This is a genomic window from Schaalia turicensis (genome assembly GCF_019380255.1).
Taxonomy (GTDB): Bacteria; Actinomycetota; Actinomycetes; order Actinomycetales; family Actinomycetaceae; genus Pauljensenia; species Pauljensenia turicensis_A.
Window position 1 is genome coordinate 1,786,598 of record NZ_CP048928.1, and the last position, 114,123, is coordinate 1,900,720.

The 114,123-nt window shown below is 59.1% G+C and carries 104 protein-coding genes, 12 pseudogenes and 1 riboswitch (1 of these 117 running past the window's edge); of the genes and pseudogenes, 36 read left to right on the top strand and 80 right to left on the bottom strand.

Annotated elements, in window-relative coordinates:
* Positions 1–56: 56 nt before the first annotated feature.
* Together G5S47_RS07825 and G5S47_RS07830 are read right to left on the bottom strand one after the other, a co-directional pair.
* Positions 57–275, bottom strand: coding sequence for a hypothetical protein (locus G5S47_RS07825; protein WP_219585522.1), 219 nt, complete (start codon positions 273–275; stop codon positions 57–59).
* Positions 276–434: 159 nt separating this feature from the next.
* Complete coding sequence (locus G5S47_RS07830; RefSeq protein WP_219585523.1) at positions 435–1,319, bottom strand: DMT family transporter; 885 nt, start codon at positions 1,317–1,319, stop codon at positions 435–437.
* Positions 1,320–1,442: 123 nt separating this feature from the next.
* Here G5S47_RS07830 and G5S47_RS07835 point away from each other — a divergent pair, with 123 nt between their 5' ends.
* Positions 1,443–2,174 (top strand): hypothetical protein, encoded by a 732-nt coding sequence (locus tag G5S47_RS07835; protein ID WP_040318342.1) that lies wholly within the window; start codon positions 1,443–1,445, stop codon positions 2,172–2,174.
* A 24-nt stretch (positions 2,175–2,198) separates the two neighbouring features.
* On the opposite strand, the gene G5S47_RS07840 is transcribed toward G5S47_RS07835, so the two are convergent.
* The 4 genes from G5S47_RS07840 to G5S47_RS07855 form a co-directional block, all read right to left on the bottom strand.
* Entirely contained in the window at positions 2,199–2,735 is a 537-nt protein-coding gene (locus tag G5S47_RS07840; RefSeq protein ID WP_207326462.1) for a 3'-5' exonuclease, read from the bottom strand.
* A gap of 58 nt (positions 2,736–2,793) precedes the next feature.
* Entirely contained in the window at positions 2,794–4,515 is a 1,722-nt protein-coding gene (locus G5S47_RS07845) for a glycoside hydrolase family 13 protein (RefSeq protein WP_257878448.1), read from the bottom strand.
* A gap of 82 nt (positions 4,516–4,597) precedes the next feature.
* On the bottom strand, positions 4,598–5,236 hold the full coding sequence (locus G5S47_RS07850) for a hypothetical protein (RefSeq protein ID WP_219585525.1): 639 nt from the start codon (positions 5,234–5,236) through the stop codon (positions 4,598–4,600).
* Between the two features lie 43 nt (positions 5,237–5,279).
* Complete coding sequence (locus G5S47_RS07855; protein WP_219585526.1) at positions 5,280–6,776, bottom strand: alpha/beta hydrolase family protein; 1,497 nt, start codon at positions 6,774–6,776, stop codon at positions 5,280–5,282.
* A gap of 190 nt (positions 6,777–6,966) precedes the next feature.
* Between G5S47_RS07855 and G5S47_RS07860 the strand changes: the two genes are divergently transcribed.
* From G5S47_RS07860 to G5S47_RS07875, 4 genes are all read left to right on the top strand, one after another.
* Positions 6,967–7,251, top strand: coding sequence for a metal-sensitive transcriptional regulator (locus G5S47_RS07860; RefSeq protein ID WP_103632911.1), 285 nt, complete (start codon positions 6,967–6,969; stop codon positions 7,249–7,251).
* Positions 7,252–7,293: 42 nt separating this feature from the next.
* Positions 7,294–7,539, top strand: a complete 246-nt coding sequence (locus tag G5S47_RS07865) for a heavy-metal-associated domain-containing protein (protein WP_219585527.1) — start codon at positions 7,294–7,296, stop codon at positions 7,537–7,539.
* Between the two features lie 204 nt (positions 7,540–7,743).
* Complete coding sequence (locus tag G5S47_RS07870; protein WP_219585528.1) at positions 7,744–10,296, top strand: heavy metal translocating P-type ATPase; 2,553 nt, start codon at positions 7,744–7,746, stop codon at positions 10,294–10,296.
* A gap of 58 nt (positions 10,297–10,354) precedes the next feature.
* Positions 10,355–11,188, top strand: coding sequence for a glycosyltransferase (locus tag G5S47_RS07875; protein ID WP_257878449.1), 834 nt, complete (start codon positions 10,355–10,357; stop codon positions 11,186–11,188).
* Between the two features lie 93 nt (positions 11,189–11,281).
* Here the strand turns inward: G5S47_RS07875 and G5S47_RS07880 are convergent, their stop codons facing one another.
* The 4 genes from G5S47_RS07880 to serS form a co-directional block, all read right to left on the bottom strand.
* Entirely contained in the window at positions 11,282–12,163 is an 882-nt protein-coding gene (locus G5S47_RS07880) for a DUF5926 family protein (protein ID WP_179370054.1), read from the bottom strand.
* A gap of 175 nt (positions 12,164–12,338) precedes the next feature.
* Positions 12,339–13,931: a xylulokinase gene (locus G5S47_RS07885; protein ID WP_219585529.1), complete on the bottom strand. Its 1,593-nt coding sequence runs from the start codon at positions 13,929–13,931 to the stop codon at positions 12,339–12,341.
* Positions 13,932–14,007: 76 nt separating this feature from the next.
* The gene (locus tag G5S47_RS07890; protein WP_219585530.1) at positions 14,008–14,955 is read right to left on the bottom strand and encodes an HAD hydrolase family protein; all 948 of its coding nucleotides are present in this window, start codon (positions 14,953–14,955) and stop codon (positions 14,008–14,010) included.
* Positions 14,956–14,961: 6 nt separating this feature from the next.
* Positions 14,962–16,236, bottom strand: coding sequence for a serine--tRNA ligase (gene serS / locus G5S47_RS07895; RefSeq protein ID WP_103632905.1), 1,275 nt, complete (start codon positions 16,234–16,236; stop codon positions 14,962–14,964).
* 186 nt (positions 16,237–16,422) lie between these two features.
* On the opposite strand from serS, the gene G5S47_RS07900 reads away from it, so the two are divergent.
* Complete coding sequence (locus tag G5S47_RS07900) at positions 16,423–17,763, top strand: diacylglycerol/lipid kinase family protein (protein ID WP_103633014.1); 1,341 nt, start codon at positions 16,423–16,425, stop codon at positions 17,761–17,763.
* A gap of 17 nt (positions 17,764–17,780) precedes the next feature.
* Here the strand turns inward: G5S47_RS07900 and pheA are convergent, their stop codons facing one another.
* The 3 genes from pheA to G5S47_RS07915 are packed head-to-tail and all read right to left on the bottom strand — an operon-like array spanning position 17,781 to position 21,794.
* Positions 17,781–18,758 carry a prephenate dehydratase gene (pheA, locus tag G5S47_RS07905; RefSeq protein WP_006680537.1) on the bottom strand — a complete coding sequence of 326 codons (978 nt, stop codon included), beginning with the start codon at positions 18,756–18,758 and terminating at the stop codon, positions 17,781–17,783.
* A gap of 12 nt (positions 18,759–18,770) precedes the next feature.
* Positions 18,771–21,107, bottom strand: coding sequence for a DUF6541 family protein (locus tag G5S47_RS07910; protein ID WP_219585531.1), 2,337 nt, complete (start codon positions 21,105–21,107; stop codon positions 18,771–18,773).
* Positions 21,108–21,110: 3 nt separating this feature from the next.
* Entirely contained in the window at positions 21,111–21,794 is a 684-nt protein-coding gene (locus tag G5S47_RS07915) for a DedA family protein (RefSeq protein ID WP_219585891.1), read from the bottom strand.
* Positions 21,795–21,969: 175 nt separating this feature from the next.
* On the opposite strand from G5S47_RS07915, the gene G5S47_RS07920 reads away from it, so the two are divergent.
* Both G5S47_RS07920 and G5S47_RS07925 read left to right on the top strand, forming a co-directional pair.
* On the top strand, positions 21,970–24,663 hold the full coding sequence (locus G5S47_RS07920) for a lysylphosphatidylglycerol synthase transmembrane domain-containing protein (RefSeq protein ID WP_219585532.1): 2,694 nt from the start codon (positions 21,970–21,972) through the stop codon (positions 24,661–24,663).
* Positions 24,664–24,730: 67 nt separating this feature from the next.
* Positions 24,731–25,816 (top strand): Gfo/Idh/MocA family protein, encoded by a 1,086-nt coding sequence (locus G5S47_RS07925; RefSeq protein WP_219585533.1) that lies wholly within the window; start codon positions 24,731–24,733, stop codon positions 25,814–25,816.
* A gap of 81 nt (positions 25,817–25,897) precedes the next feature.
* Here the strand turns inward: G5S47_RS07925 and G5S47_RS07930 are convergent, their stop codons facing one another.
* The 8 genes from G5S47_RS07930 to G5S47_RS07965 all read right to left on the bottom strand — a co-directional run bounded on the left by G5S47_RS07930 (position 25,898) and on the right by G5S47_RS07965 (position 34,266).
* Complete coding sequence (locus G5S47_RS07930; protein ID WP_101628067.1) at positions 25,898–26,686, bottom strand: class I SAM-dependent methyltransferase; 789 nt, start codon at positions 26,684–26,686, stop codon at positions 25,898–25,900.
* Between the two features lie 83 nt (positions 26,687–26,769).
* On the bottom strand, positions 26,770–27,384 hold the full coding sequence (locus G5S47_RS07935; protein ID WP_219585534.1) for a nucleoside/nucleotide kinase family protein: 615 nt from the start codon (positions 27,382–27,384) through the stop codon (positions 26,770–26,772).
* Positions 27,384–29,819 (bottom strand): ATP-binding cassette domain-containing protein, encoded by a 2,436-nt coding sequence (locus G5S47_RS07940; protein WP_219585535.1) that lies wholly within the window; start codon positions 29,817–29,819, stop codon positions 27,384–27,386. The genes G5S47_RS07935 and G5S47_RS07940 overlap by 1 nt, the downstream gene beginning before the upstream one ends.
* A 95-nt stretch (positions 29,820–29,914) precedes the next feature.
* Positions 29,915–30,520, bottom strand: coding sequence for an ECF transporter S component (locus G5S47_RS07945; RefSeq protein ID WP_219585536.1), 606 nt, complete (start codon positions 30,518–30,520; stop codon positions 29,915–29,917).
* A 32-nt stretch (positions 30,521–30,552) separates the two neighbouring features.
* Positions 30,553–30,665: riboswitch (TPP riboswitch) on the bottom strand.
* A 125-nt stretch (positions 30,666–30,790) separates the two neighbouring features.
* Positions 30,791–32,239, bottom strand: coding sequence for an amino acid permease (locus tag G5S47_RS07950; protein ID WP_219585892.1), 1,449 nt, complete (start codon positions 32,237–32,239; stop codon positions 30,791–30,793).
* 345 nt (positions 32,240–32,584) lie between these two features.
* Positions 32,585–33,058 (bottom strand): SRPBCC family protein, encoded by a 474-nt coding sequence (locus G5S47_RS07955; RefSeq protein ID WP_219585537.1) that lies wholly within the window; start codon positions 33,056–33,058, stop codon positions 32,585–32,587.
* A 100-nt stretch (positions 33,059–33,158) separates the two neighbouring features.
* Complete coding sequence (locus G5S47_RS07960; RefSeq protein WP_373273788.1) at positions 33,159–33,731, bottom strand: DUF2249 domain-containing protein; 573 nt, start codon at positions 33,729–33,731, stop codon at positions 33,159–33,161.
* Positions 33,732–33,801: 70 nt separating this feature from the next.
* A complete protein-coding gene (locus tag G5S47_RS07965; protein WP_219585538.1) occupies positions 33,802–34,266 on the bottom strand; it encodes a RidA family protein in 465 nt (154 codons plus the stop codon).
* 386 nt (positions 34,267–34,652) lie between these two features.
* On the opposite strand from G5S47_RS07965, the gene G5S47_RS07970 reads away from it, so the two are divergent.
* Genes G5S47_RS07970 through G5S47_RS07985 form a run of 4 tightly spaced genes read left to right on the top strand, consistent with a single transcriptional unit; the run spans position 34,653 to position 39,271 of the window.
* The gene (locus G5S47_RS07970; protein ID WP_179370064.1) at positions 34,653–35,243 is read left to right on the top strand and encodes a 2-oxoacid:acceptor oxidoreductase family protein; all 591 of its coding nucleotides are present in this window, start codon (positions 34,653–34,655) and stop codon (positions 35,241–35,243) included.
* Complete coding sequence (porA, locus tag G5S47_RS07975; RefSeq protein WP_219585539.1) at positions 35,236–36,495, top strand: pyruvate ferredoxin oxidoreductase; 1,260 nt, start codon at positions 35,236–35,238, stop codon at positions 36,493–36,495. Before G5S47_RS07970 ends, porA begins: the two co-directional genes overlap by 8 nt.
* 12 nt (positions 36,496–36,507) lie before the next feature.
* Complete coding sequence (locus G5S47_RS07980) at positions 36,508–37,629, top strand: thiamine pyrophosphate-dependent enzyme (protein WP_219585540.1); 1,122 nt, start codon at positions 36,508–36,510, stop codon at positions 37,627–37,629.
* Positions 37,589–39,271 carry an NAD(P)-binding protein gene (locus G5S47_RS07985; RefSeq protein WP_257878518.1) on the top strand — a complete coding sequence of 561 codons (1,683 nt, stop codon included), beginning with the start codon at positions 37,589–37,591 and terminating at the stop codon, positions 39,269–39,271. Before G5S47_RS07980 ends, G5S47_RS07985 begins: the two co-directional genes overlap by 41 nt.
* Before the next feature lie 373 nt (positions 39,272–39,644).
* Here the strand turns inward: G5S47_RS07985 and G5S47_RS07990 are convergent, their stop codons facing one another.
* Positions 39,645–40,409, bottom strand: a complete 765-nt coding sequence (locus tag G5S47_RS07990) for an IS6-like element IS6100 family transposase (RefSeq protein WP_001389365.1) — start codon at positions 40,407–40,409, stop codon at positions 39,645–39,647.
* Positions 40,410–40,437: 28 nt separating this feature from the next.
* Between G5S47_RS07990 and G5S47_RS07995 the strand changes: the two genes are divergently transcribed.
* Positions 40,438–40,740 (top strand): glutaredoxin domain-containing protein, encoded by a 303-nt coding sequence (locus G5S47_RS07995; RefSeq protein ID WP_219585542.1) that lies wholly within the window; start codon positions 40,438–40,440, stop codon positions 40,738–40,740.
* Between the two features lie 29 nt (positions 40,741–40,769).
* On the opposite strand, the pseudogene G5S47_RS08000 reads toward G5S47_RS07995, so the two are convergent.
* Positions 40,770–41,989 (bottom strand): annotated as a pseudogene (locus G5S47_RS08000) (IS30-like element IS1513 family transposase).
* Between the two features lie 19 nt (positions 41,990–42,008).
* A pseudogene (locus G5S47_RS08005) lies at positions 42,009–42,173 on the bottom strand (helix-turn-helix domain-containing protein); the annotation flags it as partial.
* A 158-nt stretch (positions 42,174–42,331) separates the two neighbouring features.
* Between G5S47_RS08005 and G5S47_RS08720 the strand changes: the two are divergent.
* The 3 genes and pseudogenes from G5S47_RS08720 to G5S47_RS08020 form a co-directional block, all read left to right on the top strand.
* On the top strand, positions 42,332–42,385 hold the full coding sequence (locus G5S47_RS08720; protein ID WP_011113070.1) for a chloramphenicol resistance leader peptide: 54 nt from the start codon (positions 42,332–42,334) through the stop codon (positions 42,383–42,385).
* 21 nt (positions 42,386–42,406) lie between these two features.
* Complete coding sequence (gene cmx / locus G5S47_RS08015; RefSeq protein ID WP_005297378.1) at positions 42,407–43,582, top strand: chloramphenicol efflux MFS transporter Cmx; 1,176 nt, start codon at positions 42,407–42,409, stop codon at positions 43,580–43,582.
* Positions 43,582–43,680, top strand: a pseudogene (locus G5S47_RS08020) (IS481 family transposase); the annotation flags it as partial. The gene cmx and the pseudogene G5S47_RS08020, both read left to right, overlap by 1 nt.
* A 105-nt stretch (positions 43,681–43,785) precedes the next feature.
* Here G5S47_RS08020 and G5S47_RS08025 read toward each other — a convergent pair.
* The 5 genes from G5S47_RS08025 to aph(3')-Ia all read right to left on the bottom strand — a co-directional run bounded on the left by G5S47_RS08025 (position 43,786) and on the right by aph(3')-Ia (position 47,541).
* Entirely contained in the window at positions 43,786–44,622 is an 837-nt protein-coding gene (locus G5S47_RS08025; RefSeq protein WP_000480968.1) for an aminoglycoside O-phosphotransferase APH(6)-Id, read from the bottom strand.
* Positions 44,622–45,425 carry an aminoglycoside O-phosphotransferase APH(3'')-Ib gene (gene aph(3'')-Ib, locus G5S47_RS08030; RefSeq protein WP_001082319.1) on the bottom strand — a complete coding sequence of 268 codons (804 nt, stop codon included), beginning with the start codon at positions 45,423–45,425 and terminating at the stop codon, positions 44,622–44,624. The genes G5S47_RS08025 and aph(3'')-Ib overlap by 1 nt, the downstream gene beginning before the upstream one ends.
* 65 nt (positions 45,426–45,490) lie before the next feature.
* A complete protein-coding gene (locus tag G5S47_RS08035; protein ID WP_012360778.1) occupies positions 45,491–45,859 on the bottom strand; it encodes a recombinase family protein in 369 nt (122 codons plus the stop codon).
* Between the two features lie 5 nt (positions 45,860–45,864).
* Entirely contained in the window at positions 45,865–46,569 is a 705-nt protein-coding gene (locus G5S47_RS08040; RefSeq protein WP_001067858.1) for an IS6-like element IS26 family transposase, read from the bottom strand.
* A 156-nt stretch (positions 46,570–46,725) separates the two neighbouring features.
* Positions 46,726–47,541, bottom strand: a complete 816-nt coding sequence (gene aph(3')-Ia, locus G5S47_RS08045) for an aminoglycoside O-phosphotransferase APH(3')-Ia (protein WP_000018326.1) — start codon at positions 47,539–47,541, stop codon at positions 46,726–46,728.
* Positions 47,542–47,691: 150 nt separating this feature from the next.
* Between aph(3')-Ia and G5S47_RS08050 the strand changes: the two genes are divergently transcribed.
* On the top strand, positions 47,692–48,396 hold the full coding sequence (locus G5S47_RS08050) for an IS6-like element IS26 family transposase (RefSeq protein WP_001067858.1): 705 nt from the start codon (positions 47,692–47,694) through the stop codon (positions 48,394–48,396).
* Here the strand turns inward: G5S47_RS08050 and G5S47_RS08055 are convergent.
* Positions 48,342–48,749 (bottom strand): recombinase family protein, encoded by a 408-nt coding sequence (locus tag G5S47_RS08055; protein ID WP_012360777.1) that lies wholly within the window; start codon positions 48,747–48,749, stop codon positions 48,342–48,344. The genes G5S47_RS08050 and G5S47_RS08055 overlap by 55 nt on opposite strands.
* A gap of 125 nt (positions 48,750–48,874) precedes the next feature.
* Here G5S47_RS08055 and G5S47_RS08060 point away from each other — a divergent pair, with 125 nt between their 5' ends.
* Together G5S47_RS08060 and G5S47_RS08065 are read left to right on the top strand one after the other, a co-directional pair.
* Entirely contained in the window at positions 48,875–51,760 is a 2,886-nt protein-coding gene (locus G5S47_RS08060; protein ID WP_011116984.1) for a Tn3 family transposase, read from the top strand.
* A 39-nt stretch (positions 51,761–51,799) separates the two neighbouring features.
* Positions 51,800–52,690 (top strand): annotated as a pseudogene (locus G5S47_RS08065) (IS481-like element IS5564 family transposase); the annotation flags it as partial.
* 150 nt (positions 52,691–52,840) lie between these two features.
* Here the strand turns inward: G5S47_RS08065 and G5S47_RS08070 are convergent.
* The 10 genes from G5S47_RS08070 to sul1 form a co-directional block, all read right to left on the bottom strand.
* Positions 52,841–53,203: a DoxX family protein gene (locus G5S47_RS08070; protein WP_005292602.1), complete on the bottom strand. Its 363-nt coding sequence runs from the start codon at positions 53,201–53,203 to the stop codon at positions 52,841–52,843.
* On the bottom strand, positions 53,200–53,775 hold the full coding sequence (locus G5S47_RS08075; RefSeq protein WP_005292598.1) for a TetR/AcrR family transcriptional regulator: 576 nt from the start codon (positions 53,773–53,775) through the stop codon (positions 53,200–53,202). Before G5S47_RS08075 ends, G5S47_RS08070 begins: the two co-directional genes overlap by 4 nt.
* A gap of 62 nt (positions 53,776–53,837) precedes the next feature.
* Positions 53,838–54,227, bottom strand: coding sequence for an NUDIX hydrolase (locus G5S47_RS08080; protein ID WP_005292595.1), 390 nt, complete (start codon positions 54,225–54,227; stop codon positions 53,838–53,840).
* A gap of 20 nt (positions 54,228–54,247) precedes the next feature.
* Positions 54,248–55,444 (bottom strand): Nramp family divalent metal transporter, encoded by a 1,197-nt coding sequence (locus G5S47_RS08085; RefSeq protein WP_257878450.1) that lies wholly within the window; start codon positions 55,442–55,444, stop codon positions 54,248–54,250.
* A 274-nt stretch (positions 55,445–55,718) separates the two neighbouring features.
* Positions 55,719–56,366: a helix-turn-helix domain-containing protein gene (locus G5S47_RS08090; protein ID WP_219585543.1), complete on the bottom strand. Its 648-nt coding sequence runs from the start codon at positions 56,364–56,366 to the stop codon at positions 55,719–55,721.
* 274 nt (positions 56,367–56,640) lie between these two features.
* Positions 56,641–57,075 (bottom strand): single-stranded DNA-binding protein, encoded by a 435-nt coding sequence (locus G5S47_RS08095; RefSeq protein ID WP_219585544.1) that lies wholly within the window; start codon positions 57,073–57,075, stop codon positions 56,641–56,643.
* Between the two features lie 56 nt (positions 57,076–57,131).
* A complete protein-coding gene (locus G5S47_RS08100) occupies positions 57,132–57,683 on the bottom strand; it encodes a recombinase family protein (protein ID WP_257878452.1) in 552 nt (183 codons plus the stop codon).
* Between the two features lie 57 nt (positions 57,684–57,740).
* Entirely contained in the window at positions 57,741–58,505 is a 765-nt protein-coding gene (locus G5S47_RS08105) for an IS6-like element IS6100 family transposase (RefSeq protein WP_001389365.1), read from the bottom strand.
* Between the two features lie 506 nt (positions 58,506–59,011).
* Positions 59,012–59,512, bottom strand: a complete 501-nt coding sequence (locus G5S47_RS08110; RefSeq protein WP_000376623.1) for a GNAT family N-acetyltransferase — start codon at positions 59,510–59,512, stop codon at positions 59,012–59,014.
* Positions 59,513–59,639: 127 nt separating this feature from the next.
* Positions 59,640–60,491 (bottom strand): sulfonamide-resistant dihydropteroate synthase Sul1, encoded by an 852-nt coding sequence (sul1, locus tag G5S47_RS08115; RefSeq protein WP_000946487.1) that lies wholly within the window; start codon positions 60,489–60,491, stop codon positions 59,640–59,642.
* A 101-nt stretch (positions 60,492–60,592) separates the two neighbouring features.
* On the opposite strand from sul1, the gene intI1 reads away from it, so the two are divergent.
* From intI1 to G5S47_RS08135, 4 genes are all read left to right on the top strand, one after another.
* The gene (intI1, locus tag G5S47_RS08120) at positions 60,593–61,606 is read left to right on the top strand and encodes a class 1 integron integrase IntI1 (protein ID WP_000845048.1); all 1,014 of its coding nucleotides are present in this window, start codon (positions 60,593–60,595) and stop codon (positions 61,604–61,606) included.
* A gap of 206 nt (positions 61,607–61,812) precedes the next feature.
* Positions 61,813–62,043, top strand: a complete 231-nt coding sequence (locus G5S47_RS08125) for a hypothetical protein (protein ID WP_012196455.1) — start codon at positions 61,813–61,815, stop codon at positions 62,041–62,043.
* Between the two features lie 151 nt (positions 62,044–62,194).
* Positions 62,195–62,851 carry a recombinase family protein gene (locus G5S47_RS08130; RefSeq protein ID WP_012196454.1) on the top strand — a complete coding sequence of 219 codons (657 nt, stop codon included), beginning with the start codon at positions 62,195–62,197 and terminating at the stop codon, positions 62,849–62,851.
* On the top strand, positions 62,844–63,410 hold the full coding sequence (locus tag G5S47_RS08135; protein ID WP_054953247.1) for a replication protein RepA: 567 nt from the start codon (positions 62,844–62,846) through the stop codon (positions 63,408–63,410). Before G5S47_RS08130 ends, G5S47_RS08135 begins: the two co-directional genes overlap by 8 nt.
* Before the next feature lie 18 nt (positions 63,411–63,428).
* Here the strand turns inward: G5S47_RS08135 and G5S47_RS08140 are convergent, their stop codons facing one another.
* Positions 63,429–64,193 (bottom strand): IS6-like element IS6100 family transposase, encoded by a 765-nt coding sequence (locus G5S47_RS08140; RefSeq protein WP_001389365.1) that lies wholly within the window; start codon positions 64,191–64,193, stop codon positions 63,429–63,431.
* 210 nt (positions 64,194–64,403) lie between these two features.
* On the opposite strand from G5S47_RS08140, the gene G5S47_RS08145 reads away from it, so the two are divergent.
* Positions 64,404–66,014 (top strand): MFS transporter, encoded by a 1,611-nt coding sequence (locus tag G5S47_RS08145; protein WP_219585545.1) that lies wholly within the window; start codon positions 64,404–64,406, stop codon positions 66,012–66,014.
* A 21-nt stretch (positions 66,015–66,035) separates the two neighbouring features.
* Here G5S47_RS08145 and G5S47_RS08585 read toward each other — a convergent pair whose 3' ends face one another.
* The 10 genes from G5S47_RS08585 to G5S47_RS08595 all read right to left on the bottom strand — a co-directional run bounded on the left by G5S47_RS08585 (position 66,036) and on the right by G5S47_RS08595 (position 74,009).
* Entirely contained in the window at positions 66,036–66,746 is a 711-nt protein-coding gene (locus G5S47_RS08585) for a glycerate kinase (RefSeq protein WP_257878453.1), read from the bottom strand.
* An 82-nt stretch (positions 66,747–66,828) separates the two neighbouring features.
* A complete protein-coding gene (locus G5S47_RS08155) occupies positions 66,829–67,473 on the bottom strand; it encodes a DAK2 domain-containing protein (protein WP_219585546.1) in 645 nt (214 codons plus the stop codon).
* The gene (locus G5S47_RS08160) at positions 67,473–68,480 is read right to left on the bottom strand and encodes a dihydroxyacetone kinase subunit DhaK (protein ID WP_219585547.1); all 1,008 of its coding nucleotides are present in this window, start codon (positions 68,478–68,480) and stop codon (positions 67,473–67,475) included. The genes G5S47_RS08155 and G5S47_RS08160 overlap by 1 nt, the downstream gene beginning before the upstream one ends.
* A gap of 51 nt (positions 68,481–68,531) precedes the next feature.
* Complete coding sequence (locus G5S47_RS08165) at positions 68,532–69,578, bottom strand: ABC transporter permease (RefSeq protein ID WP_219585548.1); 1,047 nt, start codon at positions 69,576–69,578, stop codon at positions 68,532–68,534.
* On the bottom strand, positions 69,575–70,624 hold the full coding sequence (locus G5S47_RS08170) for an ABC transporter permease (protein ID WP_219585549.1): 1,050 nt from the start codon (positions 70,622–70,624) through the stop codon (positions 69,575–69,577). The genes G5S47_RS08165 and G5S47_RS08170 overlap by 4 nt, the downstream gene beginning before the upstream one ends.
* On the bottom strand, positions 70,621–72,135 hold the full coding sequence (locus tag G5S47_RS08175; protein ID WP_257878454.1) for a sugar ABC transporter ATP-binding protein: 1,515 nt from the start codon (positions 72,133–72,135) through the stop codon (positions 70,621–70,623). Before G5S47_RS08175 ends, G5S47_RS08170 begins: the two co-directional genes overlap by 4 nt.
* Before the next feature lie 57 nt (positions 72,136–72,192).
* Entirely contained in the window at positions 72,193–73,236 is a 1,044-nt protein-coding gene (locus tag G5S47_RS08180) for a substrate-binding domain-containing protein (protein ID WP_219585551.1), read from the bottom strand.
* A 255-nt stretch (positions 73,237–73,491) separates the two neighbouring features.
* The gene (locus G5S47_RS08725; RefSeq protein ID WP_373273806.1) at positions 73,492–73,749 is read right to left on the bottom strand and encodes an integrase core domain-containing protein; all 258 of its coding nucleotides are present in this window, start codon (positions 73,747–73,749) and stop codon (positions 73,492–73,494) included.
* The gene (locus G5S47_RS08590; RefSeq protein WP_257878455.1) at positions 73,712–73,852 is read right to left on the bottom strand and encodes a hypothetical protein; all 141 of its coding nucleotides are present in this window, start codon (positions 73,850–73,852) and stop codon (positions 73,712–73,714) included. Before G5S47_RS08590 ends, G5S47_RS08725 begins: the two co-directional genes overlap by 38 nt.
* A 25-nt stretch (positions 73,853–73,877) precedes the next feature.
* A complete protein-coding gene (locus tag G5S47_RS08595; RefSeq protein ID WP_257878456.1) occupies positions 73,878–74,009 on the bottom strand; it encodes a hypothetical protein in 132 nt (43 codons plus the stop codon).
* Positions 74,010–74,405: 396 nt separating this feature from the next.
* Between G5S47_RS08595 and G5S47_RS08190 the strand changes: the two genes are divergently transcribed.
* On the top strand, positions 74,406–74,819 hold the full coding sequence (locus G5S47_RS08190) for a site-specific integrase (RefSeq protein WP_219585553.1): 414 nt from the start codon (positions 74,406–74,408) through the stop codon (positions 74,817–74,819).
* Positions 74,774–75,277: a tyrosine-type recombinase/integrase gene (locus tag G5S47_RS08195; protein ID WP_219585554.1), complete on the top strand. Its 504-nt coding sequence runs from the start codon at positions 74,774–74,776 to the stop codon at positions 75,275–75,277. The genes G5S47_RS08190 and G5S47_RS08195 overlap by 46 nt, the downstream gene beginning before the upstream one ends.
* A gap of 10 nt (positions 75,278–75,287) precedes the next feature.
* Here G5S47_RS08195 and G5S47_RS08200 read toward each other — a convergent pair.
* A pseudogene (locus G5S47_RS08200) lies at positions 75,288–75,440 on the bottom strand (integrase core domain-containing protein); the annotation flags it as partial.
* A 225-nt stretch (positions 75,441–75,665) separates the two neighbouring features.
* On the opposite strand from G5S47_RS08200, the gene G5S47_RS08205 reads away from it, so the two are divergent.
* Together G5S47_RS08205 and G5S47_RS08210 are read left to right on the top strand one after the other, a co-directional pair.
* Positions 75,666–76,004: a helix-turn-helix domain-containing protein gene (locus G5S47_RS08205; protein WP_219585272.1), complete on the top strand. Its 339-nt coding sequence runs from the start codon at positions 75,666–75,668 to the stop codon at positions 76,002–76,004.
* An 8-nt stretch (positions 76,005–76,012) separates the two neighbouring features.
* Positions 76,013–76,861, top strand: coding sequence for an IS3 family transposase (locus tag G5S47_RS08210; RefSeq protein ID WP_219585270.1), 849 nt, complete (start codon positions 76,013–76,015; stop codon positions 76,859–76,861).
* A 62-nt stretch (positions 76,862–76,923) separates the two neighbouring features.
* On the opposite strand, the pseudogene G5S47_RS08215 reads toward G5S47_RS08210, so the two are convergent.
* A pseudogene (locus G5S47_RS08215) lies at positions 76,924–77,455 on the bottom strand (DDE-type integrase/transposase/recombinase); the annotation flags it as partial.
* Between the two features lie 109 nt (positions 77,456–77,564).
* On the opposite strand from G5S47_RS08215, the pseudogene G5S47_RS08730 reads away from it, so the two are divergent.
* A pseudogene (locus G5S47_RS08730) lies at positions 77,565–79,163 on the top strand (IS1634 family transposase).
* Here the strand turns inward: G5S47_RS08730 and G5S47_RS08615 are convergent.
* Positions 79,138–79,278 (bottom strand): annotated as a pseudogene (locus G5S47_RS08615) (IS3-like element ISCod1 family transposase); the annotation flags it as partial. The pseudogenes G5S47_RS08730 and G5S47_RS08615 sit on opposite strands and share 26 nt — an antisense overlap.
* Before the next feature lie 21 nt (positions 79,279–79,299).
* Between G5S47_RS08615 and G5S47_RS08225 the strand changes: the two are divergent.
* Positions 79,300–79,874: pseudogene (locus G5S47_RS08225) on the top strand (transposase); the annotation flags it as partial.
* A gap of 74 nt (positions 79,875–79,948) precedes the next feature.
* On the opposite strand, the gene G5S47_RS08230 reads toward G5S47_RS08225, so the two are convergent.
* Positions 79,949–80,686, bottom strand: coding sequence for a DeoR/GlpR family DNA-binding transcription regulator (locus G5S47_RS08230; protein WP_219585555.1), 738 nt, complete (start codon positions 80,684–80,686; stop codon positions 79,949–79,951).
* 620 nt (positions 80,687–81,306) lie between these two features.
* Here G5S47_RS08230 and G5S47_RS08660 point away from each other — a divergent pair.
* Positions 81,307–82,308: an MFS transporter gene (locus G5S47_RS08660; RefSeq protein WP_308339589.1), complete on the top strand. Its 1,002-nt coding sequence runs from the start codon at positions 81,307–81,309 to the stop codon at positions 82,306–82,308.
* A 129-nt stretch (positions 82,309–82,437) separates the two neighbouring features.
* Here the strand turns inward: G5S47_RS08660 and G5S47_RS08240 are convergent, their stop codons facing one another.
* Entirely contained in the window at positions 82,438–83,544 is a 1,107-nt protein-coding gene (locus G5S47_RS08240; RefSeq protein ID WP_219585556.1) for a glycerate kinase, read from the bottom strand.
* Positions 83,545–83,705: 161 nt separating this feature from the next.
* On the opposite strand from G5S47_RS08240, the gene G5S47_RS08245 reads away from it, so the two are divergent.
* Entirely contained in the window at positions 83,706–84,680 is a 975-nt protein-coding gene (locus G5S47_RS08245; RefSeq protein WP_219585557.1) for an aldose epimerase family protein, read from the top strand.
* A 145-nt stretch (positions 84,681–84,825) separates the two neighbouring features.
* Here the strand turns inward: G5S47_RS08245 and mmsB are convergent, their stop codons facing one another.
* The 15 genes and pseudogenes from mmsB to G5S47_RS08315 all read right to left on the bottom strand — a co-directional run bounded on the left by mmsB (position 84,826) and on the right by G5S47_RS08315 (position 100,737).
* Complete coding sequence (mmsB, locus tag G5S47_RS08250) at positions 84,826–85,989, bottom strand: multiple monosaccharide ABC transporter permease (RefSeq protein ID WP_103632890.1); 1,164 nt, start codon at positions 85,987–85,989, stop codon at positions 84,826–84,828.
* Positions 85,986–87,536 (bottom strand): multiple monosaccharide ABC transporter ATP-binding protein, encoded by a 1,551-nt coding sequence (mmsA, locus tag G5S47_RS08255; RefSeq protein WP_006680558.1) that lies wholly within the window; start codon positions 87,534–87,536, stop codon positions 85,986–85,988. Before mmsA ends, mmsB begins: the two co-directional genes overlap by 4 nt.
* 41 nt (positions 87,537–87,577) lie before the next feature.
* Positions 87,578–88,699 (bottom strand): multiple monosaccharide ABC transporter substrate-binding protein, encoded by a 1,122-nt coding sequence (chvE, locus tag G5S47_RS08260; protein ID WP_006680559.1) that lies wholly within the window; start codon positions 88,697–88,699, stop codon positions 87,578–87,580.
* A gap of 460 nt (positions 88,700–89,159) precedes the next feature.
* On the bottom strand, positions 89,160–90,179 hold the full coding sequence (locus tag G5S47_RS08265) for an acetylxylan esterase (RefSeq protein ID WP_219585558.1): 1,020 nt from the start codon (positions 90,177–90,179) through the stop codon (positions 89,160–89,162).
* Between the two features lie 240 nt (positions 90,180–90,419).
* Positions 90,420–90,551 carry a hypothetical protein gene (locus G5S47_RS08625; RefSeq protein ID WP_257878459.1) on the bottom strand — a complete coding sequence of 44 codons (132 nt, stop codon included), beginning with the start codon at positions 90,549–90,551 and terminating at the stop codon, positions 90,420–90,422.
* A 29-nt stretch (positions 90,552–90,580) separates the two neighbouring features.
* Complete coding sequence (locus G5S47_RS08270; RefSeq protein WP_131367600.1) at positions 90,581–91,123, bottom strand: hypothetical protein; 543 nt, start codon at positions 91,121–91,123, stop codon at positions 90,581–90,583.
* A 27-nt stretch (positions 91,124–91,150) separates the two neighbouring features.
* Positions 91,151–92,410: an ATP-binding protein gene (locus tag G5S47_RS08275; protein WP_006680562.1), complete on the bottom strand. Its 1,260-nt coding sequence runs from the start codon at positions 92,408–92,410 to the stop codon at positions 91,151–91,153.
* Between the two features lie 100 nt (positions 92,411–92,510).
* Positions 92,511–93,059, bottom strand: a pseudogene (locus tag G5S47_RS08735) (IS3 family transposase); the annotation flags it as partial.
* 14 nt (positions 93,060–93,073) lie between these two features.
* Positions 93,074–93,376, bottom strand: a pseudogene (locus G5S47_RS08285) (transposase); the annotation flags it as partial.
* A gap of 273 nt (positions 93,377–93,649) precedes the next feature.
* Positions 93,650–94,273 (bottom strand): KpsF/GutQ family sugar-phosphate isomerase, encoded by a 624-nt coding sequence (locus G5S47_RS08290; RefSeq protein ID WP_006680564.1) that lies wholly within the window; start codon positions 94,271–94,273, stop codon positions 93,650–93,652.
* 116 nt (positions 94,274–94,389) lie between these two features.
* Positions 94,390–95,433 (bottom strand): ABC transporter permease, encoded by a 1,044-nt coding sequence (locus G5S47_RS08295; protein WP_219585559.1) that lies wholly within the window; start codon positions 95,431–95,433, stop codon positions 94,390–94,392.
* Complete coding sequence (locus G5S47_RS08300) at positions 95,433–96,443, bottom strand: ABC transporter permease (protein ID WP_006680566.1); 1,011 nt, start codon at positions 96,441–96,443, stop codon at positions 95,433–95,435. The genes G5S47_RS08295 and G5S47_RS08300 overlap by 1 nt, the downstream gene beginning before the upstream one ends.
* Positions 96,440–97,933 (bottom strand): sugar ABC transporter ATP-binding protein, encoded by a 1,494-nt coding sequence (locus G5S47_RS08305; RefSeq protein ID WP_006680567.1) that lies wholly within the window; start codon positions 97,931–97,933, stop codon positions 96,440–96,442. Before G5S47_RS08305 ends, G5S47_RS08300 begins: the two co-directional genes overlap by 4 nt.
* A gap of 68 nt (positions 97,934–98,001) precedes the next feature.
* Entirely contained in the window at positions 98,002–99,051 is a 1,050-nt protein-coding gene (locus G5S47_RS08310; protein WP_006680568.1) for a substrate-binding domain-containing protein, read from the bottom strand.
* A gap of 36 nt (positions 99,052–99,087) precedes the next feature.
* Positions 99,088–100,737, bottom strand: coding sequence for a ribulokinase (locus G5S47_RS08315; protein ID WP_006680569.1), 1,650 nt, complete (start codon positions 100,735–100,737; stop codon positions 99,088–99,090).
* A 104-nt stretch (positions 100,738–100,841) separates the two neighbouring features.
* Here G5S47_RS08315 and G5S47_RS08320 point away from each other — a divergent pair, with 104 nt between their 5' ends.
* Both G5S47_RS08320 and G5S47_RS08325 read left to right on the top strand, forming a co-directional pair.
* A complete protein-coding gene (locus G5S47_RS08320; protein WP_083856923.1) occupies positions 100,842–101,861 on the top strand; it encodes a sugar-binding transcriptional regulator in 1,020 nt (339 codons plus the stop codon).
* A gap of 449 nt (positions 101,862–102,310) precedes the next feature.
* A pseudogene (locus tag G5S47_RS08325) lies at positions 102,311–102,689 on the top strand (helix-turn-helix domain-containing protein); the annotation flags it as partial.
* Here the strand turns inward: G5S47_RS08325 and G5S47_RS08330 are convergent.
* The 3 genes from G5S47_RS08330 to xylA all read right to left on the bottom strand — a co-directional run bounded on the left by G5S47_RS08330 (position 102,626) and on the right by xylA (position 105,785).
* Positions 102,626–102,931, bottom strand: a complete 306-nt coding sequence (locus G5S47_RS08330) for a hypothetical protein (RefSeq protein ID WP_006680571.1) — start codon at positions 102,929–102,931, stop codon at positions 102,626–102,628. The pseudogene G5S47_RS08325 and the gene G5S47_RS08330 overlap by 64 nt on opposite strands.
* Before the next feature lie 16 nt (positions 102,932–102,947).
* Positions 102,948–104,309 carry a xylulokinase gene (locus tag G5S47_RS08335; RefSeq protein WP_006680572.1) on the bottom strand — a complete coding sequence of 454 codons (1,362 nt, stop codon included), beginning with the start codon at positions 104,307–104,309 and terminating at the stop codon, positions 102,948–102,950.
* Between the two features lie 123 nt (positions 104,310–104,432).
* Complete coding sequence (xylA, locus tag G5S47_RS08340) at positions 104,433–105,785, bottom strand: xylose isomerase (RefSeq protein WP_103632883.1); 1,353 nt, start codon at positions 105,783–105,785, stop codon at positions 104,433–104,435.
* A gap of 87 nt (positions 105,786–105,872) precedes the next feature.
* Here xylA and G5S47_RS08345 point away from each other — a divergent pair, with 87 nt between their 5' ends.
* On the top strand, positions 105,873–107,117 hold the full coding sequence (locus tag G5S47_RS08345; RefSeq protein WP_219585560.1) for an ROK family transcriptional regulator: 1,245 nt from the start codon (positions 105,873–105,875) through the stop codon (positions 107,115–107,117).
* A 74-nt stretch (positions 107,118–107,191) separates the two neighbouring features.
* Entirely contained in the window at positions 107,192–108,214 is a 1,023-nt protein-coding gene (locus G5S47_RS08350) for a LacI family DNA-binding transcriptional regulator (protein WP_219585561.1), read from the top strand.
* 242 nt (positions 108,215–108,456) lie between these two features.
* Here G5S47_RS08350 and G5S47_RS08355 read toward each other — a convergent pair whose 3' ends face one another.
* From G5S47_RS08355 to rbsK, 6 genes are all read right to left on the bottom strand, one after another.
* Complete coding sequence (locus G5S47_RS08355; protein WP_006680577.1) at positions 108,457–109,020, bottom strand: RpiB/LacA/LacB family sugar-phosphate isomerase; 564 nt, start codon at positions 109,018–109,020, stop codon at positions 108,457–108,459.
* Positions 109,020–110,063 carry an ABC transporter permease gene (locus G5S47_RS08360; RefSeq protein ID WP_006680578.1) on the bottom strand — a complete coding sequence of 348 codons (1,044 nt, stop codon included), beginning with the start codon at positions 110,061–110,063 and terminating at the stop codon, positions 109,020–109,022. The genes G5S47_RS08355 and G5S47_RS08360 overlap by 1 nt, the downstream gene beginning before the upstream one ends.
* A gap of 14 nt (positions 110,064–110,077) precedes the next feature.
* Positions 110,078–111,088, bottom strand: coding sequence for an ABC transporter permease (locus G5S47_RS08365; RefSeq protein ID WP_006680579.1), 1,011 nt, complete (start codon positions 111,086–111,088; stop codon positions 110,078–110,080).
* Between the two features lie 5 nt (positions 111,089–111,093).
* Positions 111,094–112,602, bottom strand: a complete 1,509-nt coding sequence (locus G5S47_RS08370; protein WP_006680580.1) for a sugar ABC transporter ATP-binding protein — start codon at positions 112,600–112,602, stop codon at positions 111,094–111,096.
* Between the two features lie 113 nt (positions 112,603–112,715).
* Positions 112,716–113,759, bottom strand: a complete 1,044-nt coding sequence (locus tag G5S47_RS08375; protein WP_103632878.1) for an autoinducer 2 ABC transporter substrate-binding protein — start codon at positions 113,757–113,759, stop codon at positions 112,716–112,718.
* A 221-nt stretch (positions 113,760–113,980) separates the two neighbouring features.
* Positions 113,981–114,123, bottom strand: partial view of a ribokinase gene (gene rbsK, locus G5S47_RS08380; protein ID WP_006680582.1) — the 3' portion only. Its footprint extends 811 nt past the window's final position; 143 of the gene's 954 nt are visible here — the last part of the coding sequence; the start codon falls outside the window, past its right edge — the gene reads right to left on this strand; the stop codon is at positions 113,981–113,983.

The window sequence follows — 114,123 nt, forward strand, 5'->3', positions numbered from 1 at the left end:
AGCTAAGTTTTATAGTCGTTCGGCTGGACTGTTAATCCTATAATTTTAGACTTAGATCACTTACCATATTTCTTCTCCAGCTTCTCAATATCAGAGATATCAACCCATTCTTCAGAAAATCCACATTTACAACATACATACCTTTCTACTAAAACAGAAGATAGAGTAGTTAGACCTATAGGAATATTATTCCCTGTACCATAGGCTCCAACTTTACCTGGTATAAATAAAATATTGCCACTTCCACACTTTGGACATTTGCCAGATTTTTTCATAAGATTTTGCCTCCTAAAATTCTACTTTCTATTACTTTACTTTCGCATTTTTAGATTAATTTTATAATTCATTCTAAAAAGCCTACTAATTTATATTTTATTTCTCTAGTAGAGGGCTTGAAACCCAGTATTCACCGTTACTATCTGACGTTGTCATAATTATGATACGAGACCCTCATCTGCGGTCGAAGACTTCCGTGGAGTGAGCTCTGCCAAGAGCATCGCGCCCACCACCAGCGAACCACCTGCGAACAGTCGCCACGTCAAATGCTCGCCACCAAAGAGGATCGCGAAGATCGCTGCGAACACGGGCTCCGTCGTCATAATGACCGCGGCACTAGTCGCAGGAATTCTTGACTGCGCCCATGTTTGAAGTCCCACAGTTACGATGCCGGCAATGACCGCCATGTAGATCATGACCGCCCAGCCGTTGATTCCCGACGGCAGGACGATTCCACCTGGCAAGGCTGAAACACCACAGATCACACCAAGAGCAATCAGCTGAATGGCTGCCAAATCAAGACCGGATTCCTGACCAGCCCACTGATCAAGAAGCACAATATGAACGGCAAACAACACAGCCGAAATGAAGGTCAGTCCCTCACCAAGCCCGACGCTAAAACCGTTCAGAGACAAAATCGACAACCCAGTAAACGCCAAGACCAGCGCAAACACGACGGGTTTTGAAATCGGCGTCCGGAACGCGATGAAAAGCAACAGTGGCGTCAGGATCACGTACATGCCCGTAATAAAACCGGACACCGACGCATCTGCCGTCTCCAGGCCAATCGTCTGCACGATTTGCGCCACGGCGAAGACCGTGCCCGCCATCAATCCGCGCTTCCACGTGGTGACAGGAGCTCGCAGAAGTGTGCGGCCTCGTAAAACAAAAATCACCAGCGCTGCAATGAAGAAGCGGACGCCCAGGAAGTCCAGCGTCGGAATCGACGTCAGGATCCCCTTGATGATGAAGAACGTCGAGCCCCAGATCGCGGTCACACCGATCAGGGCCAGCATTGCAATGGCATCAACTCGAGTTTTCATCACGCCAGCCTAAACCAGGCGCTTGCACCGGCGCGCGCACGTCCACTTGAAGGTTCGGTATCGAAACACAACACTGCGACGAAACCACTTGCCAGGCGTTGCGCTAATTGACACCATCAATTTATGACAGTGTCGCAGCAAGAACTCCTAGTGAGCCACATTTCCATGGCCAGGCTCAAGCCGTATTTGAAGCGCACGGGAGGGGACATTCCCAAAAGCCTGGAGCTATACTGTTGGCACGCCGAACTGGCGTCCGATGTTCATTTCATTCTGGGGATGACCGAAGTTTTTGTTCGCAACGCGATGGATCGGCAACTTCAGGCGTGGAACCGCAAACAGGACCCTGAAGCGACCAGTTGGCTTCTTGAGGATCCAGCTCCCCCGCTCGATAAGCTCTCTGCTTCAAAGCGAAGCCAAGCGTTGAACTGGGCGAATAAGGAATCTAAACAAAAACCGAAGACTCACTCTCGCAAAGACCAGCCATCGCATGATGACGTCCTGTCCTGCGTCATGTTTGGAATGTGGGCGGATCTTCTTCCTCATCATGGGACAAGCACACCGTCAGATTTGGCCGGCTTGGAGGCAGAGAAGCATCGTCGCGCGTTGTGGAAACAGTGTCTGATTCACGCTTTCCCGAATGAGAAGGACCCCGACGGGTCAATCACCTACGGAAGGGTGGCGCGCCTACACAATCTGCGTAACCGCGTTGCGCACATGGAGTTCCTGTTAGACGACGACATTGACGCGCGCATGCATGATGCCTTCAAGTTACTTGAGTCGATCGATCATCGCATTGCCGTGTGGGTCGGTTCGAAGAGCACGGTAAAAGACACCTTGAGCAGGTGCCCCATCTAAGAATGCGCTGGCTGAAGGCTGTTTTCAGGGGGCAAGAGCGCCGTGCAGATCATCGCGGGACGCAAGGTGCCTGACGATTCGCGCACAAGCGTGAGCATCGGAACCCGCTTCGTGGTGATTCAGACTAAAGGTCGGGTCACATTCGTGAAGAACAGTCGGCAACGCGTAATTTTCGAGGCCCGGAAGCATTCGTCGTGCCGTCAAATACGAGCAGAAAAAATGCTGGGGCAAAGAAAGTGTCCCAAAGTAGTCGTCCAAGTCTTTCCAGACTCGAGCGTCGAACGTCGCGTTATGAGCGTAGACGGGGAGATCGCCAACGAAGCGTGCGATCTGGTCAGCGATCTGATCCCACATTGGAGCCGTCGCTACTTGACGCGGGCCGATTCCGTGAAGCCATGTGAATTCGAACCGGCTATAACCCTGCGGGGGCTGAATGAAGGTCGAGAATTCGTCAGTCACCTGCCCGTCTTCCATTTTCACCAATGCCACCTGGCAGGCGGAGACTCCGCCACCGCGATTAGCAGTTTCGAAATCGACGGCAACAAAAGACGGTTGCGTCAAGAAGTGCAGGTTGGGAATGTATTTCGCATTAAAAGGCCGGCGCGACCGTATTCTCTGTTCACTCAGTGTCAGCACCCCCATTCAGTGACCACCAGGATGTTGAGTCGGCGGGCAAACACCACGTGCGAGAATCAAAATCGGTGCCATCAGCCAGTGACATTCCGTTATCCAACAGGTGCACGTCACAGTCGGCAACCGCAGTATTCAGGAGCATCTGGGCACCTTGAGGGACCTGGACCTCAACATCTTCTCCACCTGTATTCGTCGCGCAGAACAGTCTTCCCGCGCTGAACGCCAGAACTTCTTCGGGAACCTGATCAGCCCAGTGCACACGGTGCGCTGACCCAACAAGTTGGCGTCGGAGTCCACCCAATCGCATGTACAAAGACAGCATCGATGTTGGATCCTCACCTTGTTCGTCACGTGCCCACGCTCGAAATTCTTCAGGTTGAGGTAGCCACGGAGCAGAAGCCCCATCGGGCCCAAAACCCATTGACGATCCGCGCTTCTTCCACGGCAGGGGGACGCGACAGCCATCGCGGCCTCGTTGCTGGCCATTCGTGCGAATCCACATCGGGTCTTGCCTGGCCCAATCGGGAAGATCGAGTACTTCTGGAAGTCCGAGTTCTTCACCCTGATACACGTAGACCGTTCCCGGCAGAGCGAAAAGCAACGCGGTTGCTGCGCGCGCACGACGCTTGCCCAGCGCAGTATTCACGGGAGTATCTCGACGGGCATCTGCCAGCATGTCGAAAGGATCGGGGTCTTTGTCGATGCGTTCCTGACCCAAGCGGGTAACCAGGCGGTGAACATCATGGTTCGCCAACGCCCACGCGGGCCCATCTTCTTGCCCGGCAACCGCGAAGGATTGCTCAATCGAGCGACGCAACCTATACGCAAACCAAGGCTGAACCAGCAGGTCAAACGCAAATGACTGCTGAAGATGCCCAGGAGCTGTAAAACGAGTGAAAACCTCGGGATCATTGACCCACGCTTCGCCGACAAAATACTTCGGCGGATCGTAGGATTCGGCAAGCTGACGCCACTGGCTATAGATTTCGAAGAGCTCCGGCTGGGTCCACAAACCCGATTGGTCCGCGTGCGTACCGCGCGGAATCGGAAGGGACTTCACCATGCCGTGTGCAACATCGATACGGAACCCGTCGACTCCACGGTCAAACCAGAATCGCAGAATATCGAGGAATTCGGTGCGAACATCCGGGTTGCGCCAGTTGAAATCAGGTTGCGTGGAATCAAAGAGATGCAGATACCACTGAGGATTTTCGGTCCCATCGTCTAAGCGATCCCAGGCTGAGCCACCGAAAACCGACGGCCAGTCATTCGGTGGCTGACTCCCGTCACCTTCCCCGTCGGCAAAGATAAAACGATCGCGTTCGGGTGAGCCGGGACCTGCGGAAATAGCGTCGATGAACCACTGGTGTTCGCTGGAACAGTGGTTGGGGACGATATCCATCAGCACGCGAATATCCCGCGTGTGAGCGTGCGCGACCAGCTGATCGAAATCGGCCAGAGTTCCATAGTCGGGCAAAATCTGACGATAATCCGCAATGTCGTAGCCGTGGTCGTGTTGCGGAGATAGATAGCAGGGGTTCAGCCAAATCGCGTTAACGCCCAGCTTCGCCAGATCGTCCAGCGACTGCGTAACCCCCGGCAGGTCACCAATCCCGTCGCCGTTCGAGTCACGAAATGAGCGGACATAGACCTGATATGCGACCGCACCGCGCCACCACGCTCCATTGTGTTCCTGTTGAGCAGTCATTCCGACCCCCGATCTGATAGTCCGTTGCGCTCCGCGCACTCCACTATTGTCCATCAGACCATGGAGAAACCGAATTTCGTTGTTACGGGCGCCAGTTCCGATCCGACGCGGGAGCACCGTATCGCTCGAACAGGTCGGTGGGTCGAGCGGTTCCGTCTTCGAATCCCAGTAGCGTCATATCCGCCATCACTATCGACGAGGCCGCACCCGTTTCGCGCATGTCCAGAGCATCTGCGGATATAAAGTTCTTGTCTGTCTGCCCCTCTGTGTCACAGTCGGCATCGGCTAGAATCTGCGCCATAATACGACCACGGATAGCGAGTGGAGCTAGTTCACCATTGTCCCAGACAGCGTGGGTCGCCCCATCAAGGATCTCTCTCAAGTCATCTTCTTGGCACTCAGCTCCGTCGGTATCAAGCGTGATATCGAAGGTCACCAGCGCCGGTTTCCCGAAGCCTTCCCCTACGTTCACCGACACATCGAAGTGAATGTCTTTCCAGTATTTTTCAGTGAGAACATCATCGATCCCCGCTTCGATCAGAGTTTCAAAACGGTCTGATCGGCCTCGTCGACGTGTCGGCTTCATTGCACGAAAGGCGATACCTGCACCCAACGCGCCAAGGCCCAAGACCCCGATCAGCAGAGGGCTTCCGATCTGCGGAATCTGCGAATTCTTGCCGTTGCCGGCTGAAGGTACCCTCTGGCGCGACATGGCAGCCATCCGTATCCTCCGTCCGATTTCGGACAATTCTGGGCCTGTGGATTCACTCGTCATTGGGTGTCCTTTCCAGGGAGGGGGAGTCATTCAGAGTCGATGTGGATAGCGCCCCTTCATCGGAGTCACTGGATGCAACTGAGACGGTGGCGCACGATGAAGAGGGTGGCCAAGAAACATCGAATTCCACGGGAGTGACGGAATCGTCTTTTGCAAGCGTTGCCACCGGGTCGAATGTCTCAAAAGAGGTCGGCGTTGTGACGTCCTGCCAGATTTCGTAAAACATGACGCGCGTGACCTCGTCATCTTGAGGAAGAAAATCCTGCAGTGCAGCAACAGCGGACGCGGTTCGACCCCACGGATTGACCGTCACCATGCGCTCCAAATAGCGCACTGTTTCGGTGTACGTTGCCGACGAATGGGCGTAATAGAGAGGCTGGCGACGCGGTCGCACCAACTTACGACCGATCGCGACTCGGTGATCAGCCTGACGCGCCGGAGTTCCATCCATCGACGGGATAACGTCCTGGTCGTGAGCCAGCGACACCATGGTGACGTCCGGGCGAATCCGATACCTGCGCGCCGGCGCTCCCGTCGCCAGGATTGCTTGCACGTCTAGGCCGGCCGTCTTGGGATTCATCGACGCCAACACGGTCGCAATCAATCCCCCCTGCGAATGACCGCAGATCAGCACCGGTTCCGTTGCGTACTCTTCCGAGTTAAGCCCATCGCGTTTCATTGCATCGTGGATCGCCATGACAAGCCCACTGCGCATATTCGATTCCATACCGATCATTTCGCGGATGTTTGATTCCATATCCGCCGGATTCGCGTTCGATTCGAAGTCCATATGCGCCGTTCCAGGCAGGGATACCAGCCACCTGCGGGCTTCCCCTTCGCCGACGCGGGTTATTTTCACCGTGTGCCCGTCGGTCATCGACCAGTACATGTCGTCGATATCGACGCATAGATCACTCAGACTCTGGGGGGCTTGCCAGCGACGAAGTGCAGCTGTGGCGTGTCCGGCTGGGGGATCAATGGACGAGGCTTCGGCTGAATCTGCGATCACTTGGGCGTGAACAGGACCGGAATGAATGTAGCCCACGGCCGTTCCGATCGACAGCATTCCGGTCATCAATGTGTCGTATGCGCGTTTGGGAACAAGAGGAAGTGCTTGAGCTGCTCGTTTCCCCATTGGACTGTCAGGTTCAAGGGCGATACGAGCACGCATCACCGTCTTTGCCACGTGGGAAACAGCCTGCGCACTACCGGCGAGGAAGCGGACGAAGAGCGTATCAAGACCGGGTTCGTCGAAGAAAAGGCGTTGCGAGCGCTCTGATGAATCGGCGCCCATCGATTGAGAGGCGTGGCGAGCTTTGTGTCGCATCTCTTCAGAGAGGGCGGGAGCTTCTGAGACGAGGCCTAATGCCACGGAGGCAAGGAGTGCCGGCGCCAAAGGAATCAGGCGCATGACGGTGTAAGCGGGAGAAAACGACTGGGGAACACGGCGAGGCGCATAGATGCGTGGTGTACGACGATGCGCCATGGCTTCTCCTTTCCTCGCGGTTCCTTGTCTTTCAAGCGTAGTGCGGTCAGCGAAAGGTGCAATCAGGGACACCCCTGTTCATTTGCCTGTTCCCTGAGTTCCACACGTACCGTGGCAGATTTCAGCCATTGACACCTATACCCCCTAGGGGTATTCTTCATTTCAGAAAGACAAGCAGGAAAGGCAACCCATGGCATACGGATATTCAGCCTCCACTGACCGTTATCTGGCCAGACTCCGCCGTATTGAAGGACAGGTTCGCGGACTCCAGCGCATGGTCAGCGAAAACGAGTACTGCATCGACATCATTACGCAGATGTCCGCCGTCCAATCAGCGCTCGATTCTGTTGCCATCGGCCTGCTGGAAGACCACATGAACCACTGCGTCGTCCACGCCGCCAAAGAATCCGACGAAGCCGCGCACGAAAAGATTGAAGAGGCCACCAAGGCAATCGCCCGGCTCATTAAGTCCTGAACCACCTACTTTGCACGATCCAGCCACAACAAGGAGAACAGCATGACCATGGAAATCGATCGCACCGTTGAACTCGCCGTTAATGGCCTGACCTGCGGACACTGCGTCCAGTCCATCACCGAGGAACTATCCGACGTTGCCGGCGTGAAGAACGTTGACGTCATCCTCAACTCCGGTGCCACCTCCAAGGTCACCCTCGTGTCCGACGTTGCCCTTGACGATGACGCCCTGCGTGAAGCCGTGTCCGAAGCAGGCTTCGAGCTGGTCGGCATCACCCGCGACTTCTGAGACCCTCGGGCGCGGGCATCGCCCGCGCCCGGCCTCGTACCTCAAAACTGGCCGGCACGTGGCCCAACATAACGCGCCACGTCCTCGACCACCTCCCTTCCGCGCCCGGACACCCACGACCACCTGCAGGCACGCCACCAGTCGGCATGCCCACACACTCAGCCTTCGTGGCACGTCCCGACAAGCGGACAAGGAAAGACAACCGTGTCTACATCCTCCACTCTTCAGTCCGTCGCCCCCGTTTCCGACTCCTATGAATCCGAGGGCACAACCCACATCGGCGAAGGCGTCAAAGTTCATGCGCAGGACCTCAAGCGCCGACTGATCATCTGCATCCCCTTCTGGTTAATCGCCATGCTTTTGTCGATGGTGCCCGCCTGGCAGTTCGTCGGCTGGCAGTGGGGTGTCGCCATTGCATCGATCCCCGTCACCACCTGGGGTGCATGGACCTTCCACAAGGCAGCCTTTGCGGCTGGACGCCACGGATCAACAACGATGGACACCCTGGTGTCACTGGGCGTCACTGCGTCCTCCCTGTGGAGCTGGTGGGCTCTCCTCTTCGGTGGTGCAGGCGAACTCGGCATGCGCATGTCGATGACTCTCTTCCCACGCGCAGCCACGGCCACACATCACGCGGAAATCTATTTCGAGGGCGCCTGCACGATCACCGTCTTCCTTCTGACCGGACGGTGGATGGAAGCGCGCGCCCGATACCGCGCCGGCAACGCACTGCGAGCACTGCTTGAATCCGGCGCAAAGGAAGCGACGAAGATCGAAGTCGATCCCGCCACCGGCGCGCGTCACGAAGTGGTTGTTCCGGCAGCATCTTTGCAGGTCGGCGACATGTTCATTGTTCGGCCCGGCGAGAAGGTGGCCACGGACGGCATCGTTGTTGAAGGCCAGTCCGCACTCGACATTTCCTTGCTGACCGGCGAATCTGTGCCCGAAGACATCAGCGTGGGCGACGAGGTCACCGGCGCGACGATCAACACGTGGGGCGCCCTCGCGGTCAAGGCAACCCGAGTCGGAGCCGACACTACTTTTGCTCGCATCGGCGCGATGGTGAGCCAAGCGCAGGCCAGTAAAGCCCCTGTTCAGCGACTTGCCGACCGTCTTTCCGGAGTCTTCGTTCCGGTCGTCATCGGCATCGCACTGGCGACTTTGATCGGCTGGCTGATCGCTGGAGCATCCCTGCAGGCAGCCTTCACCGCCGGCGTTGCCGTGCTGGTTGTCGCCTGCCCATGCGCACTCGGCTTGGCGACTCCGACCGCTCTTATGGTGGGATCCGGTCGCGCATCCCAGCTGGGTATCGTCATCAAATCCGCCGAAACGCTGGAGCAGACGCGAACGATCGACACGATCGTTCTGGATAAGACCGGCACCGTCACCACCGGCAAGATGTCGCTGGAAAGCATCGTTGCTCCACCGGAGTTGAACGGCGACCGACTATCGGAAGATATAATCCTCAGCCTTGCTGCCGCGGTTGAGTCTGCGTCCGAGCACCCTATTGCTCGCGCCATTGTCAGCGGTGCGAGCGCGCGGGGAGTCGCGCCCTCGTCGATTCGCGGATTCTCGAACCACGCAGGACTTGGTGTATCTGCGCTGGTAGACACCCCTTCCGGTGGCGATTCGCTGGTGTTGGTTGGACGCGCGTCATGGCTGGATTCCCTGGGCGTCACCATTCCGTACGAGGTCGAGTCTGCAGTTGCCACCGCCGAAGCAAGTGGCGCGACCGCAATCATGATCGCCCAGACTGGCCAGTGGAGTGATTCCAACGAGGCCGGCCACGCTCACTCAGCCACCGCAGTAGAATCGGTGGCCGACTCTTCCACCTCCGAGTCGGCAGAAACTTCGCTTGACGTCCCCGGCTTGACCGCGCCCGCTCCTCTGGCCACGATCACGATGAACGTCCAGGGCATGACGTGCGCGTCGTGTGTGCGCAGGGTCGAGAGGAAGCTCGGCAGACTCGACGGTGTCAGTGCCTCGGTGAACCTTGCGACCGAGTCCGCGACGATCACGCTGACCGAACCGCACACGGATGAAGAACTCGAAACCATCGTCAACAACGCGGGATACCAAGGAACCGTGCTTTGGCGAACCGACATATCTGCGTCAGAGACGTCGATGTCAGCGAACACTGAAGAGAAGACGACCTCCGCTCAGAGGATCCTGCCGGAGCGTATTGAAGGCTACGCGTACGGTGTTCTGGTTGTTCGCGACACCGTGAAGGACACGTCTCAGACCGCAATCGAGCAGTTCAAGGGATTGGGTATTGAGCCGATCCTGCTGACCGGAGACAACGAGGCAGCCGCTCAACATGTTGCTCAGCAAGTTGGTATTTCGCGCGTTATTTCGCAGGTTATGCCGGAAAAGAAGTTCGACATCATCAAGGGATTGCAGGATGAGGGACGTGTTGTCGCCATGGTTGGCGACGGCGTAAACGACGCTGCGGCACTTGCTCAGGCGGGCGCCCATGGCCTGGGGATCGCTATGGGATCAGGGACCGATGTTGCGATCGAGGTCGCTGACATTACGTTGGTCAATTCCGACTTGACCAGCGCAGCCACTGCCATCCGCATTTCGCGCCGTACCCTGCGCATCATTAAGGGCAATCTGTTCTGGGCATTTGCCTACAACGTTGCAATGATTCCGCTGGCAATCGCCGGCCTGCTGAACCCCATGCTTGCGTCGGCTGCGATGGCGTTCTCATCCGTGTTCGTTGTGTTGAATTCGTTGCGTTTGCGTTCAGCACACTAGCGGGTCACCACGTGAACAACTGCCCTAACAGACTTTGCCAGTGTTTTACACTGTAAGGGTGAATCCTCCCAGTCTGCCAGCGCGGTCAAACGTCGCTCCTCAACGAGTGGCAGCCATCATCCCAGCCCACAATGTTGGCCACGATGTTGCCGGTACTGTGCGCGCATGCCGAGCCATCCCCGGCGTCGATCTGCTGATCGTTGTCGACGATGGGTCCGATGACAACACGGGAGCTGCCGCCCGCGCCGCCGGTGCAGTCGTCGTCCGCCATTCTGTGGAACGAGGCCGCGCGTCCGCCATCGAGACTGGAGTCAAAGTGGCCGCGATGCGCGATCGGGCGGATTGGCCTGCGCGCCTTCTTCTTGTTCTGAACGCTGACTTGGGAGATTCGGCGGTTGAGGCTACTGCGCTTGTTGAGTCCGTGATGAACGGTGAAGCCGACTGCGCGTGTTCTATTCCCGTAGGAATGAGCCTCACGTCGAAATTGGGACGGGCTGCGCAGTTGGCGCGTCGCGTTATTCGACGCGCAACCGGCTGGGAACCCGCTTACCCGCTTGCGTCCGTGCGTTGCGTGACACGCGAGGGAATCACGGCAGCTATGCCCTTTATGAACGGGTACGGCTTGGAAATTGCAATGACGATTGATGTGCTCAACGCAGGCTTGTCGATCATTGAGATTCCCTGCAGTTTCGAACGCACAGGTGCCGATAAATCATTCGGCGATTTGAACCCGCGTACGCGCTTCACCGATACGACGATCGCTTCAATTCGCACGGTATTCGGTCGCGCAAAAGCGCGCCACCATCACCCGCACCCGTATGCGAATGCTCGCCAGGGTGTTGGAATCCCCTACCCATGCGTTGCACGTGATCGGGAACTCACTGACGCCTAGCCGTTCAAGGATTTCAACCGTAAAACTTCAATGCCCTGCTTGGGAGGATCCCAAGCAGGGCACCATACGTTTGTCAGCGATTCACACCATCAATCAGCGGATCGTCACCTGACGCGAGACCATGCCCTGGCGAGCACGACGCTCATCAGCGGTCAGTGGCTCCTTCACGGCAAGAGCCTTTTCAAGCTCGGTTGCCAGGGTTGCTGCGTCTTCGGCGATGTCATCAGCGGTCGCACCCTCGGCAAGTTCGAAGACCGGGATTGCGATGCCACATGCACGGAACGCCCCTACAAAGCGCGAGCCCTCGCCCATGCGAGCCTTGCCAGCTGCCTGCAGGCGAGCCAAGCCGGTGAACAGCGCGGACTCTTCCACGTCGGTCACGTAGCGCACGAAGTTACGGTTCATCTCGCACCAGAACATACCGGTAACACCGGGAACTGCGACGGTCGGGATGACCTCGTCGCGGTTTTCTTCAAGCGCACGAGTGGTCTGCTCGTCCATTTCCTCTTCCGGGTTCAGCCAGAAGTGGAAGTTTTCTTCGAGGCTCATTTCGCCGAAGCCTTCCGGATCCAGGATGTCCTGGAGACGATCGGAAGGTTCGCGTACATCAATGTCAATAACGCCCTCGACGCCGTCAGCCTTGGCTGCAATCGCTGCGAGAATTGCAGCGCCAGCGTCGTGCGACAGATCAGCCGAGTTGAAACGAGTCTGAGCTGCAACCAGAATTCGACCATCGCCACGCACCATCGCGGGATGACCGTCCGGGAGCAGAGTGACGAAATCGAATTCGACCGCGCCATGCTCAGCGTTAGTGCGTGCGCTCATGATGGCGCACGGGAGGATCTCGCGCATGGCGACCAGCTCAACCTCACCCTTGAGACCCTCGTAAGGGCGGGCAACGAACGGAATCGGAGCGCGGAATGCCGGACGAGCGGCAGGATTTGTTACCTTCTTGCGGCGGCTTGCTTTACCCATAGTCCAAATCGTAGCGGTAGCACGCCCGCCGGCGTTATTCCACGTCCGGTTCGGCGCTAGTCCAATCGGGCACACTCAAGCGCGGTGCGACAATGCAGATGATCCCGGCCTCGTCATTATTATTCACGAGGCCGGGGCCGCAAACGAAACTGGCACCTAGAAGTGCCCGGAAAACTCAGCTATTATCCGCGGCAGCCTGCACAGCCGGAAGAGCTATCTTGAAGCGTTCCAGGAACCTCTCGTACGCCTGAGCATCATCGGGATCCGCGTCGATGACGGTAGCCTGGACGTTCGCAAACACCTTGGAATCAAGATATTCGGGAAGAGTCTCACCTTCACCGCGCGACTTCATGAACTGAGCGAGCACCGCGATACCCCACGCGCCACCCTCGCCAGCGGTTTCACCAACGGACGCCGCAATCCCCAGCGAATCCGCAAGGATCTTCTGCGCCACACCCGGCGTCTTGAACAGACCACCGTGAGCGAAAACCTTGTCCAGCCCGACCCCTTCATCGGCAAGAATGTCGAGTCCGATACGGACGGCCGCAAAGACGCTCATCAGCTGAACGCGGAACACATTCGCCAAGGTGAACGTGGCATCCGGGGTGTGAGTGAACAGCGGGCGACCGCCTTCCAAGCCCATGATCGGCTCTGCGGACAGCGTGTTGTACGCCAGCAGTCCCGCACCATCAGCATCACCCTTCAGCGCGTTGAAATACAGAAGGTCATACACGTCAGAAACCTTCATATCCATGCCCGCAAGCTTCGCAAACTCGACGAACATGCCAACCCACTCATCCAACTCGGACGAACCGTTGTTCGAGTGAACCATCGCCACGGGCGAACCGTCGGGAGTCGTCACCATATCGACCTCAGTGTGCAGGCGTTTCAACGCCTTCTCCAGCACGATCATGAGGAACACGGAGGTGCCACACGAAATGTTACCCGTACGCTGAGCCACCGAATTCGTCGCCACCATGCCCGTACCAGCGTCACCTTCAGGCGGACACATCGCAATACCCGGGCGGAGTGTGCCCGTCGGGTCAAGCAACAGCGCGCCTTCCTCGGTCAGGACACCCGCATCTTCGCCAGCACTCAAAACCGTCGGAAGCAGGTCGGACAACCGCCACGGCAGATGACGCGGAGCAACCAACTCGTCGTAGGCAGCAACCATCGACGCGTCAAAATCACCGGCAACCGAATCAATCGGGAACATACCCGACGCGTCACCAATACCCAGAACATGGCGACCAGTCAGTTGCTCATGCACCCAACCAGACAGAGTATTGATCGACGCAATCTGAGGAACGTGCGTCTCTTCATCAATGACCGCCTGATGAAGATGAGCAATCGACCAGCGAAGCGGAATGTTGAAGTGGAACGCATCGATCAGCTCGGCCGCGGCGCGACCCGTGTTCGTGTTACGCCACGTCCTAAACGGAGCAAGCTGCTTGCCATCGGCATCAAACGCAAGATAGCCATGCATCATCGCCGAAATACCCAGCGAACCGTAGGTCGTAGGAACAACACCGTAGCGTTCCTTCACCTGCGCAACCAGTGTCGCATAGGCATCACACAAGCCTTCTTTGACGGCGGAAAGACTGTATGACCAGAGGCCGTCGACAATCTGGTTCTCCCACGAATGACCACCCGTCGCCAGAACCTCGTGGTCGGGGCCAATAAGAACGGCCTTAATTCGAGTTGAGCCGAGCTCGATGCCCAGCGCGGTCTGGCCGTTTTCAATCAGCTCTTGAACTGCAGCACTCATGCGTTTAGTCCTCCACTTGTCATCGTTGACGTGTCGAAATTGTTTCACGCGTTATCGATGCCACGCTATCACTGACTCAAATGTCCGTAATGGTTTGCCCACAATGACGAAGAAGTGCACAAATGATGGCCGCAGCACCATCGTTTTCGACGGCTCCCGTGACAAAATCACCGGATTTTTTCACATTATCATCGGCGCCACCCATGACAACGCCGAAGTTTGCCCACTCAATCATGGGAACATCATTCGTGCCATCACCGATCGCGACAGTGCCTTCAAAGGGAACACCCAAGTCGGCGCTCAGAGTTTCAAGCCCGCTGGCTTTCGTTACTCCCAGGGGAAGAACGTCAGCCCAACTGGTCCAACCGATTGAGCATTCCCAGTTCCCAATAACTCCCGCATTGGTCAAAGCAGTTTCAAACTCTTCACGGTTCATCGCTGGTTCACGAATGACAACCTTAATCGCGTCAGCTACCTTAAGGTCTTCAATCGGTTTCACGGCGAATTCTTCGATCAGTTCCCCGGGTGGAAAAACGCCGGAGATGAGGAACATTCCAGGAATTTCCACACCGATCAGAGCATTCGGCATCCCCTGACCAACCTGGTCAACCAAGGTCGACGGATCAAAAGTGGAAATGCCAGCAGACAACACGCCAGGAGCATACGCGTCAGAAAAGTGAACGCGGATAGCACCGTTCGAGCAGAGCGCCCACGCACGAGGATCCCCCAGTTGCTCAAGCACCGGCTGCGTCGCTTCCAACGAACGCCCCGTCGCAATAACGACGTTCATCCCCGCATCTTCAGCAGCGCCGATTGCTGCGCGCACACGCGCCGACGCCCCCGTCGGTAAGAGCACCGTTCCATCAAGGTCAAGACCGATCAGGATCTTCTTCGGATCCGTCGGCATCGATTCGGGCAACGCCTGAAATGCTGATTCGACCAGTGATTCAAACTGGATCGGTGCCTCACCCGATGGGGGCGGGGACACAAGGTTAACGATGGGCGCGTTGGAAGTTTCAGCCATGCGATGTCACTTGACAGGCTCGAGCACTTCCAGACCGCCTAGGTACGGACGCATTGCTTCGGGAACGTAGACCGAGCCGTCTGCCTGCTGGTGATTTTCGAGGATCGAAACCAGCCAGCGAGTGGTGGCAAGAGTGCCATTCAGCGTTGCCACTGGGGCCATGCCATTTTCGCGGCGCTCACGAATGCCCAGGCGACGTGCCTGGAAAGTGGTGCAGTTCGAGGTCGACGTGACCTCCATGTAGCGTTCCTGGGTCGGCAACCATGCTTCGCAGTCGAACTTGCGTGCAGCCGAGGTGCCGAGGTCGCCGGCAGCCGTGTCAATGACGCGGTAGGGAAGCTCAACCTTGCGGAGCATCTCTTCTTCCCATGCCAGGAAGCGCTGGTGCTCTTCTTCAGCCTGCTCGGGGCGGCAGTAGGAGAACATTTCAGCCTTGTTGAACTGATGGACGCGGATGATGCCACGTGTGTCCTTGCCTGCAGAACCGGCTTCGCGACGGTAGCAGGTGGACCACCCTAGATAACGCTTCGGACCGTCGGACAGATCGAGGATCTCGTCGGCGTGATAGCCCGCGAGCGCCACTTCGGACGTACCGGTCAGGTACAGGTCGTCGGCGGGCAGGTAGTAGATCTCGTCCGAGTGCTCGTTGAGGAAGCCGGTACCGCCCATGACTGCGGGGGTCACGAGGGTCGGGGTCATCATCGGGACAAAACCAGCCTTGACGGCCTGGTCGAGTGCCATTGTCATCATGGCGAGTTCAAGGCGAGCGCCGATGCCCTTGAGGTAGTAGAAGCGTGCGCCGGAGACTTTTGCGCCACGCTTGGTGTCGATCGCGTCGAGGCCTTCACCAATGGCCAGGTGGTCTGCGGGTTCGAAGCCTTCGGCTGCGAAGTCACGTGGCTTGGGGCCTTCGTGGCGCAGGACGACGAAGTCTTCTTCACCACCAACCGGAACACCATCGAGGACGAGGTTCGGCAACAGGCGTGCAAGACGGTCAGCGTCTGCGTCTGCTTCGTTCGCCTTGGCTTCGAGAGCCTTCACCTGTTCGGCAAGTTCCTTCGCCCGAGCGAGAATCGCAGGGCGCTCTTCCTTGGATGCCTTACCGACCGACTTGGAAACTTCCTTCTGGGTAGATCGAAGGGACTCGAAATCCTGCAGGCTGGTGCGACGCAGTGCATCAGCTTCAAGGATGCGGTCGACGAGTTCAACATCGCCACCGCGTGCGCGCTGGGAGGCACGGGCGGGCTCAGGGTTTTCACGAAGTGCGCGAACATCAATCATGCTTCCAATCTTAGGGCAGGGTTCGGCCTGGCGTTATTCACGACCAGCGCTTGTGTGGATAACGCAAGTGAACAGGCTCCGGATGTGGACAGGCGTTTCCACAGCGATGGATTGCGGATTTGATTTATCCACCAATTTTGTTTTCTGGCGGGACGCGAAAAGCGTTCGATGGATAGTCTTGGATGCATGATGATCTGGATTGTGGTGGGCATTCTTACGCTTGCGTTCGTTCTCTTTGGTGGCCTGTGGCTCTGGCGTTGGTATCAGACGCGTCAAGCACGCTTGCAACTGCGCAAAGATGCGATGCTCACCCCCAGTTCCGCTTTCGATCCCGAGCGCGGTCGCCCACGTCCGTGGGTGATCGTGAATCCGGTCAAGCATGATGATGTGGATGCTTTCAAAGCCGAAGTCAATCAGGCTGCGCATCAGATGGGCATTGACCACGTGCATTGGCGTGAAACAACCGCGGAAGACCCCGGCACCGGTCAAGCAATTGACGCTTTGGCGCAGGGCGCATCCGTCATCATTGCTTCCGGTGGTGACGGCACGGTGCGCGCTGTGGCCGCGGGCGTTGCTGGGTCGGGTGTGCGTATGGGCATTATTCCCGCCGGCACCGGCAACATTCTGGCCCGTAACCTAGGAATTCCGATCGACGATTCAGCTCAAGCGATGCGCATTGCTCTGGGAGAAAACCACCGGGCGCTTGACTGCGGGTGGTTGCGCGTCGACAACGTCGACACACCTTCCGAGATTCCCGCGGAGGGAATGCTGGTGCGGGCGGCTCTGACGAAGAACAGAGTTGACACTGATACTCCGCCATCACTCGATCAGGCGGACTCCTCACTGGCGCACCGCGCTCAGAATCTGCCGGGAACGGACGAGTATTCGTTTGTCGTCATCGCCGGTCTTGGCTTCGACGGCGAAACGATGGCTGCGACCGATTCAGAACTGAAGAAGAAGGTTGGATGGGTTGCCTATGTGGTAGCAGCCCTCGGAGCAATCGCGAAGGAAGGAACACGACTGCGCTTGATGCTCCGCAACCCGAAACCGATCGATGATCCTGTCGGGGATGCTCCCGGAGATGATGAGCACTCTCGCGTCGTTGACGAATCCGCAACGATCAGCGGGGTCAGCGTCCCTGATCAGCCCGAATCAGTTCTCACGTGGGTTCATTCGCGCACTGTCATGTTTGCGAACTGCGGGGAACTTCCATTCATCACCTTGGCACCGGGTGCTCGCGTCGATGACGGGCTGATTGATGTCATTGCCGTCAACACGGAAGCTGGTGTGCTGGGCTGGGCGGACCTGTCCTTGAAGATCATGGGACAGGGACTGGGTGTGAAGACCATGAATCTTCCGGTTTCCACCGGCAAGATTCAGTTCAGGCAGGCAGAGGGCGCATCCGTCGCCGCTCAATCACCCCAGGTGATTCAGGTTGATGGTGACGCGATCGGAACTGCGCGAACCGTTCACGTCCGGCTTGATCCACAGGCTCTAGATATTGCGGTTCCCGGCCTCGAAAACTGAAACCGGGAAATAAGCAGTCAGCCGTTCAACGGCCACGACGGCACAACCGGGTAATCCGGAACGTCAACGCCATTTCCACCCTGAAGAATTGACGCCACCCATGCGCGACCCGCATGGAAATCCTCATCGCTGGTTCCACGCAGAACATGTGCTTTCATTCCGTCAACGCGCGGGTATGACCCCATAAAACGAACCTCGGGCGAATAGCGATGCAGACCAACAAGAGCGGCTTGAACACGTTCTTCGGAAATGTGTCCAACAATGTCGATGCTGAACGTGTAATCACCCAAACCGTCACCGCTTGGGCGAGACTCAATACGCGAAAGGTCGACACCGCGGACAGCGAACTGCTCCAACAGGGTCAGCAATGCACCGGACTCGTTCACCGGAAGAGCAACCTGGATCGTCGTCTTATCCGCACCCGTTGGCGCGGGGATCTGACCCGGCTTCGACACCAGGACGAAACGCGTCACGGCACCTGGATTATCAGCGACGTCCTTGTAAATCGCTTCAAGACCATAGGTCTGAACCGAAACCTCGTTGCAGAGAGCCGCATCAAACGGGGCGTCACCACCGGAAAGGATTTCTGCCCCGGCTGCCGTGGAAGTGGCAGGCACGTGAACAGCGCCCGGGAAAGTGGCTTCAACCCATCCACGACACTGAGCCCACGCGTGCGGGTGCGTACCAATGCGACGAACATCTTCGGGCTGGGTTCCCGGACGAACAGCCAGCTGGAACACCACTTGGACAACCATTTCAGCAACGATCACCAGTGGCTCACCTCGGGAGAGTGAATCAAGAGTCGCGTTCACGCCACCCTCAATTGAATTCTCGATCGGCACAACCGCGCGGTCGGCTTTGCCCTGGCGAACAGCGGCCAGAGCCTGCGGTGCACTGGTCATCGGCATCAGTGTCGCGTCGACTGGCGCGACTTGGCGCACGGCCTGCTCGGTGAACGTTCCGAACGGCCCAAGGAATGCGATTCGCAATGACATTGATGTCCTTCGTTATTTGTTTTCCGCAGACGCAGAGTCGGCGTTCTCAGATACGGCGCCACATGCCGTGATCCTGTAGAGCTTCGCGGTTCCGCCTTGATCCACTAATTCAAAGCCATACGAGGTATCAACGTTGTACAGGCCCGGGAATCGAGACGAACGCAGGAAGTTGTAATACTTTCCGTCTTCATCGGCGTAGTAGTGCGTGATCCCCATCTGATTGACGACCTCGCACACTTCGGGATTGTCGTGGATCTCGTTGAAGTGTTTCACCAGAACCTGTTGCCAGCGTTCCTCGTTATTGGTGGTCGACAGCTGAGGGAAAACCGCGTCATGCTGTCCAAGAACTTCCGTGTACGCCGCGCCCGCAATCGGATCACCCAGGACAAGCGAATCTCCGGGAATCAGCAGTTGCATTCGACGAATCATTGCGAGCTCAGCGGTGTCAGCCATGCCCGGCTTCCCCAGGTTTTCTGGGTCGTAGACGTAGTCGGTGGCGCGAAGGCGCGCATCCAAAGCACCTCCGCCGGTGAGTAGCAGAAGCAGGACGCCGATAACAACGTCGATCAACCAGCGTGGGAACAGTGCGGGCAGGTGTTCTTCACCCATGTTGGCGCCCACCAGTTCGTCGGTTTCGCTGGCTCCGAAGAATTCTGATTCTTCAGCTTCACCGGCTTGCACCCCCTCTTGAGCTCCGCCGGGTTGCGCCACTTCTTCGGTTCTCAAAACATGCGCTATCTCTTCGGTTCCGCCGTCATCTTCGTGGGTGAGCTGCGCGGTCGCACCCTGCGAAACGCGGGCTACCCACTCAAAAACGAGGAAGGAAATCCGCTCGAAACCGATCGCCATCAACGGCACCATTGTCAGCCCATGCGGTCCCATGATCCGTCGCGGATCCAAGTACCAGGGGGCCAAAAGGAATGTGCGGAATTCCCCGATCGGCGCGTACGCCAAGAAAGTCAGGAAGCAGAACAGCAGGTAAGAGACGATCGGCCACATCGCACCGGGCTCCCAATCGGAGGTATCGGCATGTTGAGCAGGCCCGGCCTCGTCGATGCGGAAAATGCTGAAGGCGTCAACGCTCACCGCAATGCCGACCAGCAGTAGGACAACTTGGACGGCGATCAGCATTGTCATCGCGGTCGTTTGCGAGAACGGTGGCGCGGGCGTGAACGTGTGGCTAAACGCGTACTCCCACGAAATTCCAGCACGTGGATAGTTGCCCATCGCGCGAATTTTGCCCGTCGTCAAAAGCAAGAAGGGGGTGACGAGGCTCGCCACGCAGACAAGTCCCCCGACGAAAGCAAGGGATCGAGCGCCTCGACGGTAGGCGCGAATCGCGCCCCCACCGACACCCGAAAGGAACGCAGCGATCAGCATGACGTAGATCGTGAACGCAGAACTCGGGTGAGCAACCGACGCACCAAACATTCCTGCCAGTAGCAGGATCGTCAACGGGATCTGATGAGCAAGCGCGCCCACACCCACCCGACGCGCATCCAACAAGCGCCGACCGACGATCACCGCGAGCGCAACAACGCCTGGGATCAGAGCAAGACCGGTCGCCAGTGGCCACTGGTTGTACATCGTCAGATTGTCCGCAGGCATATCCAACAGAGCGCCTGCCAGAACGGGGGCTGCAAGAATCGCTCCACGTTTACGCGTAATGACGCTGGTCATCGCGGTCGCACCAATAATCCAGATCAGCATCAGAACCAGCGATGTCACATTCGCGGTCAGAACAACTGTCTTCGGGGTTGCGAACAGGGCGGTGAAAGCGTGCCACGTGGTCGGATAGAAAACGTCTCGACCACCGTAGAGGTCAGAAAGACCGCCGAAGGGTGAAGCATTCCCGGTTCGCACAATCGTCCATACGCCATTCAAATGGAATGTTGAATCCCACTGCTGGACAGGATTTTTCGGGCTTGCGTGCAACAGCATCGGAAGGGCTGCCACGAACGTACCGACGGCGATCATTATCCACATTGAGGCTCGTAGTCGAGCCTGCTCAGCACCCAGAGGCTGGCGTGGTCCAATGTGTGACAGCAAGCTTCCCGGCTGTAGGCGCCCTCCACCAGCACGGCGAGCGCTAGCAAACAGCCAGTTCACGCATCCCACAACGAAAGCGATCCCGAGCAGGGGAAATACTTTTTCACGAGACCACGTGACATCGCTACGATCAAAAACAACGGACAGGATGGTCAGGAAGCCAAGCGTGATCGCAGGAGCAATGCCAACCGCAATAACGGAAGAGCGCACCCAGGAGCGCACCCAGAAGACTCCCGGCAGAATCAGCGCCATCACCATCTCCACCAAGATCGGTCCGGCGGCCCACCACTGTCCACACACGTTTTACTCCTGCGGAAGCGTGCCCGCGTCTACAGCGTCTACAGCGGGTTCGGCCTGGTCCTTGTGCGAACGGTGAAGGATGAACTCAACGATCATCGGGATCAGAGACACGAACACGATCGCCAAAATAATTATCGACAGGTGATCGTGCACGAAGTCGACGCCACCCAAGACCGAACCCAGGTAGGTGATGCCTGCACCCCAGAGCAACGAGCCAAGCGAGTTAAACGCCAAGAACTTCGGGTAGGGGTAGCGTGCAATGCCCGCAGCAAGCGGAATGAAAGTACGCACGAAGGGGATGAATCGACCAATCACCAGCGCGCGACCGCCGTAGTTCAGGAAGTAGCTCTCCGCTTTGTGCAGATGCTCGGTTTTCAAGAAGCGCGCATCGTCAGAGAACAGGCGACGGCCATAGCGCGCACCCAGCCAATAGCCGATCTGCGCACCGATGAATGCGGCGATGAAGGTCAGGATGACCAGAGTTGGCAGGTGCAAACCCAGACGGTCGTGCAGAAGACCCGCTGTGAACAGCAAGGAATCGCCAGGAAGAACCGGGAATAAGACGCCCGACTCGATCAGCACGATCGCAAGTGTGCCCCACAAAACCCACGGGCCCATTGCTAGAAGCAAGCCCTCCGGATCATGGAACCAGCCGATGAACGTGCTCAGCCAGCTTGAATCGGCCATCGGCGACAGGGCAGGCGAAAGCGCCGGCAGAAGGTCGGTGGCGAGGGTCGAAATGATCACTCAGTCTCCTTGATACTCGTGCGAGCTTTTCTCGCGCGTTGGCGGGACATAGCGCTCGGCATATTCCCGCGCTTCACACCCTACCCGTCACGCGCTCGCAGTTAGGATTGAGAGCATGGAGTACACAGAGGATGACGTCACACCCGCAGATTCCGGTGACGTTTCCTCTCAGACTGATTCTGCCCTCGCAGACCACGAGACCACTGAAGACCCGCAGAATTATGCGGAATCTGAAACGCTGGCTGACACCGCGGATACCGAAACTGACGTGGCGGACGACGGCGTGGATGATGAAGCGAAACCCCACACACCTGGCCGTCTGCCCGTCCCCGTTCACTATGCGGATAGGCAGACTCCGCGCAGGCGACGTCGCGAGGACTTGTTTCAAGCACTTTTCTGTGTTTTCGGAATCGCTGCCACGTGGGCAATCGGCGTTTTTGCGAACGCGACTACGCAGGGTGTGACAGAGGATGTTCTTCGTTTTCGTTTCATCCGTGAAATTCTGCTTCTTCCGATCACGTTGGTCGAGGGCAGCGTTGTCCTGATCGCTCCGATTGCGATTGTGGTTGCGCTGGCCTTGCGTCGGCGTATTTCCGCGATCGCTCATTCTGTGGGCACGGCGATCGTCGCGGTACTGGTGGGGTGGGCGCTCCTCTGGGCGACTTCACTGCTACCTGATGACATCACGGCTCCTCTTCGCGTGGCGAAGGCTGTCGCACTGTTGGGCAATACGACGTCAACGGCGCTGGGGATCAACCTGATCGTGATCACGCTCTGCGCAATGTTCACTGTCGCGGGCGAGATGCAGAATATGCGAACCGTCCGTTGGGCGTGGATCGGCCTGTGGGTGATTGTTTTCCTTGGCGTGATGCGTTCGTCGATGACTCTGCCAAGCGCGTTCATTTCCGTGTTCATCGGGCGGATCGTTGGTTCAATTGCGCGGTGGTTTTTCGGCTTCGAGGACCGTCGTGCCTCGGGTACGGATATCGTTTCCGCTCTTTTGGACTTGGGTCTGGTGCCAGTTCGCGTGGTGCGTACCGATTTGGATACATCAAGCGAACCACTTTCGGCTTGGTCGATTATCGAAGATTCACGAGGCCGGCTCCACATTCACAGTCGTGACGTGCAGACTGTCGAATACACGGTGAATCGTCGGCCTGACGTTGACGAAAATCGTCATTATCAGGTGTGGACGGTTGATGATCAGCTGTATGAAGTGGTGGCGTTGGATCCCGGTCGCGAGATTGTCGGAACGCTTGTTGACGTGTGGAACAACGTGCGCTTGCGCGGAATTTCGCGATGGATTTCCCCGTCTCTGAAGGCAACAACGGAACGCGCTACGCTGACTTCCCTTACAGCCCGTAAAGCTGGTGTTCACACCCCCGACGTTGCTGGAATCGCTCAGGCTGGCGAGTCGTTTATTTCCGTATCGCAGGCGCTTCCACCGACGGCTCCGCTCACGTCATTCGAGGCTGACCAGATCAGTGACGCGATGCTCGATGAGGCGTGGACGCAGCTTCGTGCCGCCCATCGAAGCGGTATTAGCCACCGGGATCTTTCCCAGGATGCCGTGCTCTTAGACGATAGGGGGGAACTGTGGATTGTCGATTGGCAAAAGGGCGAGGTCGCAACCACTGAGCTCAACCGCCGTATCGACATTGCCCAGATGCTTGTCTTGCTCTCGCTTGCCGCCGGCAGTGAACGAGCTTTGGAATCGGCCCGCAGAACGGTGGCGCCCGAAGTTTTGACCTCGTGCGCAGCCGTGTTACAGGAACCGGTGTTGCCGACGAGCGTCCGACAAAACGTGCGCCGAACTGACCTGACGGAAAATCTGCGCGCGCAGTTGATGGGCGTTGAATCTGACGATGAAGTGGAGCTGACGGATCTTCAGCGTTTCCGCCCGCGCACCGTAATCATGGTGGCGGTTCTTTTCACGGCGCTCGTCGTTGTTTTGGGCTCGATGAACTTCGAAGACATTACGACAGCGGTGACGCAGGCGAACCCGTGGTGGATGGTGCTCTCGTTTGGACTCGCATGCTTGACATGGGTTGGTGGCGCAATTCCACTGATGGCACTCAGCCCCGTGAAACTGCGCTTCTGGGAGGCTCTCACCGCCCAGATCGGCGCATCGATCGCGACGATCGTTGCCCCCGCCGGCGTCGGTCCCGCGGTCGTCAACCTGCGACTATTGAAAAAGAAGAAGGTTGGCACGGTTGTCGCTGCCACCACGGTCACCTTGCAACAGTTGATCCAGTTGGCGTTCATCCTGTTGTTCTTGCTGATCGCGATGGTACTCAACGGCAGTTCTTTCTCCGTCCAGTTGCCGTATGGCACGATCCTTGCAGTCGTTGTCGTTGTCATTGCAGTGATTGCAGCACTCTTGTCGATTCCGCAGTTCAGAAAGTGGATGTGGTCGAAGATCGAGCCGACATGGACTCAGGTGCACCCCCGTCTGATCTGGATTGTTGGACAGCCTCAGCGTCTGCTTGCCATTCTTGGCGGAAATGTTCTGATGAACGTCGGTTTCATCGGAGCTTTCTGGGCGGCCCTTGCCGCGATGGGTGGCTCCATGAACCTCCTGTCACTGGCTTTGACCTACTTGGCTTCGAACTCTCTGGGTTCTGTCATCCCCTCACCCGGCGGTATTGGTCCTGTCGAAGCTACCCTCACCGCCGGTCTTCAGGTTGCCGGCGTTCCCCTATCAATCGGCCTGCCCACCGCGGTCCTCTACCGTCTGGTGACGTTCTACGGTCGCATCCCCTTCGGTTGGCTGGCGATGAAGTACATGGAGCGCAAGGACCTGCTCTGATTCTCAGTGCGTGAATACTCTTATTTGACCAAGCGACGATTTTCATTCGCTATGAAACAATAGGGGTATGACAACGCAGTCGAATCCTCATGCAGCCCTTGCCCCTCTACCCGCTCCCCTGGCCGAACTGGCCGCAGGCGTGGAACTCCTTGATCCGATGGAAGCCCCCGCAATTCGCTGGGGCATCCTCGGTGCTGGCGGAATTGCAGCAGTTTTTGCTCATGACGTCGCCGCCTACTCGTCCGGTGTGATGGCAGGTATCGCAGCTCGCGATCCGAAGCGCGCCCAAGAGTTCGCCGCAACCTACAACGTCGAAAAGGCCTACGACTCCTACGAGGACCTCGTTGCAGCCGATGATATTGACGCCGTCTACGTCGCCACCGTCCACCCGCAGCATGAGAAACTGGCGACCCTCGCGCTCAACGCCGGCAAACCGGTCTTGGTGGAAAAGTGTTTCACCATGGATGCCGTTTCCGCGAAGCGCGTCCTGGATCTGGCGAAGGAAAAGGACCTGTTCTGCATGGAAGCCATGTGGACGCGTCACCTGCCACACCAGAAGGTACTCAGCCAGATTGTCGCCAATGGTGGTCTCGGTGCAGTTTCGACCGTTCACGCTGATCACGGCCAAAAGCTGGATCACATTCGTCGCACGTGGGATCCCGAGCTCGGTGGTGGCGCTCTGATGGATCTTGGCGTCTACTCGATGTCTTTCGTCCACCAGATTCTTCCGGACGTGAAGCTTGTGGGAGCAACCGCAAACCTCACCGATCTGGGGGTCGACGTCCAGTCCGCCGCCCTATTGAAGACCGACACCGCGGTGGCAATGGCGGCCTCGAACTTCAACGGCCGATCCGCGACCTACGGCGAAGTTGTTTTCGAACACGGCGCTATTGAGATGGAAGAGCAGTTCTACCGTCCCTCGACTCTGCGCCTGCGCACTTTCGGTGAAGGCAAGCCAGAAAATGGTGAGACCGTTGAATGGTCGGGCATCGTCCCCGGTGGCTTCCAGTACCAGGCGGCCGAGGTCGCTCGTTGCTTGACCGCCGGCAAGAAAGAATCCGACACGATGCCCAGGTCAGCGACCCTGCGCGTGATGGAACTTCTGGACGAGATGCGCGCTCAGACGAACATCGTTTACCCGTGGGAGAAGTGAGCGTCAGCTTTCCTGACTTCACACGTTTGAGTGGCCTCGTTTTCCTCTTTGGGAAAGCGGGGCCGCTTCTTTCAGTGTGTTTCAGCGCTTATGGGCCGTCCACATGAGCGTCATATACGGAATGGTCACCGGTTTTCCAGGCTCGTAGGCGAGGTGTTCGTAGAGGTACCAGCGCAGATTGTCCTGCATCCGCGCCCTTCCGGTTTCGTTTTGACGCAGGTAGGACGATCGCGTGGTGCCCAAGCGAAGAATGTCCTCAGGGGTGATGCACTCTTCGAAGTTCACGAGGCCGAGCACCGGCTCAGTGAATTGGCTGGAAAAGCTCGGTGGCTTGTCGGGTCGGTGCACGTCACCGGACCTCATAATTCTGGTCAGGCGATGAACCCAGGGGATGGAAACATCCATTTGGTTCCACACCACTCCAATCCCACCGCGATCCTTCAAGATTCGGCTTGCTTCGTGACTCGCGAGTTCTTCGTCGACCCAGTGCCACGATTGCGCATAGACAACGAGGTCGACACTGCCGGTCGGCAAACCGGTATCTTCTGCGGTTCCATCGTGAATCGCGATGAGGTGACGCCAGCACGGTGAGCGCTCTTCGAGTGCTTCACTCATCTGCTGGCGCATTGCTTCTGATGGTTCAACAGCCTCCACGCATATGCCACGCTCGGCAATAAGCGCGCTCATTTTTCCTGTTCCAGCACCAATATCAGCAATGCGGGGGCACTGCTCGCCAGCGAGATCACTCTTGCCAGCGGAATGATCTGCCAAGCCTCGCCTCGTCATTTCGACAAGCTGGTCAACGACCGAAACTGGGTATGCCGGACGCACCGAGGCGTACTCGGGGGAGGCAATGTCGAAAGGATTCATCAGCGAGAAGTCTAGTCACTGCGAACGCTCAAGCGAGGATGGGACAGACGAATGCGTTGGGTAACGAATAGGCTCACGCAACGTCAGGTCAGAACGATCGCGTCAGCGAGCTCTTGTGGATGATCGACCAGAAGGCGAGCATCATCTTGCTCGGCCCAGGTGCGCCAATGTGGCCGATATGTGTCTCCATCGCGGGCAATCGCGCGGTCGTAGCGGACGGGTTCGCCACCCTCAGCTTCAATCCAGATAATGTAGTCCGCGAGCGCACAACTACGCTCAGTCAGCACCCCGCACCCTTCGACGATCGTGGGAACACCGGGAAGAACCTGCTTTGGGTCACGTTCAGTGGATGCTTCCCAATCCCAGGGGCGATAGATGGCGATGCGACCCGCACGAAGGTCAGCCATCACCGTTTCAGTGATGGATTGTGCACCGGCGAGGCCCTGCCAACCGCGATACCACTCGTCGGGGCCAATGATTCGCCACTTGTCTCCGCCAGCCATGCCATTCAGGGCATCACGAAGAGCGAGCGCAAACGTGGATTTGCCTGCGCCCGACAGCCCGTCAACCAGAATGATCGGGGTTTCGCTGGCTGAGGCGTGCGCGTGGGTCAGCGTCGCTTCGACAAGGTCGGCGGGTAACGGCTGACCCAGAGCGGATGAAAACCGACGTTGTTCAGCCTGTTTGTTCGTCATCATCAGCGCCCAATTAAGGCAAAGTAACCGAAATAGACGGCAGCACTCAACGCGATGATCGGCACCAGAATCGAGACGATCAGCATGATGATGTCTCGAACGCCCATGGAGGACTGGCGCGCCCACGTGCGAGGTCCGGTTGCGCCGAAGCCTCGTGCTTCCATCGTCAGAGACAGTTTCGCGCTACGGCGCAAAGCGAACACGAGCAGTGAGAACGAACCGCGTGCCAGTGACACGACCTTATGAGCGTCCCCGATTCCTCGGATCCGACGCGCCTGCTCCAAGCCCTTCCAGTCAGCGGTCATCAGCCCGGTCATGCGGGCCGCCGCTAAGGTTGCCAGCACGGGACGGGCGGGAACGTGCAGGATCTGCGCCAGACCGTCCGCCATGTCGGTCGGATCAATCCGTGACAGCAACACGATTGCCGGCATGCCGATTGCCAGGACGCGCAGAAAGATTCCGGCTGCCATCCACACGGAGCGCTCCGAGATGATTGCGGGACCGAATGACCAGAAGATTTCGCCCGCGGGGTTCGCGTACAGCAACATCGACAGAGCAGCCAAAGGCGCTGCGAGGAACAGTGGGATCATGCGGAACGCAATCGTCCGAGCGCGAATATGCGTCACCGGCAGAAGCAAAAGTTCCAGTACCAGCGCGATGCCGGCGGATACGACGTCGATCGACAGTATTAACGGCGTCGTCATCAGAATCAGGGACAGCACCTGCGTCACCGGGTTCACCAATTCGATAAAACGCTTGGGGCGCGTCGGCTCCGTGGCGGAGTGCTCGGCCTTCTCTTCCACGGTGGCGTCCGATGAAGCATGGTCGGCCTCGTCCGTTGGGATCGAGGGCGCAAGCGACGAATTCGCACCCGCTGGCGCAACGCCGACGCTACTGAGGTCAATGACGTTCTGCCCCATCGCTTCGACGAAGGCGGGGTCGTGCGTAATCGAGACGAGCGTCGTTCCGAGAGCCTGCGCACGGCGAAGCAATCTGACCAACTCAAGCCACGTTGTGCGATCCTGACCGAACGTCGGTTCATCGAGAATCAGCAGTTCGGGTGCGCTGATCAGCGCGCTCGCAACAGAAAGTCGGCGCTTTTCGCCACCCGACAGCGTCATCGGGTTCGCGTCAGCAAGTGCGGCTAGGCCCAGTGCGGCCAGGTGCTCATCAACGAGGCCGGCCAATTCGTCTCCATCGATTCCCTCTTGACGAGGGCCGATCTCAAGCTCACCGCGCACAGTTGTAGAGACGAACTGGTACTCGGGTTCCTGGAAGACCATAGAGATTCGGCCTAGGAGGTCTTTCGAACGCCACTCGTGCGGGTCAGCGGATTCGCTGGGAAGACCATCCTTCGGGGTGGCTCTGATTGTGCCTTCAATCTGCGGTAACAGGCCGGCGAGCGTCAGAGCGAGAGTCGTCTTACCCGCACCGTTCGCGCCAACGAGGCACGTCGATTGGCCTCGCGGAATATCGAGGCTGATGCCGGTGCGGACAGGATGCTCCGGTGAGTAGCCGATCGTCAGGTCACGAACTGACAGGATGGGAGTGGAGTCTGTCTGCCCTCCGTTATCGAGAGCCTGATTCTCTCCGTCGCTAGCTCCGAGCGCGGCAACAACATCATCGACGGGAAGCCAGATGCCACGCTGTTTCAGCGTCTCGCCCTGCTCGGCAAGCACCTGCTCAATTGGACCATCAGCTGCAACGGCGCCATCGAGGATCACGATCACACGATCAACGAGCGACGCCCACACATCCACGCGATGCTCAATAACGACCATCGTTGCGCCGCTCACAGCAAGGACACGCTCAACCGCGTCGCGAACCCCCGCAACGCCTTCCGGATCAAGGTTTGCGGTCGGCTCATCAAGAAGCAGAAGACCGGGCTGCATCGCCAAAATCGACGCGAGTGCGAGGCGCTGTTTCTGACCGCCCGACAGCATCGACGTATTGCGATCACGGCTGACATTCAGGCCAACCGCTTCCAAAGCGGCATCAACGCGCGGCCAAATCTCTTCGCGCACAACCCCGAGGTTCTCCATGCCGAACGCCACGTCATCACCGACACGCGCAAGCACAACCTGAGCCTCAGGATCTTGCATCATCAAGCCGATGCGACCGCGAAGATTCTCCGGCTTCTCGCCCTCGACCAATAGGGAGCCTCGCGCTTCACCCTCATCTTCCCCACCGAGCAGGCCAGCCAAACCCGCCATCAACGTCGACTTACCTGAGCCACTCGGGCCTAAAACCAGAACGCGCTCACCCGGGTTAATCTGCAGATTCACCCCATCGAGCGTCCACTTCAGACGACCGCCATGACGCCAACCCCAGTCTTCGATCACTACCGACGCGGGGGTACGAGGCTCCTTGGCATCCTCCCCACGTAACGAGTCAGAGTGAGAAGCAGGAACACCGGGATCAGGCAGATTAGTGCTCATAGTGCAACGCCCCAGAAAGAGTAGAGACCGATAAAACCTGGACCCGCTGGCGGTGGCTTGTGCCTTCGCCAGCGGGTCCAGGCCTCGTCAATTCATCAGACGCGAGTCCGAACCTCGCGACCGGCCGCGAAACGATCCAGCGCGCCAGTCTGCGCAAGACCGCGAACCAGCAACCATGCCAGCAGGCCCGCAATCGCACCCGAAATGATCAGCGTGATGAAGTAAGTGATGTTGAAGCCGAAGGACTTCGCCATGTTGCCGAACGCCAGGAACTCAAGGATCCACGCGCCCACACCGGCACCGGCACCCGAAAGGGTGGCAATCGTCAGGCTGAAGCGACGGTAAACGAAGAGAGCGAAGATGATCTCGGCGCCCAGACCCTGAGCAAGACCCGAGTACAGCGTCGAAATACCCCACTGTGAACCCAGCGCAGCGGAAACCGAAGCAGCAATGACCTCAACCAGGGTTGCAGCACCCGGCTTGCGGACGATCAATCCACCAATCGGGCCACCGATCAGCCAAATACCGGTAATCAGACCACCGAAACCGGGGGTCACAGCATCCAGAACGTCGTAGCCCAAACCACCAACCTGGTTCCAGATCAGGAACAGCAAACCACATGCAACACCAAGAATCGCGGTGGTCACCATGTCAACGACGCGCCAATTCAGGCGGGGTGCGGATGCAACGTTGTCACTCATGCTGAAAAACTCCTCTCGTGTACAGCATGGTGCTCACGAGTAGGAAGCCTCCCTACGCCGGCATTATCCGGTTCAGGTTCGACGGTCGAAGGCACTTTGCCTTCCTCTCAACCCAGCACGCGTGCGGGTTCCCGTGGCACTGAAGTAAAGCCTAATCAGCGGATACACAGATTGCGAATTCAGGCGGTCGATATTTCAGAAAATGAAAGGACGTGCGATACGGAGATGCCGGATGTGCCGACAACAGGGGCGAGAAGTCGCGCCTGTGCGTCAAACATCGGCGACCGCGTGATCGAGGGCGCCTTCCTCTGCGCGCTTCAACATGCGATGGCGATTGATCAGCGCAACACCGACGATAAAGACGATCCACACGAGGGACGTGAACAATCCCTGACGCGTGTCCTCAAACAGGATGAGGACGGCGACCATCGCCAGCATGAAGATGAAGACGATCCACGCGGATGCTGCGCCCCACGGAGCCTTGAAGACGGAGGCTTCGTGGCGCTCAGGGTAGCGACGCAGGTAAATCAGGTACGAGACAATGATGACGACCCACACGCCCATGAACAGGGTTGCCGACATGGATGTGACCAGCGTGAACGCCGCGGAGATTGACCCGCCGGACGCCATGACGATAATGCCGGACAGCAGGCAGACACACGACAGGAACAGAGCGTTCTTCGGGACGTGACGCTGAGACAGGCGGGCAAAGATCTTGGGGGCGTCTCCGCGCGACGCCAGGCCGAACAGCATACGTGACGTTGAGTAGATGCCGGAGTTCGCCGACGATGCAGCAGAGGTCAGAACGACAATGTTCACGATCGTCGCGGCCGCCGCTAGGCCGGTCATGGAGAACATGGTGACGAACGGCGAGCGCTCGGGGTCAACCTGGTCCCACGGGGTCACCATCATGATCGCGGCGAGAGCCGCGACGTAGAACAGCATGATGCGCACGGGGATGGAGTTGATCGCCTTGGGCAGAGTCTTTTCCGGGTCGGCGGTTTCCGCGGTCGTCGTGCCGACCAGTTCGATGCCGACGAATGCGAAGAGAGCAATCTGGAAGCCACCCAAGAATCCGATGAAACCCTTCGGGAAAACACCGCCGTGCGACCAGAGGTTTGATACCGCAGCGGTCGTGCCAGCTTCGGAGGTGGTGTGCATGGCGACCATGATGAAACCAACGACGACCAGCGCAAGAATCGCAATGATCTTGACCAGCGCGAACCAGAATTCTGTTTCACCAAACGCCTTCACGGTCATCGCGTTCAGGGAGAACAGCAGGACTGTCGTAATGACAATCGGGATCCACGCGGGCGTTTGTGGCCACCAGAATCTGACGTATCCGGTGATGGCGATCACGTCGGCGACGCCGGTGACGACCCAGCACATCCAGTACGTCCAGCCGGTGACGAACCCGGCCCAGGGCCCGATGAGGTCGCGGGCGATGTCAGCGAACGTGTGATAGCGCGAGTCCGACAGAAGTAACTCACCCATCGCGCGCATGAACATGAACAGGATCGCGCCGATAATGATGTAGACCAGCAGGATCGAAGGGCCTGCTGTGGCGATCGTCTTGCCGGAGCCCATGAACAGGCCGGTGCCAATTGCGCCACCGATTGCGATGAGCTGGACGTGGCGGTTTTGCAGATTGCGTTGCAGGTGGCTACTTTCGCCGGTGTTGGCTCCTGCGCTAGGCGCAGGTGTTCCGGTCGCGCTCATGCCGTGACTACTCATCAGACTCCTTCCGCGTCGGCGATATCGCCGAGCGTGTGTGTCGGCGGTGATGACGCCGACACTACGGGTAAGCCGAGCACTGCTGCTGTGCAAGGTCCGTAATTCGCTAACAGTGCCCCAATAACTGTTTACGATACTTCACCTTCGCGTTACCTTTTCATGCGCGACACATGGCAAACGAGTCACGTCGCATTCACTCAACCGTGCCCCACCGGCGCAGATGTGCCGATTTACACGATCTTGCACCTTCGCGTTTTCTCTTCCTCAATCACGAGGCCGCCCACACCACAAAGTACCAGGGCTTGCAGTGTGGGCGGTCTGAAGAAAGGTTCAGGCTTCGAGGTGAGCTTTGATCGCATCAAGCGCTTCAGCCCACATCCCCGCTTCGTCATCCCACATTTGGCGGGCCTCGTCTTCATCGTCGCTGACTGACGAGAGGCCGGACTCTTCGATGTGAACGTTCACCGAGTCGCCCTCTTCAGAGAGGGAGATTTCGACGCGAGTCGCGTATTCGTCGGGGAGCTCATCGGATGCGATCGGATACCAGCGGAAGGCGACGACATCCATCGGATCCTCGTCTGCTTTTTCGACCAGCCACTCGCCCGCTTCAGGGTCAGTCACGTGGTAGATTCCCTCATCATCAAGGGTGACCTCGTGGTCGTCGACCGGACCGTCATTAACCCACCAGCCGGGTTCGCTGACAACTGCCCACACGTCTTCAACAGAGGTGGCAATTCCACAGTCAACTTCGACGCGGTCGAAGTCCTCTTCCGGGGTGTTCTCATCATCATCGAAGAAGTTCATACCTCAACGGTAACCGGAATCTTCCCACGTCACTAGATGAACGCGAATATGACTTTGGGGTGCGTCGCGGATCGCGACGCACCCCAAAGTGAGTGAATGATCAGGAAATACGCGTGACGCGGTAGCGCCAGTTTTCCGGGCCCGCTTCGATGGTCTCGACACGGTAGTGGGACTCGGAGCCCTGCAGGTGAGCAAACAGCGGGTCAGGCTGATGCGGAGCGCGGATCTGGATGTTTTCGCCTACCGGCAGAGAATCCATTGCCGCGAACAAGGCTGCACGACGAACGACCTTCGGGATCGAGTGAAGAACGAGTTCTTCAACGCCCGCACCATGGTCGCAGTGTCCGTGACCGTGATGGCCGTGTCCATGACCTCCGCGGCCATGTCCCTTACCACCGCAGCCACAACCGCCTTCCGGCTTTGCCTCTTCAGCCTTATGAGCGTGTCCACTGCAGCCACAACCGGACGTGGTTTCTTCAACGGGGACCTCGTGGCCGCGACCCTTGCCACCGCATCCTCCACCGTTTCCGTGACCGCCACAGCCGCAGCCACCTTCGGACTTCACGCCTTCGGTGCCGGTTCGCGCGTCAACGAGCTTGAATGTCTGATGGTTCTGCGAGGGCGCTGCCTCGGGCAGGGCGTCGGCCATTTTTCCTCCAAAAGCTTGAGTCATTCACTCGAAATATACCCTATGGGGGTACCCGTTCACTATAGGATTTCCGCGCCATTTCAGCGCGAGCAGATCAGTCTTCGCGGAGCGCGAATTCTGCTTCGACCTCGACGGATACGTTCAACGGCAAGGCCGCAACACCGAATGCAGAACGCGCGTGTGCGGTGCCGAAGATTTCACCGAATAGTTCAGACGCACCATTGATGACGCCGGCCTGGCCGTAGAAGTCAGGACGCGACGACACGAAGCCAACAACCTTGACGACACCTGCTAGGTTGTCGACGCCACCCGCCAACGTCGCGGCTGCCGCGAGCGCATTGAGCGCGCAGACGCGCGCGGCATCCTTGGCATCTTCGGGGTCAGTTGCATCCTCACCGACTGCACCGATGCAAACGGGTTCACCGTCAACAACGGGGATCTGACCCGAGGTCCGGATAACACCGCGGTCGAGGACGGCTGGCACGTATGCGGCAACAGGAGTTACGACGGGCGGAAGTTCCAGGCCAAGTTCGGCAAGTTTTTCAGATGGCAGGCTCATGACTGTCCTTTCAGTTTTCGCTGATCATATTCGTCGCAGGCGCCTGCCCGCTCCTTAGTGTCGAGCAGCGCCGATTTCCTTCCAGGTTAGGCGTCTTTGCCATCGTCCGCGACCGCGCGAGGACGATCGTCACTGCGAGGACACCAATGTTCACTCCAAGGAATGTGGCGACAAGGTCGGCACGCTGTGGAGGACATAGGGTTCACATAGACATTAAGGCCAATTGATGTGATGTGACACCACTCATCATTTTACGACACTTCGGTTGCACGTTTTTATGTCGCCCGCCACTAACAATCTCACCTTTCGACACGTATAAACAGCGCTATTACGCGACTTTTTCAGGGCTCACACAAATTGTTGACAATCAACCTACGGTCGAAGACATGGTTGAAGTGAGAATCCACGGCCGAGGAGGACAGGGAGTCGTCACGGCATCCGACCTGTTAGCAATGGCTGCTTTTACAGACGGACACCACACGCAAGCTTTCCCGTCCTTCGGTTCAGAACGTACTGGCGCACCCGTTGTGTCCTTCTGCAGGATCACCGACAAGGAGATTCGTACGCGCGAGCCGGTGCTCGAGCCTGACGTCATCGTCGTTCAGGATCCGACGCTGTTGTCGGTGATGGACGTGTTCGCCGGCTTGAAGCCTGAAGGCTACGTGCTTTTAAACTCGACAAAATCATTTGAAGAGCTCGGTCTGATGGACCTCGTGAATTCTTTGCCTAAGGGGCATGCGATCACGATCCCCGCATTCGACATTGCCCGCGAACACGTGGGCAGGCCGCTTCCGAACGCGGTCATGCTCGGCGGAGTCGCGGCACTGACCGGCTTGATTGCCCTGGATTCCGTCACCGACGCAATCCGCAAGCGATTCCCCGGCAAGGTTGGCGAAGCAAACGTTAACGCCGCGACCGCTGCATACGACCAGGTGAACGCTGAGCGCGCAAACACGAAGGAGGGCGCTGATGCGTGAACAAATCGAAGGATCGCAGGCAATCGCAAAGGCTGTCGCAGCTTGCTCGCCCGAAGTGATCGCTGCCTACCCGATCAGTCCACAAACGCACATCGTCGAGGCCCTCTCCGCGCTGGTGAAGAAGGGCAACCTGACGGGATGCGAGTACCTGAACGTTGAGTCCGAGTTCGGCGCAATGAGCGCCTGCATCGGTGCTTCCGCCGTTGGCGCACGCACCTACACGGCAACCGCATCGCAGGGCCTGCTGTTCATGGTCGAAGCGGTGTACAACGCTGCCGGCCTTGGCCTGCCAATCGTCATGACCGTCGCAAACCGCGCAATCGGTGCTCCGATCAACATTTGGAACGACCACACGGACGCGATGAGCCAACGCGATTCCGGTTGGCTACAGCTCTATGCCGAAACGAACCAAGAGGCTGCTGACCTGCACATTCAGGCGTTCCGTATCGCCGAAGAGCTCTCCATCCCGGTCATGGTCTGCATGGATGGCTTCATCCTGACCCACGCGATGGAGATCGTGGATGTTCCCGAAGCAGAGCAGGTCAAGAGGTTCCTGCCCGACTATGAACCGCGTCAGGTCCTCGATCCGGCACATCCGGTATCGATCGGTGCAATGGTCGGTCCCGAGGCCTACACCGAGGTGCGCTACCTCGCTCACCATCGCCAGATGCGGGCGCTGGAACTCATCCCGCAGGTCCAAAAGGAATTCGCCGAAATCTTCGGACGTGATTCGGGCGGTCTGGTTCGCCCCTACCGTTTGGATGAGGCCGAGACGATCATCGTGTCAATGGGCTCCGTGCTGGGCACCATCAAGGAAGTCGTCGATGAACGCCGCGAGCGCGGCGAAAAGATCGGCGTTCTGGGCATCACGAGTTTCCGCCCATTCCCGATCGACGCGGTGCGCGAGGCCCTGAAGAACGCCAAGCGTTTCGTAAACATCGAGAAAGCCTTCTCCGTTGGTATCGGTGGCATAGTGTCGTCGCACTGCCGTTCAGCCGTGCGCGGGATGGGCATCGACAACTACGAGGTCATCGCTGGCCTGGGTGGTCGCCCGATCACGAAGGCATCACTCCACTCGATGCTGGACGACTTGGAAGCGGGCAGGCTACCCGCGCAGACGTTCTTGGATCTGGATCACGAGCTGGTGGACGCCGAGCTCGCACGCGAGAACGCCACACGCCGAAGCGGCCCGACCGCAGAGAACATCATGCGTGATTCGAAGGCCCGCACCGACGCGGCTCTAGGGAATTGAGAGGGATAACTGATGGCTGTTGAACTTGGCATTCCCGGTGTTGGCGCGACGCAGATCCCTGCTCGCGAACACGTGAAGTTTTATCAGGTTGGCTCCTACGCGGTGGGCAACCGACTTGCTGGTGAGGACTACCGTTCGGTTCAGTCCGATCCGAATCGTCTCAATACGCTGACGTCTGGCCACCGCGCCTGTCAGGGGTGTGGCGAGGCACTGGGTGCTCGCTACGCGCTTGATACGGCGGCGGCTGCAGCTCACGGTGACCTTGTCACGGTGAACGCAACCGGGTGCCTCGAGGTTTTCTCAACCCCCTACCCCGAGTCGGCCTGGACCCTACCGTGGCTGCACTCCCTGTTCGGTAATGCTCCTGCCGTTGCGGCAGGCGCTGCCGCTGGCTTGCGAGCCAAGGGCAAGCAGACTCGAGTCATCGCTCAGGGCGGTGACGGTGGCACGGTCGATATCGGCATGGGTTGCCTGTCGGGCATGTTCGAACGTAACGACGACGTCCTCTACATCTGCTACGACAACGAGGCGTACATGAACACAGGCGTTCAGCGTTCCGGCGCGACCCCGCCGACCGCCCGCACGGCCACGACCCAGCCGGTCGGCAAGCACCCCGGCAACCGTTTCGGTCAGGGCAAAGACATGGCTCGCATCGCCATGGCACACGAGATTCCCTACGTTGCCACGGCCACGGTCGCTGACCTTCGCGACCTGGAATACAAAGTCAACAAGGCGATGAGCTACCACGGTGCCCGCTACATTCATGTCCTCGTCCCCTGCCCACTCGGCTGGGGCGCGGCCTCGAATATCACCGTGAAACTCGCACGACTGGCAACGCAAACGGGACTCTTCCCCGTCTTCGAAGCAGAGGGTGGCGAAATCACGTCGGTAACAAAAATCCGCCGTCCCGCTCCCGTCGAAGAGTACCTGCGCCCGCAACGTCGCTTTGCCCACCTGTTCAAGGGCGGGGGCGATCCTGAAACTCTGGCACGCCTGCAGGCGATTGCTGACCGAAATATCCGTCGCTACGGCTTGATCGACGCAGATCAGCTAGACGAAGACGTTCTCGACCGCGTCCTGCGCGCACCCGAAGATCCCGAGGGTCGCTTCGCAGACGACGAGACCGCCAAGTAAGGAAGAGGACCACACAATGACGATGGAAACTCAGCCCTTCGCGATCACACTGAATGTGGGGTCGTCGCTGGCAAACGAAACCGGTTCATGGCGCACTGAACGCCCCGTGTACGTTAACCTTCTTCCTCCGTGTAACGTCGCATGCCCCGCTGGCGAGAACATTCAGCAGTGGCTCTACCACGCTGAAGAAGGCGACTACGAGGGCGCATGGCGTGAAATCATGGTCAACAACCCGCTACCGGCAACGATGGGTCGCGTCTGCTACCACCCGTGCCAGACCGCATGCAACCGTGTGCAGGTCGACGAGGCCGTTGGTATTAACGCGATCGAGCGCTTCCTTGGCGACAAGGCAATCGCTGAAGGGTGGACGGTTCCGGTGACCGCTCCCGATTCGGGGAAGTCCGTGCTGATCGTTGGCGCCGGCCCCTCCGGTTTGTCGGCTGCCTACCATCTGCGCATGGCTGGCCACCGCGTGCATATCAAGGAAGCGGGCCCGATGGCCGGTGGCATGATGCGTTTCGGTATCCCGTCCTACCGGTTGCCTCGTCACATCCTCGAAGCGGAAATCAAGCGCATCGAAGACATGGGCGTCACTTTCGAGTTCAATGCGAAGGTGGAGAACATTGACGACGAGGTCGGCAACTGGGACGCGATCTTTTTGGCTGTCGGCGCTCACATCGGTAAGCGCGCCTACATTCCCGCCGGTGAATCGGCGAAGATCATGGATGCCGTCTCGGTTCTTGAAGACGTCGAAACTGGTGAGAAGCCGATGCTCGGCCGTCGAGTCGTCGTCTACGGTGGTGGCAACACGGCTGTCGACGTTGCCCGCACGGCGAAGCGCTTGGGTGCCAGCGAGGCAATCATCGTCTACCGCCGTACCCGCGACCGCATGCCCGCTCACGACATGGAAGTTGCCGAGGCCGAGGAAGAGGGCATCATGATGCGCTGGCTCTCGACCGTGAAGCATGTTGACGACGAGAAGCTGACGATCGAGAAGATGGAGCTGGACGAAAGTGGCTTCCCTCAGCCGACCGGCGAGTTCGAGGAACTCGGCGCCGATTCGCTGATCATGGCTCTGGGCCAGGAGGCGGATCTGTCGCTGATTGAAAATGCGGCCGACATCGAAATCAAAGATGGTGTCGTCACCGTTAACGATCAGATGATGACCGGCATCCAGGGCGTTTTCGCTGGTGGCGACATGGTTCCTTCCGAGCGCACGGTCACGGTCGCGATCGGCCACGGCAAGAAGGCATCGCGCTACATTGACGCCTATCTACGAGGCGCCACATACACGCCGACCAAAAAGCCTGGCGATGCATCCTTGAGCCGCATGACCACTTGGTACTACTCGGACGCGCCACACCAGGTGCGCGAAAAGCTTGAAGGGCCTCGTCGCGCCTCCACGTTCGACGAGGTCGTTCAGGGTCTGGATGAAGAATCAGCCGTCTTCGAGGCACGTCGTTGCATGTCGTGTGGCAACTGCTTCGGATGCGACAACTGCTTCGGCGTCTGCCCGGACAATGCGATCACGAAAATCAAGCCCGGCACGTACGAGTTCAAGTACGACTACTGCAAGGGTTGCGGTGTGTGTGCTGAAGAATGCCCATGTGGCGCGATCTCAATGGTGCCTGAGCAGGTATAACACTGCGATCCATACCGTTTGGTCACCGCTTGTCATCGGCTAACAGTCATTGTTTTCCACTCCCCTTCCAATAGTTGCCATTTCTTTCCAAGAGGAGAACTCAAGGGGGAAATGCCTGACACAACACTGGGGGCGCGCCTATGGCGCGCCCCCAGTGCATGGAGAACAACCACTCATGAAAGGAGCCTTCAATGACGCCACCCGTTTCCCGTGGGCGATCTGCCTCTTGAAAAGAGCGATTGAGAAGATCCCCCCAATCACCCTAGAAACGGATGAAACCATTTTCGAGATCGGCGATGACCACCGATATAAAAATTCTGGCTCTGTTGCAAAGATTGGCGGCAGTCAGAGGTAGGCTGTCGCTCTGCGCCGATCAGGCGGCTGCTGCGAAATGGTGGTTGAGCATGCCCATGGCCTCCGTCAGCGCCGAGGGCCCAATGCCAAAAGCTCTCTCCACAAGGCGCACCTCGCCCCTGATGCCGGGCTGCAGGCACCAGGGGCGAGCCTGTCCTTTGCGCAGGGCTCGCATGACTTCGAATCCCTTGATCGTGGCATAGGCCGTGGGGATCGATTTGAAACCGCGCACCGGCTTGATCAGTATCTTGAGCTTTCCGTGATCGGCCTCGATCACGTTATTGAGATACTTCACCTGCCGGTGGGCCGTCTCCCGGTCCAGCTTTCCTTCGCGCTTCAATTCGGTGATCGCTGCACCATAGCTCGGCGCTTTGTCGGTATTGAGCGTGGCAGGCTTTTCCCAGTGCTTCAGGCCTCGCAGGGCCTTGCCCAGGAACCGCTTCGCTGCCTTGGCGCTGCGGGTCGGCGACAGGTAGAAATCGATCGTGTCGCCCCGCTTGTCGACTGCCCGGTACAGGTAGGTCCACTTGCCCCGCACCTTGACGTAGGTTTCATCCAGGCGCCAGCTCGGATCAAAGCCACGCCGCCAGAACCAGCGCAGCCGCTTCTCCATCTCCGGGGCGTAGCACTGGACCCAGCGATAGATCGTCGTATGGTCGACCGAAATGCCGCGTTCCGCCAGCATTTCCTCAAGGTCGCGATAGCTGATCGGATAGCGACAATACCAGCGCACCGCCCACAGGATCACATCACCCTGGAAATGGCGCCACTTGAAATCCGTCATCGTTCCGTCCGTCCAATCTCCGCCAAGCATGCTCAAGCTTCACGATTTTTGCAACAGAGCCATTTACACGACACCGAACTGCATGGGCTGCGCCGCTACGAAACGACAGTTCGACAAAATGGGCGTGGACTACCTCGTGATCGACCTGAGCGAACGACCCGATCTCGTCGAAAACTTCAAGGCACAAGGACTCGCCCAAGCCCCCATCGTCCAAACATCAACCGACACCTGGAGCGGCATGAGGCCCGACAAAATCAAACAAGTCGGCCGCGACTATCAAAGCAGGACCCGCACCAACAACACCGGCACTACATCCGGCCACGAACGCTAACGAAAAGGTTCTTAAGGACGGGGGCGGAATCAAGCGGTGGATGCGCCACGCTTGAATAGTTCGTTAAGTATTTCACGTGGGGTTGCGCCGCCGAGGATTTGTCGGGGTGTTTCGTTGAGCTCATTTTGCACCCACGCGACATGTTCGGGTGTGACGGTGGCAAAGTCGGTGCCCTTTTTGTAGAACCTGCGCCTGATCTCGCCGTTGGTGTTCTCGTTGGTTGGTCTCTGCCACGGTGAGCGCGGTTCACAGAAAAACACCTGGCAGCCGTCTTTAATCTGGACTTGTGCTGTGACAGCCATTTCTGCGCCTTGGTCCCATGTGATGGTCTTTAGCTGCTCGGTGTTGAGGTCTTTGACCATGTCCTGCAGGGTTGCGACCACGGTGTGTGAACTGTGCTCATCGGGAAGGTGTCCAAGCAGGGTGTAACGGCTGGTGCGCTCTACTAGGGTAATCAGCGCGCTTTTGCCACCTTTACCAATAACAAGGTCGCCCTCCCAGTGCCCGGGAATAGCCCTGTCATCAGCTTCCGGGCTGCGGTGGGTGATCTCAGCACCTTTGATCCAAGGGCGACCGGTTAACACGCCAGCGTTTCGGGCACGACGCTTGCGTGTTGAGCCGCCGCGGATAAGTACGTCTTTAGTCTTCATGACTTCTTCAAGCTCGGCTCGCAGGCTGCCTTTGCCTTGAATGTATAAGGCACTGTAGATCGCTTCGTGGGAAATACGCATGCTTTCATCATCGCTGAAAGCATGCTCAAGCCATGCACTAATGCGCCCAGGTGACCACCTGCGGGCAAGGCAATCGACTACTACACCCCGAAGCGTTGGGCTTTCATCGAGCTTGCGTAGTTTTGGCCGCACCATCCGACCAGCAGTAGAAACAGCAGCGTTGTGGGCGTTATACCGCAGCTGCTCTGTGCCGTCCTCATCGACGATCTTCCAACCATTACGGGTGATTTCACGAGCGACGACACTGTGGTGCCTATTTATTTTCTGCGCGATGGCTCGTGCCGAATCACCGACACGACATCCCGCTTCAATAGCAACACGGTCTTCAACAGTAAGCCTGCGACCACGCCCTACTAAGGCGTGTTTGTCGAATACGCCGCTAGGAAATCCATCAACGGCTTGAGTTTTCATCGGTGCTGGCATAACAGAATCTTTACCCAGCTTCTTGCCTGTATCTGGCAAAGACACCACCGCCTCATCAGGCGTTCGACGATGTCGCTGCCGGCGTAACTTCGCATACCGCTGCTTCCTTATCCACCCATACACGGTAGAAGGATGCACACCGATAGCATCAGCCACTGTCTGACAGCTCTCACCAGCAAGCACTCGCTCCACGGCCTGGGCACGTTTATCAGGTGACAAGTGGGCGCGTCTAGGTGTGATGTCCAGGGACGTTGTTCTGGCCCCCGCCCGTAATGACACCGTGCCGATTCAAGAAGTATCTGTCCAGACCGCTTGCCATTGAAGGCATGTTAGAGTTTGGGGCATGTCGAGTCCCGAATCAGACAGGTCAGGGGTTGTCGGTCACACCGCCAGCCCCTTGAACCACTAGTTACGACGCCCACGATCTGTGTGGGCGTATGTCTGGCGTACCCGGGGCGCTGGCCGTGGTGACAAGAAGAACCATTTCTTGATCTCACACCTCGGAGTACTCGATGCCTTTTGCCCTCTACATGCTTGCCCTGGCGGTCTTCGTCATGGGCACTTCAGAATTCATGCTCGCGGGATTGCTCCCCGCGATCGCGACCGAACTTGACGTCTCGGTCGGCACTGCGGGCCTGCTGACCTCCGCATTCGCAGTCGGTATGGTCGTCGGCGCGCCAGTGATGGCGGCATTCGCTCGCCGTTGGCCACCGCGGCTCACATTGATCGTTTGCCTTCTCGTGTTCGCGGGAAGCCACGTCATCGGAGCGATGACACCAGTGTTCTCTCTCCTGCTCATCACCCGGGTGCTCAGCGCTCTCGCAAACGCAGGATTCCTCGCCGTAGCACTGAGCACGGCCACTACCCTCGTGCCAGCGAACCAGAAGGGGCGTGCACTGTCGATCCTGCTCTCCGGCACGACGATCGCAACCGTCGTGGGCGTCCCCGCCGGGGCACTGCTCGGCACAGCGCTGGGCTGGCGAACGACGTTCTGGGCGATCGCCATCCTCTGTATTCCCGCGGCCGTTGGAGTCATTCGTGGCGTCACGAACAATGTTGGTCGGAGCGAGACTAGCGCGACCTCACCAAGGCTCCGTGTCGAGCTCAGCCAGTTGGCGACGCCGCGGCTCATCCTGGCCATGGCACTCGGAGCGCTGATCAACGGAGGGACCTTTGCGGCATTCACCTTCCTGGCACCCATCGTGACCGAGACCGCGGGCTTGGCCGAAGCGTGGGTGTCCGTCGCGCTGGTGATGTTCGGCATCGGATCGTTCCTTGGCGTCACGATCGCAGGACGACTATCAGATCAACGACCTGGCCTCGTGCTCGCAGTCGGCGGACCGCTATTGCTGACAGGCTGGATCGTGTTGGCAGTGGTCGCATCTCATCCCGTTGCGCTTATCGTCCTCGTCCTCGTTCAGGGATTCCTGTCGTTCGGCGTCGGCAGTACTCTGATCACGCGTGTGCTGTATGCAGCATCGGGTGCGCCAACGATGGGCGGTTCGTACGCAACCGCAGCATTGAATATCGGAGCTGCAGCGGGGCCCGTGCTTGGTGCGCTCGGGCTCGCGACCGGGCTGGGGCTGCTCGCGCCGGTTTGGGTCGCTTCGGTGCTGACAGCGATCGCTCTCGTCATCATGCTTCTCACCAGACGCGCGCTTACGAAGACCGCGGCGGAGGCCAATTGATGACCCATCCGAACGCTCTTCTCACTCCTCGTGCCCGTCTCCGGTTAGCTCGGCTGATTGTCGAAGACGGCTATCCGGCCACGATCGCCGCAAAGATGGGGTCGTTTGCGGGAGAGGGCGAAATCCTACGCTAAGGCTTTGGCCAACGATATTCTCCGGTAAGATTGATGTGTTCCCAGGGGATAGGAGAAGTCGCTTGATATCTAGTATGACGTCTGTCGCACCTGCTTGATCGCGGCCGCGATAGCTAGATCGCGTTGCTCCTCTTCTCCATCCGCGTTCCAAGCTGCGGAAAGGCACCCATAAGCGTACGCCTGGTCGAGCAGGCGACGCGGATCGACGTCCAGCGCACGAGAGAATGCGTCCGCCATCTGTGCAATGCGTCTAGGATCGAGACAAAGGTCGTCTCTGTCAGCCGGATCGTAGAACATATTGGCGGCGCCAAAGCCCACTTCACCGACCAGACCGACGGGATCTATCACCAGCCAGCCGCGACTGGAGAACATGATGTTTTCATGATGCAGATCGCCATGTAGCCCACGCAGTTCCGAGGCATTGCTCATCATTTGATCGGCTATAATCGCCGCGTGGACGTAGTCAGTTTGACAACCTGCGTTTTGATCATCGCGCGCCCGCTGAAACAAAGCTGCAAAGCGATCCCGGATCGGGAGAAGGGCAGAAGGCAGGGGTTCCTCAGATGCGGCATACAGCTTCGCCATTAGTTCCGCTGCAATTTCGGTCGCCTGGTAGTCGCCGTGCTCGGCAACGATGTGAGAGAGCATTCGCTCCCCGGCATATTCGAGCAACATCAGATTGTTCTCACGACCGAGCAACCGGACTGCTCCCCTCCCATTGCGCCATACCAGATAGTCGGCCCCGCGCAGTTCATCAGCAATGTCTTCTATAGGTTTCAATCCCTTGACGATTGCAGGAGTCCCGTCTGGCAATGAAACTTTCCAAACGAGGCTGGAAAAGGTGTCCGCAATGAGAACAGGTTGCGAAACGTGCCAATGAGCAGGAAAAACAGGCGGCATGAACATCAACCCCAAGTCAGAGGGTCCAATCGCAGATAGAAGGCAAGGCGTTCGCGGTCGGGGGCTTCGATCCCCAATACATTGAATAGGACAGCGAAGGCGCGCTCTGCTTCATCTGGCGCTGCCCAGTTCTCTTCGGCGTTAGCAATCATGAGTGCCAAATCGGCATAGCGATCTGCTGTTCCGAGCCGCCCAAGGTCGATCAGACCCGTGCATTGAAGAGTTTTAGGGTCCACCATGAAGTTCGGCATGCAGGGATCACCATGGCAAACAACCATATCGGTGCGCTCTTGGTCGAGCCGCACCGGTAGCTCTCGTTCGACACGAGCCAAAAGATCGAGCTGCGGCGTACTCTTGTCCTCGTCCGGTAAGAAGTCGGGATTGACGGCATTGCGGGACACCACATCAACGGCGCGTCCGAACATTCGCGACAGCCTGCGCTCAAACGGACATTGATCAACCGATAGGCTGTGAACAGCGCCAAGTTGCTGCCCCATTGACGGCCACGCTTTGAGCAAATCCGCTCCAGACAGATCAGCCGCCGGTACTCCCGGAATTGCCGTTATCACCAAGCATGCACCCTCCTGTTCCTCCTGCCAGTTGATCACCTCGGGGCAAGCCACACCTCGACCTTTGAGCCAAATGAGGCGGTCACGCTCTCCAGCGAGCTCACCGCGGCGGGAAGCAGGTGCGATTTTCGCGAAGGCATGCCCGTCACCACGTCGAAAAACAAAATCACCAGATTCTCCGCCTCTGACAGGCAACCAGTCAGAATGCGATTCACCAAAAAAAATATTAGTTCGATTCAATGGAGGTTCCTTCAGTTTTCTGATGAAGCGCGGAGGTGGCTCAACCTGCGAAAAGAAACGAGTTGCTACGTAAGTCCGAGAACATGCTTTCCATGGTCTCTGAGCTCGCCTTTGGGACCGACATATCGGTAGAGAGTGACGCGCTCGATGCCGAGTTCCTTGCAGAGATCGGAAACTGAAGTATCGCGCTGGGCCATGGCGGCTTGCGCGAGACGCACCTGAGCTTTGGTGAGCGCGAATTTTCGTCCGCCCTTGCGACCGCGCGCTCTCGCGGAGGCGAGACCCGCCATGGTGCGCTCTCGGATCAGATCCCGCTCGAACTCGGCCAAGGTGGCGAAGATTCCGAACACCATGCGACCGGACGCAGTCGTGGTGTCGATCTGAGCGGGCACTGTTGCAAAGTTAGCGATGAGGCAGCCTTTTGTCTTATTCAAAGGCCTTACATTTCAAAAACTCTGCTTACCAGGCGCATTTCGCCCAGGGGATCACCATAATAAAATGCTGAGGCCTGGCCTTTGCGTAGTGCACGCATCACCTCAATACCTTTGATGGTGGCGTAAGCCGTCTTCATGGATTTAAATCCCAGCGTGGCGTTGATTATCCGTTTCAGTTTGCCATGATCGCATTCAATCACGTTGTTCCGGTACTTAATCTGTCGGTGTTCAACGTCAGACGGGCACCGGCCTTCGCGTTTGAGCAGAGCAAGCGCGCGACCATAGGCGGGCGCTTTATCCGTGTTGATGAATCGTGGGATCTGCCACTTCTTCACGTTGTTGAGGATTTTACCCAGAAACCGGTATGCAGCTTTGCTGTTACGACGGGAGGAGAGATAAAAATCGACAGTGCGGCCCCGGCTGTCGACGGCCCGGTACAGATACGCCCAGCGGCCATTGACCTTCACGTAGGTTTCATCCATGTGCCACGGGCAAAGATCGGAAGGGTTACGCCAGTACCAGCGCAGCCGTTTTTCCATTTCAGGCGCATAACGCTGAACCCAGCGGTAAATCGTGGAGTGATCGACATTCACTCCGCGTTCAGCCAGCATCTCCTGCAGCTCACGGTAACTGATGCCGTATTTGCAGTACCAGCGTACGGCCCACAGAATGATGTCACGCTGAAAATGCCGGCCTTTGAATGGGTTCATGTGCAGCTCCATCAGCAAAAGGGGATGATAAGTTTATCACCACCGACTATTTGCAACAGTGCCCCGTCCGGATACTGCCAGATATCGGCGTCCAGGGAGATGTCCTGAAGCGCGGTGTCCGGAATTTCAGGTTTGTGTCTCTACAAAGACTAACTATCAGAAAAACTCATCGAGCATCAAATGAAACTGCAATTTATTCATATCAGGATTATCAATACCATATTTTTGAAAAAGCCGTTTCTGTAATGAAGGAGAAAACTCACCGAGGCAGTTCCATAGGATGGCAAGATCCTGGTATCGGTCTGCGATTCCGACTCGTCCAACATCAATACAACCTATTAATTTCCCCTCGTCAAAAATAAGGTTATCAAGTGAGAAATCACCATGAGTGACGACTGAATCCGGTGAGAATGGCAAAAGCTTATGCATTTCTTTCCAGACTTGTTCAACAGGCCAGCCATTACGCTCGTCATCAAAATCACTAGCATCAACCAAACCGTTATTCATTCGTGATTGCGCCTGAGCGAGACGAAATACGCGATCGCTGTTAAAAGGACAATTACAAACAGGAATCGAATGCAACCGGCGCAGGAACACTGCCAGCGCATCAACAATATTTTCACCTGAATCAGGATATTCTTCTAATACCTGGAATGCTGTTTTCCCGGGGATCGCAGTGGTGAGTAACCATGCATCATCAGGAGTACGGATAAAATGCTTGATGGTCGGAAGAGGCATAAATGCCGTCAGCCAGTTTAGTCTGACCATCTCATCTGTAACATCATTGGCAACGCTACCTTTGCCATGTTTCAGAAACAACTCTGGCGCATTGGGCTTCCCATACAATCGATAGATTGTCGCACCTGATTGCCCGACATTATCGCGAGCCCATCTATACCCATATAAATCAGCATCCAGGTTGGAATTTAATCGCGGCCTCGAGCAAGACGTTTCCCGTTGAATATGGCTCATAACACCCCTTGTATTACTGTTTATGTAAGCAGACAGTTTTATTGTTCATGATGATATATTTTTATCTTGTGCAATATAACATGGGTTGGCACTGTTGCAAATAGTCGGTGGTGATAAACTTATCATCCCCTTTTGCTGATGGAGCTGCACATGAACCCATTCAAAGGCCGGCATTTTCAGCGTGACATCATTCTGTGGGCCGTACGCTGGTACTGCAAATACGGCATCAGTTACCGTGAGCTGCAGGAGATGCTGGCTGAACGCGGAGTGAATGTCGATCACTCCACGATTTACCGCTGGGTTCAGCGTTATGCGCCTGAAATGGAAAAACGGCTGCGCTGGTACTGGCGTAACCCTTCCGATCTTTGCCCGTGGCACATGGATGAAACCTACGTGAAGGTCAATGGCCGCTGGGCGTATCTGTACCGGGCCGTCGACAGCCGGGGCCGCACTGTCGATTTTTATCTCTCCTCCCGTCGTAACAGCAAAGCTGCATACCGGTTTCTGGGTAAAATCCTCAACAACGTGAAGAAGTGGCAGATCCCACGATTCATCAACACGGATAAAGCGCCCGCCTATGGTCGCGCGCTTGCTCTGCTCAAACGCGAAGGCCGGTGCCCGTCTGACGTTGAACACCGACAGATTAAGTACCGGAACAACGTGATTGAATGCGATCATGGCAAACTGAAACGGATAATCAACGCCACGCTGGGATTTAAATCCATGAAGACGGCTTACGCCACCATCAAAGGTATTGAGGTGATGCGTGCACTACGCAAAGGCCAGGCCTCAGCATTTTATTATGGTGATCCCCTGGGCGAAATGCGCCTGGTAAGCAGAGTTTTTGAAATGTAAGGCCTTTGAATAAGACAAAAGGCTGCCTCATCGCTAACTTTGCAACAGTGCCTCTGAGCGCCCTTTCCAGTCAGAACCCGCAGGCCGATCTTGCGGTCTGACAGCTCCTTCACCGTGTTGACCAGATGGGCAAGCGATCGTCCGAGGCGATCGAGCTTCCAGACCACCAGCACATCGCCGTCACGCAATGACTTGAGGCAGGCAGTCAAGCCAGGGCGATCATCACGACCGCCGGAAGCAAGATCATCATAGATATTGTCCCGTTCGACACCTGCGGCGCGCAAGGCGTCGTGCTGCAGGTCGAGAGACTGCGAGCCATCGGCTTTGGAGACGCGGGCATATCCGATCAGCATGTATCACAAACGTTGGTTTGAGGCGGCGCTTCGGCCACGATTGCATTGACCTCTGGAAATGTATCTCAACCAGCTTCATAAACAAAGCGTCTTGAACGCTATCAGATTTTGAAAAAGGAACATGTATGCCGCGTCGCGTCACTCTAACCGATCGGCAGAAAGACGCGCTGTTGCGCTTGCCGACTTCACAGACGGATTTGCTCAAGCACTATACGCTGAGTGATGAAGACTTTGGGCATATCAGGCTGCGTCGGCGCGCTCACAACAGGTTCGGCTTCGCCCTGCAATTGTGTGTCCTGCGCTATCCCGGCCGGGTGCTGGCTCCAGGCGAACTGATCCCTGCAGAGGTCATCGAATTTATCGGAGCGCAGCTTGGCCTGGGTGCCGACGATCTCGTAGACTATGCTGCCCGCGAGGAAACACGGCACGAGCATCTTGCCGAGTTACGGGGGCTCTACGGCTTCCGCACCTTCTCCGGACGTGGTGCGAGCGAGCTGAAGGAATGGTTGTTCCGAGAAGCCGAGATGGCGGTGTCGAACGAGGATATCGCCCGTCGCTTCGTAGCCGAGTGCCGACGCACCCGCACTGTCCTTCCCGCGACATCCACGATCGAGCGGCTTTGTGCCGCGGCTCTCGTCGATGCCGAGCGACGCATCGAGACGAGGATCGCCAGTCGGCTGCCTATGTCGATCCGAGAACAGTTGCTGGCATTGCTCGAGGAGACGGCTGATGATCGGGTGACCCGTTTTGTGTGGCTGCGCCAGTTCGAGCCTGGCTCGAACTCTTCGTCGGCCAACCGGCTGCTCGACCGGCTCGAATATCTGCAACGCGTCGATCTCCCCGAGGATCTGCTTGCCGGCGTTCCTGCCCATCGGGTGACTCGTCTGCGCAGGCAGGGTGAACGGTATTATGCCGACGGCATGCGCGATCTCCCGGAGGACAGGCGGCTTGCGATCTTGGCTGTTTGCGTCTCGGAATGGCAGGCGATGTTGGCCGACGCAGTGGTCGAAACCCACGACCGGATCGTCGGCCGTCTCTACCGTGCTTCGGAGCGTATTTGCCATGCAAAGGTCGCAGACGAAGCGGGGGTGGTGCGTGACACCCTGAAATCCTTCGCCGAGATCGGGGGCGCCCTGGTCGATGCACAGGATGATGGCCAGCCGCTGGGCGATGTCATCGCGAGTGGGTCAGGGTGGGACGGCTTAAAAACCCTTGTTGCAATGGCAACCAGGCTGACCGCCACCATGGCCGACGATCCGCTCAATCATGTGCTCGACGGTTATCACCGCTTCCGCCGATACGCTCCACGCATGTTGCGCCTGCTCGATCTGCGAGCTGCGCCCGTTGCACTGCCGCTTCTGGAAGCGGTGACGGCCCTTCGTACCGGTTTGAACGATGCCGCGATGACCAGCTTCTTGCGGCCCAGCTCGAAATGGCATCGCCACCTTCGGGCCCAGAGGGCTGGCGACGCTCGCCTATGGGAGATCGCGGTGCTGTTCCATCTGCGCGATGCGTTCCGCTCCGGAGATGTCTGGCTTACTAGGTCCCGGCGCTATGGCGATCTGAAACACGCACTCGTTCCGGCACAAGCCATCGCGGAAGGCGGTCGTCTCGCTGTGCCATTGCGGCCGGAGGAATGGCTGGCAGACCGGCAAGCTCGCCTCGACATGCGGTTGCGCGAGCTTGGCCGTGCCGCTCGCGCAGGCACGATCCCGGGCGGGTCGATTGAAAACGGCGTTCTGCATATCGAGAAACTCGAAGCCGCCGCGCCGACAGGCGCCGAAGATCTGGTGCTCGATCTCTACAAGCAGATCCCGCCCACGCGCATCACCGATCTCCTGCTGGAGGTGGATGCGGCGACCGGCTTCACCGAAGCGTTCACCCATCTGCGCACAGGAGCACCCTGCGCTGACCGGATCGGGCTAATGAACGTTATCTTGGCGGAAGGGATCAACCTCGGCTTGCGCAAAATGGCGGATGCGACAAACACCCACACCTTCTGGGAATTGATCCGCATTGGACGGTGGCATGTCGAGGGCGAAGCCTATGACCGGGCGCTGGCCATGGTGGTCGAGGCACAGGCAGCGTTACCCATGGCCCGGTTCTGGGGCATGGGCACGTCGGCTTCGAGCGACGGACAGTTCTTCGTCGCTACAGAGCAAGGTGAGGCCATGAACCTGGTCAACGCGAAATATGGCAATACCCCGGGCCTGAAAGCCTATAGCCACGTCTCCGACCAATATGCGCCGTTCGCAACCCAGGTGATTCCTGCAACGGCAAGCGAAGCGCCTTACATCCTCGATGGCCTGCTGATGAACGATGCTGGACGCCATATCCGCGAGCAGTTCACCGACACGGGCGGCTTCACCGATCACGTCTTTGCCGCATGTGCCATTCTCGGCTACCGGTTCGCTCCGCGCATCCGCGACCTGCCATCCAAACGGCTCTACGCGTTCAATCCGTCGGCCGCCCCGGCGCACCTGCGAGCGTTGATCGGCGGAAAGGTCAACCAAGCCATGATCGAGCGCAATTGGCCCGACATCCTGCGCATCGCCGCCACCATTGCTGCCGGGACCGTCGCGCCAAGCCAGATTCTGCGGAAACTCGCCTCCTATCCGCGGCAGAACGAGCTCGCGACAGCCCTGCGGGAAGTCGGTCGCGTCGAGCGCACCCTGTTCATGATCGACTGGATTCTGGATGCCGAACTCCAACGGCGTGCCCAGATCGGGCTCAACAAAGGCGAAGCTCATCATGCGCTGAAGCGGGCAATCAGCTTCCACCGCCGCGGTGAAATCCGCGACCGTTCCGCCGAAGGCCAGCATTACCGCATCGCCGGCATGAATCTGCTCGCCGCCATCATCATCTTCTGGAACACCATGAAGCTCGGCGAGGTCGTTGCAAACCAGAAACGCGATGGAAAGCTGCTATCGCCCGATCTCTTGGCCCATGTTTCGCCGCTCGGATGGGAACACATCAATCTCACCGGAGAATATCGCTGGCCAAAGCCTTAGCGTAGGATTCCGCCCCCTCCCGCAAACGACCCCAAGATGTTCATGGTCTCCCCGATCACTGCCCGGAAATGGGCAGGCCGCTACCGGGAAGAGGGTGAGTTTGGGATGCAGGATCGCTCCAGCAAGCCGCACCGGATCCCAGGCAGGACGCCCGAGCATGTCAAGAAGAAGATCATCAACCTGCGCTGGCGGCTTCGACTGGGGCCAGCCCAGATCGCTGCGCGACTTGGTCTCTCGACGTCGACTGTTCACGCGGTCCTCGTCCGTTGCCGCGTGAACCGCCTCTCGCATATCGATCGTGTCACTGGCGAGCCATTGCGGCGATATGAGCATCCTCATCCGGGATCGTTGATTCATGTCGATGTCACGAAGTTCGGCAACATCCCCGACGGCGGTGGACATCGTTACGTAGGTCGGCAGCAAGGCGCACGGAACAAGCTCGCGACTCCGGGATTACCACGAGGAAAAGATCACAAGCCGCGCACCGGGACGGCGTTCGTTCACACAGTCATCGACGACCACTCCCGCGTCGCATACGCAGAAATCTGGTCGGATGAGCAGGCGAGCACAGCGGTGGGAGTTCTCGAACGCGCCGTGGCCTGGTTCGCCGAACGAGGCGTGACCGTCGAGCGAGTCCTATCCGACAACGGGTCGGCATACAGATCCCACGCATGGAGGGACTTCTGCGCTCGGCTCGGCATCCGACACAAGCGGACACGCCCCTACCGGCCGCAGACGAACGGGAAGATCGAGCGATTCCACCGCACGCTCGGGGACGGCTGGGCCTATGCCAGGTTTTACGGTTCAGAGGCCGAACGACGCCTGGCGCTGCCCGGCTGGCTCCACTTCTACAACCACCACCGACACCACTCTGCGATTGGCGGCGTACCCTTCGACCGACTCAACAACGTCCCTGGACATCACATCTAGGCCGCACTTCGATTACACCAGCTTTCTTTAACCTGCTGTGAAGCAAGCCAGTCGATATTCCAACAGTCTGTGCTGAAAGCATCAAGTCATCATTCAAGAGGTGCAATGATGTATCTGCCTTCAGGAAGCCGTGAAAGGTTGACTGGTGTCTTAATTCAGTGCGAGCGTCAGGATCAGTACTCCGATGGAGAATGCGAGCATGCCTAAGCAGTTGATCCAGAATGCGCTACCGAGGAAGTGGGCGCGGACATGGGCTGCTGCGGCCGCGCAGAAATAGGCGATGACTCCAATCATGGCTGTGATTCCTACGCCGGGGAACCAGAGGCCGGCAATGAGTCCTACGGCGGCGAGGCACTTGATGACAATGAGCGCCCACCACCAGTCCTTGGGGAGTTTGACGCCGCTGAGGCAGGCTTCGATGAAGGGGACTGGTTTGAGGGAGAGGGCGGCGTCGCCAAGCAGAATGGCTGCTAGTAGAAGGGAGGGCCAGGCTGGGGAAGATTCTAGGATCATTGGGTTACTCCGAATGCGGTGTTGAGGCGTTCGATCGATGAGGCGGCTTGGGATGTGAGGTGCTCGGTGTCGTAGATTCCGGCGGCCCAGCCGATGAGTAAGCCGAGGTAGACGTTGTACAGCAGGTCGGCGTACTCGGCCGCATCGGCGCTGCTGAGCCTGGTGCCGAGTCGCAGGGTGATTTCATCGGTCAGGAGCGTTTTGAGTGCGGTGAGCGCTTCGCCTTGATTGCCTTGTTGGATGAGTGCTGCGCCAAAGGCGCGGGAGAGCTCTTCGTGGCCGGTAAACATCTGGAGGAAAGGTCTCAGGACATCGAGAAGGCTATCGGATTGTCCCCGGATGTCATCGTGGAGTTCTGAAATGTGTTGGCCAATGGTGCGGATGAGCAGCGTTTGTTTGTCGCCGACTCCCATGACGGTTCCCACGCTAACGCCAGCTTCGGATGCGATAGTCCGGATGCTGGTGGTGGCGTAGCCCTGAGTGAGGAAGAGTTCGTAGGCGGTGGCTAGGACCTTGCTGACGGTGCCAGCTTTGGCGGCCGAGCGCGATGAGTGAACGTGTTCAGTGAACATGTTCAAAAGGGTAGCTCTTGATGGTTTCGAGGTCAATGACGCCGAAGTGTTGACAGTTGGCGCTAGGCCAGCGTGGGGAAGACGCGGTCGCGCAGCAGGTGTGCAAGCTCGCGGTCGGGGGCTGCTGGGTTGACCCAGGCGGTGTCGCCGATTTCGGCGGCGGCATGGGGTTCGTCGGCGGTGACGGTGCGGGTGTAGGTGAAGATGGTGCCGACGACGACCTCGCCCGGTTCGTTGGCGGCGGGAGCGTCGAAGGTGCCGAGTTTGTTGAGGCTCTCGGCGTCGAGGGTGAGGCCTACTTCTTCGGCAACTTCGCGCAGGGCGGCGTCGACAAGCGCCTCGCCCGCCTCGGGCTTGCCGCCGGGCAGTTGGTACTTGGTGGAAGACTTCTTGCGCACGGTAAGCACGTGGCCTTGTGGGTTGCGGATGACGACGGCTGCTACTTCAATCATGGCTGCTGATTGTAGGCGGCCTAGAGCAGCGGCAGGAGCACGAGGGCGAGATTGAGTGCGATGACCAGCGCGGCAAGCGTCCAGCCCACGGCCATAGACCAGGGTTTCGCGGCGAACTCACCCATGACGTCCCGGGAGCCGGCATAGCGGAAAAGCGGGATGATGGCGAAGGGGATGCCCAGGGAAAGAAGTGCCTGGCTGACCACCAGTGCCATAGTGGGGTCGACCCCGCAGCCGATGATGACCAGCGCCGGGATGAGCGTGACCAGGCGGCGGACTAGTAGGGGGACCTTGATGTGAAGCAGGCCGTCCATGATTTCGGAGCCGGCGTAGGCGCCCACTGACGTCGAGGCGAGGCCGCTGGCCAGCAGGCCGATGGCGAAGAGAACGCCGGCCAGCGGGCCGAGGTGGCTGGCAATCGCCGTGTGGGCCCCGGAGATGGTCTCTGTGCCGTCCACGCCGTAGAGGGCCGAGCCCGCCAGGACCAGCAGGCCCACGTTGACGAGCCCGGCGATGGACAGCGCCACGGCGATGTCCGCGCGGGTGCCGGCCAGCACGTGGGGGATTTCCAGGTCGGGGTAGCGCTGCTTGGTCAGGGAGGAGTGTAGGTAAATGGCGTGCGGCATGACGGTGGCGCCCAACATGGAGGCGGCCAGCAGGATGCTGTCCTTGCCCTCTAGGCGGGGGATGAGGCCGCCGGCCACGTCGGCGGGGTCGGGCGGGGCGATGGCGAGGCCGGCAAGGAAGCCGATGCAGATGACCAGGAGCAGGCCGATGACAAGCCCCTCGAACCACTGGTTCTTCTTCTGGAAGATGAGGAGAATGATGGAGACCGCGCCGATGATGAGCGCGCCCGCGAACAGGGGGAGGTTGAAGAGGAGTTGCAGGGCAATGGCGCCGCCGATGACTTCGGCGAGGTCGGTGGCCGCGGCGATGAGCTCGGCCTGGGCCCACATGCCTAGGCGCGCGCGGCGGGAGAGACGCTCGCCCATGATTTCCGGCAGGGAGCGGTGGGTGACTAGGCCCAGTTTGGCGGAGTGGTACTGGATGAACATGGCCATGAGGTTGGCCACGACGAGTACCCACACCAGGAGGTAGCCGTAGTGGGAGCCGGCGCTGATGTTGGCGGCTACGTTGCCGGGGTCGACGTAAGCCACTGCAGCAACGAAGGCGGGGCCGGTGAGGCTGATTAAGGTCTTACGAATAGGCATCTCCATACCAAAAGTTCAACTACTTGAAGTCTAGTTTTCATCGCCATATGTTCAAGCCAGGGGGCGGCCCACTTCAAAGCATTGGGAAAGTGACCACGGTTCGGCACCCAGGACCGGCCGCACATCACCCTGAAAGTCTCCATGGCTAACTGAACCACCACGGGACTCTTCGGCAGTCTTCTTCGACGGCAAGCACCGCGCATGCGGTGCGCGCCAGCACGACATAGGGCCCGGGCGCCACCTTCGTGACTCCCGGGCCCAGCTGCATCACAATTACGCGCTACATCCACCCAAGGACTGCGCCGTGTTCGGTGCGTACGCGCGCGCCCACCATGCGCCACCAATCAAGCGGCATATCGGCGTACTCCTCCACTTCCTCAAGGTCCTCGTGCGTCCTCGGGATCTCGAAGTACACCTCGGCATCGTCGTGGAGTTCGTCCACGAAACGTGCCACCACTCCCCCGGTAAAACTTTCCAGTGACTCCATCTGCAAGCTGATCCCTTCGGGGATTCGCGCCTCGCCGGAGTCCCACTTTTGGACGGTGCGAGTGTTTACCTCAAGCCGTTCTGCAAGCCACTGTGCCGGAAGCCCCAGATACTCACGCATAGCGCGAAAGTCCGCGTTGGACATACGCGGCCGCCTCCAGATACGAACGCCAGCATCGTCGAGGAGGCGAGACAAGTCCTCAAGCGTCACCTTCGCAAAGTCGCGCTCCAAATCGAACTCTTTAGTTTCGTCAAGCTCGCCCTCGTCCTCGTCATAGGCGGGAAGATCACCACGGGTACGCATGGCCTCTTCCATCTCCCCGAAGCGGCACATAGCGCCCTCATCGGCGCGAGTCCACGCCAGAATCTCCCCCAGCGTCTCCACCCGCTCACGGCCCTGGCCGTGGTAACGATAAGCAATCCTCGTCGTCAAGTGCATCATTCAACCCTTTCGGTTTCTGTGGCCCGCCCCTTCGGCGTTGCCTTCACCTCCATTATAGGGCGTAAATTACGCCCTATGCAAGGGCATCGATCGCAGACTTCCACTTGAGCGCAGATAACTTTCAAGCCCGTCCACGCCTCCACAGCAAGGACCACGACAACGGGTGGGAACGCTAAAAAGCTGCCGCGAAAACACTTCGTGTTTTCTTGCCCTCGAATCCGCGGGTCACCAAACTGCACTGGCAAGTACAGATTGCACGAAACAGCGCACAGGACTAGGCAGGGTCAGGACTTCCCCAGTACGCGGCCGGATCATCACTCGGGGCAGGAACATCGCTAGCACGCGAAGCTCGCAAGGACTGTGCACGCACTTCCTGGCCACGAAGGCTCACGCCGATCACATCAACACGAACATCATGGCTCACGCGCGACTCTCCCTCCCTGGAGGTATAGGAACGCACGCTGTAGTCGCCTCCGAAGACAAGTTTGATATTTCCACTGGCATTAGCGGCATCAACGAGTTGCTCGGCCTGCGCCCCAAACACTGTGAGGTTGTAAGCCACGGGTGCCCCATCGACGAACTCCCCCTCGGGTGTGCGGATGCGGTCCGTGACGATAACGCGCGCATAGGTGTACTTGGCCCCACTCTTTGCGCCCTCGCGAAGCTCAGGAGTTGCGGCGAGGTTTCCTTCACGAACGATGTACGACATAACTTCCCCTTTGACAGTGACGGTGGTCACGTATCACGGTAGCGCGAGGCAGGCTCTCAATCTAGGGGAAGCTTGGGAATCTCGAGGTAGCGGTACAGGGTTGCGCGGCTAACGCCGAGCTCGCGCGCAATCCTCGCCTTCGGCACACCTTCACGCGCCTGGATCCTCGCCCGCTGAATCTGCTCCGAAGTCAATAGGCGCTTTCTCCCGAGCCTCTTACCCTTGGCTCTGGCGGCCGCAATCCCCTCGCGTTGGCGTTCGCGAATGAGTGAGCGCTCGAGCTCTGCCACGGCACCAATGAGGTGTAGCTGAAACATGGCGTAGGGGTCCTCGCTCTCCTTGCGGAAGAACAGGTCCTCTTTGACGAACTGGACAACGACACCCTTGTTTACGAGAGTGCGCACGATCCCCTCGAGGTCGCGCAGGGAGCGGGCGAGTCGATCCATCGAGGCAACGACGAGAAGGTCTCCTTCGCGCACGTAACTCATGGCGTCCGCTAGGCCTTTGCGGCCCTCGCGACTTCCGCCCGAGACACGATCCTCGAAAACTTTGTCGCAACCCCCTATTGCGAGGCGCTGACGGTCAAGGTTCTGATCCGTCGTGCTCACGCGGGCTCTGTTGCAAAGATTGGCGGCAGTCAGAGGTAGGCTGTCGCTCTGCGCCGATCAGGCGGCTGCTGCGAAATGGTGGTTGAGCATGCCCATGGCCTCCGTCAGCGCCGAGGGCCCAATGCCAAAAGCTCTCTCCACAAGGCGCACCTCGCCCCTGATGCCGGGCTGCAGGCACCAGGGGCGAGCCTGTCCTTTGCGCAGGGCTCGCATGACTTCGAATCCCTTGATCGTGGCATAGGCCGTGGGGATCGATTTGAAACCGCGCACCGGCTTGATCAGTATCTTGAGCTTTCCGTGATCGGCCTCGATCACGTTATTGAGATACTTCACCTGCCGGTGGGCCGTCTCCCGGTCCAGCTTTCCTTCGCGCTTCAATTCGGTGATCGCTGCACCATAGCTCGGCGCTTTGTCGGTATTGAGCGTGGCAGGCTTTTCCCAGTGCTTCAGGCCTCGCAGGGCCTTGCCCAGGAACCGCTTCGCTGCCTTGGCGCTGCGGGTCGGCGACAGGTAGAAATCGATCGTGTCGCCCCGCTTGTCGACTGCCCGGTACAGGTAGGTCCACTTGCCCCGCACCTTGACGTAGGTTTCATCCAGGCGCCAGCTCGGATCAAAGCCACGCCGCCAGAACCAGCGCAGCCGCTTCTCCATCTCCGGGGCGTAGCACTGGACCCAGCGATAGATCGTCGTATGGTCGACCGAAATGCCGCGTTCCGCCAGCATTTCCTCAAGGTCGCGATAGCTGATCGGATAGCGACAATACCAGCGCACCGCCCACAGGATCACATCACCCTGGAAATGGCGCCACTTGAAATCCGTCATCGTTCCGTCCGTCCAATCTCCGCCAAGCATGCTCAAGCTTCACGATTTTTGCAACAGAGCCCACACAAGTATTGAGCATAGTCGAGATTGGTGCAGATCACTTCTGATATTGAACTGTCAGGAGCTGGCTGCACAACAGCCATTACGCCCAATCAACTGGTGCAGTCGTCTTCTGAAAATGACATTTGGTATCTCTCATAAACGGATGTTTTTGAGAGAACTATCTTCGGCCTTCACACGCACGAAAGGCGGCGAAGCTCCGCCGTTAATCCGTCCGCCGGAGATCTCGCCCAGGCAGGCTGAAGGCCGAGCAAGCCTGACAGGCCCGAAAAGCCCGGCACGGGCGTCGGCGGCGATGACGGCGGCGGCATTATCCAGGGTTGATGATGGAAGTGGAGGATATCGACAACCTCTCGCGCAACCAAGACATCGCGGTCGGACTGCAAGTGATCTTGAAGCCACGGGCCCGTCCCACCCCGACATGGACCTCGATGCCCGAACGGACGTTAGATTTCGAGTTCTAGGCGTTCTGCGATGAAGGTTGGATCCCAGCCGGGATTGAAAGTGTCGACGTGGGTGAATCCGAGCCGCTCGTATAGGCCACGCAGGTTCGGGTGGCAGTCGAGCCGCAGCTTGGCGCACCCCTGCGTTCGCGCGGCATGGCGGCAAGCCTCGATCAGCGCGGAGCTGACACCCCGGCCCGCATGTGTCCGTCGCACCGCGAGCTTGTGCAGATATGCGGCCTCCCCCTTGAGGGCGTCGGGCCAGAACTCGGGATCCTCGGCCGACAAGGTGCAACAGCCGACGATGCCGTCGCTGCAACTCGCGACTAGGAGCTCGGATCTCAGGACGAAGGTCTCCGCGAATGTCCGGTCGATCCGCGCGACGTCCCAGGCGGGCGTTCCCTTGGCGGACATCCACGCCGCAGCGTCGTGCATCAGCCGCACAACCTCGTCGATATCACCCGAGCAGGCGACCCGAACGTTCGGAGGCTCCTCGCTGTCCATTCGCTCCCCTGGCGCGGTATGAACCGCCGCCTCATAGTGCAGTTTGATCCTGACGAGCCCAGCATGTCTGCGCCCACCTTCGCGGAACCTGACCAGGGTCCGCTAGCGGGCGGCCGGAAGGTGAATGCTAGGCATGATCTAACCCTCGGTCTCTGGCGTCGCGACTGCGAAATTTCGCGAGGGTTTCCGAGAAGGTGATTGCGCTTCGCAGATCTCCAGGCGCGTGGGTGCGGACGTAGTCAGCGCCATTGCCGATCGCGTGAAGTTCCGCCGCAAGGCTCGCTGGACCCAGATCCTTTACAGGAAGGCCAACGGTGGCGCCCAAGAAGGATTTCCGCGACACCGAGACCAATAGCGGAAGCCCCAACGCCGACTTCAGCTTTTGAAGGTTCGACAGCACGTGCAGCGATGTTTCCGGTGCGGGGCTCAAGAAAAATCCCATCCCCGGATCGAGGATGAGCCGGTCGGCAGCGACCCCGCTCCGTCGCAAGGCGGAAACCCGCGCCTCGAAGAACCGCACAATCTCGTCGAGCGCGTCTTCGGGTCGAAGGTGACCGGTGCGGGTGGCGATGCCATCCCGCTGCGCTGAGTGCATAACCACCAGCCTGCAGTCCGCCTCAGCAATATCGGGATAGAGCGCAGGGTCAGGAAATCCTTGGATATCGTTCAGGTAGCCCACGCCGCGCTTGAGCGCATAGCGCTGGGTTTCCGGTTGGAAGCTGTCGATTGAAACACGGTGCATCTGATCGGACAGGGCGTCTAAGAGCGGCGCAATACGTCTGATCTCATCGGCCGGCGATACAGGCCTCGCGTCCGGATGGCTGGCGGCCGGTCCGACATCCACGACGTCTGATCCGACTCGCAGCATTTCGATCGCCGCGGTGACAGCGCCGGCGGGGTCTAGCCGCCGGCTCTCATCGAAGAAGGAGTCCTCGGTGAGATTCAGAATGCCGAACACCGTCACCCTGCTGCGTAACATCGTTGCTGCTCCATAACATCAAACATCGACCCACGGCGTAACGCGCTTGCTGCTTGGATGCCCGAGGCATAGACTGTACAAAAAAACAGTCATAACAAGCCATGAAAACCGCCACTGCGCCGTTACCACCGCTGCGTTCGGTCAAGGTTCTGGACCAGTTGCGTGAGCGCATACGCTACTTGCATTACAGTTTACGAACCGAACAGGCTTATGTCCACTGGGTTCGTGCCTTCATCCGTTTCCACGGTGTGCGTCACCCGGCAACCTTGGGCAGCAGCGAAGTCGAGGCATTTCTGTCCTGGCTGGCGAACGAGCGCAAGGTTTCGGTCTCCACGCATCGTCAGGCATTGGCGGCCTTGCTGTTCTTCTACGGCAAGGTGCTGTGCACGGATCTGCCCTGGCTTCAGGAGATCGGAAGACCTCGGCCGTCGCGGCGCTTGCCGGTGGTGCTGACCCCGGATGAAGTGGTTCGCATCCTCGGTTTTCTGGAAGGCGAGCATCGTTTGTTCGCCCAGCTTCTGTATGGAACGGGCATGCGGATCAGTGAGGGTTTGCAACTGCGGGTCAAGGATCTGGATTTCGATCACGGCACGATCATCGTGCGGGAGGGCAAGGGCTCCAAGGATCGGGCCTTGATGTTACCCGAGAGCTTGGCACCCAGCCTGCGCGAGCAGCTGTCGCGTGCACGGGCATGGTGGCTGAAGGACCAGGCCGAGGGCCGCAGCGGCGTTGCGCTTCCCGACGCCCTTGAGCGGAAGTATCCGCGCGCCGGGCATTCCTGGCCGTGGTTCTGGGTTTTTGCGCAGCACACGCATTCGACCGATCCACGGAGCGGTGTCGTGCGTCGCCATCACATGTATGACCAGACCTTTCAGCGCGCCTTCAAACGTGCCGTAGAACAAGCAGGCATCACGAAGCCCGCCACACCGCACACCCTCCGCCACTCGTTCGCGACGGCCTTGCTCCGCAGCGGTTACGACATTCGAACCGTGCAGGATCTGCTCGGCCATTCCGACGTCTCTACGACGATGATTTACACGCATGTGCTGAAAGTTGGCGGTGCCGGAGTGCGCTCACCGCTTGATGCGCTGCCGCCCCTCACTAGTGAGAGGTAGGGCAGCGCAAGTCAATCCTGGCGGATTCACTACCCCTGCGCGAAGGCCATCGGTGCCGCATCGAACGGCCGGTTGCGGAAAGTCCTCCCTGCGTCCGCTGATGGCCGGCAGCAGCCCGTCGTTGCCTGATGGATCCAACCCCTCCGCTGCTATAGTGCAGTCGGCTTCTGACGTTCAGTGCAGCCGTCTTCTGAAAACGACATCTGGTGTTCCTCATTCTCTGGTGGCTGCGCGGCCCGGTGCGCTTTCTTCTCGGCTTGGCTTCGTTCGCCAGTCTCATCACCCTACCGATCATGTGGCTTGGGCTGGACTCGGCCAATAAGACCCACATCATGCTATCGGTCGCAGGCGTCGGCCTTGGTGCGTCGGCCCTCATGTGGTTTTATGACGCGCTTCTCATGAGGCTGGCACCAGAACCAATCCTATTCAGCACCTAAACGAAGGCCGGGCCACTCACCCGGCCTTTTTTGTACGCTCATAGGGCAGAACAAACCAACGTTTTATCTATACCGCAACAGGGTATTTAATTCCTATTTAATCTGCGCTAGAATGAGGCATGTTTAACCGAATCTGACGTTTTCCCTGCAAATGCCAAAATACTATGCCTATCTCCGGGTTTCGCGTGACGGCCAAGACCCGGAAAACCAAAAATACGGTTTGCTCGAATACGCGAACGCCAAAGGCTTCGCGCCGCTACAGATCGAGGAAGAAATTGCCAGCAGAGCAAAGGACTGGCGCAAGCGCAAGCTCGGAGCAATCATCGAAAAGGCCGAGCGTGGCGACGTGCTACTGACGCCGGAGATTACGCGCATTGCCGGTTCCGCCCTCGCCGCCTTGGAAATTCTCAAAGCGGCGAGCGAGCGCGGCCTAATCGTCCATGTGACCAAACAGAAGATCATCATGGACGGCAGCCTACAAAGCGACATCATGGCAACCGTGCTTGGCTTGGCTGCACAGATCGAGCGGCATTTCATTCAGGCACGTACCACCGAGGCGCTACAAGTCGCCAGAGAGCGCGGCAAGACGCTCGGGCGACCCAAGGGCAGCAAATCGAGCGCCTTGAAGCTGGACAGCCGTATTGATGAAGTACAGGCATACGTGAACCTTGGCTTGCCGCAAAGTCGCGCAGCCGAGTTGTTAGGCGTCAGCCCTCACACCTTGCGCCTGTTCATCAAACGCCGGAACATCAAACCCACAAACACTAGACCAACCATCACCATGCCGGGGAGGGAACAACATGCCTAAGAACAACAAAGCCCCCGGCCATCGTATCAACGAGATCATCAAGACGAGCCTCGCGCTCGAAATGGAGGATGCCCGCGAAGCTGGCTTAGTCGGCTACATGGCCCGTTGCCTTGTGCAAGCGACCATGCCCCACACCGACCCCAAGACCAGCTACTTTGAGCGCACCAATGGCATCGTCACCTTGTCGATCATGGGCAAGCCGAGCATCGGCCTGCCCTACGGTTCTATGCCGCGCACCTTGCTTGCTTGGATATGCACCGAGGCCGTGCGAACGAAAGACCCCGTGTTGAACCTTGGCCGGTCGCAATCGGAATTTCTACAAAGGCTCGGAATGCACACCGATGGCCGTTACACGGCCACCCTTCGCAATCAGGCGCAACGCCTGTTTTCATCCATGATTTCGCTTGCCGGCGAGCAAGGCAATGACTTCGGCATTGAGAACGTCGTCATTGCCAAGCGCGCTTTTCTATTCTGGAATCCCAAGCGGCCAGAAGATCGGGCGCTATGGGATAGCACCCTCACCGGCTCTGTTGCAAAGATTGGCGGCAGTCAGAGGTAGGCTGTCGCTCTGCGCCGATCAGGCGGCTGCTGCGAAATGGTGGTTGAGCATGCCCATGGCCTCCGTCAGCGCCGAGGGCCCAATGCCAAAAGCTCTCTCCACAAGGCGCACCTCGCCCCTGATGCCGGGCTGCAGGCACCAGGGGCGAGCCTGTCCTTTGCGCAGGGCTCGCATGACTTCGAATCCCTTGATCGTGGCATAGGCCGTGGGGATCGATTTGAAACCGCGCACCGGCTTGATCAGTATCTTGAGCTTTCCGTGATCGGCCTCGATCACGTTATTGAGATACTTCACCTGCCGGTGGGCCGTCTCCCGGTCCAGCTTTCCTTCGCGCTTCAATTCGGTGATCGCTGCACCATAGCTCGGCGCTTTGTCGGTATTGAGCGTGGCAGGCTTTTCCCAGTGCTTCAGGCCTCGCAGGGCCTTGCCCAGGAACCGCTTCGCTGCCTTGGCGCTGCGGGTCGGCGACAGGTAGAAATCGATCGTGTCGCCCCGCTTGTCGACTGCCCGGTACAGGTAGGTCCACTTGCCCCGCACCTTGACGTAGGTTTCATCCAGGCGCCAGCTCGGATCAAAGCCACGCCGCCAGAACCAGCGCAGCCGCTTCTCCATCTCCGGGGCGTAGCACTGGACCCAGCGATAGATCGTCGTATGGTCGACCGAAATGCCGCGTTCCGCCAGCATTTCCTCAAGGTCGCGATAGCTGATCGGATAGCGACAATACCAGCGCACCGCCCACAGGATCACATCACCCTGGAAATGGCGCCACTTGAAATCCGTCATCGTTCCGTCCGTCCAATCTCCGCCAAGCATGCTCAAGCTTCACGATTTTTGCAACAGAGCCAAAATTCTGAACCCAACCATGTAGAAACCAAATTGCAATCACCCCCTAGCCATGAAACCGGGTGAAAACAACGCGTGGCTACCCCATTCTTTCCCGGAAGTATGCGCAGATCAGGTGATTTAGCGTGTTCATTCGTGCAAGATAGGGGTATGACTTCAAGCGCTCATCGCGGAAAGAACGCTCATCTTTCCGAAGCTGAACTCCGCACGCTGGTTGAGAACACGCCACCATCCGGTAAACCGCGCAAAATCGCACTACTGGCGACAATCGCCACTTTTGGATCCCTACTCTTCGGCTACGACACCGGCGTCATCGCTGGCGCCCTGCCCTACATGTACATGCCCACCGACGCGGGTGGCCTTACAATCAACGAGTTCGAAGAAGGCCTAGTCGGCGCATTCCTCGCAATCGGTGCGGCCTTCGGCGCAATCATCGGCGGTCGTCTCTCTGACCGCTACGGACGCCGCCACAACATTCTGATCCTCGCCGTCATCTTCGTGATCGGCACACTCGGTTGCACTCTGTCACCGAACGTTTGGATCCTGTATTTCTTCCGCTTCATCCTCGGCTGGGCGGTCGGCGGGGCCTCGGCAACCGTCCCGATTTACCTGTCCGAATCTGCGCCCACGCGCGTACGAGGTCAGCTGGTCGCGCTTGACCAGTTCATGATCGTCTTTGGTCAACTGCTCGCCTACTCGATGAACGCAATGCTCTCGCGCGCCCACGGTGGCCCGCAGGTGCAGGTCGCGTCGGATGCAACAGGCACGCTCAATGCCGGCTCCTGGTACTCGTGGGATCAGGCATCTCAGGTCGCGAACCTCGCCGTTTCGGACGGCAACGGTTCAGCCTGGCGCTGGATGCTTGTCCTGGCTACGATCCCGGCGATCGCCCTCTGGATCGGTATGCGCATGATGCCCGAATCTGGACGCTGGTACGCCGCGAACCTCCACTACGCCGAAGCCATCGGCTCACTGAAGCGCATCCGTAACCCCGAACACGATGACGTCGCCTCTGAAGTTCGCCAGATGATCGATCTTCACCAAAAAATCGATGAAGAAGGTCACTGGTCATTGCATCGCACCTTCAAGGTGAAGTGGACACGTCGCTTGGTGTTCATCGGTATCGGGCTCGCGTGTTTCGACCAGCTGACCGGCATCAACACGGCAATGTACTACCTGCCGAAGATCCTGCATGCCGCCGGTTTCTCGTCCGCCGATGCCATCACGATCAACGTCATTACGGGCGCGGTCGCCACGATCGGCGCCGCTTTTGGCCTCTGGCTGGTCGCACGCCTGAAGCGTCGTACCGTCGGTATTTACCAGGAGAGCGGCGTGACGTTCTTCCTGTTCTCTCTGGCTATCGTGTTCGCCGTCGGTATCACCCCGTACACGCGCCTTGATGGCACCATCGATTCGACGATCCCTGTCTTCCTGCCCTGGCTGGTCGTCATTCTGGTGTCCCTGTTCGTGTTTGCGAAGCAGTCGGGCACGGTCAACTGGGTTCTCGTATCCGAGATCTTCCCCGCCCGCATCCGTGGCATCGCCCAAGGCTTCGCGGTCGGGTGTGGCTGGCTGATGAACGCGGTTGTTACCTGGGTGTTCCCGGTGATGATCGCCCACCTCGGCGCGGCGTGGACCTACGCGGCCTTCGGCGCGATCAACGTCGTCTCGCTCTGCTTCTACCTCTTCATCGTCCCCGAGACGAAGGGGACGTCGCTCGAGCGCCTCGAGGAGTCCTTCGCCGCGAAGTACGGGGAGTGACGTCCTCCCGCTCCTCCTCGTTCACGAGGTCGGGGCGGGGCGCCCATTCGAGGGGAGCGGCCGGATCTCGTGACGGGTTCCGGCCGCTTCGTCGTGCGCACGGAGGTTCTTCTGACCGTTGCGCAGGGCCTCAGCGAGCGGCTCGTCGGGGTCTCCGACCTTGACGATGCGCGACACCCCGTGGTCCAGGAGGACCTCGGGGCCCTCCTTGATTCGACCGGCGAAGATCATCACTGGCACACCGGCGGCCGACGCGATCGCGGCGACTCCGGCGGGGGTCTTCCCGTTGATCGTCTGGGAGTCCACGGACCCCTCGCCGGTGAATACCCAATCGGCGCCGGCGACCGCGTTCGCGAGCCCCACCGCGTCGGCGACGAGGTCGACGAGATCGTTCTCATCGCAGGCCCAAAGGAGCCTCGGATCGCCCTCGTCAACGAGGCGGAAGGCTACCGCGTCGCCGTCGAATGGGATCCGAAATACCTCCAGAACGCGATGCTGTGGATATCCAACCGCGGGCGCAAGGGGCTTCCCTGGGGCGGGACGAACCTCTGTCTCGGGGTCGAACCGATCACCTCGGCCTTCGACTTTGGGCAGGGAGTCTCCGCCAACGAAAACCCCCTGAGGAAGGCCGGATACTCGACCGTCATTGATTTTGAAGCCGGACGGACCTACGAGGTCCGGCACCGGATCGCAGGCGAGGGGATCGGTTAGTCCACGCGCCGCTGAGAGCATTCACTCAAGCCTGTTCTCTCCAAAACAAATGCAGGTGCCCTGCAGTCACTCGAACGCCGGGCACCTGCATTCTCATCATCAATCAGTCGATAGCACCCTTCGGCCCAACCGTCCCTGAAGCGGCGTCCCGCCATGCTTCAAGCGCGCGAAGAAAGGCTGTTGCACCCGGATCTTGCAATCCGATGCTCCGGTCCTGCAACCACGATGCCCTTCCCTTTCGAGATTGAAGACTCCGTGTTTCAACGACAGCGGAGGACGCAGCTTCGATTGCAAAAATCAACACATCTTCATCATCGACATGATCCGCAATCGCATCTGCCGTGGGAACCATCGCGTCAAGGATGGTCTTGTCCCCAACCTGGCTCTTGCCGCGATGCGAAATTGAGCCAGCTGCGGCACGGATGAACTGTTCGGCCTCCGCGACACCGATCTCGTCGATGCCCGACCAGACTTTCGATCCTGCAAGAAGACCGCCTGCGACGAGTGCCGCCATTGTCGAAGGGTTCGCATTCGCGAACGCACGGGCGCAGGTCTTCGCAACCTCGCTCGGCTCAGCGAGCTCCGGAGCGGCTGCAAGCGCCTCGATCACGGCCTTCGCCCCGGCGGAAACGGTGATGCCGAGATCACCGTCGCCGAGGACCTGGTCGAGGTCCCGGAGTTCATCGGCGGAGTCGATGAGGAGCGTCATCGTCTTCGTGATCTGCTCGATCAGCTCAGTCGTCCTCATCAGCGGCCGACCTCCTCGAAGAAGGGGGAGCGGGCGGGGGCGTCGAGGAGATCGAGCATCTCATCGTCCAGCTTGAGCAGGGAGATCGAGGCTCCGGCCATTTCCAGGCTCGTGGCGTATTCGCCGATGTAGCGGCGCTCGATCTTCACGCCGAGGCCTTCGAGCCGCTGGTGGACCCGACGGTAGAGGAGGTAGAGCTCCTCGAGCGGCGTGGCGCCCAGGCCGTTGACGAGCACCGCCACACGATCGCCGCTCGCAAGATCCAGGTCGGCGCTCACCGCATCGAAGATCGAATCCGCGATCTCGTCCGCCGTCGTCAAGGCCCCCCGGTGGATGCCCGGCTCTCCGTGGATGCCGATGCCGATCTCCATTTCACCGTCGGGCAACTCGAAGCTCGGCGCTCCGGTGGTCGGCAGGATCGTGGGGGAGAGTCCGACGCCCATCGTCGCCGTGTTGTCGACGACGCGTTCGGCGATTTCGGCGACCCTTTCGAGGTCGTCGCCGCGCTCGGCGGCGGCTCCCGCAGCCTTGTATGCGAAGAAGATTCCCGCGACGCCGCGACGATCGAGCTTGCGATCCTTCGGCTGGGAGGCGACATCGTCGCGACCGAGGACCGTCTTGGTCTCGATGTCGTCGAGTTCGAGCATGTCGGAGGCGAGATCGAAGTTGAAGACATCGCCGCCGTAGTTGCCGTAGAGGAAGAGGACTCCCCTGCCCCCATCAACGGCCTTCGCAGCATCAGCGATCTGCTGAACGCTCGGCGAGGAGAAGACGTTCCCGATGGCGACGCCCGAGCACAGCCCCTTGCCGACATAGCCCTTGAAGAGAGGGAGGTGGCCTGAGCCGCCACCGGTGATGATGCCGACCTTCCCCGTCAGGGGAGCATCTGCTCGGACGAGCACGCGCTTGTCCTCTCCGGGGGTCTTCACTTCGTCGGGATGAGCAAGGAGGATGCCCTCGACCATTTCATCGACGAAGTCGGCGGGGTCATTGATGATCTTCTTCATGTCAGTCCTTTCGTGATAGTTCGATTTCGATGAGCGGGATGGGAGGGTGACTCATTTCCGTTTGAACAGCGCCCTCCAATCGATGCGGTCGATGACGAGAACACCGATGAGGATCAGTCCCTGAGCGATCGAATACTGGAAGGTGGACAGCCTCATCGCCGTGAATCCCGATTGGACGATCTGGAGGGTCATCGCGGCGAGGAAGACCCCCACGACCGTTGCGAATCCGCCGTTCGGGTTCGTCCCGCCGAGAACGGCGATGACGATGACGAGCAGCACGTATGAGGCCCCGTAGTCGGCCGAAGCAGTCGGGTTCCGTGAGATGAAGACGATTCCCGTGACTGCTCCGAGCAAGCCCGTGAGGAGATAAGAGCGCATCAGCAGGCTTCTCGAACGGATTCCGGAGAACTTCGCTGCGACGGAGTTCGAGCCTTCAAGCTCCAGCCCGAGACCGAGGGGAGTCTTGTTGATGAGGAATCCGACGATGAGGGCGACGGCGACGAAGACGAGGAACAGGACCGGGATCCCTGCGACTGCGGTCTGTCCGAATGCGGTGAGTGCGGCGGGCGAGCCGTAGAGGGTCTTCCCCCCGGTCCATACGACTGCGAGGCCGTTGAAGATCTGCATGGTGGCCAGGGTGGCGAGAATCGGGGTGACTCCGACGAAGGCGATGAGAATCCCGTTCACCGCTCCTGCGCCGATGCCGACGGCGAGAGCGAGGAGGATCAGGAGGGGCCCCATCGCCTCGGCGCGCGTCGGATCGCTCGCCGCAAGGGCCGTGAACGTCGTCGAGATGGTGATCGCGGCGAGATTCGCAATGGACACGAGGGAGAGATCGATACCGCCCGTGAGCATCGAGATCATCATGGCCACGGCGAGGATCCCGATTTCGGGCACGGCGAGCAGCATGTTCTGCAGGTTGAGCCCCGTGAGGAATACCGAGGGCGAGGTGACCGTGAAGAAGAGCAGGGCGAGGAGCATGAGAGCGACCATGCGGACGATCCCCGTATTGCGACGCAGCCTGCCCAGCAGTGCCGTCGCACGGCTATCGATCTGATCGTTCGCGTCCCGCATTGCGCGGCCGAGATTCCGCGTCATCGCACGACCTCCTCAATCTCGTTGGAAGCCCGCCGACGATTCCGGCGAGCGGAGAGCGCCTGGATTCCCACGCCGACGATGAGAAGGACGCCGACGGCTGTGCGCTGCCATGCGCTCGGCACTCCGACGAGGATCAGGCTGTTATTGATGAGCTGAACGAGGAGGACGCCGAGCACGGTCCCCCGTACCGATCCCCTCCCGCCGAAGATCGACGCCCCGCCGAGAACGACCGCTGCGATGATGTCGAGCTCGTTGCCGACGAGTTCCTGGGGATTGGCGGAGCGGCCCATGATCATGTAGATCATTCCCGCGATTGCGGCCATGACGCCGACGATCACATAGACCTTGATCTGGCTTCGCTTCACCCGGATTCCGGCCCGGGTCGCGGACTCGATGTCTCCGCCGATCGCGTAGATCGACCGCCCGAACATCGTTTTCGACAGGATGAGCGCGACGCCCGCAGCGAGGAGGAGCGCCGGGATGATCATGACGGGCAGGAGGGCGACACCGGTCTCGGTCTTCATCGTGACGATGTTCGTCGTGGAGACCGAGGCCATCCCCTCCGGGAGCTGAGCGATGTACTTCGAGCCGACGTAGGCGAGGAGGAATCCCTGGAAGATCCCCTGGGTACCGAGCGTGACGATCAGGGTCGGGAGTCGGAACTTCGAGATCACGTATCCGTTGATCAGTCCGAGGAAGGCGCCGATCACGATCGCCATCGCAAAGGATCCGGCGAGACCGAGATCGGTCCCGGTCGTCAGCTGGAAGACGATCGTCGAGTACGAGGCGAAGGCCGCGATCGCGGCGAAGGAGACGTCGATCCCTCCCGAGATGATGACCAGGAGGACGCCCAGGGCGTAGATCAGCGGGACGATCGAGGATCGGATGATCGCGAACAGCGTCGACACGGTGAAGAACGCCGGACTGACGAAGGACATCACGATCACGAGGGCGAGGAGCACGAGGAGGATCACGCCCTCGTTGTTCTGCCCCTTGATCCAGGAGAGGAGGGGGGCTATTCCCCTCGTCTTCAGCGAAGAGCTCATGCGACGACCAACTTCCGAATCGCGGCCGCATCAATGTCGTCGCCGACGAGTTCGGCTTCGATGCGGCCTTCCTGGGTGACGAGCACCCGGTGACAGCAGGCGACGAGCTCAGGGGCGTCGTCGGAGATGATGAGGATCGCCGTTCCCCGTTCGGCCTGGTCCCGGAGGATGTCGAGGATCTCCGACTTCGACCCCACGTCGACCCCGACGGTGGGGCCGTTCAGGATGAGGACCTTGGGGTGGCGGGCGAGCCATTTGGCGAGGACGACCCTTTGCGCATTACCGCCGGACAAGGACCTGACGGGGGCTTGAACATCGGGGGCTTTGATCCGGAGGGAGTCGAAGTAGTCCTTGATCGTTTTGCGGATGAGTCCGTCGCGCAAGGTCTTGAACTTCGAGGTGTGCTGGTCGATGGAGGCGGCGATGACGTTGTCCGCGATGGACTTGTCGAGGAAGAGGCCCTCCGTGAGACGGTCTTCGGGGACGTAGCCGATTTCGGCCCTGATGGAATCGGCGATCGAACGGATTCGGACTTCCCGACCGTCGATCTTGATGCGTCCCGAGTCGATCGGCAGGAGGCCGAAGAGCGCCTCGGCTATTTCCGTTCGTCCCGAACCGAGGAGGCCGGTGAGTCCGAGGATCTCCCCCTTGCGGATCGAGAATGAGACATCGCAGATCGCTCCGGCCGAGGTGAGGCCTTCGACCTCCAGACGCTTTTCGGCATCGTCGGGGAGTGCGGAGACGCGCCTGGTCTGATCGAGGACGCGGCCGGTCATGTATTCGGCGATCTGATCGCGGTCGAGTTCGGCGGCCGGGCTGTCGACGACGTTGCGCCCGGAGCGCATGATCGCGATTCTCTGGGAGATGCGCTTGACCTCATCAAGCTTGTGGGAGACGAAGACGAGCGCGACGCCGTCTCCGCGGAGCTTCTCGACGACGAGGAATAGGCGTTCCACTTCCTTCTGAGTGAGAGCAGTCGTCGGCTCATCCATGATCAGGAGTTTCACGTCATTCGCGAGGGCGCGGCAGATCGCGGAGAGTTGCTTGTCGGCGACCGAGAGGGTCTCAACGTCCGCATCGAGATCGAGATCGACTCCGAGACGGCTCACGACCCGTTCGGCGTGCGCTCGGCTGTTCGCCCGGCTGAAGGAGAAGCGTCGTTTCGACACCCCGTCCGTCATCGTGATGTTCTCGGCGACGGAGAGATTGGGGAAGAGCGAGAAGTCCTGGTAGATGACCTGGATCCCGGCCTTCATCGCACCCAGTGGAGAAAGGGAGTCGATGGCCCGTCCGTTGATTCGGATTGCGCCAGCATCCGGCTTATGCACTCCGGAGATCACCTTGATGAGGGTTGATTTTCCGCAGCCGTTCTCCCCTGCGAGGCACAGCACCTCGCCGGGGAAGACTGCGAGGTCCACTCCCGCGAGAGCCTTCACGCCGTCGAATTGCTTGACGATTCCCTCAACCTCGAGAAAGGGGGCGCGCTCCCGCGCCAGTCTCGATTCATTCATTGAGCACCTCCACATGGCTGGTTGGCGCCCGATGGCGCCAACCAGCCTCGTGACATGTCAGAAATCGAACTTCTTCGCCTGTTCGGCATCGGCGGCGATGGCCGCATCACCGACCCAGACGTTGTCGTAGCCGTCGAGCTTCTTCAGCGAGGTGTAGCCCTCGATTCCGAGGTCGGTGCCGTCTTCGATGGTGCCGCCGTCGGCGAGGATCTTGGCGATCTGAAGCTGAGCCTTGCCCGCGAGCGCCGGATCCCAGAAGAAGATCTTGTCGATGGATCCGGTTTCGAGGTACTTCGCGGATGCCGAGGGGATCGAGGTGCCCATCACGCAGACCTTGTCCTGGAGGCCGGCTTCCTCGATCGCGCGGGCGATCCCGGGCACGTCATTGCCCGCGGATCCCTGGAACGCGGCGATGTCGGGGTACTTGCCTAGGACCTCCTTCGCCTTCTCGTAGGCGGCGGTCTCGTTGTCGGTCGATTCGATCGGAGTCTCGACGCGCTCCATGTCGGGGAAGTTGGCCTTCTGATACTCGTAGGCGGCGTCGACCCATTCCATATGGGTCTTCGCCGTGAGACCGCCGACGAACTGGACGTACTTGCCCTTTCCGCCCGTGCACTCGCCGATGTTCTTCATGATGTCTTCGCCGTACGAGGCGTTGTCGAAGGCTTCGATGTCGATGTCGACGTTCTGAATGCCCGTCGCTTCATGGGAGACGACCTTGATGCCCTGCTGGCGCGCCTGGGCGAGCACGGCGGACAGCGCTTCCGGAGAGTTGGGAACGACCGTGATCGCCGCGGGTTTCTGCGCGATGAGATCCTGAATGATCTGGATCTGCTTCTCCGGGCTGACGTCGTCGCCGCCCTCGGTGCGGGTGTCGTAGCCGTTCTCCTCGCCCCATTCGGTGACGCCGACATCCATTCGGTCGAACCAGGCGATGCCCTTGACCTTGACGACGGTGACCATCGTCTTGTTAGAAGCGCCCGAATCAGCGGACGGGGAAGCCGAATCAGCGGCGCCGGTCGAGCCGACCGAGCTGCATGCTGCCATCGAGACGGCAGAAAGGCCGGCGAGCGCGGTGACGGCCAGCTTCGTCATTTTCATTTCATCACTCCTTCGTGACCATGGGATCCGACGCTCCACCCCATCAACGGTGATGGAGTGCACGTCACACTCAGTAACAATACCCATTTTTTCGCGCTTGTCAACGCGCATCTAATGCATGTTTTCGCGCATTACGCTCCAACTTTCGCGCAGTTACGCCCGCTATCAGGTCCTGGGTTGCGGTATAGCTGCGGTGCAGTCCTTCGTTATTGGGTCAGGCGTTAAGCGTCAAGCCCCGGGTTTGTGGAGGCTTGTTTAACCTGGTTTGGCGGTCTTAGGTAGGGGGCGGTCAGCGACCTCGGCCCCGGTTTTGGTGTGGTGGGCGTGCCCGCGCTCGACGGGGGTGAGCATCCCGATCGCGGAGTGAGGACGCGCGGCGTTGTACCAGTGGACCCACTCAGCGGTGGCAACCTCGACATCATCAGTGGACCTCCAGGGTTTCTTGTTGCGGATCAGCTCGCCTTGTACAACAAGTTCAGTGCCCCTTGGCCAGAGCGTTGTCGTGAGAGTCAGCCTTGGACCCCACCGACGCCACCGCCTGGCAGTCCTCAAGAGCCTGCCCATAGCGGAGACCGGTACTGGACTGCGCGGTCGGAGTGGTGGACGATGGCGGCAAGATCTGCGCCGTCCCTGTGTCGTTGTCAGATGCCCATGTTTAAGGCGTCCAGGGCAAGGTTGGTGTACAGGCTGGTGAAGGTCTGCCAGCCCACGATTAGGCGCGAGTTCACGTCGGTGACGAAGGCGACGTACACCCACCCTGATAACGTGCGCACATACGTGATGTCGGCAACCCGCAGCTCCTTGGGATGGAAGGCCGAGAAGTGGCGGTCTGCGAAGACTACAGGATACTGCTCGCGTGGTGCGGAACGCGTCGTGTGAGGCGTCTTGGTCTTCTGGATACCCCGCAGCCCCAGGCGGCATGAGGCGCTCCACCGTGCAGTGGGCGACGTGCCCGTAACGCTCGGCGATCAGGAGCCGGTTCAGCATGACGTGCATCTTGCAGGCCCCGAACGCCGAATAGTTCTGCGCATGAACCGTCCGTAAACGGGTCTGCACAGATCATCCCCTTCCCCCTCACGAGCGGCGACCTCAGCAAAGAGGCCGCATGAACAGGCCCAGCCCCCCGAGGCGGCCGCGAGCGCGTCCTATTGTCGGTCAAGCGCCGTCGGTTGACCCGCGACCGTCGGGTCCTGCCCCTCGTGCTCATGGGTGGGACGGACGTCGATCCCGGCGTCGGGGTCGAAGGGATGGTCATGAGTCACTGGGATGAGATTCTCGAGCACTGGGGGATCGCGATGTCTGCTGCTGGACGGTCCAGGGGGACGATCCGGACCTACATGTGTCATGCGAGGAAGATCCGGAAGCTCAGCCCCGAGGGACCGGAGTCTGTGACGACCGATGACCTACGGAGGATCCTCGCGAATCCGAAGTGGACGCCGGAGACGAGGAAGAGTGTGAGGACCGTTTTCGGGACTTTCTTCCGGTGGCTCCACGGCGAGGGTACATCGAGGAGGATCCGGCGCTGCGTCTCGATATTGTGTCTACTCCTGCCGGTGTTGCTCGGCCAGCGCCCGAGAAGGTGATCCGCGATGCGCTCCTCGAGGCAGACAAGCGGGTCGAGATGATGATCCTGCTCGGCGCCTATGCGGGACTGCGTGCGTGCGAGATCGCGACCGTGCATTCGAAGAATTGGGACGGCGCCGGATTGTACGTGACGGGGAAGGGGGCGAAGACCAGGTACGTTCCGATCGTCCACCCCGGGCTGCGTCGAGCGCTCACCTCCTGCGACGGTTTCCTCTTCCCGGGGCGTATCGAGGGGCACCTGTCCGCCGGGTACGTGACAAAGCTGCTCTCGCGGGCCCTGCAAGGGCCGTGGACCGGGTACACGCTCCGTCATCGGTGCGCGACCAAGATGTATGCCGGGACTCGTGATCTTCTCGCTGTCGGCGCCGTCTTGGGTCATGCTCGCCCGGAGATGACCCAACGGTATGTGCGCCAGCCCGTCGACGCCCTCGTCGCGGCCGTCACCGCCGCAGCCTAGCCCGATCCCCCTAGTTGTTCTTCCCACGGAGGTTGTGGACGCGGTTGATGGGTGATTGTCCTGCCAGCGCGGTGTGGGGTCGGTGGTGATTGTAGTGGTGGATCCACGCGGGGTAGGCCGCTGCGCGCTCGGTCTCGCTGGTGTAGTGGCGGGCGTAGGCCCATTTGAATGTACTGAACCCTGAAAGTTGGACGGTTATTTGTTCAGTTTTAGGGTTAGGGGTGTTATGCGTCCTGATAGTTCGTTGTCGGTGGAGCAGCGAGCGGCGGCTGTTGATTCGTTTGAGGCGGGGTATGGCTCTCGAGCCACAGCGAGAAAACTTGGGTTGTCGTTTCGGCCGGTGAATCTTCTTTATGACAGGTGGGTTCTCCATGGGAGAATGGCGCTTGTGGCACGTGATAGGAAAGCTGTTTACTCGTGGGAGTTCAAGCGCTCGATTGTTGCTCGCTTTCTTGCTGGCGAGACCGCGACGCAGCTGGCGGCAGAGTTCAATTTTTCTTCGGTTGATATCGTGTATTCCTGGGTGCGGGTGTGGCGTTTAGCTGGCGATGAGGGCTTACGCCCGAAAAGGCGTGGCAGGAAGCCGAAAACGTTGATCGCTAGCCCTGATCCCGAGAGGAGCGCGACGGTTGCGGATGCTGCGTTGATTGAGGAGAATACGAGGTTAAAAGCAGAGGTAGCGTATTTGAAAAAATTACGAGATCTGAGGGAGCAGGGGCAAGGCTGAAAACTCGTGTGGTTGCCACTCTCAGATCTGAATACCCGTTGCCGGTACTGTTACAGGTAGCCAATCTGGCGCGATCGACGTTCTATTATCAGCTGGGGCAGATGCGGGCTCAGGACCGGCATGTGAAGTTGAAACAGGCGATTCAGAAGATTTTCGATAAAAGCCATCAGCGTTATGGTTATCGCCGTGTTCGGCTTCAGCTGCTGCGTGATGGGTGGTGTGTGTCGCGCAAGCTTGTTGCTAAGTTGATGAGGCAGCTCGGTTTACGCTCTAAAACGAGGAAGCGTAAGTGTTACAACTCTTACCGCGCTACAACGCCACGTCGGGCTGATAATCATTTAGATCGGCGGTTTGCCACGGAAAAACCAAACCAGCAGTGGGTCTCCGATATTACCCAGTTCCAGATCTCGGGGCAGAAGCTGTATTTGTCTCCGGTGATGGATTTGTGTGATCATTCGATTCTTGCTCACACTCTTTCGGTGTCTCCTACAACGAAAGTGTCCGCGTTGAGCCTGAAAAAGGCTTTTCGTGTAGCGGGTGATCCTGAAGGTGTTCTTGTTCATACTGATCAGGGTTATCACTATCAGCACCAGTCATGGATCAGTCAGCTAGTTGAGCATCAGTGCGTTCAATCCATGAGCCGTAAGGGCAATTGTTACGATAACTCCGTGATGGAGAACTTCTTTTCTCACTTGAAAGAAGAAATGTTCAACAATGACTCATTCGTTTCCATCAGCGAGCTACGCGCAGCGATTGACGAGTACATACAGTGGTACAACACTGAGCGTATGCAAGAACGGCTCGGAGGGATGACCCCAAACGAATACCGGCAACACGCACTAACCACCATCGGATAGAATCACACTGTCCAAGAATTGGGGTTCAGTACAGAAGCGTCCTGGGTTTTGTTCCGCTTCTTTTATGTCCCTGTGGTGATGGGCTGAGTGAGATAATACTCGGTTTCTATTTCCTGTGGGGTGGCGTAGTCCAATGCTTCGTGAATACGCTTGTTGTTCCGCCAATGCACCCATCGCAAGGTGGCGAGTTCGACTTCTCCCACTGACGTCCACGGGCCGTGAGCATGAATGAGTTCAGCTTTGTAGAGACCGTTGACTGTCTCAGCAAGCGCGTTGTCGTAGGAATCGCCGGCTGTTCCCACGCTCGGCCGGATCCCGGACTCGGCCAAAGCGGTAGAGTATTTTAAGGACACGTACTGGCTGCCTCGGTCACTGTGGTGAATCAGCTGATCCCCATGGATGCGGCCGGCAGCGGTGAGAGCATGCTCTAACGTTTCCATCGGCAACGCATCGGTACGCATCGTGGATGCGTGTAGCAACACCGACAATCTTTCTACTGAAAACGTCAACTACAAACGCGGTGTAGGCGAATCCCGACAAGGTGCGAACATAGGTAATGTTGGCAACCCGCAGCCGTCCCGATGCGTGCGCCTGAGTTGCACAGTTGGGTGTGATTTCGGTTCTTTGTGAGTGTGTTTTGCCTGGTGGGGTTGTGTTTGGCTGGTGTGGATGGCACACTCCGCGGGCTGGGTATTGTGGGCTCGTGGTGTTCGTTCGCAAGGTGCCAGGACGTAATGGGGCGGTCAAAGTGCAGATCGCTGAGCGCCGCGATCGGCGCGATGTCGTGCTGGAGCATGTCGGTACTGCTCACAACGACGGCGAGCTTGCCGCGCTGACGAAAATTGCCAGCGAACACTTGCGCCTGGGCCAGGAGAGGCTGCCTTTCGGCGTTGGGCCGGGGGAGGCTCCAGGCCAGGCGGTTGTGATCGCCCAGGAGTCGCGTCTGCTCCTGGAGGCGATCCGTAGCGTCTACAGGTTCTTCGGGTTTGAGGAGGCGTTGGGTGATGAGGCGTTCTTCCAGCTTGTCGCCGCCCGCCTCATTTCTCCCGGATCCGCCAGGGCTGCCGGACTGGTCCTCGAAGAGCTCGGCGTTGCTGCGCGCCACCGCAACTCCCTTCAGTCTGCGTTGGAGCGGGCCAACAGGGACGACTACCGTGGCGAAGATCGCCACAGTGTGTTTCCACCACGCCCTGTCGGGCGGGGACCTGTCTTTGGTCTTGTACGACGTGACGACCTTGTACTTCGAAGCTGAAAAGGAAGATGACCTGAGGAAAGCGGGGTATTCGAAGGAGCGGCGCGTGGACCCCCAGATCGTCGTTGGCCTGCTTGTGGACCGACACGGTTTTCCTCTGGAGGTTTCGTGTTGGGAGGAGAACAAGGCAGAAACTCAGACGATCCTGCCAACCGTCAAAGCCTTCCAAGAACGCCACGGCGCCCATGACATGGTTATTGTTGCGGACGCTGGCATGCTCTCCGCGATGAATCTTCGCGAGTTGGATGAGGCGGGCTTGCGGTTCATTGTCGGGGCCCGCCAGACACGAGCACCCCACGACCTGGAAGCCCACTTCCACTGGCACGGCGACGCGTTCACTAACGGGCAGCTGGTTGACACCATCACCCCGAGACAGCACGTCCGTACGGTCTCTGGCTCGTCGGATCCGAAAGTGAAGGCGGAGCCCGTCTGGGACCCGGATACACATGAGAAGTCGTGGCGGGCGATCTGGGCCTACTCCGCTAAACGGGCCGCCCGCGACACGAAACCCTGCGCCTGCAAGAAGAACGCGCCCGCGACATCGTCGAGGGACGCCGGCAGGCGAAGAAGGCGCGGTTCGTCGCCCAAGCCCGCGGATCAGCAAGCATCGACGAGAAGGGTATTGAGCGGGCGCGAATGCTCGTGGGATTGAAGGGCTACGTCACCAACATCCCCAAACACCTCATGCCCGCCTCCAAGGTGATCACCTCGTACCACGATCTCTGGCACGTCGACCAGTCCTTCCGCATGAGCAAAACCGACCTGAAAGCCAGGCCGATCTTCCACCACACACGCGACGCCATCGAAACCCACCTCACCGTCGTCATCACCGCCCTCGCCGTCGCCAGGGACATTCAACGCCGCACCGGAACAACCCTCAAAACCGTGATCCGGCAACTCCGACCCCTGCGTCACGTCACCATCCGCATCGCCGGACACGACATCACCGCCCAACCAACAATCCCCCAAACGCGAAAACCATCCTCGATAACCTCGCCACGTGACACACCCCAACTATGCAACTCAGGTGGCCAAAGAAGTTCTCCATGACCGCGTTGTCGTAGCAGTTGGCTTTACGTGACATTGACTGAACACCGCCGTTGTCGTCGATCAGGTTGCGCCAGGACGGGTGCTGGTACTGGAATCCTTGGTCAGTGTGCATCATCCACCCGGGTTCAGGCGCACACGCCACGCCACCTGGGCGAACACGATCATCAACGCCCTGGACGCCCAGTCCGAGGTGCTGGTCGGCACCGACGCCGCTGGCGTGGTGCTCCCGCACCTGGCGCGCCAGCTCATCGCCCTGCACGCCCATAGGCGTGACGTCGCCTCTCAGGTCGAGGCCCTGGTGGAGGCCCACCCTCTTTACCAGGTCCTGACCTCCATGCCCAGCATCGGGGTCAGGACCGCCGTGTTCATCACCCAGACCCTCGGACGCGCCTTCGAAACCGGCGCACACCTTGCCTCCACGCAGGACTCACACCAGTCACCCGCAGATCTGGATCCTCCATCCGAGGCGAATATGTTTCCCACGCAGGCAAAAAACGACTCAAAAAGGCGATGTTCCCGTCCGCCTTCGCCTCGCTGCGCTCGGACCCCATCTCAAGGGCCTACTACGACTGAAGGATCACCCAAGGTAAACGCCACAACCAAACCGTCATCCTCCTCGCCCACCGGCGCATCCTCACACACCACGCCATGATCCGAGACGGCGCCCTCTACACCCCCAACCCGACAACAAACCTGCCACCAGCCGCTTAACACACCACATAGGGATACCCCCTGCTCGCACTTCCGAATCGCAGCCCTTCAACCAATCTCCCCGATCAGAACCCCTAGGGTGCGACTCTTGCACGGATAAGCGGAATCGGATAGTTTGCGGCCGTGATCGGGCTCAAAAGCGAGTCCGTGATTCCGGCGTTGAAGTCCTCGATACCCAGGATCTTATACATCGCCTCTCGTCCGAACTTCGTAGAGTCAGCGACGAAGAAGGCGTCCGAGGCGATCCGACGAACGGTTCGTTGTAGTTCCAAGGAATACCCAGAGTTGCCGTAGATGCCATCTTCCATGACAGAACTCGTGCCGAAAATCGCAACGTTGAGGCGCATGCGATTGAGTTGATCAATGGCGGTGGGTCCCCAGATGTGAGTCCTCAGTGGGAGTAATTCCCCGCCGATGATAATGAGGTTTAGAGCGGGATGTTTCAGGATCTCCGAAGCGATGGGCAGATCGTGAGTGACGACGGTGAGTGAGCGGTGCTGAAGGCTTCTCGCCACCTCGAGACAGGTCGTGCCCGAGTCAAGGAATACAGTCTGGCCTTCAAGGATTCGTTCGGCCATGGCGAATCCGATCGCCCGCTTCTCGTAAAGCTGTGGACACGGGGTAGCATCATGGGCTGTGGCGGAGTAAGGGACGGCACCTCCATGGGTTCGTCGGATGCTATTTGCCGCATCAAGAGCAACGAGATCCCGCCGCACGGTTGAAACATTCACATTGAGTGCTGTGGCGAGGGAGTTCACGGATTCGAATCCGGATCTGTTCACCATGTCGACGATAACATCGTGGCGTTTCATGCGAATGCTCCAAGAGTGGGTTGTTCCTGAGGTGCCGACACGTCGCTGTGCGACTCAAGTAGGATAAGGATATCCGCACGGAATCGCCTGTGCGTGCTTTCGCGCATGACGCGTCGTGCACATGTTGAGGTCGACGGAACCAACAGACGCCCATCGAGCACTACGCGTAGTTGAGCCTAGATGAGTAAGTCCAAGGTAACGGATGTGCGGCGTGGTGTTGTGCCCTGGGTTTGGTGGAGGCAGTGATGATTAGAAAGGATCACTGTGGTGACTGCTTCGAGGGAGTATCCAGATGAGCTGCGTGAGCGGGCGACTCGGATGGCGTTGGAGGCGTGTTGGGACCCTGTGAGGTCGGGGGGCGCGATCAGTAGGATCGCTGGTGAGTCGGGTGTGCATTCAGAGGTTTTAACGTCGCTTCGCCCACCTGTTCAAGGGCGGGGGCGATCCTGAAACTCTGGCACGCCTGCAGGCGATTGCTGACCGAAATATCCGTCGCTACGGCTTGATCGACGCAGATCAGCTAGACGAAGACGTTCTCGACCGCGTCCTGCGCGCACCCGAAGATCCCGAGGGTCGCTTCGCAGACGACGAGACCGCCAAGTAAGGAAGAGGACCACACAATGACGATGGAAACTCAGCCCTTCGCGATCACACTGAATGTGGGGTCGTCGCTGGCAAACGAAACCGGTTCATGGCGCACTGAACGCCCCGTGTACGTTAACCTTCTTCCTCCGTGTAACGTCGCATGCCCCGCTGGCGAGAACATTCAGCAGTGGCTCTACCACGCTGAAGAAGGCGACTACGAGGGCGCATGGCGTGAAATCATGGTCAACAACCCGCTACCGGCAACGATGGGTCGCGTCTGCTACCACCCGTGCCAGACCGCATGCAACCGTGTGCAGGTCGACGAGGCCGTTGGTATTAACGCGATCGAGCGCTTCCTTGGCGACAAGGCAATCGCTGAAGGGTGGACGGTTCCGGTGACCGCTCCCGATTCGGGGAAGTCCGTGCTGATCGTTGGCGCCGGCCCCTCCGGTTTGTCGGCTGCCTACCATCTGCGCATGGCTGGCCACCGCGTGCATATCAAGGAAGCGGGCCCGATGGCCGGTGGCATGATGCGTTTCGGTATCCCGTCCTACCGGTTGCCTCGTCACATCCTCGAAGCGGAAATCAAGCGCATCAAAGACATGGGCGTCACCTTCTTCCTCTTCAGCCTCGCCCTCGTCTTCGCGTTCGGGATCGCGCCCTACACGCTCGCCGACGGCACGATCTCGGCGGACATCCCGGCGTTCGTCCCGTGGCTCGTCGTCGTCCTCGTGTCCCTCTTCGTCTTCGCGAAGCAGTCGGGCACAGTCAACTGGGTTCTCGTATCCGAGATCTTCCCCGCCCGCATCCGCGGCGTCGCCCAAGGCTTCGCGGTCGGGTGTGGCTGGCTGATGAACGCGGTTGTTACCTGGGTATTCCCGGTGATGATCGCCCATTTGGGAGCTGCGAAAACCTACGCGGTCTTCGGTGCCATCAACGTGATTTCCCTGCTCTTCTACATTTACATCGTGCCCGAAACAAAGGGCGTTTCATTGGAAGACTTCGAGGAAGAATTCGCGCTCGAACACGGCTACTGAGCTCCCACCAGTACTTTCAACCTCGTCACTCGGGCCAGATCCGAGGTGAAAGATGGCAGAAGATCCCGGCCTCGTACCTATTCACGAGGCCGGGATCTCTACTTAGTCGTACTCCTTACGAAGCCCGAATTACTCAGCGTTCAACGCACTCGCAACCGCGGCGCGCAGGTTCTTTTGACCGTTCTTCAGTGCTTCTTCGAGCGACTCAGCCGGATCGCCGACCTTCACGATCTTGGAAACGCCGTGCTCAAGCAGGATTTCAGCACCTTCTTTAATTCGGCCGGCGAAGACCATGACGGGGACACCGGCGGCGCGCGCGATAGCTGTGACCCCAGCGGGGGTCTTGCCGTTGATCGTCTGAGAGTCGACCGAGCCTTCGCCTGTGAACACCCAGTCGGCTCCCTGCACCGCATCGGCTAAGCCGACCGCGTCGGCGACAAGGTCAATTCCGGGCGTCAACTCCGCATGGAGGAAGGCACGTAGCGCAAACCCAAGGCCACCCGCGGCACCCGAGCCCGGCAGAAGCGCGTCGTCTCCGTGACCACTGGCGGTGGCGAAATGCAGATGGAGGGAATCGAAGAATTCGACCTGTTCGGGCTGGACTCCCTTTTGCGGGCCAAAGACTGCGGTGGCGCCTTCAGGCCCGTTCAGCGGGTTGGTCACGTCGCAAGCGACCTTGACGCTCACTCCATCCAGCAACCCATCCAAGGCAGACGTGTCAACGCTCGCTACTTGGTCGAGGTTTTCTAGCTTCGGGGCAAGCTCTGCACCATCCGCATCGAGAAGACGTGCTCCGAGCTCAACAAGCATTCCAATGCCAGCGTCATTTGTGGCGGACCCACCGATTCCGATCAGCAGTTCGCGTGCGCCACGCGATAGGGCATCGCAAATGATCATGCCGAGGCCAGCAGTATTGGATTCGACGACATTACGTTCGTGGGGAGCGACCAGTTCAATTCCCGCACACGACGCAACATCAAGGACGGCTCGCCCGTCCGCGAGCGCGTATTCGGATTGAATCGGTCTGCCCAGGGCATCCACGCTGTCGACCGTGATTCGGCGAGCTCCCCACGCGGTTGCAACGGCTTCAATGAAGCCTTCACCACCGTCGGACATGGGGACGCGCACGCAATCGGCATCGGGGTACACGTCATGGATTCCCTTTTCCATTGCCGTTACTGCTTCCAATGCGGTCATGTTCTCTTTGAAAGAGTCGGGTGCGAGGATGAATTTCACGGCGTTTCCTTGGGTGAGCAGGTGCCAGCACAGGGGTAGTACGGACAAACAACATCATCACTGTTAACAACTAACAATAACGCGTATTGCTTGTTGTGAGAGCGGAATTGACTAGGCTAAGAACAGGAACTGCCCTAAAGAAAACTGACGAAGGAGTCCAGATGAGCGTTTCGATCGGCACCGGTAAGGTTCGTGCAACTATCCAAATTCAGGGCGCGATGACGACCGCACTTTTCGAGGCAGGAACGGATAAAGAGTTCACTCCCTCATACGTTGCCACGTGGGAAGGTTTCCCCGAGGCCCCAATTTTGGACAAGCTTCGTGGCGACTTCCTCTGCGTCCCTTTCGGCGCCGCACCCGAAACTGCCGAAGAACTGCCCGAGGGATGGCGTAACGGTCACAACGGTGCCAGCCCCTGGATTCATGGCCCCTCCGCAAACCTGCGTTGGAATGTCGAGGCGCTGGAAGCCGACTCTGCCCTGCTCAGCCTGGACTACGCCGACGACAACCCGGTAAAGCGCGTGGAACGTCGCGTGACCTGCGTTGAAGGTGCTGTTGAATTCGAAGACTCAATCATCATGCGCACCGATGCTCGTCTGCCACTTGGTCTACATCCCATCTTCCGTCTTCCTAAGAACACCGGAGATGCTCACATCGAGCTCGGCGAAGCCGATGAGTTCTGGGCTTTCCCAGCCGACTCGGGAACGACGGTTCTTGAACGTGGTGCGCGTTTCAGCGACCTTGCCAAGGCACCTCGAGCTGACGGTGGCACGATCGATCTGACTCGCCTTCCCCTAACCGAAGAGGTTGACGAAATCGTTCTGACCGCGGGTCCCAAGGAGGGGCGAGTCACCTTGGTCAACGATGCTGAAGGATACAAGGCCACCCTTGAATGGGATCGCACCCTGTTGAATAACGTCATGTTCTGGATCTCCAACCACGGCCGTAAGGGTGCTCCGTGGGGAGGAACCAACCTCTGTCTAGGCGTCGAACCGATTACCTCGGCATTCGACTTCGGTGAAGGTGTTTCAGCAGCGACCAACCCTCTGACGGAAGCCGGATATGCCACCGCGATCGATTTAAAGGCAGGTCAGACCTACACGATTACTCACCGCATCAGTGCCGAGCGCATCTGAGGCCTAGTAATACGTTTGAGAAACAGCGCAAAGGCTGACAGACGCATGTGACCCCGAAGGAATTCCTTCGGGGTCACATTATTCAAGCCAGGTGTTTAAACCACCCTCTGCGATTAAGGCGTATCAAGCACGCGCTTGTTCAACCTCAGTTCTTCTTCGAGGAGATCAGGTCAACAGCGACTGCGAGAATCACAACGAGACCCTTGATGGACTGCTGCCATGCGGAGTCGACTGCCAGAATCGACAGGCCCATGTTCAGAACGCCCATGATGAGTGCACCGATGATGGCACCGGAGATCTTACCGATACCACCGGAGACCGCAGTACCACCGATGAAGGCTGCTGCGATAGCGTCGAGTTCGTAGTTGTTACCTGCGGTTGCGACTGCAGCACCTGCGCGGGAGGTCGTGATGATGCCGGCGAGTGCGGCAAGGAAGCCCATGTTCACGAAGACCAGGAAGTCAGTGCGCTTGGTGTTGATACCGGACAGCTGGGCTGCGCGGAGGTTGCCACCAACGGCGTAGATGTGACGACCGAACTTCGTCTTCGCCATGACGAACGAGTAGATGACCACCAGGACGCCGATGATGATGAGAACGATCGGGGTCCCACCGGAGGACAGGGAGAGCAGGTAGGTCACGAAGGCGATTGCCAGGGCTATCAGGACCTGACCGGTGACGAACAATCCGAACGGGATGACCGCTGCACCTGCCTTGACATCCTTTGCGCGACGGCGGAAAGAGGAGAAGAGCGCGACTGCGATCGTTGCGATACCGATAACCAGAGTGACGACGTCAAGCATGCCCGCGTAGCCGAGGAACGGGGGCAGGGATCCGGCTGCGATGGCCACGAAGCCCGACGGCAGACCGGAAACGGTTGCTTCTACGAGGACGATCGCGAGGCCACGGAAGATGAGCATGCCACCCAGGGTGACGATGAACGCGGGGATGCCAACGTAGGCAACCCAGAAGCCCTGCCAGCAGCCAATCAAGATACCGAGAAGCAGACCGATGACCACTGCAAGTGGCCACGCAACGTGCATCTGGTACATGAGCAGTGCGACCACGCCACCGACGAAGGCGACGACAGAGCCGACAGCGAGGTCGATGTGGCGGGCGATGATGACCATGGTCATGCCGATGGTCAGGACCATCACGTACGCGTTCTGCTGAATCAGCGAGGCGATATTGTTCGGGGCCAAAAGGCGGCCACCGGTAAGAATGTTGAACAGGATGACAATGACGACGAGCGCACCGAGAATCCCGTACTGCTGGAGGCTGCCCTGCAGCCGTTTGGTCGACTCTTTCATCGTGCTTCCTTCACTCGTTCCTTGGTCATGAGCTTCATGAGAGATTCCTGTGTTGCTTCGGCCGCGGGAACGACACCCGTGATCATGCCTTGGCTCATTGTGTAGATGCGATCGCAGATGCCCAGAAGCTCGGGCAACTCCGACGAGATGACGAGGACAGCGTGACCCTCATCGGCTAGTTGCTGAATGATTTGGTAGATCTCGTACTTGGCACCGACGTCGATGCCTCGTGTCGGCTCGTCAAGGATGAGGATCTCGGGATCGGTGTTGATCCACTTGGCTAGGACAACCTTCTGCTGGTTGCCACCGGACAGGGACGACGCGAGTGCGTCGATCGACGAGGTCTTGATGCGAAGCTTCTGTCGGAAGTCTTCGACCAGCGCATCCTCGTCATGGGACTGGATGACGTGCCCCTTGATGATCTTGTCGATGGCTGCAATGGTGACGTTCTTGCGAATGTCTTGGATCAGGTTCAGCCCCATCGTCTTGCGGTCTTCGGGGACATATGCCAGGCGGTGGCTGATCGCCTTGGTCACGGTGGAGGTGTCGATGACCTCGCCGTTCTTGCGAACTTCACCGCTGATCGAGGTGCCGTACTGGTGACCGAAGATGCTCATGGCAAGCTCGGTACGTCCCGCACCCATCAGACCGGCCAGGCCGGTGATCTCTCCGCGGCGCAGTTCGAAGCTCGCGTCGTCGACGACCTTTCGGCCAGTGTCGATCGGGTGGTGAACGGTCCAGTTGGAAACTTCGAGGATTGTGTCGCCGATGGTCGGCGTGTGCTCCGGGAAGCGGTTGGACAGTTCGCGACCGACCATCTTGGCGATGATTTCGTCTTCGGTTACGCCTTCGGGGCGGTGCATGTCGATGTAGCCGACGGTCTTGCCGTCACGGATGATCGACGTGGAGTCGGCGATCTCGCGGATTTCTCCCAGCTTGTGGGAGATGATGATCATGGTGATGCCCTCTTCGCGGAGCTGACGCATCAGCTCAAGCAGGTGCTCAGAGTCATCGTCGTTGAGTGCTGCGGTCGGCTCGTCCAGGATCAGGAGCTTGACGTCCTTGGACAATGCCTTTGCGATTTCAACGAGCTGTTGCTGGCCAACGCCCAGGTCGACGACGCGCGCGTCAGGGTTGACGTCCAAACCGACCTTGTCGAGCAGTTCCTTCGCCAGAATCTTGGTTTCGTGCCAATCAACGAATCCGGCACGTCCCCGTTCGTTGCCAAGGAAAATGTTTTCCGCAACGGACAGGAACGGGGACAGCGCCAGTTCCTGGTGAATGATGACGATGCCGACATCCTCCGATTCACGGATGGACTTGAATCGGCACTCCTCACCGGCGTACTCGATCGTGCCGTCGTAGGAGCCGTACGGGTAGACGCCCGATAGCACCTTCATGAGGGTCGACTTGCCGGCGCCGTTCTCGCCGCAGATGGCGTGGACTTCGCCGCGTCGGACCTCCATCGTCACGTCGTCGAGGGCCCTCACACCGGAGAACTCCTTGACGATGTGCGTCATGCGCAGGACCAGTTCATCGGTCTGCATCATTCACCTCAGTTTCTAGGAGAGTTACTTACGTCCGAGGATCAGAGACCGAGGTCTGCTGCCGTGTAGAAGCCCGAGTCAACGAGCTTCTCTTGGACGTTGTCCTTCGTGATGACGACCGGATCGAGCAGGAACGAAGGAACAACCTTCATGCCGTTGTCGTAGGACTCGGTGTCGTTGACCTCGACCTCAGTGCCCTTGACGATCTGGTCGACCATCTTGGCGACGCGATCACCGAGAGCGCGGGTGTCCTTCCAGACGGTCATGGATTGCTTGCCAGCGATGATGTTCTGGACGTTTGCCTGGTCGGCGTCCTGACCGGTCAGGACCGGCCACGCATCGGCGGTGTAGCCGTCCGAGTCGAGCGCCTGGGAGATGCCGAGTGCGAGGGAGTCGTTCGGGGAGAGGATGGCTTCAACCTTCTTGTCGGAATAGAAGGAATTGAGGCGGGTTTCCATTTCTGACTGTGCGGTGGTGGACATCCATGCCTGGATGCCGATGGACTGCCAATCGTCAACGGATGACGGTGCCTTGCCGGACGGAACGGTCAGCATGCCGGATTCAACGTAGGGCGAGAGGACGTCCCATGCGCCGGAGAAAAAGAACTTGGCGTTGTTGTCATCGGGGGAACCGGAGAAGGGTTCGAAGTTGAACGGACCCTTGCCGTCCTTGAGGCCGAGGGATTCTTCGATGTACTGGCCCTGCAGCTGGCCGACCTTGTAGTTGTCGAAGGTCGCGTAGTAGTCGACTGCTTCGGTGTCGCGGATCAGGCGGTCGTATGCGATGACCGGGATGCCTGCGGACTTGGCCTGTTCTAGAACGGGAGCCAGTGCGGAGCCGTCAATGGAGGCGACAACGAGGACCTTGGGGCCTGCGTTGATCATGTTCTGGATCTGGGTGATCTGCTGTTCAACCTTGTTGTCTGCGTACTGCAGGGAGACGTCGTAGCCTTCGTCCTTCAGCAGTTCTTCGAGGTGCGAACCGTCACGGTTCCAGCGCTCGAGGGACTTACTCGGCATTGAAACACCGATGAGGCCACCTTCACCGCCAGCTGCTGCGCCGGATTCGGACGAGCCACCGCGTTCTGCGGAGCAAGCGGCCATGCCAAAGGCCATGGATGACGCTGCAAGTGCAACGAGCGTCTTCTTTGCAATTCCTCGCATTGTTTGGCTCCTTCGCCATTGTGCGGTGTCGCTTCAGCACGACCCGCGGGTCTGTGATTCAAAATGGGATGTTCACGAATCTGGGGAGTATGCGTTGCTCCCCTTCACGCAGGGGGTACGAGGCCACCTGCGCATTCAGTCTTCAATTCTGGAGAACCGTGGAGGCTGGGGTGGTTTCTTCCTATAGCCACCGCTAGCCGGCTAGTAGGGAGGGTAAACCCCAATTCCCTTTTGTTCCCAAACAAAACATAAACGGTGACACACGCCTCGTCAAGACAAAAACAAACTGTCACCCGTTTTCACACGGTTTTCGGGGAACATTTACCCCTATCTTGGACTTTTGCGGACTCTGAAAAACTAGCCTTGAACTGCGATTTTTCCTGATTTAAGCACCGAAGTCGCTATTTTCGATTGTTATGCAACAATTTCATAACAACACCTGCGTTTCACACTCTACAACTCAGTCGACAAGGCCCAAGAAGTCTTTCACCCACAACACCTGACGGTGCCACTGATACAGGCCACCACCCTCATGCTCGTTGAATGCGTGGGCATCAATCTGGGCACTCGGTCGCTGTCCGCCAGCCTCAACCACCTTTTCACCCCACCAGTTTTTCGCTGCATACACCGTCGACGGCGGGCAACAGATATCCATGAGCCCGGTCGAGAACAACGCGGGAATCGTCGCGCGCTTCCCCAGCGACACAATGTCAAAGTAGGCGAGGGTCTCAAACACCATCTCGTCACGGCCACGGAACACGGACAGGTAGTGGACAACTTCCTGATAGGGCGTATGTTCGCTTAATCCGACCGCACGGCGGAAGTCGGCCATCCACGCAACGTCGGGCATTGTAGCCAAAACGCGCGAGTTCAGAACGCCGGCCACAACGGACAGCGTGCCACCCTGACTTTGCCCGGTGACAATGATCCGCTTCTCGTCGCAGTGCGGAAGGTGCGCAGTAGCCTCAACCGCGTGGTGCGCGTCGATATAGATCCGACGGAAGTAGTAGTCGTGAGGGTCTTCGATTCCACGTGTCATGAGTCCGAACTGACCAACGCCCAGGGGATGCGGATCGACGGTGTCCGCCCCTGTCCCCCAGTTTCCGCCTTGGCCACGGTTGTCCATGACTAGGTGCGCAAAGCCCGCGCCCGCCCAGCCGAGGTGCTCGTACGGGAGGCCTCGTCCACCGCCGTATCCGCGGAACTCGACAATGGTGGGCAATTCTTCGCCGGGCTGAGCCGTTGCAGGAATTGTCAGCCACGCCTTGATCGGATCGCCCGCGTACCCGCCGAAGGTCACGTCGAAGACGCGGTGAGTCTTCACCACCAGATCGGTGACCTCTTCGAGCTGAACGGAACGCGGGTCGAAAGGATTCTCTTCAAGAGTCACCGCCCAAAATTCATCGAAGTCTTCGGGCTCGAAACTATCGGGGCGATAGGTTTCCAACTGGTCCCGGTCAAGGTCGAAGAAGGTCGACATGTGTACTCCTGCGTGTGCAATCCCCCGTGGTGCACCGTCTTTGGCAAACATCGACAATGGGGGAAACGATTCCTCACACCTGTTTAGCAGATGGGACAAGCCTCCCGCCTTCTACACGCAGCGACTGGGCACAGTTCACCATCGCACTGCATCTCAGCTCTCCCTCAATTGACGAGGCCGGCCACACTTCAAAGCCCTCAGCCTATTGAAAGGCCGGCGGCAAAGAAGTATCAGCTGATATCAGTCCCGGGAAGCCAGAACCTTCGCAGCCTGCTTCGCCACACCGAGGGCGACGTATTCGGCGGGCTCGGGCAGTTCCACTGCAGCATCCAACATGTCTGCTGCCAGGGCCTGAACGGCCGGCGACTGCACCGCCGGAGCGCGGGATCCGGAAGGATCCGTCAGCGGTCGTGAGCTTCACGGCGTCCGTAGCCTGCACGTCGGCATCCGCGGCGCGCATCGAGGCCCCGGAGTGCGACGCCTACTGGGCGCTCCCCATCGATTCGGGCACCTCCGTCCTCGAGGTCGGCGCTGTCTTCGAGGATCTCGCCGCCGCTCCCCGCTCCGACGGATCGACCATCGACCTCACTCGAGTCCCGCTCGGCGTCGAGGTCGACGAGATCGTCCTCATCGCCGAGCCGAAGGAGCCTCGCGTCGCCCTTGTCAACGAGGCGGAGGGGTACCGCGTCGGCGTCGAATGGGATCCGACGTATCTCAAGAGCGCGATGCTGTGGATGTCCAACCGCGGGCGCAAGGGGCTGCCCTGGGGCGGGACGAACCTCTGCCTCGGGGTCGAGCCAATCACCTCGGCCTTCGACTTTGGGCAGGGCGTCTCTGCCGGCGACAACCCACTGGCGAAGGCCGGATACTCGACCGCCGTCGACTTCGAGGCCGGGCGGACCGCGGATCGGCTGAGACGCTTCATACCCCGGGTCTTCCGGCATCGAACACGCAACGGAAGGATGCAACAGTCATGCAGTCAGGCACGCGAGAGGGACGACGAGGACACCGTCGTCCCTTCGATATGCGGTTCGACCTGCGGTAAGCACGGCGAGGAATGACGGCTCGCCCATCCGCTGCGTGTCAACGCGATCGCGTAGGGCGGACAGATGCTTCGCCGCCTCATCGATTTGCGAACCGCCGAGCTTCACTTCGATCGGGGCCCAACGCCCATCGGCAAGGACGATCACCGCATCGGCTTCAAGTCCCGTTTTATCGCGATAGTGGAATACTTCGCCGTCGTTGTATTCCGCGTACACCCGAAGGTCGTGAACGCACAGGGATTCGAACTGGAGGCCGAAGGTCTCCATGTCCTTCAGCAGCGCCGCGGGAGTCGCGCGCATGAGCGCCACTCCGATCGACGGATCCGAGAAGTGACGGGTCGGACTCGTACGCACGGCGGTTTTCGAGCGTAGCGCTGGATTCCATGCGGCGAGGTCCTCGATCACATACGCGCGAGTGAGAGCATCGAGATAGTCACTCACGGTGTTCGGCGGCATCGCCTCATCATTGACCGCGAGGTCGGCCGCGATCGTCGTCTGCGCCGCCTCGGTCGAGACACGCCGAGCATACGCCCTCATAAGGGCGCGCATTCGAGTCGCATTGCGGTTCACGCCATCCATGCGCGCAGCATCCGAACCGATGAGCCCCTCGACATAGGTGCGTGCACGCCGCCCGACATCAGCAGTCGCCGCAGTGACTGCCTGAGGCCACCCTCCCCTACACAGAAGTTCGACAATCCTTTCGACGTCGAGCGGGGCGATGGCCGCGACGTCGCCCTCGCCATCGAATAGAGCCCTCAGGGAGATCTCCCCACTCGAGTCGCCAGCCTCCGCCAGACTCATCGTACGCATGACGAACCGCTCGATTCTGCCGACTCCCGAGTGGGCTCCCACGATCGAGGGCGTCGAAGACCCCGTGAGGATGAACTGGCCCGCTTCACCGCGACGGTCGACGCAAAAGCGCACCGCGTCCCAGAGTTGAGGGGCCATCTGCCATTCGTCGATCAGCCGAGGAATAGGCCCCTCGAGGAGCGCGGATGGCTTCACCTCCGCCAGCTGCCGGTAAGAGCTCGAGGTGTCGGGATCCTGCAAGTAGACGACCGATGCGGCGGCTTCCCGAGCGGTCGAGGTCTTACCACACCACTTGGGTCCGGCGATGAGGACGGCTCCGCTGGTTTCTAGCGATCGACGAAGCTGTTGATCGACGAAGCGAGGAATGTAGTCCGCCATCTACTTACCTTTCCCTGAATCTTGAGGAACAGTGTAAGTGATTGCGTGAGTTGGACGGCTTTCGTTGCGTGAGTTGGACGAATTCTATTGAGTGAGTTGACTCTGGGGCTTCGAGCGGCAAAGCTTCGGTCTTCATGGACGAGCGCGTGGACCAGCCCACGATCTTGCGAGAAAACACATCGGTCACGAACGCGGTGTACACAAACCCGACCTTCGTTCGCACGTACGTCATGTCCGCGACCCACAGACGATTCGGCCGATCAGCTGTGAACTGGCGGTTGACCAGATCCGCGCGCGTGTCTGCCTGTCTACCCTTGCGGGTAGTGATCGGGGCCCGGCCCCTGCGCACACCACGGATTCGCGCTGTCCGCATGAGGCGTGCGACCTGCTCACGCCCCACAGTCCAACCAGCACGCTTGAGGGCATGCCACATCTTGCGCACCCCATACACCCGATAGTTCGCCTCGAAAATCGCGGCGATCTCGCCTGTAAGGACGGCGTCATTGAACGATCGCGCGGATGGGGCTCGCGTATTTGCGGCTCGGTAGCCCCGCGAGGACAGAAAACCGCCCGCGCGCTCACGGTTCAACGTCTGACAGATGAACTCAACACTGAAACGATCACGATATGCGTCAATGAAGGCAATCATTTCCGACGTTGGGGGTCGAGTTCGGACGCGAAAAAAGCCGACGCCAACTTCAAAATCTCGTTCGTCCGCCGTAGCTCTGCGTTCTCCCGACGCAAGCGCTTGAGTTCGACGCTTTCCTCAGTGGAAACCCCAGGACGAACTCCCGCATCCACGCGCGCCCGCATTACCCACCGTCGAAGTGACTCCCTCGACGTTCCCAACTTCATCGCCGTATCAGCAATCACGCTTGTCTCAGACACTCCAGGATCATCCCGAAGCCGATCCTCAACAAGGCGTACAGCCCGATCCTGAAACTCTGTCGGATAGTTCCTTGGCATGCGAAATCCTCTCACAACAACCGAGGAACAAAACCCGGGGCGCTTCACCATGAACCAAACGCATGCCCCACAGCCTGCACCACAACAACACCGCCCAAAGAATTCTCACCAGCCTCCACATCGACTCCACACCATAGATATGGGTCACTTAAGTTGCACGAGTCAGGTTCAACATCAGGATTCTCATCGATTCATTGAGGGCAATTCGAATATTGATGGGGGCGGTCCGCCGACGCGGACCGCCCCCATCGCTGAGTATTTTCCGGTCAGCACTCACTCCTGTTGAGACAGGCGCGCAAGCGTCTCCTCGGTATCCTTGCCGACCTTGCCGCTGGGGTGCAGGTAGAGCACTTCCTCCCAACCGAAGCCGCGACGCCCGCGAACGTACATCGCCATCGCATCCCCCCATGCACAGTTGGACAGAGTCGACCCCATGGCGAGCACGCCTTCCGGATCCCCCGACATGAACGGGGTAACGCACACGAGATCAGCCATTCGCTCCAGGGTCGACTCCGGGTAGCACGTGAGAACAACGATCTTCGCGCCCCGATGCTTCGAGCGATCGACGAATTCCGATAGCTCGTCGGATTCTCCGCCCTTGGAGATCGCGATGACGAGGTCTCTCCCTGTTACGACCCCCAGACTGCCGTGGAGACCGTCTGCGGGGTTCTGGTACAGCGCAGGCGTGCCGGTGACATTGAAGAGATGAGCCATGCGCCGAGCGATCGTGCCTGAAGTGCCCGATCCCGTGCACACCGTTTTCCCCTCCGTTGAAAGAATCGCCTCTGCCACCGCGACGAAGTCCTCATCGAGGCTCGCCGCCGTGTGCGCAACATCTTCGGCTTCTCGCATGATCAACGATCGGCACGCTTCAAGTAGTTCCTTATCGGCACTCATGTCCGACTCCTTTCCCCGACCCATCACGGCCAGAACACGATTGGTCGGGCTCATGCCCGACCTGAGTAGAGGCCGTGCGATTGATACGGCCCGACTCTCAGCTGTCGTTCACTCCTTCATGCAAAAGCGGCGACTCGATTGCGCGGGACCCCGTGTCGTCCCTTGTCCCGCGAAACACGTTCAGCTCGGTGCTTCACCTCCCACTGGACGACGAAGACGGACACGAGAATCAGGCCTTGGACGATCTGATAGATGTACGCCGAATAGCCGAGTGCATTGAGCCCGGAGGAGATCATCTGGAGGATGACGGCGGCGATAGCGGCACCGGGAATCGCCACTCGTCCGCCGAAGGGATTAACGCCGCCGAGAACGGCGATAGTGATCGCAAGCATGAGATAGGAGCCGCCGTAGCCCGCAGAGGCTGAAGCTGTTCTAGCGGCCATGAACACTCCTGCGAGCGACGAAAGGACCCCGCACAGGACATAGGTCTGCACGGTCACACCTACCCTGGAGATTCCCGAATAGTCAGTGGCTACGGGATTCTCGCCGAGCATCACTGCCCGTACGCCGAAGGAGGTGCGCCCCATGAGCAGGGCGACGACGACGACGACGACGAGGAATGCCCAGAACAGGAAGGGAATGCCCGCCAGAGTTCCTATTCCGAGAACATCGAGTTCAGGGGTGCCCCCGTAAAGGGGCTTTCCCTTCGTCAAAGCGATGGCGAGACCGAGGAAAATCTGCTGGGTTGCCAATGTGGCGAGAATCGGAGCGATTCTCACTTTCGCAACCAAGAGACCATTGATCGCTCCTGCGACTACCCCGACGACGAGCGCCGCACCGACGGCGATCAGAGTCGCAACAATCGATGGGAATTCCGCATCGACCAGCGCATCAGACAGGAAGAGGACGAGCAGAGCCGATAGATTCGCGACGGTCACCGTCGACAGGTCGATCCCTGCAGTAGTCATCGCCACTGAGATCGCGAGAGCCATCAATGCGATCTCCGGCACCGCGTAGGCGATGGAAGCGAGATTCAGCGACGAAAAGAAGGTCGCCGGAGCCGCCAATGAAAATGCGATCGCGAGAACCCCGGCCACTCCCAGGAGCCCGGCGGAGTAGCTGAAACGCGGCATGCGGTGAAGAACTTGAGAGGTGAGCATTACGCACCTGCCTCCTCGAGGATCTGCGGGCGACGAACGGCAAGAAGCGCAGACCGCGCCTGAACCGCTACGCCCAGGAGAATGACGAAGCCAATGACGAAGCTCTGCCAGTAGCTCGATACCCCGAGACGTACGAGCGAGTTCTGCGTCAAGGAGATGAGGAGAACACCCAGGAAGGTTCCCCGTACGGACCCGCGGCCCCCGGAATCAAGAGCACCACCGATCACGACGGCGGCGATGACGTTCATCTCCGTTCCAACAAGTTCGAACGGCGATGCGTGGCGCGACACGACCATGTGGACCATGCCGCCGAGGCCCGCCAGCACGCCCGCAAGAACGTAGATCCCCACTTGTACGCGTGCGACTTGGATGCCGATCCTGCGTGCCGCTTCCCGATCCCCGCCGATGGCGTAGATCGAGCGCCCGAATGTCGTTCGACTCAAGAGGAGGGCGACGAGCGCCGCGACGCCGAGCACGACGAGAACGGTGACGTTGATAGGGGATCCCCCTAGGCTCAGCACACTCGTGGCTCCGACGGAATCGAACAGTGTCGGTAATGTCGCCAGGTAAGTGGATCCGATGAAGGCGAGGAGCGCTCCTCGGATAATGACCTGAGTGCCGAGAGTCGCGACGAGCGTCTCAATGCGATAACGAGCGACGAGAAGCGCATTGAGGAGACCGAGCACTCCGCCCAGACCTGCAGCGGCGAGGAACGGCCAGACTCGGCCGTCCACTCCGCTGGAATTCATCACGGTGACCACCGTGTAACCGGAGAAGACGGCGATCGCCGTGAAGGAGACGTCCATTCCACCCGAGATGATGACGGGGAGGAGCCCCAGGGCGAGGGCCATCGTGACGATTCCCGACCTGATGATGTCCCCTGCGAAAGAGAGACTCATCTGTCCGGGTGAGATCACCGCCATGCCGACGAGGATCACGATAATGACGAGAAGAAGAATCCCCTCGTTGTTCCTGCCCCGCAGGGAACGAATGCTGAAGCCTGACTTCATTCTGCTTGAAACACCTCCTCGACGCGGTCCGTCGTGACCTCATCTCCGGCGAGTTCATCGACGAGCCGTCCGCGTCGCATGACGAGAACACGGTGACAGACCGAAACGAGCTCGGGGATGTCATCCGATATGAGTAGGACGCCCATTCCCGAAGCCGCGCGTTCCCGGAGAATGTCCATGATTGTGGCTTTGGCGCCGATGTCGACTCCGACTGTCGGACCGTTGAGAATGAGGACCCTCGGGTTCGTCGCGAAGCACTTCGCGAGAACGACCTTCTGCTGATTCCCTCCGGAGAGGGACGAGACGGGGTCCTTCGGCGATCCGACTTTGATACCAAGCTCCTCGATCTGTTGGTCCACGAGCTCGCGCGCACGGTTCCAGCGGATCCAACCCAGTGCGGAGGAGAGCGACGCAAGAGTCGAGGCGATGACATTATTGAGGATCGACTGCTTCAGGAAGACTCCTTGGGTCAAACGATCCGGCGGAACGTAGGCGATCCCTGCATCGAGAGCTGCGGCTGAGCCTCGGAATCGGACTACCTCCCCTCCTACGCTCACGCTTCCTCGATCCGTACGAATCTTGCCGACGACAGCTTCAGCGATTTCGGAACGACCTGAGCCGAGCAGACCGGTGATACCGACGATCTCCCCCTTCTTGACGTGGAAGGAGACGTCTTCAAAGAGACGATGGGCACTCAACGAATCGACACTCAAGACTTCCGGTTCGTCGGGAGCCAACGCGCTGACGCGGCGTTCCTCAGTCGCGACATAACCGAGAAGCGACTCTGCGAGCAGGTCGGGCGTGAATCGATCGCTCGGACTGTCCGCCACGACTTTTCCGTTGCGCATCACGACGATCCGATCCGAAACGGAAAGCACCTCATCAGTCTTATGAGAGACGAAGACGATGGCGACTCCCTGGTCACGCAGTTTGGCGACGATGCCGAAGAGGACCTGAACCTCTTTCCAGGTCAGGGCAGTCGTCGGCTCATCCATGAAGAGGACCTTGACGTCGCGGGCGAGAGCGCGAGCGATCGCGACGATCTGCCGGTCGGCAACAGTGAGGTCCTTGAGCTCAGCATCCAGATCCATCTCGACACCGAGTTCGTTCAGAACCCTCTTCGCCGTCTCGTGATCGATCCGAGGCTGGCGAGTGCGTCTCCCCTCCGCAACCCGTTCGCCGAAGCAAATGTTCTCGGCGACGGTGAGGTTGGGAAAGACCGACATGTCTTGGAAAATCACTTGGATTCCGAGGCGTATCGCGTCGAGCGCGCCAAGGCCGGTGACATCCGCTCCGTCCAGGAGAACGCGCCCTTCGCTCGGATGCTCAACTCCTGACAGTATCTTGATGAGCGTCGACTTCCCGCATCCGTTGGTTCCGGCGAGGCAGAGAACCTCCCCCCTGCGAATCGCGATCGATACGTCGTCGAGTGCAGTGACACCCCCGTATCTCTTCGTGATGCCCTTGGCCTCGAGAACGGCTTGAGACATGCCTACCCTCCCTTCATCGAGGGTCGGGGCAGTGCTGGCACCGCCCCGACCCCGCTCAAGGACGCCCGTCAGAACGGGTAGTCCTTGGTCGTTTCCTTGGTGATGTCGATCCAGGCGTTGCCGTAGAAGGTCGTCGGTGACTCCTTGTCCTGCGTGACCTTCTCGTAGCCCGGAACCCCCAGATCGGCGCCGTCCACGATTGATCCTCCATCGAGAATGATCTCGGCGGCTGCGAGCATCGCCTTGCCCTGGAGGGCGGGATCCCATCCGGTGATCACATCGACCGAACCGTCATCAATGAGGGAGCCGACGATCGCCGGAGTCGAGGTGCCGACGACGCAAGTCTGATCCTGCTTCCCAGCTTCCTGAATGGCACGACCGATACCAGCGACATCGGTGGACGCCGAACCGATGAAGCCCTTGATGTCGGGATAGCGCGCCAGAATCTCCTTGGTCCGCTGATAGGCGGTCTCCTGGGATTCATCCGAAGAGACCCTCTCCCCGATGCTCGTGATGTTCGGGTAGTCCTTGAGGTGCTCGGTGGCTCCATCGGCCCATTCGTTGTGCGACTTGACGGTGAGCGAGCCGACGAAGTGTGCGTATTGCCCACCGGCATCGCCCATGCAGGTGGCGAGCTGATCAAGCTGATGGGCGCCGTAGTCCTGGTTGACGAATGCCTCGACGTCGGCGTCGACGCCGTTCATGCCGGCGGCTTCGCCCGTGACGATGACGATCCCCGCCTGCTTCGCGCGCTGAATAACGTTCTCGAGGGATTCGGGGGAGTTCGGGACGATCGTCATCGCGGACGGCTTCTGGGCGATGAGATCGTTGATGATCGCGATCTGCTTCTCCTCGGAGGCGTCATCACCGGCGGTCTGAGTGACGCTGATGCCGTGCTCTTCCGCGTATTCTTCGTTACCGACCTGCATTCGGTTGAACCAGTCTCCGCCGGACAGCTTCACGACGTTGACGATGTTCCGGTCCCCGCTCGAAGCGGCGGGCGCCCCGGACTCCGCACCTGAATCGGCGGTACGGGCGCCCGTGGTCGAGCATGCTGACAAGGCGACGAGTGCCGCCAAGGAGACGAAGGCGACGGCGCCTTTCCTCTTCGTAGTCATGGTTATCCTTTCACCTGTGTTGTGTGGAAGCGACTGTCACTCGCGCCCTTGACGATGGAGAGTCCTCCACTCCTTCATGAGTTCGGGGTGTTCGACCCCGAACCAGTCATGCACGCTGCGCCAGCTCTGGCGCAGCCGTTCATACGCCGCGACCGCTTCGGTATCGGGCGTGTAGATCCGAGACGGAGCGCTGACGAGTGCCGCAGCTCGATCCCAGTCCTCGATCAGACCTGCGGCGAGGGCCCCGTGGAGGGCCGCTCCGAGCGCCGGCGTATTGGCGGATGCGCTGACTTCGATCTCGCGCCCTGTGACATCTGCGAGGATCTGCATGAGGAGGGGGCTCTTCTTCGACAGTCCTCCGCACGCGATGATCCGCTCGATCGCAATGCCGCATTCCTCGAAGGCTTCGAGTATCACCTGTTGACCGAAAGCCACTCCCTCGAGGAGGGCGCGATACAGATCGACGACGCTTGTCGTCAATGTGATTCCCGCGAAGACACCGGACAGATCCGCATTGATGAGGACGGACCGATTGCCGTTCAACCAGTCAAGGGCGACGACGCCTGTCGAGGCCGGCGCCAGCTTCTCCGCTTCGGCTTCCAGGTGGGCGAATAGGGATGAACGGGAAACGGGCTCGCCGCCGACCTGCGCCAAACGCAGCACGTCGACGAACCAGCTGAAAGCGTCGCCCACGCCCGCCTGCCCCGCCTCATACGCCCAGTGACCCGGAATGATGCCGTCACGAACAACACCTTGGATTCCTGCGACTCTTTCGTGACGCTCGTGCATGACGAGGTCGCACACGCTGGTTCCCATGACTGCGACGAGCGTTCCGGGTTTCGTGCAACCGACGCCGAGCAGCGCGACATGGGCATCCATATTGCCGATGGCGATGGGGAGGCCGGTTCGCAGACCGAGGCGCTCCGCCCATTCACCCGTGAGTCCGCCCGCGAAGTCGCCGGGATCGAGGAAGTCACGCCCGAGCCTCCCCAGGACTCCTGAGAATCCTGCTTCGACATCGTCGAGGACCGTCGCTTCCGGGTATCCCCCGCTTTCGACGCGATAAGACCCCTTGTATCCAGCAACGTGCCGACCTCGGACTTCATGCCCGACGAGCTGTGAAACGATCCAGTCCTCCTGTTCGATGAGAAGCTCCGCGCGATCCCAGACTTCAGGTGCACACCGCAGGATGAGCAGAGCCTTCGGCAGCATCCATTCGGGGGATAGCGCTCCTCCGTAGTCTTCAAGGAAATCCGGGGTATCGGCGAAGCGCCTATTGAGGTCCTCTGCGCAATCCTGGGAGGCATGATCCTTCCACAGCCTCGCCCAGGCCCAGGGGTTCTTTCGTAGGTCATCGAGACGAGAAAGCGGGGTCAGATCACGCCTTGCGGGCACGACGGTGCACGCGGTGGTGTCGATGCCCAAAGAAACGATGTCCGAGCCGTCGACGCCTGCCTCGCGAACCGCGCCCTGAATCGAATCAGCGAGGGCATCCATCCAGTCATCCGGGTCCTGAAGCGCCCATTGAGGGGGGAGAGCCTCACCTGTGACCCACAGTTCGCGATCCATGACGCCGTGGGTGTACATGGACACGGCGCTTCCGATCTCGTCTCCGGTCTCGAGATCGAGCAGGAGAGCCCGGGCAGACTCCGTTCCGAAATCGACTCCGCAGCCAATGCGCGACATCGCCACACCTCCGAGAGTTGCTCATTTGAGCGCTACATTACGCTCAGATAAACTAAAGATAGCTCCACTCACTTGTGAATGCAACACTTCTCTTATATGCTCATATGAGCATCTATGGAGAGGGGCCGGCGACAATGGAGACCTATGACGACGTATCCCCCTCGACAGAGCCCGACCGCGAAGGTCTCCTCGCTCGAATCGCACGCAGCTTCTACCTCGACGACATGAGCAAGGTGGAGATCGCCGCCCACTACGGAATCTCGCGCTTCAAGGTGGCTCGCCATCTTCAAGAGGCCTGCGAGCGAGGAATCGTCCGCATCACGATTCGCACGCCCAACGAACAAAGGACCGATCTCACGAGCGCTCTCGAAGGGCATCTCGGCATCTCCCATGTTCGACTCGTCCCCCCCTCGTCCGACATCGTCAAAGAACGTCAGGCACTCGGCGCGACAGCCGCAGAGATCCTCACGACCCATTTGCGCATGGGTCAACGGGTGGGATTCTCCTGGGGACGAACACTGCTACCGATCGCCGACTACCTGGGAGAGCTCCCCTCGGCGGAGTTCGTGCAACTCACCGGCGTCGTCGGCAACGATCCATCGAAGTCCCCGATCGAAATCATCGGAGCGATCAGCCGTCGCTCCGGATCCACCGCGAAAGCGCTAATTGCTCCCCTGTTCTCCGCATCGGCAACAGTGGTTCATGCCCTGCGTCAAGAACCGGCCGTCACCGAGGTTCTCGCACTCTACGAGAAGCTCGATATGGCCTTCCTGTCGGTGGGGTCATGGCGTCCGCGCGTGACTCAACTGGCTCAGCACATCAGCACTGCCGATCAGCTCGACCTTGATTCCAAAGGCGCCTGCGCAGACTTCGGCGGTCTCTTCTTCGACACGAAGGGCCGCTATGTGGATACCCCGATCAACGAATGCAGACTCTCCGTCAGCGTCGAACAGCTTCTCGCCACTCCGATGGTGGTCGCTGTCGCCGGACAGATCGAGAAGGTCCACGCGATCCATTCCGTGTGTTCATCGGGCTTGGCGACCCACCTTGTGACGACAACGGAGGTCGCTGAAGCACTCCTGGACATGGATCCCATCACGAAGACCGCGTACCAACGAAACTGAGCAATGTATCAGCACTGGGCCGAAACGACGCGTCCCGTGTCGGCTGCGCTTCAACCTTTTCCCAACTCGAAACGGAAATAGAAAGCAGGTGAGCTCTTCCCCTGCCCGGGAAGGCGCGAGCCATCGAGTCGATCGCTCGATCCGGGGTGATCTCCGCGCTCATCACGACAGATGAAGTCGCCCTCGATATCTTGGAGCGGAATTCGCCTGAGCCCGCGTCAAGAATCTGAGCGGCCGTGGGAGCTCCCCGCCGATCCGCGCGCGCCCACGCTCCGGAACGCACACTCGACACCCCTCGTGCCCGCCGAGCCACGCCGAGAGTACGAGCCGGTAAAGATCAGGTCCGGCTAGCTGTACTTCCTCGGGAGGTTGTGAACGGCGTGGATAGGTGAAGGCCTCCTTGGCAGGATGTGGGTTACCACACTCGCAACCTGTACAAGGAGGCCTTCGTGACACACGCTAATGCACCGTTGACGCCGGAGGGAAGGCGCCGCCTGGCGTCCTTGGTGGTTGATGAGGGGTGGCCGATGCGCCGGGCCGCCGAACGGTTCGGATGCTCGCCGGCAACGGTCAAGCGGTGGGTGGACCGGTATCGGGCGGGCGCGCCCCTTTCCGACCGGTCCTCCCGCCCCAATCACTGCCCCACCCGCCTGCCCAAGCGCGTCGAGCGGCGCATCATCGCCTTGCGTTTCACTCGCCACTGGGGCCTGCATCGCCTACCACCTGCATTTGGCCCGCTCCACGGTCGGGCGGGTCCTGAACCGCTACCACATGCCGCTCCTCGCGCACGTCGACCGGGCCACAGGGCTCGCGGTGCGCAACTGCCCGTGCCGGTCGATGAGGCGGCCGATAGTGGGCCCGATGACGGCGCCGGCGATCGACATCACCGCCGCGGCGACGCCGGCGCTCGAGTAGGAGCCGTAGACGTCGCGCGCTCCGATGAGGAGGGCCATGTTCACCATCGCGTAGGGGAACTGGATGATGACCCCGCCGAGGAGGAAGCGGGCGACATGCGGACGGCGGAGGAGGGCCGCGTATGCGTGCAGCCCCCCTCCTTCACTCGAGGTCATTCGACTCCTTGACGATTCACTCGGTCTCGGCGAGCACCCGGGCGGCCTGCTTCGCCATACCGAGGGCGACGTATTCGCCGGGCTCGGGTAGTTCCACAACGGCATCTAGCATGTCTGCTGCCAGGGCCTGGACGGCTGTCGACTTCACGCCACCACCGACAATGAGCACCTTGTTCAACGGGACACCAAGCGCGCGCATGGCATCGAGCGCGTAGCGCATGAGGTTGAGCAGACCTTCAACCGTGGCGCGAGCAACGTGCGCACGGTCGGAGTTAGCCAACGTCATGCCGCGGAGCTCCGCCGTCGCATCGGGCAGGTTCGGGGTGCGTTCGCCTTCGAAGTAGGGGATCAGCTCGAGGCCTCCGGCATCCGGGACAGACAGGGCGTATTCGTCGAACTCTTTATAGTTCAGGCCGGTCACCTTCATCATCGCGTCGATAATGCGCGACGCATTGAGGGTGCACGCCAACGGTAGCCAGTTGCCCGATGCATCGGAGAATCCTGTCACCAGACCGGACGGATCAGCAACGGATGTTGCCGACACTGCTGCGACCACACCAGAGGTTCCGAGAGACAGCAGGGCACTGCCCGGCTCCAGGTCGACGCCCAGCGCAGAAGCAGCGTTATCGCCAGCGCCAGGGCCAAGGACAATGTCTCCCCAGCCACGCTCAGGGTCACCGTGACCGACCACGTCCCACGGACCAGCAATGGTCGGAAGAATGATAGAGGCAGCTGTGGCCTCGTCGATACGAAGCGCAGAGGCGAGAATATCGCGACGGTACGTCGGGGTCTCGCGTGCCATGTAGCCGGTGCCCGACGCGTCGGAGCGGTCGGTTGCCAGCTGGTCCAACGCGGGCTTGCCCATGATGCGCCAGGTCAGATAATCGTGCGGAAGGCAGATTGCGGCGATCTTGGCGACATTCTCGGGCTCGTTATCGGCGAGCCAACGCAACTTGGTGACGGTCAACGATGCGACGGGAACGGAACCCGTGGCCTCGGCCCACCATGCAGCGCCCTCAGAGCTGGCATCGTCGCGGTCATCGGTGCCACGTTCGCGAATAAGGTCGCGCGCAGCACCAGCCGAACGCGTGTCGTTCCACAGCAGGGCGGGACGGATGACGTTGCCGTCCTTATCCAGGCAGACCATGCCGTGCTGCTGACCGCCGACGGACAGGGCAGCCACATCGTCCAAACCGCCGGCACGTTCAAGGGCCTCCTCGAAGGCATCCCACCATTTTTCGGGATCAACTTCGGTGCCATCCGGGTGCGAGGCCTTGCCCTGGCGGACGATGGTGGACGTAGCGGGGTCGTAGATGACGACCTTGCAGGACTGGGTCGACGTATCAACACCGGCAACGTAGGGGCGAAGAGTGCTCATATATGCTCCAAAAGTAAGGGCTTTTCGAAGTGGCACCGATGCCACTTTTCCAAGCGAAGGAAGCGAAAGTACCCAAACGGGCGGTCACCAAAAGCTGGCGACCGCCCGTAAGGATAGTGTCGATCAGGCGCGGCCCAAAGTATCGACGATGTAGTTGTTAATCGTAGCCTTCACAGACTCGAGATGGTCCGACTTCGTGGCTGCAACAAGGTCAGCCTGCGGAATGTCAAGTGAGTGTGCTTCCAGCGAGGCGAGGGAGGCTGTGCCATCTTCGACCGTCGCACCGATGCCCGAATCGAAGGACGAGTAGCGCTCGGAGACGAGGTCTTCGATAAGTCCTTCTTCGTGCATGCGGGCTGCGACCAACAGGCCGGCTGCGTAGGAGTCCATGCCAACAACGTGGGCGCGGAACAGGTCCTCAGCGGTGAACGAGGTACGGCGCGGCTTGGCGTCAAAGTTCAGGCCACCGTGCGGGCCGATCTGGCCTTCTGCGAGGACCTCCCACATGACTGCGGTGGTCTCGTAGAGGTCTGACGGGAATTCGTCGATGTCCCAACCGATGAGCTTGTCGCCCTGGTTGGCATCGAGAGAACCGAGCATGCCAGCTTCGCGTGCCACGCGGATTTCGTGCTGGTAGGTGTGACCAGCAAGGTTGGCGTGGTTGCCTTCGAGGTTCAGCTTGAAGTGATCCTGCAGGCCGTAGGTCTGGAGGAAGGCGATGGTGGTTGCTGCGTCGAAATCGTACTGGTGGCTCGTCGGCTCCTTCGGCTTCGGCTCGAGCATGAACTGAGCTTCGAGACCGATTTCCTTGGCGTAGTCAACGCACATCTGGAACATTGCTGCGATGTGGTCCTGCTCGCGCTTGAGGTCAGTGTTCCACAGGTTCTCGTACCCTTCGCGACCGCCCCAGAACACGTAGTTCTCTGCGCCCAGGCGCTTGGCGATTTCCAGGGAGTGCTTCAGCTGTGCGCCGGCGTAGGAGTAGATCTCGGCGAACGGCGAGGTTGCTGCGCCGGAAACAAAGCGACGGTTGGTGAACAGTGAAGAGGTGTTCCACAGGAGCTTGACGCCGGTTTCCTTCTGCTTTGCTTCGATCGCATCGACAACCTTGTCGAGGTTTGCGTTGGTTTCGCGCAGGGTGTCGCCTTCGGGAGCGATGTCGCGGTCATGGAAGCAGAAGTAGTCAACGCCCAGCGCCTTGTAGAAGTCGAAGGCGTAGTCGACCTTGGCGAGTGCCAGATCGAGCGGCTTGGAGTACTTGCCATCGAAGGGGCGCTGCGCTGTGCCCTCACCGAAGGGGTCGACAAGTTCGGCCTGGAAGGAGTGCCAGTAGGCAACACCGAAGCGCAGCCATTCGCGCATGGTCTTGCCGGCGACCACTCGTTCGGCGTCGTAGTAGCGGAAGCCAAGACCCTGACGGAGCGACGATGTTCCGACGAAGGGGATCTTGTCGATGTTCCAGAGATTCTCAGACATGGTTGCCTCTCAGAGATTCAGAGATCGATATGATCGCTTTTGTTACATAACAAAACATACTGTGTGAAATGTACTAGAGTCAAGAGCATGGCAGCAGCAATTCGTCGACACACGTCGGTTTCCCAGCGAGCACCCCAGCGCCCGTCGGAGCGCGCAATGGCGGGCGTGAAGGCTGAAAGCCTGCGTGCATTGAACCTCTCCCTCGCCCTGCGACATATCCTTGCCGCCCCCGGAGAGATCTCCCGATCAGGAATTTCTCAAGCAACAGGCATTACGCGGGCCACCATCTCGCGCCTCGTCGATGAGCTTATCAACGCGGGCCTCGTTCTCGAACTTGAACCATCCATCGGCGGACGAGGTCGCCCAGCCAATCGACTCACACCAGCCCCAGGAAGGGCGGTCGCGCTGGGGCTCGAAGTCAATATTTCCGCCCTTGACGCTGTTATCATCGATCTGAGTGGCAACGAAATTGCACGAAATCGCATCGAAGGCGACTTTGCGAACTCCGATCACGTCGAAGTGATGACCTCATTGGCCGACATGGCACACGCTCTCGTCGAGGAACATCTTCCCGATGGAGCAATTTTCCTCGGCAGTGGATTGGCTCTTCCAGGCCTCGTATCCCCCGACCGACTGGCACTCGCACCCAACTTGGGATGGCGCGACATCCCCCTAGAAAAGCTGCTCGCTCCCCTATCAGACCTCTACCCTGCGATCGTTGCCAACGAAGCCGACCTGGCCGCCTTCGCTGTCGCACACCCACTTCCCGGCGTTCCCTCGGGGCCCGCGTCATTCGTCTACATATCGGGCGAAGTTGGCATCGGCGCCGGCATCATTGTCGACCATCGTCCGTTCAGCGGAGCACACGGGTGGTCCGGCGAAATCGGCCACATCTGCGCAGACCCTTCCGGCCCCCTCTGCTCGTGCGGGACTACCGGTTGCCTCGAGGCATACCTCGGTCTGCGCGCCCTCGCTGAGCGCTCCGGACTTGATCGCCACGCAACCGTTGAAGACATTCGCAAGGCGGCAGAAAACGGTTCGAAGCAAGCACGTGAAGCCCTCGAAGAAGGCGGAGCAGCCCTTGGTCGAGCGCTTTCAGCCGTCATCAACTCTGCGGACATCCCGCTGGTTCTGCTCGGCGGAATTGTCGCTGAACTGAGCGAATGGCTTGTGCCCGTAGCTGAAAAGGAAATCGAAACCCGCGTTCTTCAATACGCCTGGTCTCAGCCGAAACTCGAAGTAATCCGAGATTCCCAAGGTCTTGACTCGCGCGGAGCGGCATATCGAATTCTGCAGCGCTTGGTCGATGACCCCATGGCATGGACAGCATGACAAACTCCGCAGAACATCACGGTTTTCTTTCAGGGTGCCGCAATTTCACTCAATGTGCGGGTTAATCTGTATCCATGATCGGAGATGAGAAACCCCGCCCACGCCTTGTTGACGTCGCTCAAGCGGCAGGCGTTTCAGTTTCCACAGCTTCACGTGCTCTAGGACGAGGTTCCGAGCTCATCGGTGCGCAAACGCGCGACCACGTTCGAGAGGTCGCACGCAAACTTGGCTACAGAGTGAACCCCGTCGCCAGATCTCTTCGCCTAGCCAAAACGAAGCAGATCGGCATGCTCGTCCCTTCGATCTCCAACCCGTTCTACACGGACCTCATTGTTCAAGTCGAGCACCACTTATCCCAGCGCGGGCTCTCATTGCTCATTTCCGATGCGGAAATGTCTGTCACTACGGAAGACTTGAAGCTTCGCTCATTCGAAGGGGGTTCGGTAGACGGTCTGATCATCGTGCCCTGTCACGAATCTTTCTCAACGCCCTCCCTAGAGCGCGCGGCAGCCTTGGTGCCAACCGTCCAGCTCGACAGAGCCGTCTCTTTGCCTCACATCCCATTCGTTGGCGTTGACGACGCGCACGGCGTTCGCGAGGTTCTAGGACACCTGAAGGAACGCGGAGCACGTCGCATCGCGATGCTGTCGAATACGGGCTCTGATCTATCATCCGTTAGACGTGTGACCGAAGCGCGCCGGGCTACTCCCGAGTTCGGGATGGAACTTGCGGACAGCGATGTCCTTGAATGCAACCATTCCGTCGAATCAGCACGTAGCGCAGTTTCAACATTAATCAACGGGGGAAATCGCTGGGACGCGATCGTGTGTCTGAACGATCTTCTTGCCATCGGCGCAATTACAGAGCTCCGTCATCGTGGCTTCGGTATTCCCGAGGACATCATGGTCACCGGCTTTGACGATATTCAGTTCGCCGAACTGATGCGCCCATCAGTGACCACGCTACGCCAACCTCTTCCGGAAATTGCACGCCAGGGTGTAGAGCTTCTCCTTGACGAGTCGGACTCTGAGTTGCCCAAGCGTATCTTGGTTAAAGGTGAGCTGGTCATCCGGCAGTCGACGATCCCAGAATTTTAAACGGTCCGCAGCTGTACACAATCCCGAGGCTGAACAGGCCCAAGGGTTAAAAAGCCCAGAGTTTTTAGACCACCACTGTCTGAGCACGGTCGTCCGCGACCTTATCGGCATACTCGTACCGGCCTCGCGGCACCGTAGCACCTTGACCTATACAGCAATCGGCGGGCCCACCACTGTCATGATGGACCCGCCGATTTCAGTTCAGACGATGTTCAAACCGTCAGGATCTACGTATCTGAGGCTCAGTACGCAAGACCCTTCGGTTCGTCTGCCAGCACTGCCGACTGCGGGTTAACAACCTCGAAACCGTTTGCCTTATAGGCCTCGTAGTCGAAGTTCTCGCACTCGTCAAAGCCAATGCGGTGGTAGGCGTAGAAGCCTTCCCAATCTTCGTAACCGCTGCCAAGCTCCGACTCGAGGAATGCATCCGCCATGGCCATACCCTTACGTTCAGCGATGTAGAAAGCGCCCATGGCCAGCAGGTTTGCGCTGTTTGCGGCAGCTGCGCGACGAGCTGACGCAACGGATTCGCAGACGGCTGCGTGAACGTGAGGAACCTTTGAGGCTGCGATGTGGATACCCATGCCGGTGCCACAGAATGCCAGTGCTCGCTCGAATTCACCTTCGGCGATCTTCGCACCCAGAGCAAAACCGACTCTGTGATACATGGGAGTCTTATCAAGGTCCGGCGTAATGTCGGTGACGGTCCACCCACGATCCTGAAGGTGCTTCTTCACGGCCTCCTTCAGAGGGAAACCAGCGAAGTCGGCGCCGACGACAACGTGCTTGCTTCGTACGGTCTTCATTACTTCTTCCTTCCCGCAAGGAGGCCCTTGAAGGGGTTCTTGCCGTTGAATTCATTCATGCTGATAACGAACAGCAGGACGCCGCCCCAGATGAGGGGTCGGTAGAAATTGGAGATATTCGGGAACATGTTGAGGCCCGAAGACAGGACCTGCAGCACGAGGATCGCCATGACGACGCCGGCAATTCGACCACGGCCACCGTTGGGGTTCACGCCACCGAGGACGACGATCAGAACGGTCAGCAGTGTGTAGCTTGCGCCGTAGTCGGCCTTCGCGGAGTTGTAGTTCGCCAGCATGACAATGCCTGCGACGGCTGCCATGATGCCCGACAGGATGTAGGTGCGCATCAGCAAGCTGGTGATCTTCAGACCGGCAAAACGTGCCGCGGTTTCGTTCGTGCCAATCATCAGGATCTTGGTGCCAAAGCCGGTCAGGGTAAGGATCAGGCCGACGATGACGCAGCAGATGATGAAGATGACAAGCGGCATGGGGACAAGACCGCCCAGATGGGCTGCGAATACCGAACCGAATGCGTCGGGCACGCCTGAAACGGGCTTACCTTCAGTCAGGATGATGGCGACACCACCGAAGAGTTCGAGTGTGCCCAGTGTTGCGAGGATTGGTGGAATCTTCAGCATGGAGACGAGCATGCCGTTGATGGCACCGCAAATTGTGCCAACAAGCAGTGCGATAACCAGTGCGATCACGACGGCGAGACCTGCTTGGCCACCACCATCGCCGGTGAGCATTGCTCGCAGGACAAGGGCTGCGCTAATCGATGTCACGTTTGCGATTGCCACGACCGAGAGGTCGATGCCTGCGGTGAACATGGTCAGCATGACGCCCAGAGCCATCAGACCGAATTCAGGGAACTGGATTGCCATCGACTGCCAGGTACGCAGGGCGAAGAAGGGGCCCGGGCGAATCACGGCGAAGAAGATGAGGAGCAGAGCGAAGACGATGACGAGCCTCGTCATGTAGGCATCCTTCGTCATGAAGGACGGGAGTGCGAAAGAACGCTTCTTTACGGATTCAGTAGTCATTTCACGCTCTCCTTTCACAGAATCGAGGCTCGTTGCTTGCGGCTACGAGCAACCTGGATTGCTGAAACGCCGGTACCAACGATGATCAGCAGGCCGAGCGCGAAGCCCTGCCAGAAGGTGGGAATACCGGTCAGAATCATGGAGTTCTGAACGATGACGATCAGCAGGGTGCCAAGCACGACACCGGTCAGGGAGCCGGTACCACCGGTAATGGCGGTTCCACCAAGGACGACGGCCGCGATGACCATCATTTCCATACCAAGCAGGTTGGTCGGGTGCATCTGACCCATGGAAGTCGTACGAACCATGCCCGCGAGTGCGGCGATGACACCAACGATGACGTAGAGCCAGAACTTGGTGCGACGGACCTTGAAGCCTGCTCGTTCTGCTGCGGATTCATCGCCACCGATGGCGAAGATGCCACGACCGAACATCGTGTATCGGGTGATGAAGTAGGCAATGGCCAGGACAACCACGAAGATGAGGAAGCTGGTCGGCATCGCGGACTGGAGTCCGGATTGCGTGTTCGTCACCGTAAACAGTGAGCTAGCGCCGAAGGTCTTCATGGATTCGGGAATGTTCGGGATCTGCACCGAGTTCAGTGCGCCCTGCATGACACCGGAGAAGACGTTCGAGGTGCCGAGCGTGATGATCAGCGTGGGAACGGTCAGCCACGAGGTGAAGATACCGTTGAAGGCACCAAGCAGTGCACCAAGGAGCATTGCCATCAGGAAGGGGACGATGACCGGTCCGTTGAATCCCTGATCGACAAGGAAACGCGTAGTTGCGTAAACGGCAAGCGATGCGAGTGCCGGGAAGGACACGTCGATGCCACCAGAAACCAGAACAAGGTGGGCGGCGACGGCGAAGAGTCCGGGGACGACCATTGCGTTTGCCAGGTCAACAAGGTTGTTTGCCGTGAAGAACTGACCGCTTCGTGCCTGGATGACGAGTGCGAGGGCAACGATAACCAGGAAAACCCAGAATTCGTTGGCTCGCAGGATCTTTGTTTTAAGAGACGTCATGTTCATCACGCTCCTTGAGTAGCAACGTCACGCGACATCAGTTCACCGAGTTCGGCTTCGGATGTCTGGGCGGGGTCGATCGATTCACGGATTCGGCCAGCACGCATGATGAGGACCTTCGAGCAGTTCGTCAGAACTTCCGCGATGTCGTCAGAGATGATGACGATGGCCATGCCTTCGCGTGCGAGGCGCTGAAGGATGGAGTGAATCGTGTACTTGGAACCGATATCAACGCCGACCGTCGGACCGTTGAGGATCAGGACATCCGGTTTCGTTGCAAGCCACTTGGCAAGAACGACCTTCTGCTGATTACCACCGGAGAGAGTGGAGACCGCGTTGTCAGGATCGGGGGTCGCGACCTCGAGGTCTTTGACCCAACGCTTCTCTTCTTCGGCGATGCGCTTCTTATCGAGAACACCGAGTGCGCCAGCGAATTCGTCCATTTCTGAGATGACAATGTTTTCGCCGATGGAGCGTGACAGGAAGAGACCTTCTGTCAGTCGGTCTTCGGGGACCAGTGCGATACCAGCATCGATAGCGTCTTGGATGGACTTCAGGGTGACGGTCTTGCCGTTGATGGCGATCGATCCGGCATTCGTGGGCAGGGCGCCGAACAGTGCAAGAGCGAGTTCGGTACGGCCAGAGCCGAGCAGACCCGTAATACCCAGGATTTCGCCACCGTGGAGCGAGAAGTTCACGCCTTCGAAAGCCCCTTCTGAGCCCAGATCCTTGACCTCAAGGACGGGGTTTTCGGTCAGGGTTGATGCTTCGAAGCGAGTTTCGTCGAATTCCTTGCCCGTCATGTACTTAGCGAACTTGTGACGGTCGAGTTCGGATGAGTCGCAGGTGATGACCTTTTCGCCGGAGCGCAGGATCGTGAAGCGTTCGGAGATTTCGAAAACTTCTTCGAGCTTGTGCGAAACGAAGAGGATCGCAATACCGCGTGCTTTCAGATCGGAGATGATCTTGAAGAGGGCGTTGACCTCGTTCTTCGTCAGTGCCGTTGTGGGCTCGTCCATGATGATGAGCTTGGCGTCTGACATGAGTGCACGGCAGATGGCGACCAGCTGCTTGTCAGCAACCGAAAGGTCGCCGACGCGCGCATCAAGGTCGACATTGAAACCGATCTTGGCAACTGCTTCTTCAGCGATCTTCCTCAATCGCTTCCAATTAACGAGCTTTCGTCCGGCTGCGACCTCCGTCGTCATAGCAAGGTTTTCCATAACCGACAGGTTCGGGAAGACGGAGAAGTCCTGATAGATAACCTGGACGCCCGCGTCGATCGCTTCGAGCGGCGTCATCTTGGTCCAAGATTTTCCGTTAATTTCGATGGTTCCCGAGTCGGGCTCGTGGACACCAGAAATAACTTTAATAAGCGTTGATTTTCCGCAGCCATTCTCGCCGGCAAGACAGTGGATTTCACCGGGAGCGATGTCAAGATTGATGTCGTGAAGAGCGTGCACACCAGCAAAAGACTTGTTGATGTTCTTCACTGAAATAAGCGGCGTTGTCATAAATCGATTCCTTCCAGCCCGCATTTAGCGCATAGAGATACGCGATCGCGATTTCAGTGCTTCAACAGCATCGGTGCTGGGCATCTTTGCCCAGCACCGATGCTGAGGAGCTATCAGAAGCCGAAGCTATCGACATTGTCCTTGGTGATCTGGATCCAGCCGTTGCCTTCCAGAACCTTGTCGGAACCCTCGGAGAAGTGCATCTCTTCATAGCCCTTGACGCCCAGATTGACACCGTCAGTGATCTTGTCACCGTTCAGGATCTTGGTGGCGAGTGCTGCCATTGCGTAGCCAGCATCTGCCGGATCCCACAGGGTCAGTGCTGCAACGAGGCCCTTATCGAGGATTTCCTTGTTGGCTGCCGGCATGCCGGTACCTGCGGTGAAGACCTTGTCCTTCAGGCCAAGTTCGTCAATTGCACGTGCAACGCCGGGAGCGTCGAACGAGGAGGTGCCCAGGATGCCCTTAATCTCGGGGTACTTCTTGAGAACTTCCTTGGCGACCTGGTAGGCGGTTTCGCCGTTGTCTTGAGACTCAACACGAGGTTCTGCCTCGAGCAGGGTCATGTTCGGGTAGGCCTCCTTCTGACGTGCAACTGCACCGTCAGCCCATTCGTTGTGGGAAGCGTTCGTCACGTGGCCGACCATCGTGGTGTAGGTGCCTTCTTCACCCATGGCTTGTGCAAGGTTGTCCATGATGAATGCGCCGTACTTGGCGTTGTTGAAGGCTTCGATGTCGTACATCGTGTTTTCCTGCGACGCACCTTCGTGTGTCACAACAACGATGCCTGCATCCCTTGCTTCCTTGAGGGCGGGCTCAATTGCGCCCGGATCAACCGGAACGACGCCGATTGCGTCAACGCCCTGCGCAATGAGGTCCTGGATGACCTGCGCCTGCATCGTGGCGTCAGTTTCCGATGGGCCCTTCTGGAACACGTTCATGCCTGTGTCGGCTGCGTACTTCTGAACGCCGGTCTCCATACGGACGAACCACGGGTTGGTGGCGTCCTTAGGAACGATGGCGATCGTGTAGTCGCCGTCACCCGATCCGCTTGCTGCGCCGGAGGCTGCAGTATCACCCGCACCACCGGAGCACGCTGCAAGTGCAAGTGCTGAAGTGAGAACGATTGCACTAGCGGCTACAATACGAGACTTCATGTTGACTCCTTGAGATTCACATCCACATTGATGAGGATCGTTGCACACGAGGTGCGTGGATCATTTCGTTGCATCACACCGCCATCATTAGCGGTATGTCATGCGCGAATGATCGACCAAATAGACAGCTATCCATCTGATCGTTCGTACGAACATGCTCGATGGTATATTGCACAGCACACACGAAGCAACCTTCTTCGCATGATGTTGTGCAATCGTTATCAAAGCCCAAATACCCGCGATGTTGCTAGGTTAGATCCGACCTCGGAAAGCCAGGCAGAGAACTCTTGCGCATCACGGTAGGATTTCTGAGTACCGCGACCCGTCACCGACAGTGCCGCGTATGCGTTTGCCAGTTCCAGAG

What these genes read in the sequence shown, in the direction of transcription:
- G5S47_RS07860 (WP_103632911.1), top strand. Translation starts at nt 6,967, where the DNA reads ATGGCATACGGATATTCAGCCTCCACTGACCGTTATCTGGCCAGACTC.
- G5S47_RS08230 (WP_219585555.1), bottom strand. Translation starts at nt 80,686, where the DNA reads ATGAAACGCCACGATGTTATCGTCGACATGGTGAACAGATCCGGATTC.
- G5S47_RS08095 (WP_219585544.1), bottom strand. Translation starts at nt 57,075, where the DNA reads ATGTCGTACATCGTTCGTGAAGGAAACCTCGCCGCAACTCCTGAGCTT.
- porA (WP_219585539.1), top strand. Translation starts at nt 35,236, where the DNA reads ATGCGTGAACAAATCGAAGGATCGCAGGCAATCGCAAAGGCTGTCGCA.
- G5S47_RS08105 (WP_001389365.1), bottom strand. Translation starts at nt 58,505, where the DNA reads ATGACGGATTTCAAGTGGCGCCATTTCCAGGGTGATGTGATCCTGTGG.
- G5S47_RS07990 (WP_001389365.1), bottom strand. Translation starts at nt 40,409, where the DNA reads ATGACGGATTTCAAGTGGCGCCATTTCCAGGGTGATGTGATCCTGTGG.
- G5S47_RS08180 (WP_219585551.1), bottom strand. Translation starts at nt 73,236, where the DNA reads ATGAAAATGACGAAGCTGGCCGTCACCGCGCTCGCCGGCCTTTCTGCC.
- G5S47_RS08295 (WP_219585559.1), bottom strand. Translation starts at nt 95,433, where the DNA reads ATGCTCACCTCTCAAGTTCTTCACCGCATGCCGCGTTTCAGCTACTCC.
- G5S47_RS08270 (WP_131367600.1), bottom strand. Translation starts at nt 91,123, where the DNA reads ATGCCGGAAGACCCGGGGTATGAAGCGTCTCAGCCGATCCGCGGTCCG.
- G5S47_RS07945 (WP_219585536.1), bottom strand. Translation starts at nt 30,520, where the DNA reads ATGAGTGACAACGTTGCATCCGCACCCCGCCTGAATTGGCGCGTCGTT.
- G5S47_RS07915 (WP_219585891.1), bottom strand. Translation starts at nt 21,794, where the DNA reads ATGGCCGATTCAAGCTGGCTGAGCACGTTCATCGGCTGGTTCCATGAT.
- chvE (WP_006680559.1), bottom strand. Translation starts at nt 88,699, where the DNA reads ATGCGAGGAATTGCAAAGAAGACGCTCGTTGCACTTGCAGCGTCATCC.
- G5S47_RS07950 (WP_219585892.1), bottom strand. Translation starts at nt 32,239, where the DNA reads ATGAGCGCGACCGGAACACCTGCGCCTAGCGCAGGAGCCAACACCGGC.
- G5S47_RS08135 (WP_054953247.1), top strand. Translation starts at nt 62,844, where the DNA reads ATGCCTAAGAACAACAAAGCCCCCGGCCATCGTATCAACGAGATCATC.
- G5S47_RS08080 (WP_005292595.1), bottom strand. Translation starts at nt 54,227, where the DNA reads ATGATTGAAGTAGCAGCCGTCGTCATCCGCAACCCACAAGGCCACGTG.
- G5S47_RS08025 (WP_000480968.1), bottom strand. Translation starts at nt 44,622, where the DNA reads ATGTTCATGCCGCCTGTTTTTCCTGCTCATTGGCACGTTTCGCAACCT.
- G5S47_RS08345 (WP_219585560.1), top strand. Translation starts at nt 105,873, where the DNA reads ATGGCAGCAGCAATTCGTCGACACACGTCGGTTTCCCAGCGAGCACCC.
- G5S47_RS08360 (WP_006680578.1), bottom strand. Translation starts at nt 110,063, where the DNA reads ATGACTACTGAATCCGTAAAGAAGCGTTCTTTCGCACTCCCGTCCTTC.
- G5S47_RS07845 (WP_257878448.1), bottom strand. Translation starts at nt 4,515, where the DNA reads ATGACTGCTCAACAGGAACACAATGGAGCGTGGTGGCGCGGTGCGGTC.
- G5S47_RS07995 (WP_219585542.1), top strand. Translation starts at nt 40,438, where the DNA reads ATGCTCAAGCTTCACGATTTTTGCAACAGAGCCATTTACACGACACCG.
- xylA (WP_103632883.1), bottom strand. Translation starts at nt 105,785, where the DNA reads ATGTCTGAGAATCTCTGGAACATCGACAAGATCCCCTTCGTCGGAACA.
- G5S47_RS08070 (WP_005292602.1), bottom strand. Translation starts at nt 53,203, where the DNA reads ATGATCCTAGAATCTTCCCCAGCCTGGCCCTCCCTTCTACTAGCAGCC.
- G5S47_RS08300 (WP_006680566.1), bottom strand. Translation starts at nt 96,443, where the DNA reads ATGAAGTCAGGCTTCAGCATTCGTTCCCTGCGGGGCAGGAACAACGAG.
- G5S47_RS08110 (WP_000376623.1), bottom strand. Translation starts at nt 59,512, where the DNA reads ATGGACAGCGAGGAGCCTCCGAACGTTCGGGTCGCCTGCTCGGGTGAT.
- G5S47_RS08245 (WP_219585557.1), top strand. Translation starts at nt 83,706, where the DNA reads ATGAGCGTTTCGATCGGCACCGGTAAGGTTCGTGCAACTATCCAAATT.
- G5S47_RS07850 (WP_219585525.1), bottom strand. Translation starts at nt 5,236, where the DNA reads ATGGCTGCCATGTCGCGCCAGAGGGTACCTTCAGCCGGCAACGGCAAG.
- G5S47_RS08165 (WP_219585548.1), bottom strand. Translation starts at nt 69,578, where the DNA reads ATGACGCGGAATCTCGGCCGCGCAATGCGGGACGCGAACGATCAGATC.
- G5S47_RS07965 (WP_219585538.1), bottom strand. Translation starts at nt 34,266, where the DNA reads ATGAGCCTGCCATCTGAAAAACTTGCCGAACTTGGCCTGGAACTTCCG.
- cmx (WP_005297378.1), top strand. Translation starts at nt 42,407, where the DNA reads ATGCCTTTTGCCCTCTACATGCTTGCCCTGGCGGTCTTCGTCATGGGC.
- G5S47_RS08155 (WP_219585546.1), bottom strand. Translation starts at nt 67,473, where the DNA reads ATGAGGACGACTGAGCTGATCGAGCAGATCACGAAGACGATGACGCTC.
- G5S47_RS08370 (WP_006680580.1), bottom strand. Translation starts at nt 112,602, where the DNA reads ATGACAACGCCGCTTATTTCAGTGAAGAACATCAACAAGTCTTTTGCT.
- G5S47_RS08275 (WP_006680562.1), bottom strand. Translation starts at nt 92,410, where the DNA reads ATGGCGGACTACATTCCTCGCTTCGTCGATCAACAGCTTCGTCGATCG.
- G5S47_RS07855 (WP_219585526.1), bottom strand. Translation starts at nt 6,776, where the DNA reads ATGGCGCATCGTCGTACACCACGCATCTATGCGCCTCGCCGTGTTCCC.
- G5S47_RS07890 (WP_219585530.1), bottom strand. Translation starts at nt 14,955, where the DNA reads ATGGCTGAAACTTCCAACGCGCCCATCGTTAACCTTGTGTCCCCGCCC.
- G5S47_RS08330 (WP_006680571.1), bottom strand. Translation starts at nt 102,931, where the DNA reads ATGACCTCGAGTGAAGGAGGGGGGCTGCACGCATACGCGGCCCTCCTC.
- G5S47_RS08145 (WP_219585545.1), top strand. Translation starts at nt 64,404, where the DNA reads ATGACTTCAAGCGCTCATCGCGGAAAGAACGCTCATCTTTCCGAAGCT.
- G5S47_RS08265 (WP_219585558.1), bottom strand. Translation starts at nt 90,179, where the DNA reads ATGTCGACCTTCTTCGACCTTGACCGGGACCAGTTGGAAACCTATCGC.
- G5S47_RS08085 (WP_257878450.1), bottom strand. Translation starts at nt 55,444, where the DNA reads ATGGAGATGCCTATTCGTAAGACCTTAATCAGCCTCACCGGCCCCGCC.
- G5S47_RS07835 (WP_040318342.1), top strand. Translation starts at nt 1,443, where the DNA reads ATGACAGTGTCGCAGCAAGAACTCCTAGTGAGCCACATTTCCATGGCC.
- mmsB (WP_103632890.1), bottom strand. Translation starts at nt 85,989, where the DNA reads ATGAAAGAGTCGACCAAACGGCTGCAGGGCAGCCTCCAGCAGTACGGG.
- G5S47_RS08585 (WP_257878453.1), bottom strand. Translation starts at nt 66,746, where the DNA reads ATGCTCTCAGCGGCGCGTGGACTAACCGATCCCCTCGCCTGCGATCCG.
- G5S47_RS07925 (WP_219585533.1), top strand. Translation starts at nt 24,731, where the DNA reads ATGACAACGCAGTCGAATCCTCATGCAGCCCTTGCCCCTCTACCCGCT.
- G5S47_RS07955 (WP_219585537.1), bottom strand. Translation starts at nt 33,058, where the DNA reads ATGAACTTCTTCGATGATGATGAGAACACCCCGGAAGAGGACTTCGAC.
- G5S47_RS08660 (WP_308339589.1), top strand. Translation starts at nt 81,307, where the DNA reads ATGACGATGGAAACTCAGCCCTTCGCGATCACACTGAATGTGGGGTCG.
- G5S47_RS08365 (WP_006680579.1), bottom strand. Translation starts at nt 111,088, where the DNA reads ATGACGTCTCTTAAAACAAAGATCCTGCGAGCCAACGAATTCTGGGTT.
- G5S47_RS08130 (WP_012196454.1), top strand. Translation starts at nt 62,195, where the DNA reads ATGCCAAAATACTATGCCTATCTCCGGGTTTCGCGTGACGGCCAAGAC.
- G5S47_RS08140 (WP_001389365.1), bottom strand. Translation starts at nt 64,193, where the DNA reads ATGACGGATTTCAAGTGGCGCCATTTCCAGGGTGATGTGATCCTGTGG.
- G5S47_RS08350 (WP_219585561.1), top strand. Translation starts at nt 107,192, where the DNA reads ATGATCGGAGATGAGAAACCCCGCCCACGCCTTGTTGACGTCGCTCAA.
- sul1 (WP_000946487.1), bottom strand. Translation starts at nt 60,491, where the DNA reads ATGTTACGCAGCAGGGTGACGGTGTTCGGCATTCTGAATCTCACCGAG.
- G5S47_RS07970 (WP_179370064.1), top strand. Translation starts at nt 34,653, where the DNA reads ATGGTTGAAGTGAGAATCCACGGCCGAGGAGGACAGGGAGTCGTCACG.
- G5S47_RS07830 (WP_219585523.1), bottom strand. Translation starts at nt 1,319, where the DNA reads ATGAAAACTCGAGTTGATGCCATTGCAATGCTGGCCCTGATCGGTGTG.
- G5S47_RS08375 (WP_103632878.1), bottom strand. Translation starts at nt 113,759, where the DNA reads ATGAAGTCTCGTATTGTAGCCGCTAGTGCAATCGTTCTCACTTCAGCA.
- G5S47_RS07885 (WP_219585529.1), bottom strand. Translation starts at nt 13,931, where the DNA reads ATGAGTGCTGCAGTTCAAGAGCTGATTGAAAACGGCCAGACCGCGCTG.
- mmsA (WP_006680558.1), bottom strand. Translation starts at nt 87,536, where the DNA reads ATGCAGACCGATGAACTGGTCCTGCGCATGACGCACATCGTCAAGGAG.
- serS (WP_103632905.1), bottom strand. Translation starts at nt 16,236, where the DNA reads ATGATTGATGTTCGCGCACTTCGTGAAAACCCTGAGCCCGCCCGTGCC.
- G5S47_RS08175 (WP_257878454.1), bottom strand. Translation starts at nt 72,135, where the DNA reads ATGAATGAATCGAGACTGGCGCGGGAGCGCGCCCCCTTTCTCGAGGTT.
- G5S47_RS08320 (WP_083856923.1), top strand. Translation starts at nt 100,842, where the DNA reads ATGAGCATCTATGGAGAGGGGCCGGCGACAATGGAGACCTATGACGAC.
- G5S47_RS07900 (WP_103633014.1), top strand. Translation starts at nt 16,423, where the DNA reads ATGATGATCTGGATTGTGGTGGGCATTCTTACGCTTGCGTTCGTTCTC.
- G5S47_RS07935 (WP_219585534.1), bottom strand. Translation starts at nt 27,384, where the DNA reads ATGATGACGAACAAACAGGCTGAACAACGTCGGTTTTCATCCGCTCTG.
- G5S47_RS07980 (WP_219585540.1), top strand. Translation starts at nt 36,508, where the DNA reads ATGGCTGTTGAACTTGGCATTCCCGGTGTTGGCGCGACGCAGATCCCT.
- G5S47_RS08305 (WP_006680567.1), bottom strand. Translation starts at nt 97,933, where the DNA reads ATGTCTCAAGCCGTTCTCGAGGCCAAGGGCATCACGAAGAGATACGGG.
- G5S47_RS08355 (WP_006680577.1), bottom strand. Translation starts at nt 109,020, where the DNA reads ATGAAGACCGTACGAAGCAAGCACGTTGTCGTCGGCGCCGACTTCGCT.
- G5S47_RS08170 (WP_219585549.1), bottom strand. Translation starts at nt 70,624, where the DNA reads ATGAGCTCTTCGCTGAAGACGAGGGGAATAGCCCCCCTCCTCTCCTGG.
- G5S47_RS08050 (WP_001067858.1), top strand. Translation starts at nt 47,692, where the DNA reads ATGAACCCATTCAAAGGCCGGCATTTTCAGCGTGACATCATTCTGTGG.
- G5S47_RS08090 (WP_219585543.1), bottom strand. Translation starts at nt 56,366, where the DNA reads ATGATGCACTTGACGACGAGGATTGCTTATCGTTACCACGGCCAGGGC.
- G5S47_RS08290 (WP_006680564.1), bottom strand. Translation starts at nt 94,273, where the DNA reads ATGAGTGCCGATAAGGAACTACTTGAAGCGTGCCGATCGTTGATCATG.
- G5S47_RS08160 (WP_219585547.1), bottom strand. Translation starts at nt 68,480, where the DNA reads ATGAAGAAGATCATCAATGACCCCGCCGACTTCGTCGATGAAATGGTC.
- G5S47_RS08040 (WP_001067858.1), bottom strand. Translation starts at nt 46,569, where the DNA reads ATGAACCCATTCAAAGGCCGGCATTTTCAGCGTGACATCATTCTGTGG.
- G5S47_RS08315 (WP_006680569.1), bottom strand. Translation starts at nt 100,737, where the DNA reads ATGTCGCGCATTGGCTGCGGAGTCGATTTCGGAACGGAGTCTGCCCGG.
- G5S47_RS08335 (WP_006680572.1), bottom strand. Translation starts at nt 104,309, where the DNA reads ATGAGCACTCTTCGCCCCTACGTTGCCGGTGTTGATACGTCGACCCAG.
- G5S47_RS08060 (WP_011116984.1), top strand. Translation starts at nt 48,875, where the DNA reads ATGCCGCGTCGCGTCACTCTAACCGATCGGCAGAAAGACGCGCTGTTG.
- pheA (WP_006680537.1), bottom strand. Translation starts at nt 18,758, where the DNA reads ATGTCATTGCGAATCGCATTCCTTGGGCCGTTCGGAACGTTCACCGAG.
- G5S47_RS07960 (WP_373273788.1), bottom strand. Translation starts at nt 33,731, where the DNA reads ATGACTCAAGCTTTTGGAGGAAAAATGGCCGACGCCCTGCCCGAGGCA.
- G5S47_RS07865 (WP_219585527.1), top strand. Translation starts at nt 7,294, where the DNA reads ATGACCATGGAAATCGATCGCACCGTTGAACTCGCCGTTAATGGCCTG.
- G5S47_RS07940 (WP_219585535.1), bottom strand. Translation starts at nt 29,819, where the DNA reads ATGAGCACTAATCTGCCTGATCCCGGTGTTCCTGCTTCTCACTCTGAC.
- G5S47_RS07920 (WP_219585532.1), top strand. Translation starts at nt 21,970, where the DNA reads ATGGAGTACACAGAGGATGACGTCACACCCGCAGATTCCGGTGACGTT.
- G5S47_RS08310 (WP_006680568.1), bottom strand. Translation starts at nt 99,051, where the DNA reads ATGACTACGAAGAGGAAAGGCGCCGTCGCCTTCGTCTCCTTGGCGGCA.
- G5S47_RS07880 (WP_179370054.1), bottom strand. Translation starts at nt 12,163, where the DNA reads ATGGGTAAAGCAAGCCGCCGCAAGAAGGTAACAAATCCTGCCGCTCGT.
- G5S47_RS08055 (WP_012360777.1), bottom strand. Translation starts at nt 48,749, where the DNA reads ATGCTGATCGGATATGCCCGCGTCTCCAAAGCCGATGGCTCGCAGTCT.
- intI1 (WP_000845048.1), top strand. Translation starts at nt 60,593, where the DNA reads ATGAAAACCGCCACTGCGCCGTTACCACCGCTGCGTTCGGTCAAGGTT.
- G5S47_RS07825 (WP_219585522.1), bottom strand. Translation starts at nt 275, where the DNA reads ATGAAAAAATCTGGCAAATGTCCAAAGTGTGGAAGTGGCAATATTTTA.
- G5S47_RS08075 (WP_005292598.1), bottom strand. Translation starts at nt 53,775, where the DNA reads ATGTTCACTGAACACGTTCACTCATCGCGCTCGGCCGCCAAAGCTGGC.
- G5S47_RS07930 (WP_101628067.1), bottom strand. Translation starts at nt 26,686, where the DNA reads ATGAATCCTTTCGACATTGCCTCCCCCGAGTACGCCTCGGTGCGTCCG.